General features: G+C 41.8%; 101 protein-coding genes, 1 other RNA gene and 3 other annotated features. Of the genes, 88 read left to right on the top strand and 14 right to left on the bottom strand.

Features of this window, described 5'->3' with window-relative positions; genetic code table 11:
- Positions 1-205: 205 nt before the first annotated feature.
- Positions 206-721: a DnaD domain protein gene (locus tag N693_RS0103865; RefSeq protein WP_025783455.1), complete on the top strand. Its 516-nt coding sequence runs from the start codon at positions 206-208 to the stop codon at positions 719-721.
- 235 nt (positions 722-956) lie between these two features.
- On the opposite strand, the gene N693_RS0103870 is transcribed toward N693_RS0103865, so the two are convergent.
- Positions 957-1841 (bottom strand): TetR/AcrR family transcriptional regulator, encoded by an 885-nt coding sequence (locus N693_RS0103870; RefSeq protein WP_025783456.1) that lies wholly within the window; start codon positions 1839-1841, stop codon positions 957-959.
- Between the two features lie 273 nt (positions 1842-2114).
- Between N693_RS0103870 and N693_RS0103875 the strand changes: the two genes are divergently transcribed.
- Together N693_RS0103875 and N693_RS0103880 are read left to right on the top strand one after the other, a co-directional pair.
- Positions 2115-5264: an efflux RND transporter permease subunit gene (locus tag N693_RS0103875; RefSeq protein WP_025783457.1), complete on the top strand. Its 3150-nt coding sequence runs from the start codon at positions 2115-2117 to the stop codon at positions 5262-5264.
- Positions 5265-5428: 164 nt separating this feature from the next.
- Entirely contained in the window at positions 5429-7237 is a 1809-nt protein-coding gene (locus N693_RS0103880) for a M3 family oligoendopeptidase (RefSeq protein WP_025783458.1), read from the top strand.
- A 176-nt stretch (positions 7238-7413) separates the two neighbouring features.
- On the opposite strand, the gene N693_RS0103885 is transcribed toward N693_RS0103880, so the two are convergent.
- A complete protein-coding gene (locus N693_RS0103885) occupies positions 7414-8613 on the bottom strand; it encodes an iron-containing alcohol dehydrogenase (RefSeq protein WP_025783459.1) in 1200 nt (399 codons plus the stop codon).
- 89 nt (positions 8614-8702) lie between these two features.
- Positions 8703-8927 (bottom strand): hypothetical protein, encoded by a 225-nt coding sequence (locus N693_RS0103890; protein ID WP_025783460.1) that lies wholly within the window; start codon positions 8925-8927, stop codon positions 8703-8705.
- A gap of 443 nt (positions 8928-9370) precedes the next feature.
- On the opposite strand from N693_RS0103890, the gene N693_RS19885 reads away from it, so the two are divergent.
- Complete coding sequence (locus N693_RS19885) at positions 9371-9568, top strand: PspC domain-containing protein (protein ID WP_081760053.1); 198 nt, start codon at positions 9371-9373, stop codon at positions 9566-9568.
- 94 nt (positions 9569-9662) lie between these two features.
- On the top strand, positions 9663-10193 hold the full coding sequence (locus N693_RS0103900; protein WP_025783462.1) for a DUF6241 domain-containing protein: 531 nt from the start codon (positions 9663-9665) through the stop codon (positions 10191-10193).
- 253 nt (positions 10194-10446) lie between these two features.
- On the opposite strand, the gene N693_RS0103905 is transcribed toward N693_RS0103900, so the two are convergent.
- Complete coding sequence (locus N693_RS0103905; protein ID WP_025783463.1) at positions 10447-12468, bottom strand: penicillin-binding transpeptidase domain-containing protein; 2022 nt, start codon at positions 12466-12468, stop codon at positions 10447-10449.
- A 215-nt stretch (positions 12469-12683) separates the two neighbouring features.
- Between N693_RS0103905 and N693_RS0103910 the strand changes: the two genes are divergently transcribed.
- The 28 genes from N693_RS0103910 (at position 12684) to N693_RS0104045 (ending at position 40249) form a co-directional block, all read left to right on the top strand.
- Complete coding sequence (locus tag N693_RS0103910) at positions 12684-13862, top strand: MalY/PatB family protein (RefSeq protein ID WP_025783464.1); 1179 nt, start codon at positions 12684-12686, stop codon at positions 13860-13862.
- Between the two features lie 92 nt (positions 13863-13954).
- Positions 13955-14266, top strand: a complete 312-nt coding sequence (locus N693_RS0103915) for a hypothetical protein (protein ID WP_025783465.1) — start codon at positions 13955-13957, stop codon at positions 14264-14266.
- Positions 14267-14537: 271 nt separating this feature from the next.
- A complete protein-coding gene (locus N693_RS0103920; RefSeq protein WP_025783466.1) occupies positions 14538-14816 on the top strand; it encodes a hypothetical protein in 279 nt (92 codons plus the stop codon).
- An 11-nt stretch (positions 14817-14827) separates the two neighbouring features.
- Positions 14828-15166, top strand: coding sequence for a hypothetical protein (locus tag N693_RS0103925; RefSeq protein WP_025783467.1), 339 nt, complete (start codon positions 14828-14830; stop codon positions 15164-15166).
- 98 nt (positions 15167-15264) lie between these two features.
- Positions 15265-15546, top strand: a complete 282-nt coding sequence (locus N693_RS0103930) for a hypothetical protein (RefSeq protein ID WP_025783469.1) — start codon at positions 15265-15267, stop codon at positions 15544-15546.
- A 56-nt stretch (positions 15547-15602) separates the two neighbouring features.
- Positions 15603-15839: a hypothetical protein gene (locus N693_RS0103935; RefSeq protein WP_025783470.1), complete on the top strand. Its 237-nt coding sequence runs from the start codon at positions 15603-15605 to the stop codon at positions 15837-15839.
- 62 nt (positions 15840-15901) lie between these two features.
- A complete protein-coding gene (locus N693_RS0103940; RefSeq protein ID WP_025783471.1) occupies positions 15902-16387 on the top strand; it encodes a GNAT family N-acetyltransferase in 486 nt (161 codons plus the stop codon).
- A 62-nt stretch (positions 16388-16449) separates the two neighbouring features.
- A complete protein-coding gene (locus N693_RS0103945) occupies positions 16450-16899 on the top strand; it encodes an SgcJ/EcaC family oxidoreductase (RefSeq protein ID WP_025783472.1) in 450 nt (149 codons plus the stop codon).
- A 100-nt stretch (positions 16900-16999) separates the two neighbouring features.
- Complete coding sequence (locus N693_RS0103950; RefSeq protein WP_025783473.1) at positions 17000-17380, top strand: hypothetical protein; 381 nt, start codon at positions 17000-17002, stop codon at positions 17378-17380.
- Positions 17381-17512: 132 nt separating this feature from the next.
- Positions 17513-18199, top strand: a complete 687-nt coding sequence (locus tag N693_RS0103955; protein ID WP_025783474.1) for a copper homeostasis protein CutC — start codon at positions 17513-17515, stop codon at positions 18197-18199.
- Between the two features lie 193 nt (positions 18200-18392).
- Complete coding sequence (locus tag N693_RS0103960) at positions 18393-19109, top strand: DUF421 domain-containing protein (protein WP_025783475.1); 717 nt, start codon at positions 18393-18395, stop codon at positions 19107-19109.
- A 297-nt stretch (positions 19110-19406) separates the two neighbouring features.
- Positions 19407-20708 (top strand): globin-coupled sensor protein, encoded by a 1302-nt coding sequence (locus tag N693_RS0103965; RefSeq protein WP_025783476.1) that lies wholly within the window; start codon positions 19407-19409, stop codon positions 20706-20708.
- A 134-nt stretch (positions 20709-20842) separates the two neighbouring features.
- A complete protein-coding gene (locus tag N693_RS0103970) occupies positions 20843-21295 on the top strand; it encodes a GNAT family N-acetyltransferase (protein WP_025783477.1) in 453 nt (150 codons plus the stop codon).
- Between the two features lie 21 nt (positions 21296-21316).
- Positions 21317-21862, top strand: coding sequence for a hypothetical protein (locus N693_RS0103975; protein ID WP_025783478.1), 546 nt, complete (start codon positions 21317-21319; stop codon positions 21860-21862).
- A gap of 49 nt (positions 21863-21911) precedes the next feature.
- Positions 21912-22448 carry a hypothetical protein gene (locus N693_RS0103980; protein ID WP_025783479.1) on the top strand — a complete coding sequence of 179 codons (537 nt, stop codon included), beginning with the start codon at positions 21912-21914 and terminating at the stop codon, positions 22446-22448.
- Between the two features lie 74 nt (positions 22449-22522).
- The gene (locus tag N693_RS0103985; protein ID WP_025783480.1) at positions 22523-23500 is read left to right on the top strand and encodes a hypothetical protein; all 978 of its coding nucleotides are present in this window, start codon (positions 22523-22525) and stop codon (positions 23498-23500) included.
- A gap of 103 nt (positions 23501-23603) precedes the next feature.
- Positions 23604-24902: a trigger factor gene (tig, locus tag N693_RS0103990; RefSeq protein WP_025783481.1), complete on the top strand. Its 1299-nt coding sequence runs from the start codon at positions 23604-23606 to the stop codon at positions 24900-24902.
- 369 nt (positions 24903-25271) lie between these two features.
- Positions 25272-26537, top strand: coding sequence for an ATP-dependent protease ATP-binding subunit ClpX (gene clpX / locus N693_RS0103995; protein WP_025783482.1), 1266 nt, complete (start codon positions 25272-25274; stop codon positions 26535-26537).
- 125 nt (positions 26538-26662) lie between these two features.
- Entirely contained in the window at positions 26663-28975 is a 2313-nt protein-coding gene (gene lon, locus N693_RS0104000; protein WP_025783483.1) for an endopeptidase La, read from the top strand.
- Positions 28976-28977: 2 nt separating this feature from the next.
- Positions 28978-29559, top strand: a complete 582-nt coding sequence (gene yihA, locus N693_RS0104005; RefSeq protein ID WP_025783484.1) for a ribosome biogenesis GTP-binding protein YihA/YsxC — start codon at positions 28978-28980, stop codon at positions 29557-29559.
- 264 nt (positions 29560-29823) lie between these two features.
- Positions 29824-31188 (top strand): glutamyl-tRNA reductase, encoded by a 1365-nt coding sequence (hemA, locus tag N693_RS0104010; protein WP_025783485.1) that lies wholly within the window; start codon positions 29824-29826, stop codon positions 31186-31188.
- Between the two features lie 88 nt (positions 31189-31276).
- Positions 31277-32107 (top strand): inner membrane protein YpjD, encoded by an 831-nt coding sequence (locus tag N693_RS0104015; RefSeq protein ID WP_025783486.1) that lies wholly within the window; start codon positions 31277-31279, stop codon positions 32105-32107.
- Between the two features lie 59 nt (positions 32108-32166).
- The gene (hemC, locus tag N693_RS0104020) at positions 32167-33099 is read left to right on the top strand and encodes a hydroxymethylbilane synthase (protein WP_025783487.1); all 933 of its coding nucleotides are present in this window, start codon (positions 32167-32169) and stop codon (positions 33097-33099) included.
- Positions 33089-33847: a uroporphyrinogen-III synthase gene (locus N693_RS0104025; RefSeq protein ID WP_025783488.1), complete on the top strand. Its 759-nt coding sequence runs from the start codon at positions 33089-33091 to the stop codon at positions 33845-33847. Before hemC ends, N693_RS0104025 begins: the two co-directional genes overlap by 11 nt.
- 3 nt (positions 33848-33850) lie before the next feature.
- Positions 33851-34834, top strand: a complete 984-nt coding sequence (gene hemB, locus N693_RS0104030) for a porphobilinogen synthase (protein ID WP_025783489.1) — start codon at positions 33851-33853, stop codon at positions 34832-34834.
- The gene (gene hemL, locus N693_RS0104035; RefSeq protein ID WP_025783490.1) at positions 34831-36120 is read left to right on the top strand and encodes a glutamate-1-semialdehyde 2,1-aminomutase; all 1290 of its coding nucleotides are present in this window, start codon (positions 34831-34833) and stop codon (positions 36118-36120) included. Before hemB ends, hemL begins: the two co-directional genes overlap by 4 nt.
- A 115-nt stretch (positions 36121-36235) precedes the next feature.
- A complete protein-coding gene (locus N693_RS19595; protein WP_025783491.1) occupies positions 36236-36892 on the top strand; it encodes a hypothetical protein in 657 nt (218 codons plus the stop codon).
- 235 nt (positions 36893-37127) lie between these two features.
- Positions 37128-37356: a binding site (T-box leader), on the top strand.
- A gap of 244 nt (positions 37357-37600) precedes the next feature.
- On the top strand, positions 37601-40249 hold the full coding sequence (locus N693_RS0104045) for a valine--tRNA ligase (protein WP_025783492.1): 2649 nt from the start codon (positions 37601-37603) through the stop codon (positions 40247-40249).
- A 497-nt stretch (positions 40250-40746) separates the two neighbouring features.
- Here the strand turns inward: N693_RS0104045 and N693_RS0104055 are convergent, their stop codons facing one another.
- Positions 40747-41538, bottom strand: coding sequence for a RimK family alpha-L-glutamate ligase (locus tag N693_RS0104055; RefSeq protein ID WP_025783493.1), 792 nt, complete (start codon positions 41536-41538; stop codon positions 40747-40749).
- On the bottom strand, positions 41535-42401 hold the full coding sequence (locus tag N693_RS0104060) for a RimK family alpha-L-glutamate ligase (RefSeq protein ID WP_025783494.1): 867 nt from the start codon (positions 42399-42401) through the stop codon (positions 41535-41537). Before N693_RS0104060 ends, N693_RS0104055 begins: the two co-directional genes overlap by 4 nt.
- Before the next feature lie 89 nt (positions 42402-42490).
- Between N693_RS0104060 and N693_RS0104065 the strand changes: the two genes are divergently transcribed.
- The 41 genes from N693_RS0104065 (at position 42491) to N693_RS0104265 (ending at position 78221) form a co-directional block, all read left to right on the top strand.
- Complete coding sequence (locus N693_RS0104065) at positions 42491-43714, top strand: folylpolyglutamate synthase/dihydrofolate synthase family protein (protein ID WP_025783495.1); 1224 nt, start codon at positions 42491-42493, stop codon at positions 43712-43714.
- A gap of 56 nt (positions 43715-43770) precedes the next feature.
- On the top strand, positions 43771-45474 hold the full coding sequence (locus N693_RS0104070; protein ID WP_025783496.1) for a sensor domain-containing diguanylate cyclase: 1704 nt from the start codon (positions 43771-43773) through the stop codon (positions 45472-45474).
- 25 nt (positions 45475-45499) lie between these two features.
- Positions 45500-47224 carry a sensor domain-containing diguanylate cyclase gene (locus tag N693_RS0104075; protein WP_025783498.1) on the top strand — a complete coding sequence of 575 codons (1725 nt, stop codon included), beginning with the start codon at positions 45500-45502 and terminating at the stop codon, positions 47222-47224.
- A 134-nt stretch (positions 47225-47358) separates the two neighbouring features.
- Entirely contained in the window at positions 47359-47805 is a 447-nt protein-coding gene (locus tag N693_RS0104080; RefSeq protein ID WP_025783499.1) for a prepilin-type N-terminal cleavage/methylation domain-containing protein, read from the top strand.
- Complete coding sequence (locus N693_RS0104085) at positions 47798-48247, top strand: prepilin-type N-terminal cleavage/methylation domain-containing protein (RefSeq protein ID WP_025783500.1); 450 nt, start codon at positions 47798-47800, stop codon at positions 48245-48247. The genes N693_RS0104080 and N693_RS0104085 overlap by 8 nt, the downstream gene beginning before the upstream one ends.
- Positions 48244-49785, top strand: coding sequence for a hypothetical protein (locus N693_RS0104090; RefSeq protein ID WP_025783501.1), 1542 nt, complete (start codon positions 48244-48246; stop codon positions 49783-49785). Before N693_RS0104085 ends, N693_RS0104090 begins: the two co-directional genes overlap by 4 nt.
- A gap of 4 nt (positions 49786-49789) precedes the next feature.
- Positions 49790-50029, top strand: coding sequence for a hypothetical protein (locus tag N693_RS0104095; RefSeq protein WP_025783502.1), 240 nt, complete (start codon positions 49790-49792; stop codon positions 50027-50029).
- A 41-nt stretch (positions 50030-50070) separates the two neighbouring features.
- Positions 50071-51462, top strand: coding sequence for a G5 domain-containing protein (locus tag N693_RS0104100; protein WP_025783503.1), 1392 nt, complete (start codon positions 50071-50073; stop codon positions 51460-51462).
- A 25-nt stretch (positions 51463-51487) separates the two neighbouring features.
- Entirely contained in the window at positions 51488-53143 is a 1656-nt protein-coding gene (locus N693_RS0104105) for a GspE/PulE family protein (protein ID WP_025783504.1), read from the top strand.
- A 15-nt stretch (positions 53144-53158) separates the two neighbouring features.
- Entirely contained in the window at positions 53159-54196 is a 1038-nt protein-coding gene (locus tag N693_RS0104110; RefSeq protein WP_025783505.1) for a type IV pilus twitching motility protein PilT, read from the top strand.
- A 2-nt stretch (positions 54197-54198) separates the two neighbouring features.
- Complete coding sequence (locus N693_RS0104115; RefSeq protein ID WP_025783506.1) at positions 54199-55410, top strand: type II secretion system F family protein; 1212 nt, start codon at positions 54199-54201, stop codon at positions 55408-55410.
- Between the two features lie 120 nt (positions 55411-55530).
- Entirely contained in the window at positions 55531-55947 is a 417-nt protein-coding gene (locus N693_RS0104120; RefSeq protein WP_025783507.1) for a type II secretion system protein, read from the top strand.
- Positions 55948-55967: 20 nt separating this feature from the next.
- Entirely contained in the window at positions 55968-56945 is a 978-nt protein-coding gene (gene pilM, locus N693_RS0104125) for a type IV pilus biogenesis protein PilM (RefSeq protein WP_025783508.1), read from the top strand.
- The gene (locus tag N693_RS0104130; protein WP_025783509.1) at positions 56929-57639 is read left to right on the top strand and encodes a hypothetical protein; all 711 of its coding nucleotides are present in this window, start codon (positions 56929-56931) and stop codon (positions 57637-57639) included. The genes pilM and N693_RS0104130 overlap by 17 nt, the downstream gene beginning before the upstream one ends.
- Positions 57623-58321, top strand: coding sequence for a hypothetical protein (locus tag N693_RS0104135; protein WP_025783510.1), 699 nt, complete (start codon positions 57623-57625; stop codon positions 58319-58321). Before N693_RS0104130 ends, N693_RS0104135 begins: the two co-directional genes overlap by 17 nt.
- Positions 58318-59073, top strand: coding sequence for an A24 family peptidase (locus N693_RS0104140; RefSeq protein WP_025783511.1), 756 nt, complete (start codon positions 58318-58320; stop codon positions 59071-59073). Before N693_RS0104135 ends, N693_RS0104140 begins: the two co-directional genes overlap by 4 nt.
- Positions 59074-59161: 88 nt before the next feature.
- Positions 59162-59833 (top strand): hypothetical protein, encoded by a 672-nt coding sequence (locus N693_RS0104145; RefSeq protein WP_025783512.1) that lies wholly within the window; start codon positions 59162-59164, stop codon positions 59831-59833.
- 96 nt (positions 59834-59929) lie between these two features.
- Complete coding sequence (locus N693_RS0104150; RefSeq protein ID WP_025783513.1) at positions 59930-60532, top strand: nucleoside triphosphate pyrophosphatase; 603 nt, start codon at positions 59930-59932, stop codon at positions 60530-60532.
- On the top strand, positions 60532-61230 hold the full coding sequence (gene radC / locus N693_RS0104155) for a DNA repair protein RadC (protein ID WP_025783514.1): 699 nt from the start codon (positions 60532-60534) through the stop codon (positions 61228-61230). Before N693_RS0104150 ends, radC begins: the two co-directional genes overlap by 1 nt.
- An 89-nt stretch (positions 61231-61319) precedes the next feature.
- Positions 61320-62336, top strand: a complete 1017-nt coding sequence (locus N693_RS0104160; RefSeq protein ID WP_025783515.1) for a rod shape-determining protein — start codon at positions 61320-61322, stop codon at positions 62334-62336.
- 19 nt (positions 62337-62355) lie between these two features.
- Positions 62356-63249, top strand: coding sequence for a rod shape-determining protein MreC (gene mreC / locus N693_RS0104165; protein ID WP_025783516.1), 894 nt, complete (start codon positions 62356-62358; stop codon positions 63247-63249).
- Complete coding sequence (mreD, locus tag N693_RS0104170; RefSeq protein WP_025783517.1) at positions 63246-63767, top strand: rod shape-determining protein MreD; 522 nt, start codon at positions 63246-63248, stop codon at positions 63765-63767. Before mreC ends, mreD begins: the two co-directional genes overlap by 4 nt.
- Positions 63768-63793: 26 nt before the next feature.
- A complete protein-coding gene (locus N693_RS0104175; protein ID WP_025783518.1) occupies positions 63794-64465 on the top strand; it encodes a septum site-determining protein MinC in 672 nt (223 codons plus the stop codon).
- A 1-nt stretch (position 64466) separates the two neighbouring features.
- Complete coding sequence (minD, locus tag N693_RS0104180) at positions 64467-65258, top strand: septum site-determining protein MinD (RefSeq protein ID WP_025783519.1); 792 nt, start codon at positions 64467-64469, stop codon at positions 65256-65258.
- 142 nt (positions 65259-65400) lie between these two features.
- Complete coding sequence (locus N693_RS0104185; protein WP_156028860.1) at positions 65401-65952, top strand: M23 family metallopeptidase; 552 nt, start codon at positions 65401-65403, stop codon at positions 65950-65952.
- Entirely contained in the window at positions 65949-66560 is a 612-nt protein-coding gene (locus N693_RS0104190; RefSeq protein ID WP_025783521.1) for a site-2 protease family protein, read from the top strand. The genes N693_RS0104185 and N693_RS0104190 overlap by 4 nt, the downstream gene beginning before the upstream one ends.
- Positions 66561-66603: 43 nt before the next feature.
- Positions 66604-66679: a sequence feature (ribosomal protein L21 leader region), on the top strand.
- A gap of 14 nt (positions 66680-66693) precedes the next feature.
- Complete coding sequence (gene rplU, locus N693_RS0104195) at positions 66694-67002, top strand: 50S ribosomal protein L21 (RefSeq protein WP_025783522.1); 309 nt, start codon at positions 66694-66696, stop codon at positions 67000-67002.
- 6 nt (positions 67003-67008) lie between these two features.
- Positions 67009-67335 (top strand): ribosomal-processing cysteine protease Prp, encoded by a 327-nt coding sequence (locus tag N693_RS0104200; RefSeq protein ID WP_025783523.1) that lies wholly within the window; start codon positions 67009-67011, stop codon positions 67333-67335.
- Positions 67336-67350: 15 nt separating this feature from the next.
- The gene (rpmA, locus tag N693_RS0104205; RefSeq protein WP_025783524.1) at positions 67351-67641 is read left to right on the top strand and encodes a 50S ribosomal protein L27; all 291 of its coding nucleotides are present in this window, start codon (positions 67351-67353) and stop codon (positions 67639-67641) included.
- Positions 67642-67784: 143 nt separating this feature from the next.
- Positions 67785-68309, top strand: coding sequence for a Spo0B domain-containing protein (locus tag N693_RS19600; protein ID WP_025783525.1), 525 nt, complete (start codon positions 67785-67787; stop codon positions 68307-68309).
- A gap of 11 nt (positions 68310-68320) precedes the next feature.
- Positions 68321-69613 (top strand): GTPase ObgE, encoded by a 1293-nt coding sequence (gene obgE / locus N693_RS0104215; protein WP_025783526.1) that lies wholly within the window; start codon positions 68321-68323, stop codon positions 69611-69613.
- Positions 69614-69648: 35 nt separating this feature from the next.
- A complete protein-coding gene (locus tag N693_RS0104220; RefSeq protein ID WP_025783527.1) occupies positions 69649-70104 on the top strand; it encodes an ACT domain-containing protein in 456 nt (151 codons plus the stop codon).
- Positions 70105-70119: 15 nt separating this feature from the next.
- A complete protein-coding gene (gene pheA, locus N693_RS0104225) occupies positions 70120-71004 on the top strand; it encodes a prephenate dehydratase (RefSeq protein WP_025783528.1) in 885 nt (294 codons plus the stop codon).
- 140 nt (positions 71005-71144) lie between these two features.
- Positions 71145-72266 carry a SafA/ExsA family spore coat assembly protein gene (gene safA, locus N693_RS19605; RefSeq protein WP_025783529.1) on the top strand — a complete coding sequence of 374 codons (1122 nt, stop codon included), beginning with the start codon at positions 71145-71147 and terminating at the stop codon, positions 72264-72266.
- A gap of 6 nt (positions 72267-72272) precedes the next feature.
- On the top strand, positions 72273-73160 hold the full coding sequence (locus tag N693_RS18885; RefSeq protein WP_025783530.1) for an aminoglycoside phosphotransferase family protein: 888 nt from the start codon (positions 72273-72275) through the stop codon (positions 73158-73160).
- A gap of 114 nt (positions 73161-73274) precedes the next feature.
- On the top strand, positions 73275-73883 hold the full coding sequence (gene ruvA / locus N693_RS0104240) for a Holliday junction branch migration protein RuvA (protein WP_025783531.1): 609 nt from the start codon (positions 73275-73277) through the stop codon (positions 73881-73883).
- Between the two features lie 46 nt (positions 73884-73929).
- A complete protein-coding gene (gene ruvB, locus N693_RS0104245; RefSeq protein WP_025783532.1) occupies positions 73930-74934 on the top strand; it encodes a Holliday junction branch migration DNA helicase RuvB in 1005 nt (334 codons plus the stop codon).
- Positions 74935-74962: 28 nt separating this feature from the next.
- A complete protein-coding gene (queA, locus tag N693_RS0104250; RefSeq protein WP_025783533.1) occupies positions 74963-76015 on the top strand; it encodes a tRNA preQ1(34) S-adenosylmethionine ribosyltransferase-isomerase QueA in 1053 nt (350 codons plus the stop codon).
- Positions 76015-77154, top strand: coding sequence for a tRNA guanosine(34) transglycosylase Tgt (tgt, locus tag N693_RS0104255; RefSeq protein ID WP_025783534.1), 1140 nt, complete (start codon positions 76015-76017; stop codon positions 77152-77154). Before queA ends, tgt begins: the two co-directional genes overlap by 1 nt.
- Positions 77155-77191: 37 nt before the next feature.
- Positions 77192-77467, top strand: coding sequence for a preprotein translocase subunit YajC (gene yajC / locus N693_RS0104260; RefSeq protein WP_025783535.1), 276 nt, complete (start codon positions 77192-77194; stop codon positions 77465-77467).
- A gap of 112 nt (positions 77468-77579) precedes the next feature.
- Positions 77580-78221, top strand: coding sequence for a DUF421 domain-containing protein (locus N693_RS0104265; protein ID WP_025783536.1), 642 nt, complete (start codon positions 77580-77582; stop codon positions 78219-78221).
- On the opposite strand, the gene N693_RS0104270 is transcribed toward N693_RS0104265, so the two are convergent.
- Positions 78212-79732 (bottom strand): polysaccharide biosynthesis protein, encoded by a 1521-nt coding sequence (locus N693_RS0104270; protein ID WP_025783537.1) that lies wholly within the window; start codon positions 79730-79732, stop codon positions 78212-78214. The two genes, N693_RS0104265 and N693_RS0104270, sit on opposite strands and share 10 nt — an antisense overlap.
- A 100-nt stretch (positions 79733-79832) precedes the next feature.
- Here N693_RS0104270 and N693_RS0104275 point away from each other — a divergent pair, with 100 nt between their 5' ends.
- The 7 genes from N693_RS0104275 to dtd all read left to right on the top strand — a co-directional run bounded on the left by N693_RS0104275 (position 79833) and on the right by dtd (position 88860).
- Positions 79833-80150: a post-transcriptional regulator gene (locus tag N693_RS0104275; RefSeq protein WP_025783538.1), complete on the top strand. Its 318-nt coding sequence runs from the start codon at positions 79833-79835 to the stop codon at positions 80148-80150.
- Between the two features lie 117 nt (positions 80151-80267).
- Positions 80268-82544 (top strand): protein translocase subunit SecDF, encoded by a 2277-nt coding sequence (gene secDF / locus N693_RS0104280; protein ID WP_025783539.1) that lies wholly within the window; start codon positions 80268-80270, stop codon positions 82542-82544.
- Between the two features lie 130 nt (positions 82545-82674).
- On the top strand, positions 82675-83001 hold the full coding sequence (locus N693_RS0104285; protein WP_025783540.1) for a lipopolysaccharide assembly LapA domain-containing protein: 327 nt from the start codon (positions 82675-82677) through the stop codon (positions 82999-83001).
- A gap of 122 nt (positions 83002-83123) precedes the next feature.
- Entirely contained in the window at positions 83124-85475 is a 2352-nt protein-coding gene (gene recJ, locus N693_RS0104290; protein WP_025783541.1) for a single-stranded-DNA-specific exonuclease RecJ, read from the top strand.
- On the top strand, positions 85466-85978 hold the full coding sequence (locus N693_RS0104295) for an adenine phosphoribosyltransferase (RefSeq protein ID WP_025783542.1): 513 nt from the start codon (positions 85466-85468) through the stop codon (positions 85976-85978). The genes recJ and N693_RS0104295 overlap by 10 nt, the downstream gene beginning before the upstream one ends.
- Before the next feature lie 225 nt (positions 85979-86203).
- Positions 86204-88402: a bifunctional (p)ppGpp synthetase/guanosine-3',5'-bis(diphosphate) 3'-pyrophosphohydrolase gene (locus N693_RS0104300; RefSeq protein WP_025783543.1), complete on the top strand. Its 2199-nt coding sequence runs from the start codon at positions 86204-86206 to the stop codon at positions 88400-88402.
- Between the two features lie 17 nt (positions 88403-88419).
- Positions 88420-88860, top strand: coding sequence for a D-aminoacyl-tRNA deacylase (dtd, locus tag N693_RS0104305; protein WP_025783544.1), 441 nt, complete (start codon positions 88420-88422; stop codon positions 88858-88860).
- 43 nt (positions 88861-88903) lie between these two features.
- Here the strand turns inward: dtd and N693_RS18890 are convergent, their stop codons facing one another.
- Complete coding sequence (locus tag N693_RS18890) at positions 88904-90442, bottom strand: N-acetylmuramoyl-L-alanine amidase (RefSeq protein ID WP_037592662.1); 1539 nt, start codon at positions 90440-90442, stop codon at positions 88904-88906.
- 116 nt (positions 90443-90558) lie between these two features.
- Positions 90559-90794 (top strand) — a binding site (T-box leader).
- A gap of 66 nt (positions 90795-90860) precedes the next feature.
- On the opposite strand from N693_RS18890, the gene hisS reads away from it, so the two are divergent.
- From hisS to N693_RS0104325, 4 genes are all read left to right on the top strand, one after another.
- On the top strand, positions 90861-92123 hold the full coding sequence (gene hisS / locus N693_RS0104315) for a histidine--tRNA ligase (protein WP_025783547.1): 1263 nt from the start codon (positions 90861-90863) through the stop codon (positions 92121-92123).
- Positions 92124-92143: 20 nt separating this feature from the next.
- On the top strand, positions 92144-93910 hold the full coding sequence (gene aspS, locus N693_RS0104320; RefSeq protein WP_025783549.1) for an aspartate--tRNA ligase: 1767 nt from the start codon (positions 92144-92146) through the stop codon (positions 93908-93910).
- An 88-nt stretch (positions 93911-93998) separates the two neighbouring features.
- Positions 93999-94180: non-coding RNA, 6S RNA (gene ssrS / locus N693_RS19895), on the top strand.
- Between the two features lie 82 nt (positions 94181-94262).
- Positions 94263-95033 carry a ThiF family adenylyltransferase gene (locus tag N693_RS0104325; RefSeq protein WP_025783551.1) on the top strand — a complete coding sequence of 257 codons (771 nt, stop codon included), beginning with the start codon at positions 94263-94265 and terminating at the stop codon, positions 95031-95033.
- A 694-nt stretch (positions 95034-95727) separates the two neighbouring features.
- Here N693_RS0104325 and mnmH read toward each other — a convergent pair.
- Together mnmH and selD are read right to left on the bottom strand one after the other, a co-directional pair.
- The gene (mnmH, locus tag N693_RS0104330) at positions 95728-96768 is read right to left on the bottom strand and encodes a tRNA 2-selenouridine(34) synthase MnmH (protein ID WP_025783553.1); all 1041 of its coding nucleotides are present in this window, start codon (positions 96766-96768) and stop codon (positions 95728-95730) included.
- 12 nt (positions 96769-96780) lie between these two features.
- A complete protein-coding gene (selD, locus tag N693_RS0104335) occupies positions 96781-97824 on the bottom strand; it encodes a selenide, water dikinase SelD (RefSeq protein WP_025783554.1) in 1044 nt (347 codons plus the stop codon).
- 196 nt (positions 97825-98020) lie between these two features.
- Here selD and N693_RS0104340 point away from each other — a divergent pair, with 196 nt between their 5' ends.
- Positions 98021-99439, top strand: a complete 1419-nt coding sequence (locus tag N693_RS0104340) for an NAD-dependent succinate-semialdehyde dehydrogenase (RefSeq protein WP_025783556.1) — start codon at positions 98021-98023, stop codon at positions 99437-99439.
- Positions 99440-99492: 53 nt separating this feature from the next.
- On the opposite strand, the gene ilvA is transcribed toward N693_RS0104340, so the two are convergent.
- From ilvA to N693_RS0104355, 3 genes are all read right to left on the bottom strand, one after another.
- On the bottom strand, positions 99493-100806 hold the full coding sequence (gene ilvA, locus N693_RS0104345) for a threonine ammonia-lyase IlvA (protein WP_051508683.1): 1314 nt from the start codon (positions 100804-100806) through the stop codon (positions 99493-99495).
- Between the two features lie 92 nt (positions 100807-100898).
- Positions 100899-101801 carry a diacylglycerol kinase family protein gene (locus N693_RS0104350; protein WP_025783559.1) on the bottom strand — a complete coding sequence of 301 codons (903 nt, stop codon included), beginning with the start codon at positions 101799-101801 and terminating at the stop codon, positions 100899-100901.
- A 23-nt stretch (positions 101802-101824) separates the two neighbouring features.
- Positions 101825-102268: a MarR family winged helix-turn-helix transcriptional regulator gene (locus tag N693_RS0104355; protein ID WP_037592665.1), complete on the bottom strand. Its 444-nt coding sequence runs from the start codon at positions 102266-102268 to the stop codon at positions 101825-101827.
- A 266-nt stretch (positions 102269-102534) separates the two neighbouring features.
- On the opposite strand from N693_RS0104355, the gene N693_RS0104360 reads away from it, so the two are divergent.
- Positions 102535-104283 carry a methyl-accepting chemotaxis protein gene (locus N693_RS0104360; protein ID WP_025783563.1) on the top strand — a complete coding sequence of 583 codons (1749 nt, stop codon included), beginning with the start codon at positions 102535-102537 and terminating at the stop codon, positions 104281-104283.
- Positions 104284-104399: 116 nt separating this feature from the next.
- Entirely contained in the window at positions 104400-105371 is a 972-nt protein-coding gene (locus N693_RS0104365) for a proline dehydrogenase family protein (protein ID WP_025783566.1), read from the top strand.
- Positions 105372-105500: 129 nt separating this feature from the next.
- On the opposite strand, the gene N693_RS0104370 is transcribed toward N693_RS0104365, so the two are convergent.
- Positions 105501-106511, bottom strand: a complete 1011-nt coding sequence (locus N693_RS0104370; protein ID WP_025783569.1) for a DUF1646 family protein — start codon at positions 106509-106511, stop codon at positions 105501-105503.
- Positions 106512-106676: the final 165 nt, after the last annotated feature.

The raw sequence follows: 106676 nt of genomic DNA on the forward strand, positions 1-106676 counted from the left end.
CTGACAGATTCGGTCTTTTTGACACGTACTGTATTGAATCTGTTCTTCAACTAATAATTCGTGTATAATTGATTTTGAAAAGTCAATCTTTTTATCCTTTAACCTAAATAATTGAAAACCACAAGTGAATATAATGGATTGACGTGCCAGTAATTACCTCAGAGAGATCGAAATTTAAAAATCTAAACAAGAGGAGAGATGCCGGGTGAATGAACAAGAAGGAACGCTGATTGACTACTTTGAAAGTACTGAACCAATTGAGATGCTAGTAGAAATTGGAGGACATTCACCTCTTCCAGCAGATGTGAAGTTGATCAATCGTTTAGAAACGTTGCACGGACTCACAAAGCCGGTCATCAATGTATTGTTACAATATGTCATATTGAGTGAAAATGGAAAAATTCAACAAACGAGTGTCCTCAGTATGGCAAGTCACCTGGAAATGAACAATATAAAAACTGCACAGCAGGCTTTCGAGTTCTTCAAGACACAGCATGCTCTGAAGAAAAAGTGGACGGAGAAGAATTTGAGAGAGCAAGGTGGGAAGGATTTAAGGCTTTTCACTTCTGATGAAACCTACAAAAAATTCACAGAGATCTTACAACATAATGGCCATACCAATCTTGACGATGGCTTCCAATCTCTGGTGAACCAAGCTTATAAGGAATATATCGAGATTGAACAGAATTCTCCAGAAGCTAGCTTAGTAAAGAAACATTGATAATAGTTCAATCACATAATGAGTGGATTTGGTGATTAGTAAATACAAAATATCTGCTCTTGTTTCGCCATACATTCGAATTTGTGATTATTCGCTAAAGACAAGTCAACATAAAAAAGTTAAAAGCCTTTGATTCCCAAGTGGAGTCAAAGGCTTATTTGTTTTAATATTTACAGAACGTACATTGCTTTCATATTAGCTTAATAGGGAATGCCAGTTCCACAGTGGTGCTAGCTCATAAAAGCTCAATTCCTAATAGATTTGCAATCTTTTCTCTATAGATATCAAACTCTTTTACTGTTTTTAAATTGGCCAACATTCCTTGGAATACATATTTCTCGATTGTAGGTTTCTGAAGTTCACCGATTAGAAACGCAATCACTCCAGCGAGGCCATTCCTTTGCTCATCACTAAAATTCATAATTTCAATCTGTTCTTGCATATCCGCCAGTAAAGCAGATACTTTTTCAATTTGATTTAATGATCCGCATGAATTGTTTGAAAAAAGATTCAGCAAGTTTGTTTTCATGATCGGTTCTTCTCCCTTTTCAAAAGAGGCCACCATATCTTCAATACGGTTCATGATGAAAGTGGGGACAAGCGTCGCATCAATCTGTGAATCTTGAATAAGTATCGCAGCTAAGTAACTGCTCCTAATTCCTTCAATCAGCATAATGATATCGCCTGTATAGTTATTTATTTTATCTCCGTATACTTCTTTCAAGTTCTTTTCGTACCAAGTTAACATTTCCAATTGAGTTTTCCCCATAACTTCACGAAGTTCTTTGTTAATCGTAAAACTTTGTTCTCGCATATATACCGTGAAAAAGTCTTTTTGTTGGGTCAGTTGTTCAAATGGGACGCTTAAGAGTTTTGCGAGTTTTTCATGGGGAGGTAACTGTTCAGCATCTATTTCGTGTGTTCGTGTTCTCATCTGTTCGAAATAATATTCAAAAATGGCGATGTGTAAAGCTTCTTTGGAAGGAAAGTAATTGTAAAATGCTCCTTTAGAAATTCCACAGTCATTTACTATTTCTTGAATGGATGTGTTCGTGAAGCCATTTTCTGCAAATAACCTGATGGCTGACTCAATGATATCTTTTTGTTTTCGTGCCTTCATTAGTCTCACCTTTTCAACGATCATATTTTATGTATTTTCATTCAGTTTACCAAGCGGTCACATTTTGTCAACAAAAGGGTGGTCAAGATTTATATTGGTCGTTTTGTATGACTGAAGAGTCATGATAGATAAACTCGAAAAATTCATCGTTACTTGATGTTGAGATAGGATACAATTATTCTTGCATTTGACTGACTGGTCATTTATAGTTTAGAACATCTTGACTACGTGGTCAATGATTGAGAGAACTATCAAATACGAGGAGTGTATCATTTGAAGAAAATCACTAATTTCGCACTCAACAACAAATTCGCAGTGTGGATACTGACAATTATGGTTGTTGTTGCTGGATTGTATTCAGGTTTCAATATGAAACAGGAAACAATGCCTACAATAACTTTACCGAACGTGACGGTTTTGACTACCTATCCTGGAGCAGCTCCGGATGAGGTAGCTGAAAAAGTTACAGTTCCAATCGAACAACGGATTCAAAACTTGGAAGGTGTCGAACTGGTTAGCTCCTCTTCTCTAGCTAACGCATCATCTATTCAAGTTCAATTTGGGTTCAAAACAGATATGGATAAAGCGACTGAGGAGATAAAAGAAGCTTTGTCGAAACTTTCGTTACCAGAAGGCGTGAAGGACCCCGAAGTCTCACGATTGAGTTTTGATGCGCTACCAGTTATGACATTAAGTGTTAGTGATAACAAACGAACTGCGGATGAGATGACCACTATCGTGGAAAAAGATGTGCTGCCAGTTTTAGAAGGTATTGAGGGAGTGGCAGATGTTCAGATTACTGGACAACAACTAAAAAAAGTAACAATAGACTTTGATGAAGAGCAGTTAAAGAAATACGGACTGACGCAGGAAACGATCCAGCAGATCATTCAAGGATCTGATATTACATTCCCGTTGGGCCTAACAAATTTTGACGGCAAGGTGAAAAACCTTGTCATTGATGGAAATGTTGCCAGTGTGGACGATTTGAAAAAGTTAGAGATTCCTGCCATGCCATCCCAAGCAGGTGAGATGAATCAAGCTCAACAAGGAACCCCACAAGCTCAGCAGGGGAATTCACAGGAACAAACACAAGCCCCAATCGGAATTCCTTTCGTTAAGTTAGGCGATTTAGCTGAAATCCAAGTTGTAAGTGAGGCTGAATCGATTTCAAGAACAAATGGTGAAGACTCCATCGGGATTCAAATTGTAAAAGCAGCTGACGGCAATACTGTTGAAGTTGTCAATAATGTAAAAGATAAAATTTCTACTATTGAAAAAGACTTGGATTTAAAAGTCGTTACTACTTTGGACCAAGGAGAACCGATTGAGGAAGCGGTAAGTACAATGCTTAGTAAAGCGTTGTTTGGAATCATATTTGCGGTCTTGATCATCTTATTGTTCTTAAGAAGTATTAAAACGACACTTATTTCCATCGTTTCAATTCCATTGTCATTACTGATGGCAATATTCCTCCTACATCAAATGGATATCACCTTAAATCTCTTAACTCTAGGTGCATTGACAGTTGCCATTGGCCGTGTAATCGATGACTCGATCGTCGTTATGGAGAATATCTATAGACGTATGGCATTGCCTGGAGAGCAATTACGTGGGAAAGAGTTAATACGTGAAGCGACGCGTCAGATGTTTATCCCAATCTTTTCATCTACGATTGTAACTATTGCCGTGTTCTTGCCAATCGGTTTAGTTGGAGGACTCGTCGGTGAGATGTTCTTACCATTTGCGTTAGCGGTAGCATTTGCTCTCGCAGCTTCTTTAGTTGTGGCTGTGACCATTGTTCCAATGCTAGCTCATTCATTGTATAAAAAGCAGCTGAGTCAGGTTGGAACAAAAGAAAATAGAGCAAAAGAAGAGAAGCCAGGAAAGCTAACCAATGCGTATAGCCGTGTCTTGGAATGGACATTGAATCATAAACTGATTACCTTCGGGGGATCTGTAGTCTTACTCGTGTTAAGTTTCTTCTTAGTTCCATTGATTGGTGTCAGCTTCTTGCCAGATGAAGAAGAAAAAATGATCGTGGCTACTTATAGTCCGGAAGCGGGTCAAACAAGAGAAGATGCAGAAGGAATCGCAATGGATGCTGAGAAATATTTAAGTAACCATGATGGTATTACGACATATCAGTATTCACTAGGTGGCGGAAGCCCGATGGATGCGATGATGGGAATGGGCGGAAGTAATTCTGCATTATTCTTCATTGAATACGATAAAGATTTTAAAAACTTCAGTGACGAAACATCAAAAGTCATTGATACCCTTAATGAGAAATCAGATCAAGGTGAATGGAAGAGTATGGACTTTGGCGGCATGGGTGGTAGTGGCTTACAACTATATGTCTATGGTGATAATAAGGAAGATATCGAGAAAGCAACGGATCAGATTTTGCCTATTCTAGAAGAAAATAAGAATTTGGAAAAAGTCGAGTCGAGCCTTACAGAAGCCTATGACCAATACACACTAGTCGCAAATCAAGAAAAATTGAGTAGTCTAGGGTTAACAGCAGCACAAGTGGGCATGAATCTCATGGCTCCTGGTGAAGCACCTGTACTCACTACGGTAAAACATGATGGAAAAGATTTGAATGTGTATATCGAAGTGAAGGAAGACGAATATAAGAGTATTGATGAGTTGAAGAACAAAGTCATTCAATCCCCATTAGGCATTCCAGTCAAATTGGGTGATGTGATGGATGTTGAAGAAGGCAAAACGCCAGATACAATCCAGCGAAGAGATGACAAAATGTATGCATCACTTACAGCTGATGTGAAAAGTAAAGATGTTGCTGCGATTTCAAGTTCAGTAGAAAAGAAAATCGGTGACCTAGATTTACCAAGCGGAGTGAAAGTGGACTTCGGTGGTGTTACAGAACAGATCAATGAGTCATTCTCACAACTAGGGCTTGCTATGCTAGCTGCAGTAGCAATCGTCTACTTTGTACTTGTAGTAACATTTGGAGGAGCATTAGCACCACTCGCTATTTTATTCTCACTGCCATTTACAATCATCGGTAGTTTAGTGGCGCTTTGGATTGCTGGTGAGCCGATAAATGTATCTGCGATGATTGGTGCGTTGATGTTGATTGGTATTGTTGTCACGAACGCAATTGTGTTGATTGACCGCGTGATTCATCAAGAGAAGGAAGGACTTTCCACACGAGAAGCCCTTTTAGAAGCGGGCTCCACTCGTCTACGTCCAATCTTAATGACAGCTCTTGCTACTATCGGTGCGCTCATACCTTTGGCGCTCGGTGTAGAAGGCGGCGGTGGCGGACTGATTTCGAAAGGTCTTGGTGTAACAGTTATCGGGGGTCTGATCAGTTCTACGTTACTAACACTTGTGATCGTTCCGATTGTTTATGAGACGTTCATGAAACCACGTAATAAAAAATTGAAAAGATAACTTTTTGAGCTAAATACTTTGGTTTCATCAACCTCTTTCTTCAAACAGGTAGCTTGCCCATAAAGGCGAGTTACCTGTTTTTTAGTTGGAATTGACTCGGTTAACAAATCTTTCTAAATTCATTGATAACGTTTACAATAGATATATAAGGGGAGTGAATTAAATTGAAATATAATGCTACTTGGGATTTAGAGAGTATATTTAAAGGCGGAACCAAATCGGAAGAAGTGCAAACAAAACTTGCATCTGTTAAAGAGGATATTGTCCTTTATGCGGATCAGTTGAAAACATGGAATAGTGATTCAGGTTACGATGCTTCTACTTTGCTAGAAATATTGAAACAACAAGAGGTAATCGGCAATGGATTAGGCCAGGTTGGGACATTCATTAATATGTGGCACGATGCTTTTATGGACGATGAACATGCAAGTGTTGTTAAGGGTCAAGTAATGGAACTTGGAAGCGAAATTCAGCAACTATCAACAATCTTCACTAAAAAACTAGTAGCAATCTCAGATGATCAATGGAGTAAACTCTTGAAGGATGGAGCCTTAAAAGAAATTAGTTTCTCACTAGATGAGATACGTGAACAAGGCAAACGTCTATTGTCTGAAGATGAAGAGAAACTGATTGCTAAACTAAATAAAGACGGGATCGCAGCTTGGAGCGATTTGTACAATACAGTAGGCTCCATTATGACTGTTCCTTTTACGGATAAAGACGGCAAAATAACTGACTTATCTATTGGGCAAGCGATGAACAAAATGTATGCTGATCCTGATTCAGATGTGCGAGCTGAGCTTTTTGAAGACTGGGAAAAAGTCTGGTCTAAAAATGGACTTATTTTTGCAGACATCCTCAACCATTTAGCAGGCTATCGCTTAACATTGCAAGATACTCATGGACGAGATGGCCATTTAGAAGTACCGCTTGAATATAACCGTATGACTGAAGAAACGTTAACAGCAATGTGGTCAGCAGTTGACGCGCAGAAACAAACATTTCTTGATTACTTAGCACAAAAGGCTAATTTGTTAGGAATGGATAAGCTGGGCTGGCAAGACGTGGATGCACCCGTTGCATTAGGTGAAACCAAACCAACGCGTTTCACCTATGATGAGGCATGTGATTTTATAATTGAGCATTTCACTTCATTTGGACCAAAACTGACTGACTTTACAAAACATGCGCTTGAAAACCGCTGGGTTGAAGCGGAAGATCGTCCGAATAAACGTCCTGGTGGGTATTGCACGAGCTTGCCTGAATTTGAAGAGTCCCGTATTTTTATGACATTTACAGGTTCACCGAGTGATACGAGTACATTAGCACATGAATTAGGACATGCTTTTCACAGTCACGTCATGAAAGATTTGCCAGAACTGAATCAAGGATATGCCATGAACGTAGCGGAAACTGCTAGTACATTTGCTGAAACCATTATTGCGGATGCAACTGTAAAAAATGCTGCGACTGATGAAGAAAAAGTATCCCTTTTGGCAAATAAATTAGAAGGCGCAACAGCGATGTTCTTAAATATTCGTGCTCGCTTCTTATTTGAAGATAGTTTTTACACGGAGCGTGCAAAAGGAATTGTTTCAGAAAAACGCTTGAACGAATTAATGGTGGCAGCACAAAAAGAAGCTTTCGGGAATAGTCTATCTTCTTACCATCCGCACTTCTGGGCAGCCAAGTTACACTTCTTTATTGATAGTGTACCGTTTTATAATTTCCCGTATACATTTGGTTATTTATTCAGCCTTGGTATTTACGCGGAATACTTGAAACACCCGGAAGGATTTGAAGAGAAGTATATTGCCTTACTTAGAGATACCGGATCAATGAAAGTTGAAGATTTAGCAAAGAAACATCTAGGTGTAGATGTAACTAAGGAAGATTTCTGGGCAGCGGGGATTGAGCTCGTTGGAAGAGATGTAGAAGAATTTGTTGAATTGACAAATAAATTACAGAAGTAAAAATTAAAAAGGTACTTATCTCATTTTTGTGAAGTGAGATAAGTACCTTTTTATAATGACTGAATATGTAGGGTTAGGCATTTTAATCTTTTAGAATTAAGGTCAATTATATTAAAATCTTCCTAATGCCGTCTTAAAAGATATACTCTAGTACGACTTTCATCTTATTAAAAGTGTTATTCTTTTATCAAAATATATAGCGTTTCTAAATCTTTCTTGTTCAAAATCCGAGGGACTGGGTAGAGCGGATTCGCTTCTTTATATGCACGATCCACCATTAATGGAATGTCTGTTATTTCAATCCCGCTTATTGTTTCAGGAATATCCATCTTTTTATTCAATTGCCTAAGGGCTTCAATAAATTTCTTACATTTTACTTCTTCAGAATCACTTGAATCGGTGATTCCAGCTATATCTGCCAGCTCTGCAAGCGGTTTGTGTACAGCTTTGCCGTAATACTCAAGTACATGCGGCATAATGACTGCATTTGCGAGCCCGTGGGGAATATTATAGAATCCTCCGAGAGTGTGCGCAATGGCATGGATATAGCCAACATATGCACGAGTAAAAGCTCTTCCTGCTAGAAAGGAAGCACGCTGCATATTGGCGCGGGCTTTGATATTATTTCCATCCAGATAAACTTCATAAAGATTATCGAAAATTAACTTTGTCGCTTCTTGACTCCATTGCTTCGTTCGTGGCGTATTGCTCCTCCCGATATATGCTTCAACTGCATGAGTGAGTGCGTCCATACCAGTTGTGGACGTGATATGTTTCGGGAGATTCACAGTTAACAATGGATCCATTATTGCAAAGTGCGGGGTTAGAACAGGATCATTAATGGCATACTTTTCATGGGTTTTGCTGTTAGAGACAACTGAGACAATTGTCGTTTCACTTCCAGTTCCTGCAGTCGTTGGTATTGCAACCAGTGGGGGAATTCTTTTTCGTACGTTCAATTGACCTTTCATTTGTGTGAGTGTTTTTCCTGGTTGAGCTACTCGGGCAGCAACCCCTTTTGCACAATCCATTGGAGAACCGCCTCCAAAAGCAATAATCCCTTCACACGCGGAAGACTTATATAGTGTTAAAGCTTCTTCAATGTTGTCAATCGTGGGATTCGGAACGGTTTTATCATATATAACGTATTGAATACCAAGCATAGTGAATCCTTCTAATAAAGGGTCCAATAGTCCAAGTTGTGAAATGCCTTCGTCTGTAACTATGAGCACATTTCCAATCGATTGACGTTGTAATAAGGTTGGTAATTCTACCAAGCTGTTTTCGCCTTCTAACAAAAGAGGGTGCCGCCAAGGTAGAAATTGCGCCACAGTTTTGTAGGCGAATTGATAGGTTCTGCAGTAAAGAGAGTACACGGGAGAACTCCTTTCTTTCGACTGTTTTTTATGAAGCAAGTTCCTACACAAAAACAACCAAAGCTGTTGTAGTACCAACTTTGGTAAAATCACATTTCCTGTTTCCATCTAAAGTAGTTGTATACGAGCTGGAGAACTAATGTGGCAGTTAACACCCAAATTGCAACCGTTTTAAAGAGTAATGAAAACCCTGGTGAATTGAGAAGGATAATAATAAGGATTAGGGCAATTGGTATCATCCAAACTGTTCGAACAAACTTTTTGTGATACGAAAGACTCCAATAGAACAACCCATGCTCTTTGCCATTTTTCATATATTGACCTCCCATTGAAAGGTAATTTAGTCAATTCCATCGAGCGATCAAGTGTAGTATACCATAATTTAACAGTAATAACAATTAGAATAATCGAATTGCATTCAAACTACTCGTTCTTTTGTATGTAGAATTCACGTATGAATGCTCCTAGAGCTCCTGATATCAAAATGATAACGAATATATTTAGCAATCTTACAAATGTGTATGGAGAAAAAATTGCTAGGACACTATTGGCAATAACGATTCCTGTGAAGCATATACAACCGAAAACTATCTGTTTTTGAACTTTTTTCATGCGATGGCCACTTTTCTTATAAGATTTATTCAAACGGTTGGATGGGTTTTGGTTTGCAGGATAATTCTGCTCGATTATATTGAGAATTTTATGTAAAATAGATGGAAGGAATATACTCAAGATAAAATAAGTTGGAGGTGCGGAAGTGAATACAAGACGACTAACGAAGTCATCAACTGATTCTTCACTGCATGGCGTTTGTGGCGGCATCGCAGAATTCTTTGGCATTTCTTCATTTCTTGTAAGACTAATTTTTATTATGACGCCGGCATCGTTAATTGTATATATTTTACTGGCTAACATGCTGCCTGACGGTCCAAGACGGTTATACTCTAAGTATTAGATTTAAGACTGAAATTATATGAGGAGCTCATTCCCTATCTATCAATGTAATGGAATACAATGACCTTTATCATGAGAGAAAAAGAGGTGATTGGTTGAAGAGGAAAATTGGATTCATCATGATTGGAGTCATTGTGATTAGTGTGAGCCTGAGCTTAGTTCTTAATAGCGATAAGATTTCGCCGAATAAACAAACGAATTCTCATTCGAATAAGATTTCGAAGTCTCCAATTCTTCAAATTGATGAAAAGAACAGGCAACCCGTTGAAAAGGAATTTCCGATGAATATGAGTGAATATGATGTTCAAGTTGCGATACATGCGATGTCTCATCAAAAGGTGAAAGCTGAGGATAAATGGATCTCTATAGTCATGACATCTGATCGTGTCAACCGATTGTTGGAAATCGTAAAGGCTAAGGACGAGCGTTTTGAAAAAAACGGACCGCTGTATCTAGAAATATTACAGCGATGGGCAAGTGGTGATTTTTCCAAAGTCGATCAGGATCACAATGCGATTTGGCAACTCCAAGGAGGAACTGTCGGTCGGGCGACAGGGATTCTAACAGAACAGCAAGAAGAAGATTTCATTGCTGAACAATTAACTAAATCTGAAGAAGATAAGTAGACCTGATTAGAATTCATACTCAAGGGGAGGGGAGTGAATTCTATATTCCATATATAAGAATATGGATTAAGGGGAGGAGAACCTGTATTGGACTCAACTGTTATGACAATCATTATTTTGTTTTGACTTTTGTCTGTATCATTTGGAGGCCGAAAAATCGATCAAGGGCTACTTATTGGATAAAAAATATAAGCAGGGCTGCTCCGATACGTCATGATAATGACCTCTCAGTGCAGACCTGCTTTAATTTCACTTATTTTTTGTTGTTCGCCTTATACACTTCTGAAGCAAACTCAGCAACATATCCACTACCACCATTATCTTCTACATTTTCAATCATCATCGCTAAGATAAATGCTGGATTGTTCGTATTGTAACTAACAAAGAAGCCATTTTCTTGTCCTCGGCCATCTGCAGAAGTTTTCAACTCTGCAGTCCCTGTTTTCCCTGAAATCGGGATATCCGGAATATTGACTGCTTGTGCAAAGCCATCCACTACAACACTTCGAAGATCACGTTTCAACACATCTGCGGTTTCCTTGCTTAGAATTCCCTCTTTCCACACCTTCTGGGTCTTATCATCTAACAATAACGTTGGCTTATACATAATGCCATTCGTCAAAATTGGTTCATATATCGTTGCAAGATGTAAAATATTCGCTAACATTTGACCTTGGCCAAAAGATGTATCAGCGAGTTGACCTTCTGAAGCGATTGTTCCATCATTCGAAATCTGAGAAGGGGAGATGTTGAGCATGAATGGAATCTCTTCACCAAATCCGAATTTTGTTAAACCTGATATGAAATCTTCCTTGCCAATTGCTAGCGCTTGTTGCGCAAAGTAAATGTTATCTGAATAGATGAGCGCATTTTTTAAGTTCAGCGGATTCGGTGCTTCCGGATGTAGTCGTGAAACCCGATAAGCTCCCCAAGATGAATCTTTTTGCCACGTTTTCCCCGTAATTGATAGTCCCTTTTCTGGTGTCAATGTTCCTTTTTCCATTCCAATTGCGGCTGTAATGGGTTTTAAGGACGAACCAGGTGCGTAAGCCGCTGCAAACCGGTTAAACAGAGGTTTCAGAGGGTCTTCAGATAGTTTTTTATAGCGCTCTCCGCTAACCCCCAACATGAATTCTGTAGGTTCGAAACTAGGGGAGCTGACAAGTGCTAGTGTTTCGCCTGTCTGTGGATCCACCGCTGCACTTGCTCCTGGTTCACCTTTCATAGACGTAAAAATCTTTTTCTGTAACTCTGCGTCAATCGTCAATGAAATATTCTCTCCATTTACAGCTTCAGTTTCTACTACTTTTTGCAATGTTGCGCCTGAATCTGGACTTTTAATGTAAATCCCGACGCCGTCTTTTCCTCTCAACCGATCTTCCAAAATACGTTCAAGACCTTGTCTACCGATTAAATCTGTTTCTTTATAGCCTTCATCTTTGTGCTTTTCCAATAATTCAGCGGTGATTTTCCCGATATAACCTGTTAAATGCGCCGCAGATTCACCATACGGATATTCTCGCATTTCTGTCTCTTGATAGGTGACCCCAGGGATAGTAATGAGTTTATCCAACAATGCTTGATTGTTTTTGGAAACAGGAGCAATCGGTACAAAATAGTCAGGTTGTACCCAACTTTGGTTGACCTGCTTATCGATAAACTCGACAGTTGTATTCAGAAGTTTAGACAACTCGCTTTTTTTTGTTTCGTCAGTAAACTTACCTGGAACGATTCCTGCTTCATAACCAGTCCCGTTGACGGCAAGAGGATTTCCATTCCGGTCAAATATTTTTCCGCGTTTTGCTGGCATGGTAGAGATTTGAATCTTATCTTTTTCCGTTAATTTCGGAAGAATGAAAGACGGATCCCACCCAGCATACCAGTTATCTGTATCTTCATGAGTTTCGTAGCGCCACGTTAGTTCCTTTTCAAATTCAATCGGACCGGCTATGGTATCCATTGATATTTGAATTGGGAAGACAGCTGGCTTTTCCTCGTCCCATTTCGTTTCTTCCTTAGGTTTTTTGTATGTGATTTTCAGGTTTTTGATCTCCAAATCCTCTGCTAATTTCTCTTGTCGATCCACAAATTCATCAGCATCGAACATTTCTTTCGTATCCGTATTTAAAAAATCATTGTACATCTCGGAGAATTTACTTTCATTCCAATTACTGACGTAAGCTTGCATTCGATCTCCAGGCGTTTCTTTCTCTTTGCAACCTGTCAGGAGAATAGAAACGAATAGTATTGAAATGGCACACAATAGTTTTTTCAAAAAAAGACCTCCTCAATCTATCTGTATTAGTCGGTTTGTCTATTTACTCATTATATCCATCGTACTAGAACTCACCCAAAAATTAAATAACAAATTGGAATGTTATATCTATAGGAAAGGTACATAAGCTGATTTTTGTACACTTCGTCCAGTTAAAGATACGATGATGAGGTAATTAGAATCGGAATCGAAATGAATAGAGGGGAGAATGACACATGAAGTACAATTTTGATACGGTTGTGGACCGCATGAAATCATCGAGCGTTAAATGGGATGGGGCAGAAGCATTGTTCGGTGAAAAAGACTTATTGCCCCTTTGGGTAGCTGACATGGATTTCAAAGTACCAGACGAAGTGTCAAAAGCTGTCGCAGATAAGGCAGCTCATGGAATTTTTGGCTATACAATCAGGGAAGAGAGCTATTACCAGTCAATCATTGATTGGATGAAAACTCGCCATAGCTGGACAATTGAAAAAGAATGGATTTGCCACAGTCCAGGTGTCGTGACAGCATTAAGCTTAGCGGTGCAAGCCTTTACCAAACCGGGTGATAAAGTTATTGTGCAACCACCTGTCTACTATCCTTTCATGAAAGTGACAGAAACGAATGATCGCGAAGTCGTATATAACCCACTCGTCAATAACAATGGATCTTATGAAATGGATTTTGAGGATCTCATTTCGAAAATCGATGAGTCCGTGAAGTTATTAATGCTATGTAATCCGCATAACCCAGGTGGATTCGTTTGGAAAAAAGAAGACCTACAACGCCTAGGGGATATCTGTATAGAACATGGAATTTTAGTCATTTCGGATGAAATCCATTCGGATCTAGTGTTCAAAAAAGGAAGTCATATTCCGTTTGCCTCGCTTTCAGAGCAATTCGCACAAAATAGTATTACGTGCACGGCACCAAGTAAAACCTTTAACCTAGCAGGATTACAAACATCCAATATCATTATTCCAAACGAAGGACTGCGTGAGAAATTCACAACAGAAACCGAGCGAAATTCTATCGGCATGCCAAATTCGTTTGGACCGGTCGCAACAGAAGCTGCATATACACATGGCGGTCCTTGGCTTGAAGACGTGTTGGAATACGTTGAAGGGAACTTGAAATTTGTAACAGATTATTTTTCAGAAAACATTCCTGCATTGAAAGTTCTCCCATTAGAAGCAACGTACCTAGCATGGATTGACTGTACAGAGCTCGGAATGACTCCTGAAGAATTGGAAACATTCTTCCTATCGAAAGCTCACGTAGCGTTGAATCAAGGAAAAGCATTCGGTCCTGGAGGCGAGGGTTTTGTCCGTATGAACCTAGCATGCTCGCGTTCTATCATAGAAAAAGCAGTGAAACAGATTAAAGATGCAGTGAATTCTTTGTCCGTATGAATTGATAGGAATAGTTAAAAAATTGAATTGCTATACAGAATCTCTTTGGATAGAATTGTCTAAAGAGGTTCTTTTCTGTTAGGAGTGAATAGATGACCAGGAATGTAACGATGGGATGGTTTCTTTGCACCTATACAATTGCCCAGATTTCACTTTTGTATATTGGGCTCAGCGGTTTGATTTCAAGTAGTTTGAGAGGCTCGCTTCCGAACACGTTGTTCGTTTTAAGCATTTGTTTTATTGGTGTTGGTGCTTGGGGGATAGGACTTGGAATACGAAAATATACAAAGAACCTGGATCAGGTTGCTGAAGCTTTGTTGAAAAAAAGATTAGTTCTTTTAACAGCGTTTGGATGGGTAATTGTTTTAGGGAGTATTTCATTTTTCCCGATTGTATTTGAGTGAATCAGAATCGTCAACCTGTTATAGGGTGTGGGATAGTTGGTCATTCTTCAAATTACATTTTTCTCTGTTGTGTTAGTGATAGTCTATTTTGTGATAGTTAAAAAAATGAAAACGGATTTTTTAACTAGATATTTATTATTTATTCTTATCAGTTCCTTTTTCTTCTTCAAAATTTTTCATGAACAGTCAGCACTGTGGGTAACGATAATTTGTACAGCTGGACTTGTTTTAAATGCGAAGTTACCTACTCTGAACAATTTCAGTAGCAGGAATGGTAGTCAATGTCTATCGTGTTCCTTTATCATCTGAAGAATTTGATGACTATCTAAAAGCTACTTATGGAATCGAATGTTTGGTAACTGAATGTGTGGAAGTGGTCAAAATAGTTAGTGAAGATACTATGGAATTACAAACCAACGAGTACTCCCTACAAGGCTATTCATTTAACTGGTACTTTGTTTTTTCCAAAGGCGAAATCGAGCTGTACGATAAATCCATCAAAGCAGTCAATGTTATGGGGTTTTGGTTTCCTCTGAGATTATCAGCTTAGGGAGCTCTTATATGAAAAGAATCTTGTTAGCAATATGTGTCATCGCTTTATTTGGAATCGCATATACGTACCAATCTCCTATTCTAGAAACAAACCAGGCAATCGACCAAGCGAAAAAACATGTAGTCACTCCACCCGAGGAATGGCAAGCATCGTTTCCGAAAGTAGAAGAACAAGTAATTCCTTGGAAAGTGATTCGTGTTGAGTTAGTGAAGCGTCAAGGTTTTTGGAATGAACTTATGAACAAGCAGAAATGGGAAGTTACGATGGAATACGAGAGAATGCAAGCCACTATTGTTTTAAATGCATATACTGGAGAATTTATGGAAATCTATGGTCCGCTCAATTAATAAAAAACTTAAAGGATACTTTAGATCCAAAAAATAAAAAAACATAGGCATTCAATAAATAGACCTAGGCTAATTCAATCGAATGAAGGTGGAAAAAAATGAATGCGTTTTTTCAAAAGGTGGAAAATAAGTCCAACTCCAAAATTCTGAAGTTTATCAGGGTGTTCATGGTAATCGGAATGACATTCTTTTTGTTCATGGCGATCTTCAATCATCTCGATTTGTACTACTTAATGTGGGTTTTTCTACTCGTAGCAGTTCTTTCTCTAATTGATATAATTGTAAGTCTTATCAATAAAGCGGACAAAAAAGTAGTACTACTTGAAATTGGTTATGCCCTTATTTGGATATTCATTTTACTTCTGTACGTGCTTATTTAATGTAGATTGTATGCTCTTAAAGAAGCGCGGAAATTTGAAATTTAAGGAGAAAATTTATGGCGCTATTTGGTTTTATTGTAGTAGCAACAATTTTAGGAGCGCTTTTACTGGTTTTCGCCGGTCCGGTGTTTGGGGGAGTCCTCGCGTTTGGAATCGTTGTAGGATGTCTATTCTGGGGGCTGTATATGATGAATGACATTCATAAAAAAATCCATGAATCCTCTCCCAAAAAAGATAAAGTACAAAAAGCTTATGAACAATATTTAAGCGAACGACGTGACCGTTTGGAATAAATTTCTACCATGTGTTGGTAGTTACAACAGATGGAAATACTTTTAAGATAGAGGTGGTTGACATGCAAATTTCGATACGGAATATGAAGGCAGAAGACGCTCAACTAATACAAGAAGTGGCGAAAATCAGCTGGAATGCAACCTATGAAAGCATCATTCCGCATGATGTTCAAGAACGATTTCTAACCACCGCTTATAGTGATGAGATGATGGCGCGTCGCTTAGAACACTCGTTGATGCTTGTTGGAGAACAGGATGGAAACCTTGTAGGCTTTGCAAACTTTTCTCCAGTAAATGATGTTGGTGAATCTGAATTAGCTGCGATTTATCTTCATCCAGAATATCAAGGAAGTGGGATTGGAACGGCTTTGTTACAAGAAGGAATCGTCCAACTTGAAAATGTTAAAAAGATTTACATAACAGTTGAAAAAGATAACCTGATCGGAAAGTCGTTCTACGATGCAAAAGGATTTAAGATGATTGAACAGTTTGAGGAAGACTTCGATGGTCATATGCTGCAATCCGTTCGAATGGTTTTGACCCTGTGAATGGTTTCCTAAACATAAGATGATAATACGGTGGGAATACCATATTTAAGGAGGTAAATAACTTGAACACTTCATACCGCGGTGAAATTGAAAATCTTTATAAAAAACTAATAGCTGCTTGGAATAATCGAGATGCACAAGGAATGGCAAATCAATTTACGGAGCTGGGGGTTCAAATTGGATTTGATGGAAGTAAAGTTATTGGAAAAAAAGAAATACTATTACACCTAGAGCCTATATTTGAACAACATCCAACAGCACCTTTTATAGCTAAGGTTAAAGATATTAGGTTATTAGGAACTGACGTCGCAATTTTACACGCTATTGCGGGAATGATTCCACCTGGAAAGACGGATATTGAGCCAAAGGTAAATGCGCTTCAAACTCTAGTTGCTGTTAAAAAGGATAATGAATGGCGAGTTGAGCTTTTTCAAAATACCCCTGCTCAGTTCCACGGTAGACCAGAGTTAGTTGAAGAGATGACGGATGAATTACAGCAACTCCTCAGATAACTAACAATCGATTTACTTTATTGTCTAGCACTAACATCAATGTAAATTGGAACTATTGATAGCAATAATCCGTAAATGAACGAAGAGGGAGGAGTTTAAAATGATTAGTAAAAATTGGCTTCCAATTGGACTTATTGTTATTTCCGTTGCTTTATTAATGGCATATGATTTCTTTCCTAAGATAAACGATTTGTTGTCTATTCCTAAACCGATAGTTAATGTATTCTTACTCCTGATTTTGTTTGTTGGCTTCTATACAACACCTCTTCTAAAGGATCATACATTAAGATCCAATTTCCTTTGGGGTGCTGCAACGGTGATTTATCTGATGGGGCTAATTATAGTGTTCACCATTTTGGGAGGGAATTCCCAAGTGGGCCTGTCCCTAACCAGTCCTGCTCTATGGTTAGTTCTGGCGATTAGCGTGTTTGAGTTATACCGTGAATATAAGAAACTGAAAGCTGCCCAACCTACTCCTTGAATCACGCCTTCTATATGATTGAACACGTTGTAGGTTAGCGTATACTGTTAACCTAACGAGTAAGCCTCATTCTGTTCCTTTATTTTAGGAAATGGGAGGTTACTTTTTGACTTTGCAAGGAGGTATTCGACTATGAAATTAGAAATTATCGCAACAAACCTACAAGATGCTTTACTAGCTGAACAAGCTGGAGCAGACCGGCTGGAATTATGTTCAGCACTAACTGAAGGTGGATTGACACCAAGTTTAGGGTTGATTGAAGCGGTGGTTGAGGGAGTTTCGATTCCAGTCCACGTCATTGTCCGTCCTCATAGTAGAACGTTCAATTATACTGAGGAAGATATCAAAGTTATGCTTGCGGATATCCATCACATTCAGCAGACAAAAGCTTCAGGAATTGTCATCGGCATATTAGATGAAAACAATCGGGTGGATACTGTCAATTTGAAGCGTTTTTTGGATGCAGCAGGAGACTTGAATGTCACATTCCACCGTGCATTCGATGCAATTGAAAATCAGCTCGAAGCGGTCGATGTGATAGGTGACTTCCCTCAAATCCAACGTATCTTAACGTCAGGTGGCCAAGCACCTGCTCCTCAATCGGTAGAGAAAATCAGGCAATTGGTTGAGAAGACAAAAAATACCTCAGTAACGATTTTAGCAGGGAACGGTATGATACCTGAAGGATTAGCTGAATTTATTGAATCGACAGGGGTTACAGAAGTCCATTTTGGATCCGCAGTCCGAGAACACCAAAGTTTTCAGTATCCAATGAACCAAAAAGTGATAACAAACATCAAGTCAATCATTAGTCAATAAGCTATCTTCTCTTGGTAAAACACCACCTTATCACTAAAAGGGATGTATTCTCTTTAAAAACCCCCAAACCTCGGTCCATGAGGTTTACAATCCTATGGTTTTCAATAGTACAACATACTGCTGATAATTATTAAACGTATTGGTTCTATAGAAAAGGCGCATACTCCTTTTAAGACGGAGGTGCAATTGTACTATGGAACATACCGATTTCTTTAAGGTGGATTTCTGGGAAATGATCTTGCGCACTACACTTGCGTTTCTGGTGCTCTTATTGTTGGCTCGTTTCATGGGAAAAAAACAAATTTCCCAACTTACATTCTTCCATTACGTGACTGGAATCACGATTGGGTCGATTGCAGCTGATATCGCAGGAGAATCGGAGACGCCATTCACGGACGGGTTAGTTGCGATGATCTGGTGGGCAGTATTGACGATTGCGATGAATTATATTGCTATGAAATCCAAAAAAGCACGTATCTTGTTAGATGATAAACCAATAATTATAATTCGAGAAGGGAAAATTGAAGAGGGTTCATTAAGGAAAGCGCGTCTCGATCTTAATGACGTCAATATGCTACTACGTGAACAAAGCATTTTTTCGATAAAAGACGTGTACTATGCCATTTTCGAAGTCAATGGAAATTTAAGTGTCATGAAACGCGCAGGATTAGAGAATGCTACAAAAGCTGATGTAAAGGCGTCTACCAGAGAACCTAAATACATTCCTACTGAAATTATTTCAGATGGAGAACTCGTTTTGGAAAATTTATCAGAACTTAACTTAACAGAACAATGGGTGTATGATCAGCTTAAAAAGAAAGGGATTAATCGCGTTGACCAAGTCTTTTATGCGGAAATCCAAGGTAATGGAGACTTGCATGTCGATGAAAGGACAGCTAAAGATAATTAAATAGAGAGGAACCAATACCATATACATGATATTGGTTCCTCTCTATTTGCTGGTGAACAAATATATCCTTCTTGATTGTTGGATTTGTGTAAATTGACCTACAAATTAAAGGGATTTACTAAAGCGATAGAGAAATAATATTAACAGATGGGAAAAAACAGCAATAAAATGGTATTTTATCGCTAGAAGTGTCCCGTACTTTTAACGCTTAGTCAAAAAAGCATAACTGTCAGCCCGTTTTATTAACTTGGTTACGACAGCTTGCCTCTGTCACTGAGTAATCTGGAGGAGAACGTTATGAAATTTTTTAGTGCCAACAAGACGAAAATGAAACCAAAGGTGTTTGAAACTGCTAGAACCATGAATGTTGAAATTCGAGTAGAAGACAAGGAAATTATAAAGAAATTAAAAATGATACATCTCACAGAAGAGGATTTGAAATTGATTAAGTCGATTCAGCCTATAATTATATTGCATGGAGACGACTTGGTCGATAATTTTTACGGCACAATTTTGCAAGTGAGAGAATTAAAAGAAATGATCGAAAGACATACGACAAAAGATTGGTTACGAGATACATTGAAAAAGCATATTATCGAAATGTTTGATGGGGCTATTAATGATGAGTTCATACAAAAACAACTTCGGGTTGCGAAAGCTCATTACTCAATTGGATTACCTCCTTCATCCTACATGGGAGCGTTCCAAAACCTTCAAAACACTTTACTCGGAATCATCTGCAGTGAGTTGGAAAATACAAAAGAAGTCCATTTACTACTTTCAGCCATTAACAAGATGATTAGCTTTGAGCAACAGCTTGTTTTAGAAGCATATGATGATGAAACTCAAAAGAAATTAAATGAACAATTTCAAAATGGGAAAGCCGACCTTAAAAACACCATGCTGGAAGTTAGTGAAGGGTTGGTAGCTTTGGCAGAACAGACTCAAGCATCTGCTGAAATGTTGAGTACGACAATTCGTCACGTAAACGAAACTACTAAAGACAGTAATGAGCAAGCAGAGTTTGCAAAATCATCTGTCAGTGAAGGTCAAGTTCGTCTCACTGATTTATTGGAGAAAATTGAAGCAATTGAATCGTATACAAAGAGTATGATGCAGAGTATTGAACACCTAGGAGAGGCTTCCGATAAAATTGCAGCTGTTATTGGTATTGTTCAAAAGATTGCTGACCAAACGAACTTACTATCGCTGAACTCTGCAATCGAAGCGTCGCGTGCGGGTGAGCACGGTAAAGGATTTGCGGTCGTGTCCCAAGAGGTGCGAAAGCTTGCTGAGCAAACGAAGCAGTCAGTTACTGAAATTCAAAAACTCATTTCGAATTCAAATGAAATTAAAGGACAGGTGCTTGATGATTTGAACGCCGTTAATCATGCAGTACGTGAAGGTGCAACTGCGTCTGAGCTAACGAATTCATCGTTTCATGATGTCGTAAATGCTATTGAAAGAAGTGCTTCCCTTGTTTTGACTGTACAACAACAAATGAACGATGTAATTAATGGTGTCACGGAAATTAAAACGTCTACAACTGAAGTAGCATCATCGGCAGAGGCGTTGAATAAAGCTGCTGCACTTGCATAACTTTATAAGATAGCTCCATATCTAACTAGGCGGAATGTTAATAATAATTCTAAAAAGGAGGAATCTTCACTCGTTGTGCAGAATGACAATAATGTAGAACGTGTATCTATTTTAATAGTAGAGGAGCGAGTGATATGACATACGTAGTGGAAACAGTTCAAGACTTGACGAAACTTAATATCGAATCACTTATTTCTGAAAGCGAAGAAGAAGGATATCGTTTTTTAACACGACTTGCGGAAGATTATAAAGAAGGCATTAATACATTTTCCGATCCTGGGGAAGCCTTGTATTGTGTGAAAGATGAGAAAGGGAAAGTAGTAGCAATTGGAGGCGTAAATCGCTTTCCGGTTCCAGGAGGAGATCCAGAGACTGGGAGACTTCAGCGTTTTTACGTGAAAGCGAAAGAACGTAGAAACGGTGCGGGATCGTTGTTACTGAAAGAAATTGTTGAGCATGCGCGAAATGTGTTTCATGAGTTGACTGTTAAAACAGAGTCATCTAAAGCGGATGCTTTTTACCGTCATAATGGTTTTGAATTTGATGATTCGGCTTCTGAAACAACACATCGAATGGCATTCAATTAATAAGGAGTCAGATTAGTAAACATGGAATATTCTATACAACACTATTTAAAGCAACTGGGTGATTCAGACAAGACGAATCAGTATGAAGCATTCCTAACGATTCAAAAGGAAATCGAAGAACCTGTGGATTGGGCATATGAGGTCTGGGGTCTTTTTGCTGAATGGCTTCATGATAAAGATCCCCATAAACGTGCACGAGGAGCACAATTCCTCGCAGGTCTTGCTAAAAGTGATTCAGAAAATCGTATTTTAGATAATTTCTCATCTCTTTGTACGGTTGCAGAGGATGAGAAATTTGTCACGTCCCGACACGCGTTACAATCATTTTGGAAAATAGCACTCGGTGGTGACGAGCAGAAAAAGCTGGTTGCCGATTATCTATCGAATCGTTTCTATAATGCTGTGAACGGCGTCCATCCTGCGATGATCCGAAGCGATATTATTATAGGACTTCGTAAATTGTTTGATGCTACTCAGGACGAAGACATTCGAAATTTAGGAAAACAATTAATAGAAGCCGAAGATGATGCTAAACAGATGAAAAAGCTGAAAGCGAATTGGAAATAAATAGACAAGGAAGTGGGTTGCTATTCACACAGAACGGAGACATATCCCGATGGTTATTGGGATTTCCTTATTATTAATGGCACCGTTTATCGTCTTTTTGCTGCCTAATTTCATAGCGAACTCGATCTATTTCGAATCGGGGAGTTGGTTCATATTTGTTTCTGGAGGTGTTTACACGGTATATGCAATTGCTTTCGTTTTACTAATTGCTGCATCATTTGTTCTATATGCAATGTATATGAGCAAAAAATCCATATTTATAAGTATAGGGTTAACGATATTGGCGGGCGTAAGTTTTTACATAGCTTCACTGAACTATACGATGTTATCGGATGACGGAATTACATATCGTCCGCTGTTTTCTTTGCAAACACATTCATATACGTGGAGTGATGTGGATGAAGCGGAGTTCAGGTCAGTACCTGCGGATGATGGGAAATCAGAGTTCGATTTTAAGTTTAACGATGATATTAAGTTAACACTCACTATGAATCGATTGTTTATGAAGTTTCTTCCACCTATTGAAAATCGACTAGCTCATGAAGGTGTCGAGGTGGAAAAAATATTGGTCCCTAAAAAAGAATGAACCAGTGATTGTCCGTCTAACATGCGTACAGTGGAAATGCTGTGCTATAGTATCAGTGAAAGCAGGTGACGGACGTGAAACGCAATCGGAAAAGACTGCATAAAAAAGGCAATATGATTGTCTTTCCCGGAACGGTGGAGCGATTGCTAGACCAAGCCGAAGATGCAATGCAAGCGGAGGAATTCGAAAAAGCTGTCAGTATTTCGGAACAGCTTCTTGAAATTGCCCCCAACTTACCTGAAATACCCGGAATACTCGCAGTAGCATTGTATGAAACGAAGGAATTCGCGAAAGCCAAACCTTACGCAGCGAAGTGGTTACAAAGTGATATGAGTGAATATTTTGAAGCAATGGAGCTATACCTTGCGATTTGTATGCAACTTCAGGATTATGAGGAAGTGGAAGACACCATTGGAGCTCTTCTCGATGAAGAAATTATTCCTAGTGAACTTAAACAGAAGTTTATGTATCTGCGTGAGTTGAACGGGAGGTTATTAAATAGGTTTGTGGACGACTTTGTCGTGCAACCAAAAGAAGTGGTCTCATTTGAAGCTTTTTTACAAATGGATCGTTTTCAACAGCACCAATTACTTGAGCAAATGGAAAGTGATGTTTCCGAGAATTCTCAGGAGTTGCTTGCTGAAATTGCAGTTTACGACAACCTCCCTCCTGTGTTAAGAACTGTTGCGTTGGTTTTGTTGCGTAATTCAGGGTTTAAAGAATCACTTGTTATCCGTAAGTTTGGGAGAGGACTTAGTGTCATACCATCTCAGCTTCCACTACCAGGCGAAGACCCGATTACAAAAGAAATTTGTACACTTCTCCAACAAGCAATGGATAAAGATCCCTCCCGGCTTTCTCTAGTTGAAGAGGCTGTAAAAAAGTTCACTTTAATCAGCTATCCTCTGGATTGGGGTGCTCCAGCGAAAGCCGTTGCATGTGCCTATGAAAATTATTCTATGTTTCTATTTGAAGGGGCTCCTCTTCCTCAAACAGCTTTGCATAAGCTGATCTTTGAGATCGATCAGGACTCCAGTGGAGCTTTTGAATGAAATTTCTTGAAAGATAAAGAGACTATGATATACTGAGATGGTTGTCAATGGCGTATAAACGGTACAAAATATATTCGTCACTATGATTCGGAGGTATGTGGAAATGTCAGTTAAATGGGAAAAGCAAGAAGGTAACAAAGGAAAGTTAACGTTTGAAGTTTCAGTAGAGGCTTTTAACGAAGGATTGGACAAAGCATTCAAAAAGGTCGTTAAGCAAGTAAATGCACCTGGTTTCCGTAAAGGAAAAATGCCACGCAAAATGTTCAACCAAATGTACGGAGAAGAAGCACTTTACAACGATGCAATCGATATCGTACTTCCAGTAGCATACGATGCAGCTGTGCGTGCAGAAGGTCTTGAGCCGATTGCATCACCAGAAATCGACATCGAAAAGCTTGAAAAGGGCGAGCCAGTTGTATTCACAGCAATCGTTCCACTTAAACCAGAAGTGAAATTAGGCGAGTATAAAGGCCTTGAAGCAACACGCCAAGAGACAAAAGTTACAGACGAAGAAATCGACATGGAACTTCAAACACGTCGTGAGTCAATGGCTGAGATGGTCGTGAAAGAAGACGGCGCAATCGAAGAAGGCGACACAGCGAACATCAACTTCGATGGTTACTCTGAAGGAGAAGCTTTCGAAGGCGGTAAAGCTGAGAACTATGACCTTGCAATTGGTTCAGGTTCATTCATCCCAGGTTTTGAAGAGCAACTAATCGGCTTGAAAACTGGTGAAGAAAAAGACGTTGAATTGACATTCCCTGAAGAATACCACGCAGCTGAACTTGCAGGAAAGCCAGCAGTATTCAAAGTGAAAATCAACGAAGTAAAAGCTAAAGAAGTTCCTGAGTTGAACGACGAACTTGCTAAAGAAATGGACGAAGACGTTGAAACAGTGGACGAGCTTCGTAAGAAAATGAAAGAAAACCTAGAAACTGAAAAGAGCTCAGCTTCTGAAACAGCACTTCGCGACGACCTCGTAGAAGCAGCTGCTCGTAACGCTGAATTCGAAGTACCTGAAGAAATGGTTGAATCTGAAACTAACCGTATGGTTGATGAGTTCGGACAACGTCTTCAAATGCAAGGCATGAACCTTGACTTGTACTACCAGTTCTCTGGACAAGACGAAGCATCACTTCGTAAGCAAATGCACGACGACGCTGTAAGCCGTGTGCGTGTATCACTTACTCTTGAAGCAATCGGTAAAGAAGAGAACGTCGAAGTTACTGAAGAAGAAATCAACGAAGAACTTAACAAAATGTCTGGACAATTCAACATGGACATCGAACAAATCAAAACTGCTCTTGGTGGTACTGAAATGCTCGAAAACGACCTTCGTTTCAACAAAACAGTTCAACTTTTAGTTGACAACGCAAAAATCACAGAAGCAGCTGCAGAATAATCCAAAGCCGATCTGGGCAAGGCACGGAACCCCGTGCCTTGTTTTTGTATATTGAGGATAGTGTAGACTGTCGAACTATAGTACAGTGATAAATTCTATAACTAAGGATATGCTAATGATTGAAGCGCAAGGAGGCGTCTCCGGAGGGATAAGCGAAGATTGAAGACCCCACAGGGAGCAAAGCAACCGAGGAGGCTGAGTTCGAGCCCGCGGAAAGCGTCCGTCTGAAGTGGAAAACAACACTGTTTCTCACTATACCTGTCAATGCACTAAGCGCGGGTAAAAACCCGTGTACATACATCAAAAGAACGAAATAGTTGATAAACCAGTTAGAATCTTGTAAGATTTCACTGAATAGGGGTGAGCAATTTGTTCAAATTTAACGACGAAAAAGACAATTTGAGCTGTTCGTTCTGTGGCAAGACGCAGGACCAAGTCCGCAAACTTGTTGCAGGACAAGGGGTTTATATATGTGACGAATGTGTTGAACTTTGTGCGGAAATCGTTGAAGAAGAAGTTGGACTCGAAGAAGGTTTCGAATTCAAAGAAGTTCCAAAGCCAAAAGAAATCCAATCCATTCTAGACGAGTATATTATTGGACAGGATCGCGCAAAGAAATCACTTTCAGTAGCGGTCTATAACCATTACAAGCGTGTAAACACAGGAAGTAAAGTTGACGACGTAGAACTCGCAAAATCGAATATCGTTCTCATTGGACCAACGGGTAGTGGTAAAACACTCCTCGCGCAAACACTTGCACGTATTTTGGACGTTCCATTTGCAATCGCAGATGCGACTTCCTTAACCGAAGCAGGTTATGTAGGGGAAGATGTTGAAAATATCCTTCTTAAACTTATTCAAGCCGCAGATTTTGATGTGGAGCGCGCTGAAAAAGGAATTATTTACATCGATGAAATTGATAAAGTGGCACGTAAATCAGAAAATGCTTCGATTACGCGTGATGTCTCAGGAGAAGGTGTCCAACAAGCCCTTCTTAAAATTCTAGAAGGTACGGTAGCGAGTGTACCTCCACAAGGTGGACGTAAACATCCTCATCAAGAATTCATTCAAATTGATACAACGAATATTTTATTCATTGTCGGTGGAGCATTCGATGGGATTGACGAGATTATTAAACGTCGTGTCGGCCAAAAAGTAATTGGATTTGGATCCGATCCGAACGCTGCTGAGGAGGATCGTTCTTTACTATCAAGAATGATTCCAGAAGACCTTCAGCAATTCGGATTAATCCCTGAATTCATCGGCCGCTTACCGGTTATCGCGACTTTGGAGCAACTAAGTGAAGATACGCTTTATCAGATCTTGACACTTCCGAAAAACGCAATTGTTAAACAATATCAGAAGATGCTGGGTCTAGATGATGTTGAATTGCAATTTGAAGACGAAGCCCTTATCGAAATTGCAAAAGAGTCAATTGAGCGGAAGACAGGTGCTCGTGGTTTGCGTTCGATTATCGAGAATATCATGCTCGATGTGATGTATGAACTTCCATCGTTAGAAGAAGTTAAAAAATGTGTCATAACTAAAGATTCGGTTTTGGGTGAGGGCTCCCCAATTCTTTATCTTGAAGATGGCTCAGAAATCAAACTTGATTCAGAAAAACATACTGCATAATTGAAGGAGAAAGCTGACTTTGAGAAAGCGCATTTGTGCTGAATGAGTCAGCTTTTTCCCTCATTTTTCTTATTGTATTCAATACATAGTTAATGGGTTAAAATGATGACGGAGGTGTTTGTTCGATGGTGTTACGACATAATATACCGCTTCTTCCGCTTAGAGGCATTTTGATTTATCCGACGATGACATTACATATAGATGTAGGTAGAGAACGTTCCGTTTTCGCAATCGAGCATGCGATTGCGAATAATAACTTAATTTTCCTCGCGACTCAAATCGATTTAAAAGATGAAGATCCGCAACCAGAGGATTTGTATCATCTAGGTACGCTGGCTCTAGTAAAATCGATGACCCAGTTACCAAATGGTACTTACCGAGTACTGATTGAAGGAATTGAACGCGCAGAATGGACAGATTATGAAGAAGCGGATCTATATCCTGTCGTTACAGTGAATGGGTTCCCGGATTCAACGGAAGTGGACACAGAGTCTGAAGCGCTTATGCGAACCTTGCTTACCTACTTTAAGAAATATACGAAAATTTCGAAACGGATAACAGAAGATGCCTACCATTCCGTTGCTGATATAAGTGAACCTGGTCGTCTTGCGGATACGATTGCTTCTCATTTACCACTAAAAATTAGAGCCAAACAAGATATTTTGGAAATACGGAATATTAATAATCGCCTTGAATGGCTCATTAGTCGTCTATTTAACGAGCAAGAAGTCATGGTCCTTGAACAGAAAATCAACGAGCGTGTTCGTGAAGCGATGGAACGTACACAAAAAGAATTCTATTTACGTGAACAGATGAAGGCTATTCAAACTGAGCTTGGAGATAAGGACGGGAAAGGGTTAGAAGTAGAGGGATTGCGTGAACTAATTATCGAGTCAGGAATGCCCGAAGACGTGATGCAAACAGCAGAACGTGAATTGGATCGTTATGAAAAGATTCCTTCTGCTGCAGCGGAAAGTGGAATAATCCGCTCCTACATCGATTGGCTCGTTTCACTGCCATGGAAGGATGCTTCAAAGGATCAATTGGATCTACAGCGCTCTGAGAAAATTTTAGACCGAGATCACGAAGGATTGGATTCAGTGAAAGAACGGATTTTAGAGTACTTATCTGTACGTCAGTTAACACGTTCACTTCGCGGTCCGATTCTTTGTATCGAAGGTCCTCCAGGAGTCGGGAAGACTTCTCTTGCAAAATCGATAGCTGAATCATTAGATCGAAAGTTCGTCCGTATATCGCTAGGTGGCGTTCGTGATGAATCTGAAATTCGCGGTCACCGGAGAACGTACGTAGGTGCAATGCCAGGTCGAATCATTCAAGGAATGAAGAAAGCTGGCACTGTGAATCCAGTTTTTTTACTAGATGAAATCGATAAAATGTCTAATGATTTTAGAGGTGACCCTTCTTCTGCAATGTTGGAAGTTTTAGATCCTGAGCAAAATAGCACGTTTAGTGATCACTACATAGAAGAGCCGTATGATCTATCCAATGTGTTGTTCATAGCAACTGCAAATGATTTGAGCGCAATTCCAGGGCCGCTGCGAGATCGAATGGAGATTATTTCGATTGCTGGCTATACGGAGCTTGAAAAACAAGCCATTGCATCCAATCATCTGATTCCGAAACAACTGAAAGAACACGGGCTGACGAAGCAACAAGTGAAATTCCAACAGCCGGCTATCTTGGATATCGTTCGTTATTACACGCGAGAGGCAGGAGTACGGTCTCTGGAGCGTGAACTTGCACGCGTTTGCCGGAAGTCTGCTCGTTTAATTGCAAGTGGAAAAAAGAAGAGCGTGACGATTAGTTCGAAAACACTAGAGAACTTCCTAGGGAAAAAGAAATTTAGCCACGGACAAGCGGAAACAACGAACCAAATCGGGGTTGCAACGGGGCTTGCGTACACTGCTGTTGGTGGGGATACCTTGCAAATTGAAGTATCTCTCTCACCAGGTAAGGGTAAACTGCTTTTAACCGGAAAACTTGGCGATGTCATGAAAGAATCTGCACAAACGGCGCTTTCTTATGTCCGTTCAAAAGCGGAAAGTCTTGGTATTGATTCTTCGTTCTATGAAAAGAAGGATATTCATATACACGTGCCCCAGGGGGCTGTCCCAAAAGATGGTCCTTCAGCAGGTGTGACAATCGCAACAGCGTTAGTTTCAGCTTTGACTAACCGTCCTATCCATCGGGAAGTAGGGATGACTGGTGAAATTACGCTTAGAGGTCGCGTGTTGCCGATTGGTGGTCTGAAAGAAAAGACATTGAGCGCACACCGTGCTGGATTACGTGTTATTATTTTACCGAAGGAAAACGAACGTGATATCGAAGACGTCCCTGAAGAGATTCGTCAAGAGCTATCTTTTAAATTGGTTGACGACGCCGCAGAAGTATTGGCGATCGCATTGGAGGAGCAGTAAATATGAAAGTGCATAACGTTGAAATGGTAATGAGTGCTGTAAGACCGGAACAATATCCGGATGATGGCTTTCCTGAATTTGCACTTGCAGGACGTTCAAACGTTGGAAAGTCATCGTTTATCAATAAGATGTTGGGTCGCAAAAATATTGCAAGAACATCTTCAAAACCTGGGAAAACACAAACGCTGAATTTTTATAAGATTGAAGAGCAACTTTTCTTTGTTGACGTTCCTGGATATGGATACGCACGCGTCTCAAAAACAGAGAAAGAAAAATGGGGCGGAATGATCGAGCAATATTTAACGGGGCGCGAACCTCTAGTTGCTGCGATTCAAATCGTGGACATACGTCATGCACCGTCCGCAGATGACATCAACATGTACAATTTCTTTGTCCATTACAATATCCCGACAATCGTTATCGCGACGAAAGCGGATAAGATTCCAAAGGGGAAATGGGACAAACACAAAAAAATTGTACGAGAAACTTTGAATATGCTCGGAGACGATCCATTGTTCGTCTTTTCATCTGAAAAAGGAATCGGCGTAGATGCTGTTTGGGCTGAAATTGAAAGCAGAATGTAACAGATTTTAAATTTAAGCTGTATAGTAGAAGCAGAGGATCTAGTTATTTCTCTGCTTCTTGTTATGCCCTTTTGAAAATGGGTAAAAGTGGCGATACACGCAGAACACACAAGTGGATTATTCAGCAGGATTACATTATAATAATTATAAAGAGAGGCGATAATGCCTACTCGTTCATAGGTTGTTCATAAATAAATGATTCACGTATTATAGGTTATGTTATACTTATGAGCAGGAAATAGACGCGAAAGGTGTGAGCACCTAGTGAAATTACTCGCTATTGGGGTCAATCACAGGACAGCGCCGGTAGAAATCAGAGAAAAGCTTTCGTTTAATGAAACTGATTTGCCGCACGCTATGGAAACTCTACAATCAACCAAGAGTATATTGGAAAATATTATCGTCTCGACGTGTAACCGGACTGAAATCTACGCGGTCGTTGACCAGCTTCACACAGGACGCTATTATTTGAAAAACTTTTTGACGGAGTGGTTCGACCTTCCGTTAGAATCGTTTACTAATCACTTGATTATTAAAGAAGAAGACGAAGCGATTGAGCACTTGATGTCGGTAGCGTCAGGAATCGATTCTATGGTGCTTGGCGAAACCCAAATCTTAGGTCAAGTGAGAACGAGCTTTTTAATGGCTCAAGAAATCGGTACAACAGGTACGATTTTCAATGAGTTGTTTAAACAAGCCATTACTGTTGCGAAACGTGCGCATGCTGAGACAGCTATAGGAGAAAATGCAGTTTCGGTATCGTATGCTGCCGTAGAATTAGGGAAAAAGATATTCGGTTCTTTGAAGCACAAGCATATCGCGATTTTAGGTGCTGGTGAAATGGGAGAATTGACGATCAAAAACTTGCAAGGTAGCGGTGTCGGTAAAATCACTGTTCTTAATCGGACTTTTTCAAAAGCGGAAGAATTAGCAGAGCAATTTGAAGGAAACGCGAAGTCACTTAAAGAATTACAATGTACCCTTCTAGATGTGGATATTTTGATAAGCAGTACAGGGGCAAAGGATTATGTCATTGACTATGAGCTGATGCAGTTTGTAGAACGATTACGGAAAGGCCGTCCGCTTTTCCTGGTCGACATCGCCGTCCCACGCGATATGGATCCACGTATTGGAGATCTACCAAATATGTTCTTGTATGACATTGACGATATGCAAGGCATTGTTGAAGCAAACTTAGCTCAACGTAAAGAGGCTGCTGAGGAAATCCGATCAATCATTCATGGCGAGGTAGTCATGTTTAAAGAATGGGTTGCAACGCTTGGTGTAGTTCCTGTGATTACGGCATTGCGTAAAAAAGCACTTACAATTCAAGAAGAAACAATGGCCAGTATTGAAAACAAAATGCCGGACCTAACAGACCGTGAGAAAAAAGTGTTGAGTAAACATACAAAATCGATTATTAACCAATTGTTGAAGGAACCGATTTTACAGGCAAAAGAATTTGCTACGGATTCCAAATCGACAGAAAAACTAGAGTTGTTTCAATCGATTTTTGGTATTGAAGAAGAAGTTGAACGAGAAAAAAATCTTCAGGTACAACAGCAAAAAGCGGAACAGGGAGCCGGAGCTTCCCAAACGGCCGGTTTGCAACCTGATTTGACATATTGAATGTGTTCCAACAAGTCATTTCCCATCCCGCTTTTCTTAACGGTCGATGCGGAAGTGGCTTTTTTGACAGAAAGGCAGAGGTTAGCCTATGGTTGAGTTGACGATGGCGCGGCTTCAGGAAGCAATGCTCATTCTGTACGCCGTCAGCCTGATTTTTTATTTTGTGGACTTTTTAAACAAAGATACACGTGCACAACGAAGCGCTTTTTGGCTGACTGTGATAGTTTTTGTTATGCAAACTGGTTTTTTGTTGCAAGCGTTCATCGTGACAAAGCATATACCCGTCTTGTCACTTTATGAAGGGGTCTATTTCTTTGCGTGGATACTCATTGCATTGTCTCTTGGAATTCAACTCAAATATCGATCGAGCTATGCTGGATTCTTGTTGAATATCATTGCGTTTTGTTTTATGACCATTCATATTTTTGCTCCTACACAACTGGACAATTCTGGAGTGGGGGATTCTCTCGTTTCGGAACTGTTGTTCATCCATATTACATTTGCAATTCTCTCTTACGCCGCGTTTACAATGGCATTTGTTTTCGCAATCCTGTATTTACTTGTTTATAATTTGTTGAAGAAGAAGAAATTTACATCGCAATTCAATCGGTTGCCCTCTTTACAACATGCAATGACGGGCATGAAGGCAGCTATCTATACTGGAATACCTGTGCTTCTAGTGAGTTTGATTCTGGGCATTCAATGGGCGTATACGGCACTGTCCGATTGGACGCTATTCGACATTAAAATCGTCGGTTCTTTCTTGTTAATACTCGTTTACAGCGCATTGCTATTCTTCAATAGAAATGGGAAAGTCAAAGCTACCGATTTTGCCTGGGCTACTATTTTTGCCTTTGTTTTGATCATCATTAATTTCTTTTTGGGCAGTAAACTTTCGCAATTCCATTTTTGGCTATAAGGTAGAATAGTTCGTTATCCATCTAATACGTATCATTCACATAGGGAAGGAAGATTACATTGAGAAAAATTATTGTCGGTTCACGGAGAAGTAAGCTTGCGTTAACACAAACGAATTGGTTCATCGATCAAATGAAAGCAGTTGGCGTTCCATTTGACTTTGAAGTGAAAGAAATCGTAACAAAAGGAGACCGCATAGTTGACGTACAGCTCTCTAAAGTTGGTGGTAAGGGGCTCTTCGTAAAAGAAATTCAACAAGCATTGTTCGACAAAGAAATCGACTTTGCCGTACATAGTATGAAAGATATGCCTTCCATTTTACCCGAAGGTTTGATGGTAGGGTGTATCCCGAAACGAGTCGATCCGCGTGATGCGTTTATCTCAAATGGTAACGTTTCTTTCAAAGATCTTCCTGCAGGGGCAGTAGTGGGTACATCTAGTTTACGTAGAAGTTCACAACTATTATTGCTGCGACCTGATCTTGAAATTAAATGGATTCGTGGCAACATCGATACCCGTTTAAAGAAAATGCAAGATGGTGAATACGATGCGATTATTCTCGCAGCATCTGGTCTTAAGCGTATGGGTTGGAGTGAGGACATTGTTACCGAATACATGAGCCTTGAAGATTGTATCCCAGCGGTTGGCCAAGGGGCGTTATCCATTGAGTGCCGCTCAGATGACGCAGAACTCCTTGCAGAACTCGCTAAGATGAACGACGAACAAACGTTTAAAGAAGTTGAAGCGGAGCGGACATTCCTACGTGAGATGGACGGGTCTTGTCAAGTTCCAATTGGTGGCTATGCACAACAGAAGGCTGACGGAATTGAATTGACAGGGTTCATCGCATCACCAGATGGTTCAGAAGTGTACCGTCATACTGCAAAAGCTGAAACTCCTGTTGAAGCGGGTAAAATCGTTTCAGACATTTTGCGTAAAGAAGGGGCAGCAGAAGTCATTCAACGAGTGAAGGCTGAAATGGATGGTCAATAAGAACCCATTAGCAGGAGAGACAGTAATTTTTACAAGTACTAAAAAATCAGATGAACCTTATGAGCTTGTGAAACAGCTTGGAGGCACTCCGGTTTCGTACCCTCTCATTCGTACGGAAGAACGGATATCTGCAAAGGATCATGAGCGATTGGTCCAAGCTCAGTCCTACGACTGGCTGATTTTTACTAGCCAAAGTGCTGTAGCTGCGTTTAAGCAAAAGCTTCAGCGTTTCGGACTGAACTCAAGTAATTTTCAACTTAAAGTTGCAGCTGTTGGGGATAAAACCGCTCATGCACTCGAACAGATTGGTTTTAGTGTGGATTTTATTCCTGATGTTTTCAGTGCAGATGTTTTCGTTCAGCAGTTCAACCCTCAAGGGGAATCGCTTCGCGCGCTATTTATCAAAGGTAATTTGGCGGGAACGCTCATTTCTACAGAGCTTTCGTTGACTGTTGATGAATGGACTGTATATGAAACGCTCCCTGAAATAACCTCAGCCGATCGAATCGTAGAATTAGTGAAAGATGAAGCGTCAGTTTCGATATTGTTTGCAAGCCCTTCAGCGGTCACTGTTTTCACAGAACGTGTGGCGCCTGAAATTGGGTGGACAGACTTTACAATTGGCGCAATCGGACACATTACAGAGCGGGCGCTTCGTGAAGTAGGGGCGCCTGTCCATGCTATGCCTGAAACGTATACATTACCTGAACTCGTGCGAACACTTGCCGAGTCGAAAGGAAGGAACTAACTGATGAACAACTTGAATTTCCGTCGGCACCGCCGACTTCGTAGCACTGCTGGAATGCGTGCAATGGTTCGCGAAACACAACTGCAAGCAACGGACTTCATTTATCCGATTTTCGTTATTGAAGGCGAGAATGTGAAAAACGAGATTCCTTCTATGCCGGGTATTTATCAGCATTCAATGGATCGACTCGCTGAAGAGTTAGACGAGGCAGTAGCATTAGGAATTCCATCTGTTATTTTCTTTGGAGTTGTTACCGAGAAAGATGCTGTTGGAAGTGGAGCTTACCATGACCACGGAATCATTCAAGAAGCAATCCGTTTGGCAAAACAGCGTCACCCCGAGCTTCTCGTAATTGCCGATACATGTCTGTGTGAATATACTGATCACGGACATTGTGGTGTTATCGAAGGGGAACGTGTACTGAATGATCCTTCTCTAGACTTACTCGTCAAGACAGCAGTGTCTCAAGCGAACGCGGGGGCAGACATCATTGCACCGTCTAATATGATGGATGGGTTTGTCGTTGCTATCCGTCAAGGGTTGGACGAAGCTGGTTTCGAAGAGATTCCAATAATGTCGTACGCAGTTAAATATGCATCTGCTTACTATGGTCCATTCCGTGATGCAGCAGATTCCACTCCTCAGTTTGGCGATCGTAAAGCGTACCAGATGGATCCTGCAAACCGTATGGAAGCTTTGCGTGAAGCAGAATCCGATATTGCTGAAGGTGCCGACTTCTTAATTGTAAAACCTGCGTTGTCGTACTTGGATATTTTACGCGATGTGAAAAATAATACATTACTACCGATGGTCGCGTACAACGTAAGTGGTGAGTATGCGATGGTGAAAGCTGCTTCCCTTAATGGCTGGGTGGATGAACAGCGTATCGTTCTCGAGACGTTGACAAGTATGAAACGTGCGGGTGCTGATCTAATTATGACATATCACGCAAAAGACGCCGCTCGTTGGTTGGAGGAGACGAAATGAGAGACTATACAAAATCGAAGCAAGCATTTAGCAAAGCCGTAAACCTAATGCCTGGTGGCGTGAATTCGCCTGTACGTGCATTCAAATCGGTCAATATGGATCCGATTTTCATGGAAAGTGGAAAAGGTGCAATCATTACAGATATCGATGGCAATGAATACATCGATTATGTGTTGTCATGGGGTCCCCTGATTTTAGGACATGCTGAAGAAGGCGTCGTTTCAGCGATTCAACAAGCTGCCGTAAAGGGTTCCAGTTTCGGTGCCCCGACATTGCTTGAGAATGAACTCGCTGAAATCGTCATTGACCGAGTACCATCAATTGAAATGGTTCGTATGGTGTCTTCTGGTACGGAAGCGACAATGAGTGTATTGCGTCTTGCGCGTGGGTACACGAAGCGTAATCTCATCTTGAAATTTGAAGGGTGCTACCACGGTCATGGTGATTCGTTGCTGATCAAAGCAGGGTCAGGCGTTGCGACACTTGGTCTTCCGGATAGCCCAGGTGTACCTGAAGGAGTTGCGAAAAACACTATCACTGTTCCTTATAACGACTTGGAGAGTTTGAAAGTCGCATTCAAGGAGTATGGCGACGATCTCGCGGCTGTGATTGTGGAGCCGGTTGCAGGAAACATGGGCGTCGTTCCTCCGCAGCCAGGTTTCTTGGAAGCTTTGCGTAAGTTGACAGAAGAAAACGGTACGCTTCTAATTTTTGATGAAGTAATGACTGGTTTTCGTGTTGGCTACAATTGTGCACAGGGGCATTTCGGTATTACACCGGACTTGACTTGCCTGGGTAAAGTAATCGGTGGAGGACTGCCAGTTGGTGCTTACGGTGGTAAACGTGAAATTATGGAGCACATTGCGCCTGCAGGTACGGTTTATCAAGCAGGGACTCTGTCGGGGAACCCACTCGCAATGACTGCAGGAATTGAGACTCTAAAACGGTTGAACCCAGCATCTTATGAGCATTTCATGAAACTCGGGGATCAGCTTGAAAAAGGGTTCCGCGAAGCTGCGACTGCCAATGGAATTCCACACACGGTGAACCGTGCAGGATCGATGATCGGATTCTTCTTCACAAACGAAGATGTGATCGATTATGAATCTGCAAAGTCATCCGATTTAGCGCTATTTGCTGAGTACTACCGATTAATGGCTGCCGAAGGAATATTTTTACCACCGTCACAGTTCGAGGGAATGTTCCTTTCGGCTGCCCATACAGAAGCTCATATTGCAAAAACAGTAGATGCTTTCCATAAAGTATTTAGTCAGTTAAAAAAATAAAACTTAAACAGCCTTTTCAAGAGTACATCTTTTGAAAGGCTGTTTTTCTTTGTCTTATGTTCTGATAATGGATGCTACATCATATACTCTAACGATAAAAGGAGGCGGCAGAACAATGGAGCCAACACAGTGGACGTTAACGGAGACGTTTCAGTTTCCTGCAGAATACGGGAAAGCAGTTTCTGCACAAGAAGTGAAAGTGACCGCGGGATATACAGAGCATCAGACTGAAGATGCTGTTCGACTTTCTGGGATTTATCATGTAGCAGCGAATGTTGGATTTGACGGTGAAGGTAAAGAAGCAACTCTGGATTCAGATGCAATACTAATCGATGATGTGGACGTACAAGACCAATCCGGTTATTTCGAGTATGCTGTTCCGTTGCTTGTAGATTTACCTACTAGCGCGGACGGACAACTTACAGCGACTGTAATCGATGCTTCTGCAACTGCAACAGATGATGGGAGCTTAGCCGTTATGTGGACTGTTGAGGCTAAGTTAGCAAATGTTGAAGCTGTAGCTCAAAATGTAGAGGGAGAGTTGACCAAAACTGCATTAGCGACTGATGAAACTGCGAAGGAATCCAAGCAGGAAGTTGCACAGGTAACTGAAGAAACGACTACAGCAGCTGTTACTCCGGATCTGGAAAGTTCACAAGTTGAAACCGTTACTGGTTATGTGGATGATAATGAAATGCTCGCGTTCATTAATGATTTAGAAGATGATGTGACTGTGACGTCTTTCCGATTAAATGATGTTTTTGTGGAATAGGAAGCAACATCCACAAAGGATGCAGAAGAGTAAAAAGTCTCCTGTCGTTGGAATGATCAATAGTCGGATGAGCTGAAAACAAGAGATCGGAATAATGATCATTTTACCGTAAAATCGGCATTTTCTTAACCATGGCGGAAGCAAATAGGGGTTGTAGCCTCTTCTCATAACACCATCCTTTCACAGCGGGCTTGACGGGTACGCTATACATCCGGTAAACTATTGGAAACAGTATAGTGATGCGTTTAGCGGGAGAGTAGATCGGTCGGCTTTTTTAGAGAGGGTCCGGATGGTGCAAGGACCTATTGTCGACAGTTTGAAAGTCACCCGTCAGCAGTTTTCGTGAACGTTTTTTACAACTAGCGAGAACCGGTTAGAAGCCGTTATTTCCATTGAGGCAACGTGCGAAATTTGTATGGTTGCGAATAAAGGTGGTACCGCGAACTGACTCCTTCGTCCTTTAACGACGAAGGGGTTTTTTGTGTTTCAAAAATTGGACATAATGTTGATTTCTACTTCAGGTGGAGGCTTTCCTTGGGGGTTGATCTCAACCTCCACGGCGCTACGCTTCTGCGGGGTCTTCGAACTTCGCTGTTCCCTAAGGAGTCACCACCTTACGTTCCGATCAACAGAAAGTATAAATATAAAGTGTCCGATTAAAAACAAAAATGAATTGACTTATTTTTAGTATTACGAGGAGGAATTGTTATGACAGAAAAAGAGCAGTTGGAGATGCCGACTAAGTATGATCCGCAGACAATTGAAAGAGATCGCTATGAATGGTGGTTAAAGGGTGAGTATTTTAAAGCTCAGCCGGAGAGTGGGAAAGAGCCATATACGATCGTAATTCCACCACCGAACGTAACGGGTAGATTACATTTGGGTCACGCATGGGATACGACGCTTCAAGACATCTTAACTCGTATGAAACGCATGCAAGGATATGATGCATTGTGGCTACCAGGAATGGACCACGCTGGAATTGCGACCCAAGCGAAAGTGGAAGAGAAGCTGCGTGCAAATGGCCAAACACGTTATGATCTAGGGCGAGAGAAATTTCTAGAAGAAACATGGAAATGGAAAGATGAGTATGCTGGCCATATTCGTGAACAGTGGTCTAAGCTAGGTCTCGGATTAGATTACTCACGTGAGCGCTTCACTCTGGATGAAGGACTTTCACGTGCCGTACGTGAAGTATTCGTCAAGTTGTACAAAAAAGATCTAATTTACCGCGGAGAATATATTATCAACTGGGACCCTGCGACGAAAACAGCATTGTCCGATATCGAAGTAATCCATAAAGATGTAGCGGGTGCTTTCTATCATATGCGTTATCCACTCACAGATGGAACTGGAAGTATCGAAATTGCAACAACTCGACCTGAAACGATGCTTGGAGACACAGCGGTTGCTGTTCACCCTGAAGACGAGCGCTATCAGCACTTAATAGGAAAAACTGTGAAGTTGCCAATCGTTGGCCGTGAAATTCCTATCGTAGCGGATGATTACGTAGAAATGGACTTCGGAAGTGGTGCGGTTAAGATTACACCTGCCCATGACCCGAACGACTTTGAAGTCGGAAATCGTCATGACTTACCACGCGTTCTTGTGATGAACGAAGATGGTTCGATGAACAAGTTGGCTGGTAAATACGAAGGAATGGACCGTTTTGAATGTCGCAAAGCGATCGTTAAAGATTTGCAAGACATGGATGTTCTATTCAAAATTGAAGAGCATAATCACTCTGTAGGGCACTCGGAGCGAAGCGGTGCGGTTGTTGAGCCTTACTTATCGACTCAATGGTTCGTTAAGATGCAACCACTTGCGGAAAAAGCGATCGAGCTGCAAAAAGCGGAAGGTAAAGTGACATTCGTTCCTGAGCGTTTCGAGAAAACATACTTGACATGGATGGAGAACATACACGATTGGTGTATTTCTCGTCAGCTTTGGTGGGGGCATCGGATTCCTGCATGGTATCACAACGAAACTGGTGAAGTATACGTCGGTGAAGAAGCACCAGTAGATATTGAAAATTGGCACCAAGAAGAAGACGTACTCGATACGTGGTTCTCATCTGCATTATGGCCGTTCTCGACGATGGGCTGGCCGGACACGGAAGACCCTGAATTCAAACGTTACTATCCAACAGATGCTCTTGTTACAGGGTATGACATTATCTTCTTCTGGGTGTCTCGCATGATTTTCCAAGGCATTGAGTTTACGGATCAGCGTCCATTCAAGGATGTATTGATACACGGATTGGTTCGTGCGGAAGATGGACGCAAAATGTCGAAGTCACTCGGTAACGGGGTAGATCCGATGGATGTCATCGACCAGTATGGTGCCGATGCATTGCGTTACTTCCTAGCAACGGGTTCATCACCAGGTCAAGACCTTCGCTATTCTACTGAAAAAGTTGAAGCAATCTGGAACTTTGCCAATAAAATCTGGAATGCTTCCCGTTTCGCGTTGATGAACATGGAAGGTTTGAAATACGAAGAAATCGATTTGTCGGGAGAACGTTCCGTAGCGGATGATTGGATTTTAACACGACTCAACGAAACAATTGACTCCGTGACAAAGCTATCAGATCGCTATGAGTTCGGTGAAGTTGGCCGTGCACTTTATAACTTCATCTGGGATGATTTCTGTGACTGGTATATCGAGATGGCGAAGTTGCCATTGTACGGCGAAAACGAAAAAGCAAAGCATATGACGCGTTCGGTTCTTGCGTATGTACTCGACAATACGATGCGTTTGCTTCACCCACTCATGCCGTTCATCACGGAAGAAATCTGGCAGAACTTACCGCATGAAGGTGAGTCCATTACAGTTGCTGCATGGCCAGTAGCAGATGCGAGTTTGACGAACGTAGAACGTTCCACTCACATGAAGCTATTGACAGATGTCATCAAAGCGGTTCGTACAATCCGTGCAGAGGTGAACACACCGATGAGTCGCCAAGTACCGTTGTACATCGCTGCGAAAGACGAAGCAACAGCAGCTGTCTTGAAAGCAAACAGCCAATACATTGAGAAATTCTGTAACCCAGAAACTCTTGAAATCGGCGTAGATGTTCAAGCACCAGGGAAGTCGATGTCTGCAGTAGTTACAGGAGCCGAGCTCTTCATGCCACTTGAAGGCTTGCTTAATATCGACGAGGAAATTGCACGTCTAGGCAAAGAGCTCGACAAATGGGCTGGCGAAGTGAAACGCGTTCAAGGAAAATTGTCCAACGAACGTTTCGTTTCCAAAGCACCACAGTCTGTCGTAGACGAAGAACGTGCAAAAGAACAAGATTATCTTGAAAAACAAGCTGCCGTGCAGCGTCGTATCGAGGAATTGAAAGAGATTTAAGTAGGGGAGGGCTTTCTAGCGAAAGCCCTCTTTTTATTTTGTAAAGTCTTTGAAGCATTGGTAGTGATCATAATGCTGGAGGTGTGCTCATAAACCTGGGGAAGTGATCATAAACACAGGAAAGTGCTCATAAACTTGGAAATGTGATCATAAACACATGAAAGAGCTCATAAACCTCGAAATGTGATCATAAAACATAGAGAGTGATCATAAATCCTGGAAAATGATCATAACTCATACTGAAGATCATCCCTGCAATACAATACCTCAAAAAATAAGCGAAGCGCTACCAATTAATCCCTTAAAGCACGTGAATTGTGTCTTGTTATCGAGAAATTCATCTAAGTGTCGGAGAAATTCACCCTTGTGATAGAGAAACTATCTGAAGTGATTGAGAAAGACATAAAACTGTCGGAAAAAAGTATCCAGCATAGAAAAATATTACAACCAAACACCAAAAAAGCCTTACAAAGTGCTAACTCAGCACCTCATAAGGATTAAAAAAGTTTTTTATGGATATGTCGCATGACTTCGCACGCGACATTCATTTCACTTGTCTCATAAAGTGACCTTGCACCTACAGGATCTTCAATTTCGTTCAACAACCAGACGCCTTCTCGATTCTGAATGAAATCGACTCCAATATAGTCACTTTTCAACGCTTTAGCAATCTTCACTGCGAACTCACGTAAAGTAGAAGAAACGTCAAACCGCTCAGCAGTTCCACCTAAGCCAACATTCGCCTTAAATGATTCCACTCCAGTCCGCTTTACCGCTCCCACAACTTCCTCACCAATTAAGTAAAGTCGTACATCAGAAGAGTTGTGCTCAATGTAAGGCTGCATCACAAGTTGTCGATTTGGATAACGCGAAATCACATGCTCCATTTCAGCATTCGTCTCACATAAATGGACTTCTTCACCACCATGTCCATCCGTTGTTTTTAAAATAATAGGATACTTACCAACATCCTGAGCAGAGTCCAACAGTCTCGTAGGAATCGAAGGGATGCCCAAAAGTGCAGCAAGTTGGTACGTTTGGAGCTTATCATTCGCAATACGATTCACTTCGCTTCGATTGACGACAACAATCCCACTTTGTTCCCATCGTTGACACTTTTTAAAGTCCCGCGCTCGATAAAAGACGAAGGTTGCGTCATCCGGAAGTTCGGCATCACCCGACAGCAATTCAACAACTAGTTGATTTGCAGCGCCTTCTTTAATGAGTTCATCGATAAACCATCGATTGCGCAACGCATCTTCCTCTTCATAATAGATATAGCCCTTCATCCAATCACCTCTAAAATGTATGCAATCATTGCATCGGCTACGTTAATTCCTGTTACATGATAAATATTTCGGATATGTGCTGCGGCATTTACTTCACAAACAAGCGGTTCTTCATTCACCCCAAACAATAAGTCAACACCAGCAAAATCCGCGCCAACCGATTTTGCAGCACGCAATGCGATATCGATTTGTGCATCTGTTAACTCAACGGTCTGAGCTTTTCCGCCATTCGTAATGTTCGCACGGAAATCCGTTTCGGAATGTCGATACATCGCAGCAACGACCTGGCCACCAACGACATTTACTCTAATATCGCGTCCGCGACTCGAAGAGATGAACTCCTGAAATAAATAATCAATACCACGCAAAGACTCCGTTTTCTCGTAAAACTGTTCCTCGGTTTCAATTAGATAGACATTCATCCCGAAAGAACCACGAGCCTCCTTGATAATCATTGGAAGACCGAGTTCTTGCAAGACACGTTCATAATAACCACTTTCTCGTATTGTGAAATTGGGATACACTTTCGGCGCAACAATTGTCCTTGGCATTGGCACACCATCAAGTGCGAGTCTAATCGCTTGTTTTGTTTTATTGTCACACCGCTCAATCACTTCCGGATCATTGAATACAGGAATGCCGAGGGATTTCAAATAGGTTGCGAGTACAATATCCTTATCTAAAAACACGACAAAATCAGGGAGTGAATCGACTTTTCCGGTTACATCCATCATGACTTCATAATTTTTATAAATTGTTGCAGAAACACCCGCCCGATCAGCAGCCTCTTGTACGAGTTCCGCCTGATCTCGGAATTTGTCATTCACTAAACTTCCATTATAAATAATCCAGCAGTTCTTCAAATAAAACCCTTCTTTCTCGTGCTATACTCTTAAGAAAAGCCTTTTAAAAGGCTATTAACTATAAGTTTAGCATAAGGTGGGGAAAAGATATGATACCGAAGTTGGACGAGTATAAGAAACGAGTATGCATTAGTAGTGATAATGAGATTAAACCTGGACTAGCTGCAATTGAAAACGCGATGAAACTCCTTGGATCTCCCCAAGAAAATTTACAAGCAATCCACGTTGCAGGCACGAATGGCAAAGGATCTACAATTTGCTTTATGGAATCTATCCTGCGTGAGGCAGGAATAAGTACAGGCGTTTTCGCTTCACCTGCAATGATCGATATCCATGACCAAATCAGAATCAATGGAGAAAATATTACGGAAGAGCAGTTAACCACATCTTTCCAAATACTGAAAGATGCCGGACTTGACGGGATGTTGACAGACTTCGAACTATTGACAGCGGCAGCGTTTGTCACATTTAACCGCCTGCAACCTGACGTGGTCCTCATTGAATGTGGAATGGGTGGAATGTTTGACAGCACAAATGTAATCACACCGATGGTTTCTGTAATTCCATCAATCGCTAAAGACCATATAGGATTCCTAGGTGACTCAATTAAAGAGATTGCGTGGCATAAAACAGGGATATTTAAAAAGGGAGTTCCAGCTGTATGCGGGAAATTGCCTGCGGACGCCGAAAAGGTAGCAGAAAAAGTGGCTACTGAAGTTGGCAGTCCATTAGTATTCTATGGACAAGGTTTCTGTATGAAAGAAGGAAACCCCGAACAGTTTGATGGAAGTCAGCAACTAGCATTACCACACAGAAGGATGAAAGGTCCTCACCAAGCTATCAATGCAGCAGTAGCTATAGAAGCACTTCTTAAAACAGGTCTACAACTTCCGATAGAAGCGATTCAAAAAGGTATTGCAACCGCACAGCTCTCTTTTCGATTCGAAGAAATCACACCAGGCGTCTTTTTTGATGGTGCACACAATCCTGCCGCAGCCGCGATGCTTAGACGTACGATACAAGAACAACTTCCTGGAGAAAAGATCGACTTTGTCATAGGAATGATGGCAAATAAAGAAATTAAAGAGACACTCGATGAATTAATACCTGTTGCGAATTCATTTGCGTTCATCAATTTTAATGTGCTTGGTGCTGCAACTGCAGAATTCGTCTATGATCAATGTAGATTTGGAAATAAAAAGGTGACAGATGCAAAGGATGCGTCTATAATACTAACTAAAGACCTAGATAGAAAGAAAATAGTCTCAGGTTCTTTATACTTGCTAAACAGTCTAAGGTCTCATATACTATAATTAGCAATAGATAGAAAATTCCGCATGTTGAGCGGTTGACCGGAAGGATGAAGAGGATGAAATTGAAAGGCCGGCCATTGTTGCTCTTATTGTTGTTGTGGATACTTGTTGTGCCGACCGGTATCGTTTATCTTCTTTATACCCAGCCCATACCTATGGTGAATTGGTTATGGGTATGTGTTTCTGTTTTACTTGGTTTTTTAAGTATCTACTATCCCATCATCTACAATCGTAAACCCATCGTACTTTTTGTCTGGTTTACTTTACCGATTTTTCTTATGTATGGATTAACGATAGAGTTGATCATTACTCAATTAATAATTGCATGTGCAGTTTTTGCTCGTTTTAAAACAGGTGATGTTCTGTATCGCTTGTTGTACAATTCGTTAGCTTATTTTGTTCTGTCGGTTAGTTCGGCTGTTGCTTTTGTCATGACAGGAGCTGGAATTGGAGAACAGTCCTTTAGCATTCTAGCTGTTGGCGTGTTTGTCTATCAAATTGTCTATTCCGTATTGTATGATTGGATTTTTAAACTTTATGGCGTACTTACTAATCGGATGAGACTGGATTCGGTAAAAGAAACGCTTCTTCATTATTTCAGGATGGTCATAGCCGTTCCACTTGCCTTATCTTTATATTACATTCTCATCCATTATGGGGTTATTGGATATGTGTTAGTGGGAATTCCGTTCTTTTTCATGACAATAGTGCTTAGAATTAATCGGCAGACAGACGATTTAAATGCCTATATTCAAGCTGCGGGGAAGATAGGTCAACAACTTGCTAAAATGACCACTGAAGAATCAGTGATTGAAGAATTTTTGACCAAAACCGCAGCGCTGTTCAGAGCGGACTATGTGTACTTATTCGATCACCATGATGGGTGGCTGGAACCTACACATTTTAATATGAAAGGGAAAAAAGTGGCTGTTCCTCAAGTTCGCTTAGCGAAAGGGGAGGGGATTGCTGGTAAAATCTTAGCTGATAAAAATAGTTTTCTTTATACTAGACGAGACCAATGGATTCAACAAACAATTACTCCCGTTCCAGACGATATTGAAAGCTTATTATGTGTTCCATTTATCCGCGACCAGGAAATTGTGGGGGTTCTGGTGATGGGGAGCAAAAAGAAAGACGCCTTTAAGGAGTTTCATTTAAATGTCCTGGACTTGCTTAGTTCATACTTTATAGTGTCGGTTGAGAAAGCGAGATATATAGAACTTGCAGAACAGGAAAGTAACCGCTGTGCATTGACTGGACTCTATAATTATCGTTTTCTAGAGCAACGATTGGAACAGGAAATGGATTTGCTGAATCGTGGATTTCTTAAAAATCTTGCAGTTGTCATGCTGGATATTGATCATTTTAAAAAGGTCAATGATTCCTACGGACATGAAAGTGGAAATCTTATATTGCAACAGTTTGCAAATCTGTTGCAAAACAAATGTCCTGAGAAAGCGATTGTTGCTAGATATGGTGGCGAAGAGTTCGTCTATATATTGCCCGAGTTTTCTATGGATGCTGCACTTGAGTTTGCAGAAGAGTTAAGAAGTGAAATCCAGCAAACAAACATGCAGATTGAGAATGATTTGTCGTGTTTGTTGAATGAAGATGAAATTCAAATCACAGCGAGTATAGGCGTATCAGCCGCACCTGAGGATACAGATGAAGCGATGACACTATTGCGAAATGCAGATCGTGCATTGTATATTGGAGCGAAGCAGGCTGGCCGTAATCGAGTAGGTGGATATGTAAAGTAAGGTATTCCAGAACGGAGGATACAGAATGCTCAAGAATCCACGTAAGCAGTGGACGGCTTTTTTACTGTGGTTATTAGTAGTACCGACCTCGTTATATTATGTATATATGATGTTTCCGTTTAAAGAAATTGATGTGTGGTTTGTATTGCTAAATTTCATCATGCTAATTATCGCAATGAATTCGTCGTTCCAAATATTCTCGATTAGTATTTCACTTGAAAGATGGATTATTTTTGTGATCTTTTTTCAATATGGTCTTTTTGCGGAAATGGTTTTCATGCAAATTGCACTCACAATTTTACAATTCGTTCGAAAGTCGAGTTTACCGGCATTCTATCGGTTTACTACAAATTCGTTTATGTTTGCAATCGTTTCAATTGCTAGTGCGTTCTGCTTTCATTTCGCTGGCGGTAGAATCGTGGAAATGTCACCGTGGGCTTTCTTGTTTGCAGCAACCATTTATGCGATGTCGTATTCGCTAATAAATAGTTTAATCCTATACTGTATGATGAAAATAGAAAAATCTTCCGTTGATAATTTGAAACAAGCAGCTCTATGGGATTTCGCTACAACTATAATTGTACTACCCTTAGCGGTCGCATATAGTCTACTTACATACAAATTGGGCGTGTTCTCCGTTTTATTGCTGGGTGCACCTTTTCTACTCGTGCTCCTAATTATTAGAAGGTATGCTTTTTCTGGTGAGCTTAACAAAAAGCTTTCTTCCGCTGTGGAAATAGGTCACGAACTAACGGAGAGTCTAAGCAGGGATGAAGTCATAAAAATTTTCACTGAGAAAATACAAGGTGTCGTAAATTATGATCAAGCTTATATTCTCGATATTCGTAATGGTAACCGATTTCAAATGCTTGCCTGTTCAGAGGCGGGTACTTTTTCAAAGGAATCGCAGTTTTTTGACTTTGAAAATGAAGCGATTCCTTTGCTATCACCAGACAAAATAAAGGTATATAGTTCAAATAAAGAAATCGAAAAGCTCGAACATCTCCGGTTCAGTATTGCTGTACAAAGTGTGATGATTGCACCTATTATTCGAGCAGGAAAACTTGAAGGTTATCTTATCATGACGTCGTTCAGAAAAAACTTTTTTGAGGATTTAGATAAAAAAATGGTTGATTTGTTAACGGGTTATTTTGAAACCTCTATTGTAAAGGCATTTCATTACGAACGCACGATTGAAAAAAGTGAAAAATGCGGTCTTACAAAACTGTACAACTTTCGATATTTAACAAAGAAACTAAGTGATGAGCTTAGTCTTTTTCACGAACAAGAGATTTCTAGTTTGTCTGCAATCATATTAGATATCGATCATTTTAAATCGATCAATGATAATTATGGACATCAAAGTGGCAATGACATTTTGTGTGAATTTGCTCAAGTTCTTAAAAAGTACGAGACGGAAGGTCGGACACTTGCCCGTTATGGGGGAGAGGAATTTGTTTTGTTGCTTCCTGATTTCACAAAGGAGGAAACAGTTTCTCTCGCTGAAAGAATTCGCCTTGAAATTGAGCAACATACATTTACAATCAAACCGGACTTATCCGATGATATCGAATCGATTAGTATCATGCTTACTGTTAGTCTTGGTGTCTCATCAATTCCGGAGGACACACAATCAGATAGTAGTTTACTTCGGAATGCAGACAGAGCCCTCTATATTGGAGGGAAACAGTCAGGACGTAATCGTGTTGGGGTTTATGAAGCGGAGCCAACTGATCCAATTGAAATTTGATGAAAATAAAGGTTCACTCAAAAGACTGCGCTCGCAGTCTTTTTTTGTAACAATTATGCTCACAATCCTATTGAACTCAAAGGTTCACTCCGTTATGCTAGAGATAGGAAAAAGGAACGAAATGAGGTGCGCGAATGATGAATAAAAGGAAAGTCAGTCACGAGTCTGGGCTGACTCTTGTTGAAGTTCTCGCCTCTCTTGTGATATTAGGCATACTCATTGTTTCCTTCTTATCTATTTTTGGTCAATCGGCGCTTCATAATAAGAAGACAGATGACTTAATAACAAATACAAACTATGCTGAATACTTAATGGAATTATTTGTATCATACTCACAGAAAGGCAGTTCAATAGAAAGTGTGAGTAATCTTTTGGTGAATGATGAGAGGTTTAAGAAGAAACTCAATTTAGAATATAGTAAAGAGACTACTGAAGGTATTATTGAAGTCCATTTTGATGAAATAGATCAATTGGATGGTTATAGGGGAACGAGGGTGATTATTAATACTTACTCTACTAGTTCTACTCAACCAAATTCTGTCATTGAATCACTATTGTATTGGAGAACCAATTATGAATAAATACTTGAATTGTAAAGGGGTAACATTGGTTGAAGTACTAGCGGTTTTAGTTTTATTATCATTGGTATTCCTATTATTCATGTCGACCCAACTATTTGGTCAAAGAGAATATAGTACTCAGACGCAACAAATTTCAAATGAAGAAACCCTTCAATTTGTTATAAAAGATCTTACTCGGGAAGTTAGAAGAATTGATGACAATTCCAAAATTAAAGTCGATGTTCAAAAGTCAGAATTAAAAATAGGTGGTTCTGTATATTTTCTTATTAACAACGAATTGAAAAAAAATAGCACTATATTGGCTGACAACATTGAAGACTTTAAATTGGAGTTTAACAGTTCAAAAGATACATTGAATATCTCGATAATAACTAAAGGATCCGCACGAACAAAGGAAGAGATTAAAACCTCAATATTTTTGCGGGAAGGGGACACCAGATGAGAAAGCAATCAGAAAATGGATATTCTTTGCTAATTGTCCTTATGGTCCTTCTTGTTTTATCTGTCTTAACACTTTCCATACTAGGATTAACCATTAAACACCATACCTTTAGTAAACAAGAGGTAAATGATAGATCGGCTTTTTATATAGCAGAAGCAGGACTAAACTACACTATAAAAGATATTGAACGAATTTCAAAAATAGAATTACTTAACTATGCACCTTCTGACAAGATTTCTATTGAAAACCAGAAAGAAAAGTATTTAGAGGCAGTAAAAAAAGCTATAAGTAACGTGCCTGCATACCCTTTTAGATTTGAGAAACATGGAAATTCAACGCCTACAGTCGATATTCAAACTAACAAAAATGAGTTTCCTGATAAAATCAAGGTAACATCTGTCGGCAAAATTGGAACCAAAGAACGTACTTTAACACAATATGTAACTATCAAGTACGCATATCTAAATGAAGGAGGCGAATCTGTTGGTGAAGGGGAGACGCATCCGCCTGTCAAACCACCTATTTTTAATTATCCTGAGAAAACAGCAGTATTTGTGAATGGCAATATTGATTTGAGTGGGGGCGCAGAGATTTCAGGGAATGTCGGTACTAATAAAGCAGCCTCACATACGATAACTTTATCAGGCGGAATTAATATAAGAGGTACTATATATGTTCCAGTTGGTTATGAAAATAAAGCCATAGACAAACCATCTTCGATGAACATAGATAAACCTCTTGGCCTAGCTGATAACGTTAAGTTCGATCTTCCGGACTTTCCTGTTTATCCTGTTTTACCTCTTATGAATAACAAAGTGATTTATAAAGACGGTAATCAAAAGGAAGTAATTAAAGGTGGCAGTCTTTATATCGATAATTATATTTCAGATGGTTTTAGACTGGAACTTGATAAGGATTATCAATTTAATGAAATTAGAGTGGAACAAAATAACAATCTTGAAATTAATGTTGGAAATCAGGATAAAACTCTCGTGGTAAATCATTTGAATGTTTTGAATGGGAATATTAAAATTTTAGGAACTGGTAATCTCACTATTATGGTTATGAGCAAAATATCAATGGGTTCAGGAAGCGTTGTAAACACCTCTAAAGACACAAAACGTTTAAAGATATTTCTTGACAATAAAAGCTCCATTCCTAATGAATTGAGCCTTTCGGGAGCTCAGAAAATTTATGGATCATTATATGCGAAGAATACAAACGTTCTCATAACTGGCGGGGGAGGCTTCCAAGGGAACATCCTCACCGGTGGTAAAAAGGTGGAAATTAGTGGAGGAGGCAGTGCTTTATATACCATGATAAATTCGCCTAATGCTGATGTTGTATTAACCGGAGGTGGTTCGGTAAAGGGCACCATTCTCGGGAAATCCCTAACTATGAGTGGTGGTGCTAAAGTTGAATATGGTGAATTCGATATCGATCCTGGTGAGTTTTATCCACCTGTAGACCCCCAATTTCCTGTCTATAAACCCGTTGTTTCCGATGTGATTAAAGTTGATAAAATTATAGAAAAGTAAGGAGATGGATAAGCTGCTTTATCTATCATTTTTGATCGCCATGATTGCAGGAATCATTTTCGTTGTTTTTAAATACAAAAAGAGACACTTTTATTTAACATTATGCTTACTTATAGGCAGTGTAATAGCTTTTCTAGCAATTCTTGCTCATCAAACCATGTCATTCTGGTACGCATTGATTGTCATACTGGGCTTGTCCTTTGCAACAGCAGTATTGCTAGCAAAGCAGCAGGAAGCGAAATAATATGATTCTACGAAAAAAATTGAATGGGAGGCGTCCAGAACGTGGGTAATCGAACTATTATAACGTATTTTATAAGCATCTTGGGCGCTTCTTTATTGTTTTTTGGAATTGCGTCTGCAGGATCGTTTGCTGCAGAAAACCTACTCTTCGGTAAACGATTCGGGGACCATACTTATGCAGGTCCTTTCAACTTATCAAAACAGACGGACGAGGAAGCGGAAATTAAATTAACCTCTGAATTGTTGGGAATGCAAGACAAGTTACAAGCGGATTTACTCTATCAAGATGCGATCATTCCCTTACCAGCAGAATTAGTAGAGTATAGTCCTTCTGCAACCATCGAACAAGCGAAGTCAGAGGAGGAAAACTCGCTCATAGCGACAGTTTCCGAGGATGGACTTCGAACGTTGTTGCATCAACAATTACCGATGTTGTCTTTCAGTGATTCTGAAATCAACTCTATCGCTAATGGGATTAGTGAGAAATTGGAATCAGGAATCATGCCGCAATCCATTATTTTGACAGATTATCTTGAGTCCACACAGACAACTACTGAAATTGCATCTGCATCCACTGAAATTGACGGTTTGACAGCTCCGATGCTCGAGTTAATCAGTGAGTTAGACGGAAACGAAATCGAGCCGAAAGCTCCATTTTCAATTCTTGAGTTCATTGAAAATACGCAACCTGGTCTACTTGACGAAGAAGAACTCACAATTCTAGCGTCTACACTTTATAAAGCTTCGTTACAGACGAACTTCTGGATTGAAGATCGTACAATCCGTCGTGAACTGACGCAGAGTGTGGAACCTGGATTCGAAGCGGCGATTAATACACAGCTAGGTCTGGATTACGTGATGACGAACCCGAATTACACTTCCTATACAGTTCACGCAAAATGGGAAAGTGGATCATTGAACGTTTCTATTGAAGGAATGCCACTTCGTTATGAATATGAGCCTTATGTTGCGGAAACGAATAAATTTAATCCTAAAACTGTTGTTCAATATAGTGAAGATCTATCACGGGGACAAGTCCATATTGCAAATCCTGGTATAGATGGATTCGAGATTATTGTGCAGCGTAAAATCACAGAAGATGGATCTTTACTAACTACTGAACCTATTTCAGAAGATTTTTATCCACCGGTTTCCCGTGTCGAACAGCGTCCTCTAATAGAAGCAGACACGAATTTGGGAAGCGAACCCGGAGCAGATTCTTCTCAGAACAATGGAAGTGGGAATGATTCGGATTCCACATCAAACAACGGTAATTCAAGTATCAAGCCCGATTCAAGTGGTGAGAAACCTTCTGGATCTAACAAACCATCTAAAAATCCTAACGATACTTTGAATCCAGATGATGGAAACGCTATGCCGATGCCTGGTGATGACGACTATTTGTATGACAAAGGCGGAAATTTGATCAAGTAACACCCGGTTTGGAGGGGGATTTTCAATGGCAGCACCACGAAAACGGTTAGGGGATTTATTGGTTGAGTCTGGATTGATTTCAGATACTCAGCTCGATATGGCATTAGCGGAAAAGCCTATGGACCAGCGTCTCGGTGATGCATTGCTTGCGCGAGGATACATTACAGAACAACAACTAATTGAAGTATTGGAATTTCAACTTGGGATTCCTCATATCAACTTGTTCCGTTATCCGTTTGATCCGAAATTGTTTAATATTGTACCCAAGGATTTCGCCAAGCGAAACTTACTTGTCCCTTTGAAAGCAGATGGCGATCGGTTATTTGTTGCGATGAGTGATCCAATGGACTATTTGACAATTGAGGATTTGCGATTGTCTACTGGCTTTCATATTGAAACAGCAATTGCTTCTAAAGATGATATTTTACGAACGATATCTAAGTATTACGAAGACGAATCATTCGAAGATATCTTCATCGATCAACCCGAAGAAACGAAACAGCAGGAAGAATTGACAGATCTCGATTCACCGGTTGTTCGATTGGTGAACCAGTTGATGGTTTCTGCCGTTGCTCAAAAGGCGAGCGACATCCATTTGGATCCACAAGAAAACGAACTCGTAATCCGATACCGATTAGACGGAATGTTGAAAACGGAACGAGTCCTCCCTAAACACATGCAAGGGATGTTAACGGCTAGGATCAAGATTCTCGCTAATTTGGATATTACTGAACAGCGTTTGCCGCAAGATGGACGTATTAAGACGACCATCGATTTTCGTCCTATTGACTTACGGGTGTCAACATTACCTACTATTTTCGGAGAAAAAATTGTGATGCGGATTTTGGATTTAAGTAGTTCACTAAGTGATTTGAAAAAACTGGGCTTCAATCCGCTAAACTTGGAACGATTTTTGGAGGAAATTAATCGACCGAACGGAATCGTTTTGATATCTGGACCAACTGGGTCTGGTAAGTCGTCGACGTTATACGCGGCGCTCAACAAATTGAATAGTGAAGAAGTCAACATCATTACCGTTGAGGATCCAGTGGAATACCAACTTTCTGGTGTTAATCAAATTCAGGTCAATCAAAATGTAGGATTAACGTTCGCTACTGGATTACGGTCGATATTACGCCAAGATCCCGACATCGTCATGGTTGGTGAGATTCGAGATCGTGATACGGTCGAGATTGCGATCAGAGCGTCGCTGACAGGACACTTAGTTCTCAGTACAATTCACACGAACGATTCCGTAGCATCGATCACACGATTGCTCGATATGGGTGTAGAACCGTTTCTCGTCACAGCTTCACTCAACGCTGTTGTTGCGCAACGGCTCATTCGAAAAGTGTGCAGGGACTGTGGGAAGAAAATGCCGGCATCGACTCGAGAACAGGAGATTTTTGCAAAACGCGGATTGGCAATTAATGAAATTAACCGCGGGTCAGGTTGTGCATCTTGTAACATGACGGGCTATCGAGGAAGGATTGCGATTCACGAAGTGTTGCTGATCGACGATGCGATGCGAGAATTGATCAACAATAATGCGACGCCTGCTAAAATGAGAGAAGCTGCGGTCAACAGTGGAACAATCTTTTTAATCGATGATGGACTGGATAAAGTGAAACAAGGACTGACAACGACGGAAGAAGTACTCCGTGTTGCGTTGCCTGAATAAGGAGGGGATATCATGATGAAACAACAGATTGATGAGTTACTGACAAAGGCGGTAGAACTTCACGCTTCTGACATTCACATGACGATTGACTCTCCGCCTGTCTTTCGGATTAACGGAGATTTGAAACGTTTTGGGAGTGAACCGATTGATGAACAATTTACGATGGGGGTTGCTCAAGCAACAGTCCCTGATAAATTATTCACTGCGTTTAAGGAGCAAGGTCAGATTGACTATTCATATGAAGTTCCAAAAGTTGCTCGATTCCGTGTAAATGCGTTTCAACAGCGTGGGGTTACGTCTCTCGCGTTTCGTACGATTCCAACAGACATTCCGACAATAGAGTCCCTACAGATGCCGGGGATTTTAAAATCTCTGGCAGACACAAAACAAGGATTGATCCTTGTGACTGGACCGACTGGATCGGGTAAGTCCACAACGTTAGCATCGATGATTGATTATTTGAATCAGACATCAAGAAAGCACATTTTGACGCTGGAAGACCCTATCGAGTATATGCATAGTCATGGTTCAAGTATCGTAGACCAGAGGGAAGTCGGTTTTGACACAGATTCATTCGCAGATGGTTTGCGGGCAGCATTACGTCAAGATCCAGACGTCATTCTCGTTGGGGAGATGCGAGATTTAGAGACGATTTCAACTGCGATTACTGCTGCTGAAACCGGGCATTTGGTACTTGCGACGCTTCATACTTGGAGTGCTGCATCAACGATTGACCGAATTATCGATGTGTTTCCTCATGGCCAACAAGCTCAAATTCGTGCCCAGCTCGCCGGAGTGTTGACAGCGGTTTTATCGCAAAGATTGTTGCCGACGATAGACCGTTCCGGGAGACGAGCCGCTACGGAATTAATGATTAAAAATGCAGCTATTGCCAACTTGATCCGTTCAGAGAAGGTTCATCAAATTCCGAACGTCATTCAAACGAATCGTGCTGCGGGTATGCACATGATGAATGCGTCTGTTAAAGAGTTATTGGATGGTGGGATCATTAGTTATGATACCGCTGAGCCTTACTTGCAGGAGGAATCATAATTGTGGCTCGATTTAAATATGATGGGCGAGACGCTAAATCTGTCCGTTCAGGTGTCGTAGTTGCTGACAATAAAAGAGATGCAGCGTTGAAATTAAAACGCGAAGGAATCCGTGTGAAAAATTTAACGGAGCAGGCGGAAACCACGCTAACAAAAGAGATTCATATAGGAAAACCGGTAAAACGCCAGCATTTCATCATGTTTTTGCGCCAGTTTTCTACGTTGCTACGTGCAGGTGTGACCATTGTTGAAGCGATTCGGATTTTAGCACTCCAAGTGGAAGGGAAGCAGTTCAAAAAGATTTTGACGGAAGTTAATGAAGACTTACGGACAGGCGGCTCCTTATCTGACTCATTTGCAAAGCATCCGAAAGCGTTCGAGCCGCTTGTGGTGAATATGATTAAAGCCGGTGAACTGTCAGGTACATTGGATGATGCGCTGGACAGGCTTGCAATTCACTATGAAAAAGCATACAAGACACGTCAAAAAGTGTTGTCTGCACTGTCATATCCAGTTGTAGTTGGGATTGTAGCAGTCGGAGTTGTCATTTTCTTACTGACGTTTGTCGTGCCGATGTTCGTAGATTTGTTCGCCAGTGTAGGTGGAGAATTACCATTGCTGACCCGCTTCGTCATGAGCGCAAGTGATTTTGCGCTGTCTTATTGGTATGTCATTGTTATGACCGCGATGGCGATTGCGATTTCGTTTTATCTGATCCGAAATAACCCAGCAGGAAAGATGATGCTGGATACGATTTTACTTCGGTTGCCGATTTTCGGAGACATTGTGAAGAAATCCGTTCTGGCAACATTAACTAGGACTCTTAGTTCGCTATTCTCGAGTTCAGTTCCGATTCTGCAATCAATTTCAATGACGGAAAAAGTAATTGAAAATGAAGTGGTTAAGAAAGTGCTTGTAAAGTCACGGGAATCATTGGAACGTGGCGGGTCACTTACAGAGCCGATGGAAGGGCACTGGGCGTTTCCACCGCTCATTCCGCACATGATTGCAATCGGAGAACAAACAGGTTCTTTGGATGCCATGCTTGCGAAAGTCGCGGATTTTTATGAAAGTGAAGTCGATGCTTCTACAGAAAGGTTGAAAGCGCTCATCGAGCCAATAATGATTGTACTGTTAGCAGGATTAGTTGGGACTATTGTCCTTGCGATTTTATTGCCGATGTTCAGCCTATTTAACGAGATAGATAATTTGTAACGTGTAAACCTTAACGTCCATTAAAATTTCATAAATTGCTAGAAAAATAGTTCCACACAACCAGAACTTTTGGTATACTGACAGTATGTTAGAAAGCACGTACACTAAGGAGGAGAACAAATGAAAAAGTTTTTACAGAAGAAGTTGAAAAATGAAAAAGGTTTGACACTTGTCGAGCTACTCGCAGTTATTGTTATTTTGGGTATTATCGCAGCGATTGCTGTGCCGTCGATTGGTAATATTATTGAGAATAGTAGATTTAAAGCTATAAAAGGTGATGCACAAACGATTTTATCAGCTGCTAATATGTATTATGCAGAATCTGATACTAAAACAGATGTTACTTTACCGATGCTTAAAGAAAAAGGTTTTATTAATGACTCAGGGGCATTTAAAATTGATGATGAAAAAGTAATTGTTACTTATAAGTCTGGTGGTAATACTTTCACTGGAACGGGTAAAAGTGGTAGTTATTCATTAACCATTACCGGTTTAACTAGTAAAGGTATAACAGATATGTCTAAACCTGCAAATTAAACCTAGTTAGGAGCCAACCCATGCCATTCCCATTCTCCCGCCCAAAGCGGCCAATCTCACTTACAATTGAAGAAGACGCCGTCCGCTACGTAAAGCTCAAAGCGGGGGAACCGTTAACGGTCGAAGAAGCAGTAGAAATTCCACTGCTTGCGAACACCGTCCATGACGGGCGTGTTGTGGATTCCGCGGGGTTGGCCACTGTACTTGACGGGCTTGCGAAGGAATGGGGCATTGCGAAACGCAGTGTCCAGTTTCTTGCGCCTGATACATATGTAATGATCCGGAAAGTGCCGTACCCGGAAGATGTACTAGAAGACGAATTAAAAGGGCACTTTTTCATAGAAATCGGGTCGTCGATCTATTTGCCGTTCGATGATCCGGTTTTTGACGTTGTGCCATACTTACCCAATCAGGATTCTCATGAAGCCATATTGATCGCATCCAAGGAAAGTGTCCTCACTGGATACGAAACTGCGTTAACTGAAGCGAAATTCGAACCTTTAGTTGCGGATATTGCGCCGCTCGCGCTCTATCGATTAGCACATGAAAAGCATCACTTCAGAGGGGACGAGCATGTTCTCTTAGCGGATTTAACCGCGGGGAAGCTTGTCGTTTCAATTTTCCATCAACATTACCCTCAGTTTATGCGTCCAGTCGATTTAGAAAATGCCACGGAACTTGATGTATCGGCAACTGAGTTGTCCGTGGATTCCAATACATTGTCTCCTCGTGCAATTGTTCAGGAGCTTGAAAAACTCGTCAACTTTTATCGCTACAATATGTGGAATGGCAGTGCGACGATTACACATTTGCTTGTGAATGGGGAGTACGCGGAGTTCGAGGAATTGCTGAAGCAAGTATCCGACCGTTTAAATGTGGTTGCTGGACCTTTGTTGCCGGAACCACTTAAATTCACAGATGGCGGGATAGTTCCTGCGTCGTTCAATCGGACAATCGGTTTGGCGCTGAAAGAGGTGCACCATGCTAGTCGATATTAATCTATTGCCAGAAAAGGAGAAGGAGCGCTCTGTACTCCTTTACGTCGCGCTTGCGTTTCTCGGCGCAGCGCTTCTTTTTTGGCTAATTTTCTTTTTACTCACTCGCAATGTCACTTCGGACACAGAGCGTTTGGACAACCAATTTGTGAAACTTCAAGCGACGCAATCTGAATTGACCGAGCGATTGAACCGTTCTGATACTGCACAATCGCATGACCAGCTTGCTGCAAGTGTCCAGTGGGTTGAAGACTATCGTTATGAAACTGCTCCGTTGTTGGAAGACTTGGTCGCGCAACTTCCGAGACGTGGTTTTTTCCGATCATTTGCATTTGCGGCACCTCACCAAGCGACTGTGGAAATCCAATTTGATGATAAGACGGAAGCTGCATACTATTTAACTCGTATATTGTCTTCTGAATTTGTTGAGACTGCTTCGATTGAATCGATTGAAGCGGAAGAAATCGATCAGGAAGAGGGCGTCAATAACAACTGGTTGCCACGGTACCTTGCGACATACACGATTTTCTTTACTGATGGACGTCAACTAATTGATGGGGTTGCGCCACCAGTTCCAGGTGATTCTGTGGAAGATGGTGAATCGTCATCTGACGAAACCGCTCCACCGTCAGAAAACACAGATGACAGTGAATCACCTGTTCCAGAAGAGGAGGGATCCGATGCGGAGTCTAACTAAACGTCAAAAAGACATTGCCCTTCTCGTACTTGCGGTCATCTTTTTTGTGTTGCTTGTCAGTTATAGCTGGTTCCAGCTCTATGCGCCAGCAAAAGAAGAAAATACGCGAGCAGTTAATTCACTCGTGAATCAGCGAGAAGTGATCTTTGAGTTACAACGACAAGTGGCTGCAAAACCGGTTGAACAGTCGAACAGTTCTCGTCCGTTGCAGCGAAAAGTCCCAGTGCTCCCGCTTGAGGATTTGCTGCTTGTCCAACTAGAAAAAGCTGAAGTGAAATCAAAGGCATTGATTAATAACGTGGCGTTTGCTAAAGATGAACTCAATGAGGTGCCGATAGAATCTTCTGACCAGCTGGATGCGGGGACAGATGATCCTGTACTTGCTCTTAAACAACTGACAATTGAAGTCGAACTCACTGCGTCTTCTTATGAAGAGGTTGATAAATTCATTCGTGAAGTGGAAGCGACGGAACGTATCTTTGTCGTACAATCTATTGAATTGGATACGCCTGAAGAGATTCGGGAAGCAGCAGCCGAAAAAGAGCCAATTGAACTAACCGTATCATTCCAAGCATTCTATCGTCCTGATCTCCAAGAACTAATACCTGAAGCTCCGAAACTGGACGCACCGATGCCAGCAGGGAAAGAAGACCCAACAACTCGCGCAGGTGAAGACGAATGACGGTTGTCTGGACAAGCTTTTTCTTCATTTACGGACTTGTATTTGGTTCGTTTTATAATGTAGTCGGGTTACGTGTGCCGAAAAAGGAATCGATCGTATCACCACCGTCTCATTGTACAGTTTGCGATCGGCGCCTGACTGCTGTCGATTTGATTCCAGTATTTTCTTATGTGTTTTTGCGTGGGAAATGCCGAGGGTGCGGAACGAAAATCAGTGTCATATACCCTTTAATGGAACTTATTACTGGGGGGGTATTCGCCCTCTCATTCTATTATTTAGGGTTTTCGATTGAGCTTGCAGTGGCGCTCCTATTCATCTCGATGCTCGTCATCATTACGGTTTCAGATATCGCATATATGTTGATTCCAAATAAAATCTTGTTGCCCTTTGGTATCGCAATAGCACTACTGCGCATTATTAGCCCGCTTGACCCTTGGTGGGATAGTTTTCTAGGCGCAACAGTCGGTTTCCTAGTGCTCTTACTTATCGCCGTTGTGTCGAAAGGCGGCATGGGCGGTGGCGATATTAAACTATTTTTCGTCATCGGACTTGTACTTGGAACGAAGCTCACCCTGTTTACTTTGTTTCTTGCGGCTTTAATAGGTTCAATCGTAGGGATTATCCACCTCCGTCGGACGCGTCAAGGAAGGAAAACACCCATCCCATTTGGACCATCTATCGCAGCGGCAGCTGTCATCAGTTACTTTTATGGTAACTTACTTGTCGGATGGTATCTGTCGCTGTTAACTTAAGTCGAACAATTTTCTTGAACAAGACGACATCAGTCTTGTTCTTTTTCATGTCCGTTTTGGTACGGTTAATGAAACTGGGGGGATTGTTATGAACTTCAAGAAAAAGTATACGAAAATGACAATTATGTTGGCACTCGGACAAGGCGTTCTGCTTGGGATTGCGGCAGTGGCCATTGTCGGATTCATCCTTTTGAAGACAGAGAAACCTGAAAGTGCTGCGTCACCTAACGTTAACGTACCAGCGAGTGGACCTGCATCCGGTCAGGGAACTGATAAAAAAGACGATACGAAGCCTGACACTGCAGCTGCAGGAGCGCCTATACCCATGTATGCGAAACAACATGGGGTGTTTTCATCAAAAACGTCTGCAACTTCGTTTATATCGGATGAAAACCTGGCGAAAGCCGCAGCAGTCCAAGCCAATGGACAATTTTATGTATGGAGTGCATTGGGATTATCTGAAATGGATGCAGATCCTGCTGGAGAAGAGGGTGTGTTCCGTAAACAAGTGAACGTCTCTCCACTAGCTTGTGATAGTGGAGAAGGCGAATTATTGAGGAGTGTTTTAGGTGCTACTAAAATTTCTGAAATTCAGGATTTGGTCGCTTCTCGGAAACAGAGTGTAGGTGAAGGGAAAAAAGATACGTTCTCGAGTAACATCACCGCCATCACTGCATTTACAGACGATATTAATGTCATCAAAATGCATTTGCTAGCACATTACTCCGAGACAGGTAAGTGTGTCAAACTTGAATTTTGATCGCTAAAAAGGTACCAAAGTCATATTATGCTGTTTTCTACACAATTTTCTTCTGAATCACATTGTCGTATGATGTGGCAAAGGGGGCATTTACGTATGTTTTTTGAAACCAATGAAACCATTATTTTAGCTTCTGCTTCACCACGAAGAAAAGAGTTACTTGCAAGATTAGGGGTTCCGTTTACAGTACACGCGAGCAACGCGGAAGAACGTCCGATAGAAAATGGTGAAAAACCGGAAACTTATGCGCGTGCTCTGTCGTCTATTAAGGCGTCCGCTATATACGAAGACCATCCGGGGACTCTAGTGATTGGAGCCGATACGGTAGTCGCGTTAGATGGAAAGGTGTTCCCGAAGCCAAAATCTGCTGCTCAAGCGGTGGAGTTTTTACAAGAGCTATCGGGACAAACTCACAGTGTCATAACCGGTGTCACACTTATAAGAGATGGTGCGTTCACCAGTTTTTCATCCAGTACCGAAGTGACATTTCGGGAATTAGATTACGCACTTATTCAAGCATATGCAGCAACTGGTGATCCACTAGATAAAGCAGGTGGGTACGGAATTCAAACAGCGGGAGGTTTGCTCGTCTCAGAAATTACGGGCGATTACGATAACGTCGTAGGTCTACCAATCTCAGAACTTGCGGATGCATTGCGTTCGAGAGGTCTGATTTGGTTGAAAGGAGACGAGCGCTGATGCCGGCGGATTATAAAGATGCGCTTATGATTCGTGATATCCATTTCGCAGACAGACCTCGTGAGCGGATGACTCGTCAAGGGGCGTCCAGTTTGTCGAACCAGGAGCTTGTGGCGATTTTACTTCGGACAGGCTCACGTGAAGAATCCGTGCTCGTCCTAGCAAATAAACTCTTGTCTGAATTTGATAAAATCCAAGATTTAAGGGATGTCACGATTGAAGAGTTGACTGCCGTCAAAGGTGTGGGAGACGCTAAAGCGGTTCAAATCTTGGCGGCAGCTGAACTCGGTAAACGGATCTATTCGGTTGCGCAAGACGGACGCTACGCTATTAAATCACCAGAAGATGCCGCGGCCTACTTGATGACGGATATGTCAAAATTGACTCAAGAACATTTTGTTGTGCTATTCCTGAATGTAAAAAACGAAGTATTGCACAAACAAACTATTTTTATAGGTAGCTTGAATTCTTCTATTGTGCATCCGAGAGAAATTTTCAGGGAAGCTGTGAAGCGCTCTGCGGCTTCACTCGTCGTGGCGCATAATCATCCTTCAGGCAACGCAACACCGTCTCCTGAAGACATTGAAGTGACGAAACGACTTGCAGAAGCAGGAGAGCTAATGGGTATCGATCTTTTGGATCATATTATCATTGGAGACCAGCGCTTTATCTCACTTAAAGAAAAGGGATACATGTGACACTGTGAATTTGTTCGCCTTTCCGTTATACTATGGTGTATGCTTTTAAGAAGCCTCATAAAACGGTACTGCAGAAAGGAAGAACGAATTTGTTTGGACTAGGAGCGAGAGATGTCGGGATTGACCTCGGCACCGCCAATACGTTGGTTTTCATCAAAGGAAAAGGGATTGTTCTACGGGAACCATCCGTAGTTGCGAAAAATACGATGACTAATGAAATCGTGGCTGTTGGTAGTGCTGCGAAAAATATGATCGGCCGTACGCCAGGTTCGATCGTTGCAACACGCCCAATGAAAGATGGAGTTATTGCTGATTTTGATATTACAACAGCAATGATCGAGCACTACATGAAAGAAGCAACAAAAGCTTCCGGTGGCGCATGGAAAAAACCGAACGTCATGGTTTGTGTACCATACGGAATTACATCAGTTGAACAGCGTGCAGTCATTGACGCAGCTCGTCAAGCTGGCGCAAAAGATGCATACACGATTGAAGAGCCTTTTGCTGCTGCAATTGGTGCCAATCTACCTGTTTGGGAACCTACTGGTAGTATGGTTGTCGATATCGGTGGAGGTACGACTGAGGTTGCGGTAATTTCCCTCGGAGGAATCGTAACAAGTGAGTCGATTCGTGTCGGTGGTGATACGATGGACGCAGCGATCATCAGCTATATCCGTAAAACGTATAACTTAACAATCGGAGAACGTACAGCTGAAGCTATCAAAATCGAAATTGGTTCTGCTAGTGTGCTTGAGACATCTGAGAAGATGGAAATTCGTGGACGCGACTTGTTGACAGGTTTGCCGAAAACACTCGAAATCTCTCAAGACGAAATTGTCGAAGCGTTGCGTGAATCATTGTTACAAATTGTCGACGGTGTCAAAAAGACATTGGAAACAACACCTCCAGAATTGTCTGCTGACGTGATGGAGCGTGGAATCGTCTTAACTGGCGGTGGCGCGCTATTACGTAATTTGGACAAGGTAATTTCTGATGAAACGAATATGCCGGTGTTTATCGCAGAAGATCCACTGGATTGTGTTGCGATTGGTACAGGTAAAGCACTTGATAATTTTGATGTTATTAAAAAAATGCAAGCGAAATAATTGAGGGAGGATATCGGCAATGCCGCGATTTTTTTCGAACAAACGTTTAATTTTACTGCTCGTGGGCGTAATTGTCCTAGTGGCATTGATAGCTTTTTCTCTTAAAGACCGGCAAAATGCCAACCTCCCTGAAAAGATGGTGAAGGATGTCGTCGGTTTTGGACAATCTCTATTTTCCAAACCGGCTCATTCCATTACCGGATTTTTCGATGACATTGATGGAATTTTGAATACATATGAAGAAAACAAGACGTTGAAAGCCCGTTTGACCGAGTATGCTTCAACTGAAGTGGAACTAGCGGATATCAAAGAAGAGAATGACCGTTTACGTAAGATTATCGATAAAAAAGATGATTTACGTGCGTATGATCCTGTTCAAGCAACTGTCATTTCACGGAATCCTGATCAATGGGAAGAGAAAATTATTGTCGATAAAGGTAAAAGTGATGGCGTCAAACTCAACATGGCTGTGTTGACAGCGAATGGGCTTGTAGGGAAAGTTGTCCTTGTGACAAAATATACTTCCACTGTCGAATTGTTATCGACTGAAAACCAAAACTTCCGTGTATCTGCGATGATTCCCGGAAAGAAAGATATTTTTGGTTTGATGGAAGGATACGATCCCGAACGCGGCGAATTGATTATGAAACGGATCGATTCCAGTTTTGAAGTGAAAGTGGGTCAAAAAGTAATGTCTTCCGGACTTGGCGGGATTTTCCCGAAGGGTCTTTTAATTGGGGAAGTGACAGAAGTATCTACAGATGATTACGGACTCACGAAATTGGCCTACGTACGTCCGGCTGCTGAATTCTCGATGCTCGATCACGTCATGATCGCAAAAAGACAGTCAGCAACTGAAAAAGGGACAGATGATCCTGGAACGTCAGCAACGGAGGGGGAGGATGGATCATGACTCGGTTCATCATCCCTCTTATTGCTGTCGTTCTGTTTTTTCTGGAACCGGTTTTTAGTCTGTTTTCACCAATCGAATTGGGAGATGTTCGCTATACACTCGTTCCAAGGTTTGTCATTGTTTACTTAGTATTCATTGCTTCCTATTATGATCTTCGCAAGGCAGTTCTCTATGGTTTATGCTTTGGCCTCTTGTATGATATGTATCACATTGATATTATTGGGATATATACGTTTCTCTATCCGCTGATTTGTTTCTTAGCTTTTGTGATCATCCGTCAAGTTCATCGGTCTACCGGGACTGTTATGCTCTTGTCTCTGTTTATGGTCGTGTTGCTAGAAATGATGTCGTATCTATTCGCTAGTCTGATTGCGCTTACGTCGATTAGTTTTGAAGTATTTATGACAGCGAGACTCGTACCGACAGTGATTGCTAACTTGATATTCATTATCTTGTTTGGCTGGTTGTTCAAAAATCTGATTTACAAAAGAGTCGTAGAGAAGCAAGCCGGTATGTAATTTTCGCATAGGGCGGGGTGACGCAAGTGTCGAAACAGCAAGTAGTAACGATTAAAGGGACCAAAGATGGACTCATCCTGCGGCTTGACGATCAATGCGCCTATTCAGATCTATTGGAGGAGTTAGGCAAGAAAGCACAGGATCCTGGTCTTGAAGGCGCTGTCGAAGTACAAATCCACACAGGGTCACGTTATTGCAGTGATCAGGCAGCAAAAGAGATTATTCAGATTGTCCAGTCTGCTGGGCATTTACGTGTTTCAAAGATTCAAAGCGATGTAATAACGATGGAAGAATGCAACCGCCGCGTACAAGAACAACAGTCTGAGACGTATATTGGTATTGTGCGCTCAGGTCAGGAAGTACATGCCAAAGGGGATCTCGTTGTCATTGGTGATGTGAATCCAAATGGACATGTCTCTGCGGCGGGAAGCATTTATATACTGGGTAGGTTGAAAGGGAAAGCGCATGCAGGAAACGCTGGCAATCGTGAAGCGGTAATTGCAGCTTCATGGCTGGAAGCGACTCACCTCATGATTGCGGACCAAATGGAAACGATGACAGATGAGCTCGCAATTTTGTCAGAGCATCCTGAAATGGAATGCGCATACTTGCACACGAATGGGTTTATCGCCATTGACCGTTTACAGGATTTAAGACTGTTGCGGCCTGGTTTGTCAACATTTAAAGGGGGGAGCTAATGTGGGAGAAGCAATTGTTATAACATCTGGGAAAGGCGGAGTCGGGAAAACGACTTCGTCGGCAAACCTCGGTACTGCATTGGCCCTTCAAGGTAAGAAAGTTTGTCTAGTCGATACAGATATTGGTTTGAGAAATTTAGACGTCATTCTTGGCCTTGAGAATCGTATAATTTACGATCTAGTGGATGTCATTGAAGGTCGTTGTCGAATTCAGCAAGCGCTCGTCAAGGACAAGCGGTTCGAGGATCGTTTGTTCTTATTGCCAGCTGCTCAGACGACCGATAAAAACGCAGTCACTCCAGAGCAGATGAAAGACTTAATCACTGAGTTAAAACGAGACTATGATTACATTTTGATTGATTGTCCTGCAGGTATTGAGCAAGGTTACAAGAACGCAGTAGCAGATCGTGCGATTGTTGTGACGACACCGGAAATTTCGGCAGTTCGAGATGCGGATCGGATAATTGGTTTGCTTGAGGCGGAAGATATTGAGCCTCCAAAGCTCATTATTAATCGGATTAGAAGAAATCTCATTAATTCGGGAGATACGCTTGACGTGAATGATATTACTTCACATCTTTCGATCGATTTACTTGGTATCGTGCTAGATGATGAAAACGTCATTTCGTCTTCCAACAAGGGAGAGCCAGTTGTCATGGATCCGAATAATCCCGCTGCGCTAGGGTATCGAAATATTGCTAGAAGGATACTGGGTGAATCTGTTCCACTCATGTCGGTGGATACTGGTAAACCAGGATTTTTCGGTAAACTGAAATCGCTATTTTCAAAATAATATCTAAAGTCCTCTGTGCCTAATTTGGTACAGAGGACTTTTTTGATGTGAATTTATGATTGTCCACCCTCCCTGCAAAAGATGTGCGTTCCCGACTATTCAGGAGTCATCGTTCATATACTGAAAAAAAGGGGGGATACGTGTGAGGAGAAAGACAAAATGGATGTTTGCTCTCGTATTCACAATTGCGATTCTGGGTGTTGCTAAATTAGAGCAACTTGGCGTAATGGAGCGTCCTGTCACTCAATATCTTTCAACTGGTCAAGATTTTGTGGCGGTGAAAAAATGGGTGGCTTCCATGATAGACTCTGAGGAGTCAGGAATGATACAAGTGAGTGGTGAGGTTGAAGCAGTTGATCCATTTGCTGCGTATGAATCGATGCAGCCGTATAAATCAGGTGTGATTTTGTCCTATCCTGAAGCGCTTCCGATAGCGGCTCGTGGAAGTGGTCTCATTGTATTTACAGGATTTACGAGACAATCGGGAAAGACGCTCACTGTACAGTATGACAATGGCGATGAAGTAACTTACGGATTCGTAGGGTCATTTGCAAAGTTACCTTATACTGCTGTCGACAAAGGGGACACGCTTGCAGTGATGGAAGAAGGTACCATGTATTTAAAAGTGAAGCGGGATGGACTTGTGCTTGACTCGACGTTGTTGCCGGCGTTCTTCTCGGAAGTAAGTCCTTGAAATTCCGGCTGCATCCGATTTTGCTGCCAATCTTCATTTTGCTTGCTGTAATGGGCGGACTCGCTGCTTACGCCATTGTTTTCGGTTCGTTACTCATACACGAAGCCGGACATTTAGTGGCGGCAAAAGCGAATCGTATGCGTGTCCGTTCGATAACAATCCTGCCTTATGGGGGGGAATTAGAAATCGCCGGACGCGCTAACCATTCACGTCGGGCACGTTTCCTGCTAGCGCTTGGCGGTCCGATTGCAACCGCACTATTACTTTTAGTGGCCATGACATTTACGTTTCCAGGTTCAATGGATGTGATACGCATCCAATTGCTGATCCTTCTCGTGAATTTACTTCCGATATTGCCGCTAGATGGTGGACAGGCATTACTCGCTTTGACAGAACGAGAAGAAAGCCGTTATTTCGATCAAACCGCATTTCTTTTGTTCTCGATAGGATTTCTGGTCGTAGGAATTTCGGTGTTACTGACAGGATTGCCTGAAACTGCACTTTTAATAAGTCTTGCGGTTTTTTTATGTTTGCAGAACATTAGTGTATTTCGATTTAGAAGATATCAAAGAATCTATGAGCAATTGAAAAGAAACAACTTGACGTAATGATGTGTGCATGTTATTATTCTAATGTTATGTTTGTAGCGCACCCGTGCTGCAACCGCACTGAACCAGGTACAAGCATCTGTAACGGATCACCTGGGAAGGCGAGTCTAAGACTATTTGAGGAGGTGCAAGTATGTACGCAATTATTGAAACTGGTGGAAAGCAAATCAAAGTTGAGCAAGGTCAGGAGATCTTCATCGAGAAATTGGTGGGAGAAGCTGATGAGGCTGTAACATTTGACAAAGTTCTTTTTGTAGGTGGAGATGACGTGAAAGTTGGCGCTCCATTCGTGGAAGGTGCTTCTGTAACAGCGAAAATCGTTAAACAGGGCAAAGGCAAAAAAATCACTGTCTTCAAATACAAGCCGAAAAAGAACTACAGCAGAAAACAGGGTCATCGTCAGCCTTATACTAAGGTTGTTATCGAAGGCATCAACCTGTAAGCTGTTATGATTCAAATCACCGTACAGGAACAAGCATCTGGTCGTATCAACTCTTTTGAGATGAGCGGACATGCCGATTACGCAGAACATGGGAAAGACTTAGTGTGTGCAGCTGCATCTGCCGTGTCATTTGGCGCAGTGAATGCAATTATTTCACTCACTGGGATTACACCAATGATCCAACAAGGTGAAGATGGTGGATACCTGAAAGTCGTTCTACCGGAGACGGAAGATGATCATGATCAGCAAATGATTATGCAGGCGATGATTGTTTCGATGCAGACGATTGAACAAGACTATGCGCAGTTTATAAAAATAACCTTTACCAAGTAGGAGGTGGAACACATGTTGTTACGTTTGGATCTTCAGTTTTTCGCATCGAAAAAAGGGGTAGGTTCTACAAAGAACGGTCGTGACTCCGAATCGAAACGTCTTGGCGCTAAGCGTGCCGATGGACAATTCGTTTCTGGTGGTTCTATTCTTTACCGCCAGCGCGGAACGAAAATTCACCCAGGTGAAAACGTAGGTCGCGGAGGCGACGATACTCTTTTCGCTAAAGTTGACGGCGTTGTACGCTTCGAGCGTTTTGGCCGCGACAAGAAAAAAGTAAGTGTGTACCCTGCAGTGCAGGAAGCATAAGAATTGAATCTCAAAAAGGACTGCACGCGCCTAGTGTGCAGTCCTTTTTTATTTTTCCAATGAAATAATAATCTTAACTTTTTGACGAACAACACCCTCAAAATGCTATACTGTAAAGAACGAAACTGCAGGTGGTGAAGAGAATGAAGAAATCGGAGTTGACTGTCCGGGATGCGATGAAATTCGCCCGACATGACTTTTTAAATGAGTTGCAGCTCATCCTCATGCATATGGACCTCAATAATGTCCCCGAAGCACGGCGCAAACTTCTGGAAGCAACAGAATGTATGCGTAACGATTCCCAACTAAGTGGACTAGACATGCCAGCACTAGAAACGTGGATCTTAACTTTTGACTGGAACTATTCGGCGTTCTCCAAACAATTAAAAACGACAATTGTGCATAAAAAATTTGCACGAAAAGCAGACGATCAGCCAATTGTTGCTGTATTGGACGACGTTTTCCAGCAACTTATAAAAGGTGCAGATCCTTATACTGATTGCATGGTCAACATTTTAGTGACGACCACTAGCGACGAGTGGGAAGTTTCACTTTCGCTTCCCGGACAAACTGCGCCGATTGTATGGAATGATGTACAAGAGAAAGACTGGACAGCAAAACTGTCTATAGAAAATGAGTATTGGACGTTCACGATCCGTGGACACTAGGAGGAAATTACATGTTTGTCGATCAGGTAAAAGTTTACGTTAAAGGCGGTAACGGTGGCGATGGAATCGTTGCGTTCCGTCGTGAAAAATATATTGCATTCGGTGGACCATCGGGTGGAGACGGTGGGAATGGTGGAGACGTTACATTCATCGTAGACGAAGGGTTACGGACATTGATGGATTTCCGTTATCAGCGTCATTTTAAAGCGCCGCGAGGAGAACATGGTGCCAACAAAAACCAACATGGTGCTCGTGGCACGAGTATGGTTGTTAAAGTTCCACCGGGTACAGTGGTGACGGATATAGAGACAAAAGAGATCATTGCAGATTTAGTAGAAGATGGGCAAACTGCGGTCATCGCACGTGGAGGACGCGGAGGGCGTGGTAACAGTCGCTTTGTTACTCCTCAAAACACGGCTCCTGAGCTCTCTGAAAAAGGAGAACCTGGGGTAGAGCGCGAAATCATGCTGGAACTAAAAGTGCTCGCAGATGTAGGACTTGTCGGATTCCCAAGTGTCGGGAAATCCACTCTTCTATCTGTACTTTCAGCAGCGAAGCCTAAAATCGCTGATTATCACTTTACAACACTCGTTCCTAACTTAGGTCTTGTTGAGACAGAAGACCACCGGACATTCGTCATGGCAGATTTGCCAGGGCTTATCCAAGGTGCTCACGAAGGGGTTGGCCTTGGACATCAGTTTTTACGTCATATTGAACGGACACGTGTCATCGTGCACGTTATTGATATGTCAGGCTTGGAAGGCAGGGATCCGTTTGAAGATTTCGAAACCATTAACGCTGAGCTTGAGCAATACAATTTGCGTCTAATGGAACGTCCTCAAATCATTGTAGCGAACAAAATGGACATGCCAGATGCTGAAGAAAACCTTCAAGCATTCAAAGAAAAACTTGGGGAAACTGACCATAAAATCTTCCCGATTTCAGCAATTACGCGAACTGGATTAGATTCACTATTGTTTGCGATTGCAGACTTACTAGAAGTGACATCTGAATTTCCTATGCATGAAGTGGAAGAAACAGAAGAAGAACACTCAGTTCTTTACAAATACGAACCGGAAACACCTGATTTCAAAATCACACGAGATGATGATGGGGCTTACGTATTGTCTGGATATGCAATCGAGCGATTGTTCAAGATGACCGATTTCAACTTCGACCAATCTGTACGTAAATTTGGTCGTCAAATGCGAGGTATGGGCGTTGACGATGCTTTGCGTGAACGAGGTGCGGAAAACGGCGATATCGTCCGTCTACTTGATTTTGAGTTTGAATTTATTGAGTAAAGAAGAGCCGGCTGACGGCTGCAGGGGGATTGACGATGAAGCAGTTGGGTGAAGACCAATTCTATTTGGTGCGGGAGGATGTCCTGACAGAGTCGATGCAAAAAATGCTTGAAGCGAAGCGTCTTCTTGTATCAGGGGAAGCAGCAACGATTCAAGAAGCGACTACTCGAGTTGGATTATCAAGAAGCGCATTTTATAAATATAAAGATGCAGTCTACCCGTTTGAAGCGATTGCGCGAGAACGGGTACTGACGGTATTCATCCAATTGGAAGACTTGAAAGGTTCACTTGCAGTTCTGTTGGAGCTTATTTCGATATCACACTGTAATGTGTTGACGATTCACCAAACCATACCCGTGCAAGGACGGGCGAACATTACGTTGTCGCTGGACGTAACTGAGATGAACCTCTCGATGGAGGCGTTCATCCACAAGTTGAATGGGCCGAGTTTTGTCGATTCGGTTCACTTGGTCAGTTCAGGCGCATTGTGAGAGGAGAACTAGTCGATGAAACATGAATCTTTAAAACCGAGTGTTGCTTATTTAGGACCTGAAGCGTCTTTTACACATATTGCAGCTACAGACTTTTTTGGTAAGGATGGACTGATCCCGTTTCCATCGATTCCAGATTGCATAGAAGCCGTGACCGATGGACGGGTAGCCTATGCGATTGTACCGCTCGAAAATGCTTTGGAAGGATCTGTTCCGTTAACGATTGACTACTTGTTTCATGGGAGTGATTTGTTCATTAATGCTGAACTCTCTACTCCTATCCAACAGCATCTGATGGTGCATCCAAAACAAGCGGATGCAGTGGAGTCGCTTGCGTCGATTCACTCTCATCCTCATGCGCTCGCACAATGTCATAAATACTTGCAATATCACTTTAGAAGAGTTCCACTCATGCAGACGTCTTCAACTGCAGCAGCTGCAAAGTACGTGTCTGAGCATCCGGAACTTCCGATAGCGGCGATTGGAAACCAGCTCGCTGCAGATACATATGGACTTCATATTGCTGAAAATTCGATTCATGATTTTCATTTTAATCATACCCGGTTTGTTGTCTTATCATTACGTAAAGAAACGTTAGCTTATGAAGGTGCAGGAGTTCCGAAAACTACCCTTATGATCAAGTTGCCGGAAGATGATCAGCCTGGTATGCTTCATCAAATTTTGTCAGTATTTTCATGGCGTAGGTTGAATTTAAGTAAAATTGAGTCCCGTCCATTAAAAACGGGTCTCGGAAATTACTTTTTTATAATAGACGTTGCGGAAACGGAAGATCATCCGATGATGAAAGGTGCAATGGAAGAACTAAAAGCACTTCGTTGTGATGTATCGTCGTTCGGATCGTATAGCACATATAACCAACAAACACCTGCCGGAAAGTAATCGGCAGGTATTTTTTTGTAGAAGTACTATTTACCTCTCCTAATTCGTATAGTTGAAAGAGAAGGTGACGGATAATGTGAATGGTCACATATCCGGGCACCCGTTCATATGATGAGTCGATGGAAGGGGGACTTTACAGAGTGAATGTCCATATCGTTGTAAAAGGTGACACGCTTTGGAAAATAGCGCGTCAATATGGAATTTCGTTTGAAGAACTGAAAAAGGTGAATGCACATTTAGCCAATCCTGACTATATTGTGCCCGGCATGAAAATTTTTCTTCCTGAGGGGAAGGGAACTAAACATCCTGAAAAGCACGGGGGAAAGGAAAAACATCCTCAGCAACACGAGAAGCATCCGCAACCTCATGAAAAGCATCCGCAACATTATGAGAAGCCAATGAAACCTGTGCCACCAGTACCACCAATTCCAAAACCAACACCTCCACCACAGAAACCGGCACCGATGCCACCACCGCCGCCAAAACCTGCACCAAAGCCAGAGGTGAAGCCGCAACCAAAACCACAACCAAAGCCTGAAGTGAAGCCACAACCGATGCCGAAACCACCGCCAGCACCACCGAAGCCGGAAGTGAAACCGATGCCGAAACCGGAATCACCAATCTGCGAGGCACCACCAGCACCACCAGTGCCACCAATGCAGCCACAACCAATGGTTCACCCGATGTTCATTGGCATTCCGTGTGGTTGGATGCCGATTTATGATGCAGACTGTCATCCATGCGCACATCCGATGCAACATCATATGCATCAACCGATGGCACCACCGATGATGCCACAGGTACCTGTACAACCACCATGGAACATGCAACCTGAGGTATCAGAATGTAAAGATGAATCACCGATTATGGCTGGTCAAGGACCGGGAGTGTCGCCTAATCATTGCGACAGCATGAAAATGTGGGAACCTCAAAATGTTCAAATGCCCAATATCGAGTCATCCACTTTTGACTTATCACCGCCTGCGTACTGTCCGCCTGAACAGGGGTATGTACCGCAACAGCTGCCACAACAAGGATATGCACAGCAGTACCCGAGCAATCAGCAAGTTCCAATGCAAGGTATTCAAGCTGCACAACATCCGCAATACATGCATTTATGTTCGTCTTGTGGTTCAAGCATGTCGCCCACTCCGTATTACGGAATGCCGATGATGGGAATACATCCTTATTATGGTGGCTATCCGCAAATGAGTTATCCGCCGCAAGGAAACTATGGGCAAAACCAAATTGGTTCGTATTGATCGACCGTGGAAGTTGAAAAGAAATTTTCTCGCATTAAAGATAATGTATGGCGATTAGAAGAAGAGGGAAAAGAATATTCGGTAAAGCGCTATGCGGATGTTAGGGATGCCATCAAAATCAGGAAAATACATGAACTGCTGCAGACAGTGGAGTATCCTTTTTGTGCGCCAGTTACGGAAAAAGGAAATGCACACATTGTCGTCCAGCCTTGGTTAACGGATGCCATCCCAGTGGATTTTAGAAAACAATCTGATCGGAGGGCTTCCTTAACAGCATTGGATGCCCTCCACGAGACGGAAGCTATTGTGGACTGGGAATCGCTTCCGTTTTTACAAACGTACACATTATTGGATAAATGGAGTTGGCGACTGGAGAGGTTTCTCAACAAACGCCATACAATCGTTTCTTTTTTAGGGGAAGATGCCTTTGGTAATATTGAAAGGTATAGCGAGCAAGCTCTCGCACGCTTACTAACCTCAACTGCCCGAGAAGTGCCTCATACGCTTCTTCACGGAGATGTGGTCCATCATAATCTATTAATAACGTCTGAGGGAAATGTCTCTTTAATAGACTTCGACTTAGCATGCACGGGTCATCCTGATGTAGAAATTGCATTATGGCTGCATCGAGTGCTTCCGAAAGTCAATTACAATGCGAAGTTATTGTTTGATGAAGAACCTAGGTTGCAAGTTCTCGGCCAGCAGGCAATTGCCATGCTACAGTATCCAAATGAATTGCTCCGTGAGTGGTCGTATTTGACGACACTTCCTGAAGAACGTCAACAGACCTTAGCCAAGCAGCTCATCCCATTTACTGAACAGGCATTGATCCGATGGCCAGAACTCTGTCGATTTTCAAACAACTTACTTGAACACGATCGCTACTTCCCATAAGGACTGCCTAAGTCGTATGTAATACGTCTGGCAGTTCTTTTTGGTAGTTAGACAGCGCGATATTGCGGAATCGTGTGGTATACTTGAAGATAAGACTCTAGGGGGTAAGTGGCATTGTATGATTACATAAAAGGGTTCGTTACCCGAGTGACACCAGAATATATTACGATTGAAAATGGAGGAATCGGTTTTCAAGTGTTAACACCGAATCCCTATGCATTTCATGTGACGGAAACAGAACAACAAATCTTCATTCACCACCATGTGCGGGAAGATGCTCAGTTGCTTATGGGTTTTCTATCATTAGAGCAGAGAGAACTTTTTAGAAAACTGATCACGGTATCAGGAATCGGTCCTAAGGGGGCACTTGCCATACTTTCAAGTGGTATTCCATCACAAGTGATCAGCGCAATCGAGCGTGAAGACGAGGCGTTCCTTGTTCAGTTCCCAGGTGTAGGTAAGAAGACAGCTCGCCAAATGATTTTGGATTTGAAAGGCAAATTGGTGGATCTCTTCACCGAGTTGGACATGCCAGAAGATGATGGCAATACACTATTCACTCTCACAGAAAACGGGGCGCTTGAAGAAGCGATGCTTGCACTTGAAGCGCTAGGTTATTCAGCAAGGGAAATAGCGAAAGTGAAAAAAGCACTCGAGAAAGAAGAGTTATCGACAGAAGGTTATATGAAACGAGCACTTCAATTATTGCTTAAACAGCAGTAGAGAAAGCCCGTGAATTTTGTGCACGGTTGGAAAAGGAGGGAGAACAATGGATTCACGCGTACTTTCAAGTGAACTTTCGGATTTTGATGAAGGATTTGAGCAATCACTGCGCCCGCAACGGTTAGCGCAATATATAGGACAAGAGCAAGTAAAGGACAATTTGTCAATTTTCATAGAGGCAGCGCGGGGACGAAGCGAAAGTTTGGACCACGTGCTATTATATGGACCACCAGGGCTAGGGAAGACGACGCTCGCTGCTGTTATTGCGAATGAGATGGGTGTCAACCTTCGCATGACGAGCGGTCCAGCGATTGAACGTCCCGGTGATTTGGCGGCGGTCGTTTCGTCACTTGAGCCAGGGGATGTATTATTTATCGATGAAATTCATCGGTTGAATCGAGCGATTGAAGAAGTATTGTATCCTGCAATGGAAGACTTTTGTCTCGATATCGTCGTTGGAAAAGGACCTTCTGCTAAATCGATACGTCTCGACTTGCCCCCGTTTACTTTAATCGGGGCAACGACGCGTGCAGGGTCACTTTCTGCACCGCTTCGGGATCGGTTCGGCGTTCCGTTACGTCTTGAATACTATGGCATTGATCCGCTACAGGAAATTGTCATTAGGAGTGCAGGGTTGTTCGATGTGAAAATTGAAGACCAAGCGGCTGTAGAAATTGCACGCAGGTCAAGAGGGACTCCACGTATTTCAAATCGTCTGCTTCGTAGGGTGAGAGACTATGCGCAAGTGCGTGGCAATGGTACAATTTCTCTCAACATCGCAAAAGAAGCTCTGGAAATGCTGCAAGTGGATTCACATGGGCTTGACCACATCGATCATAAGTTAATGACTGGAATGATCGAACGCTTTCGAGGTGGACCAGTTGGATTGGAGACTCTTGCCGCAAGTATCGGTGAAGAGTCGGTCACACTCGAAGACGTCTACGAACCCTATCTATTACAAATCGGGTTCATTCAAAGGACCCCACGTGGAAGAATAGCGACACATTTGGCGTATGAACACTTTGGTTATCCACTGCCCGAGCAACGCTGACTTTACGACATTAAGGAGATTAGATGGAATGGATGTACATGATTTTGACTTTGACTTACCACAACGGTTAATAGCACAAACACCACTCGCAGATAGAACTGCAAGTCGGATGCTTGTGTTGAATAGTGAAACAGGAGAAGTTGCACATAAACACTTTCGTGCAATTGTCGATGAACTAGAAACAGGCGATATGCTTGTACTGAATGACACGAAGGTGCTACCAGCTCGGTTGATTGGTGTAAAAGAAGAAACCGGTGCTTCCATCGAAGTACTATTACTGAAAGAAACTGGTGACAATGAATGGGAAACACTCGTCAAGCCTGCGAAGCGAGTTAAGCCTGGAACGGTCATTACGTTTGGTGACGGTCGTTTGACTGCAGAGTGTATCGGTGTTGCCGATCAAGGCGGCCGCACATTTAAGTTTACGTATGAAGGTATTTTCTATGAGCTACTGGATGCTCTTGGCAAAATGCCGCTACCTCCGTATATTACGGAATCGTTAGATGATCAATCACGCTACCAAACTGTGTTTGCTAAAGAGCGTGGTTCTGCAGCTGCTCCAACTGCAGGATTGCATTTCACGGAAGAAATTTTAGATGAACTGCGAGCTAAAGGCGTTGGAGTAGAATTCATCACCTTACACGTAGGTCTCGGAACATTCCGTCCTGTTAGCGTAGATTCGATAGAAGATCATGAAATGCATGCGGAGTACTACCAAGTGACCGAGGAAACGGCTTCTGCTATTAATCGTACGAAAGAAGCCGGTGGACGTGTGATTGCAGTTGGTACAACGTCAACGCGCACGTTAGAAACCATAGCAAGCGAAAATGATGGCAAGATTGTTGCAGGTTCTGGATGGACGTCCATCTTCATTTTCCCGGGTTACGAATTTAAAGGGGTAGATGGGCTCATTACGAACTTCCACTTGCCAAAATCGACACTCGTCATGCTTGTGTCCGCACTTTCTACTCGAGAATATATTTTAAATGCCTATCACCAGGCGATCGAAGAAGAGTATCGATTCTTCAGTTTTGGAGATGCGATGTTCATCCGACCGTCAAGAAAGAAGGAGAACGAATAATGCCAGCAGTTACGTACGAACATATTAAAACATGTAAACAAACAGGAGCACGACTAGGAATTGTCCACACACCACACGGCTCGTTCGAAACACCGGCGTTCATGCCAGTTGGAACGATGGCGACAGTGAAAACAATGTCTCCTGAAGAGTTAAAAGAGATCGGTGCTGGAATCATTTTGAGCAATACGTATCACTTATGGCTTCGTCCGGGACATGAAATTATCCGTGAAGCAGGCGGTCTTCATAAATTCATGAACTGGGATCGGCCGATTCTAACGGATTCAGGCGGATTCCAAGTGTTTTCGTTGAGTGATATGCGTAAAATTGAAGAAGAGGGCGTTCACTTCAGACACCATTTGAACGGAAGCAAGCTTTTCCTAAGTCCTGAAAAAGCGATGGACATCCAAAACGCACTCGGTTCCGACATCATGATGGCATTTGATGAATGCCCACCTTTCCCAGCTACTTTTGAGTATATGAAAGCGAGTGTCGAGCGGACTTCTCGCTGGGCAGAGCGATGCCTTACTGCGCATCAGCGTCCTAACGATCAAGGACTGTTCGGAATTGTACAAGGTGGCGAATTTGAAGAACTGCGTAAACAAAGTGCGAAAGATCTGACGTCACTTGATTTCCCAGGTTACGCGATTGGCGGACTATCGGTTGGTGAACCAAAAGATATTATGAACCGTGTGCTTGAATTCACAACACCGTTATTGCCTGCTGACAAGCCTCGTTACTTAATGGGAGTTGGCTCACCGGATTCACTCATTGACGGTGCAATCCGTGGCGTGGATATGTTTGACTGCGTCTTGCCGACACGAATTGCCCGCAACGGTACGTTGATGACAAGTAACGGACGTGTTGTCATCAAGAACGCAAAATATGAAAAAGACTTTGGTCCAATCGATGAAAATTGCGATTGTCATACATGTAAAAACTATAGTCGCGCATACGTTCGTCACCTAATTAAATGTAATGAAACTTTTGGTCTGCGACTCGCGTCATATCATAACTTGTACTTTTTGCTCAATTTAATGGAGCAAGTACGGGATGCAATCCGGAATGATCGTCTTGGTGACTTCCGTGAAGAGTTTTTCGAACAATATGGTTTCAACAAACCAAATGCAAAAAACTTTTAATTCTTGTATACTAGTTTAAGTAGGGGGGGGATTTTAGATGAGTGCAACTTTAGTGAATTTGTTGCCGTTCGTAGCGATGATCGCAATTATGTGGTTTTTGCTGATTCGTCCGGCACAAAAACGTCAGAAAGCAACAAAAGAAATGCAGACAAGCTTGAAGCGTGGAGATAGTGTCGTGACAATCGGTGGATTACACGGGACAATCGACGCAGTCGACGAAACTTCTGTATTTTTGAAAACTGCAGACGGCGCTGTATTGCAATTCGATCGTCAAGCTGTCGGTCGAGTTACAGATAGCTCAACCGCTATTTAATACTGAAATTGAAGAGACCTGCCAGGTTTATGGGCAGGTCTATTTTTATGCCTTTTTCGTTTAAGCGACTCCAGTTGTGGGCAAGCTACGAACGAAAAAGGAGGATGTAGTCATGCATGATTTAGTTATTATTGGATTTCGCACATTATTTCTGTATGCGCTCATAGTTCTCATCCTTCGGTTGATGGGAAAAAGAGAGGTCGGTGAATTAAGTGTTATCGATATTGTCGTTTTTGTCATTATCGCAGAAGTGGCAGCATTTGCACTCGACTCACCAGACGAAAAGCTCATTAACTCCATTCTTCCCATGCTCATTTTGCTCGTCATTCAGTTTGTGTCGTCTTATATTTCGTTGAAAAATAAGAAGTTCCGAGACATAGTTGACGGGGATACGAGTGTAATTATTAGAGATGGAATAATATTAGAAGAAGAGATGCGAAAACAACGCTATAATTTAGATGACTTGTTTCAGCAATTACGTGAAAAAGAAATTGGTTCGGTTTTTGAAGTAGCGTTTGCGTATCTAGAACCATCTGGTAACTTAGCGGTATTTAAGTATGAAGACACTGCGCCTGTTCTTCCGTTAATTTCAGATGGATATATAGATGCCCGACACCTGAAAATCCAGAACAAAACTGAAGAGTGGTTAGTAAAAGAGCTCCGAAAAAAAGGAATAGAGGATCCGAAAAAAGTCTTTTACTGTTCCTTTGAGAATGAAGAACTCAAAGTCCAATTAAAACAAGCTTATTTGTGACGAGTAAATAATTTTTTGAAATGACGAATGTCATCGCGCTTCAATTGTCCAGTAAAAAATAAAACGATTGTGAGAAAGATCACTGTGATTCCACAATCCATCCAAAGACTGTAATTGCCGATCGGTAAAAAAATCGGACGCATGATTGCAGTCATGATGAACGATGCATAAGGAAGAGCAAACATTGTAAAGCCAGTGTCGGTTTTTCTGTTTTTCCTTAACGTTGCAATATGTAGGAACGAGGTGATTAGAACACCAAATCCAATTGCTAATATAGCGCCAGTTTCTTGAAGACCTGGTTGTGAAGCAAGTACAAACATGACAACCAATTTAGCAATTCCTCCGTAGACTGAATTCATCATTGCTGCTTTCGCTTCATTTGTAGCTTGCAAAATGGAAAACAAAGGACTTTGAATGTAATAAAAGAAAAAAATCGGGGCGAGTATAACCATATAGGACGCCCCTTTTGTAATATGAAAGAGTGATTCTGCCATTTCTTTACCGTGAATGAAAAATACTGCGGCTGCAAACGCACCAGTTAGGGCGGAAAGCCGAAGAGATAAATGAATGCGTTCCCGAAGCTTACTAATATTTCCTGATGCAGAAGCACCACTTACTGCGGGAATGAGGACAACCGAAAGCGCATAAGAGATAAATGATGGAAATAGCAGTAATGGAATCAGCACTCCTGAAATAACGCCATAGAGTGAAGTCGCAGCAGCCGCTGTAATTCCCGATACGGCAAGAGCGCGTAAAAAGATGATTGGTTCTAAAAACCATGTAAACGTCCCGAATAATCGACTTCCAGAGGAAGGTAATGCAACAGAAAGTAATGGATTAAGCGGATAATGACCATCCCTGTCGCGCCTAGCAGGGGTATTTATTTTGTGTTTTTTGTATTTCAGCCATAAATAGAATACCGAACCCGCCTCTGCGAGTAATGTAATTACCATTGCAATGGCAGCATTTAGTGGTGCATTTCCATCGACTAAGAAGTAAGGGAGTAGCCAAGTGATGAGTAAAATTCGGATGAATTGTTCAATGATTTGCGACCATGCCGTCTCTTCCAAACGAGCGATACCTTGAAAAAAACCACGAATCATTCCACCAATAGCAGCTATCGGTATTATTGCAATCCCCACATAAAGTGTTGTGGAAGTGGCAGAATTACCAAGTAACGTTCCTGACAGATAAGGGACGAATAATATTGAAAGTGGAATGAAAATAAAGCCCGTACACACTGTTATGAAAGTGGATGTTCGCATAACTTGTGAAAAACGGGCATTTTCACCTTTAGCTTTTAGTTCGGCTATGACTTTTGCAATTGCAATCGGTATCCCCAGCTGAACGAGCGATAAGAAAAAGATGAATGCCGGGAATGCAGTCATATAAATACCTACAGCTTCTTCACCAGCAACCCGCATAAATTGAATACGATAAACAAACCCAAGTAGTTTTGTCATGAAAACGGCAATCATCAGGATTACTGTACCGCGAATAAATGAAGACAATGATAACAACTCCTTCTCAAGTCCAACCAATTCATATACACTATTAGTATGCGGAAACATGTACATTTACAACTCTCTATTAAAGAAGGGATGAAAGTGAGTGGATATCAAATACGAGCAATTGTTTGACCATGTCCGCCCTGCAATTGAAAGTAAGATGAACGAGTTCCATTTTTACGGATATTCAACTGTGACAGAAAAGGATATTTGGAAATACTGCGTTCAAAAAAAATGGCGAAAGCGAAATATTACTGAGATGAGGACGTATGAGCTGATCAATGACGTTATGGAACTCACACCAGCAGAATACATGACCTACACTCAAATTGAAGAGCAACGGGGTTCTGATTGGTTTTCAGATTTGAATAGCGATGAGTTACAACTCTTACTCTCCCCAAAGAAGAATTTGGAAAATTAGGTTGTGGAGCGAATAGCATTTGACACAAGAGACTCTCTGTCTCATAATTATTGTGTTGATGTTTCTTTCGTACATAACACAGTAATACCGCTTCACATATAGAGGGGGAAATGGATCATGAAGAAAAGAGGACGGCTGGTCGCCTTTTTATTGTTGCTCGTCATTTTTGCAGCAACGATCGGTAGTACAGCGAACCCGATTTTAAAAAATGTAAAACTAGGTCTGGACTTACAAGGTGGGTTTGAAGTCTTGTATGAAGTTCAACAACTGAAAACAGGAGATAACAAGCAAAAGATTACAGAAGACGTCGTCGCTGATACTGCGAAAGCCCTTCGTAACCGGGTTGACGTACTTGGTGTCAGTGAACCGAGTATTCAGATTGAATCCAACAATCGAATCCGCGTCCAGCTTGCTGGCGTTGACGACCAAAAGAAGGCTCGTGAATTACTATCGACACAAGCAAATTTAACATTCCGTGATGCGGATGATAAATTATTGCTTGACGGGGATGATTTAAAGGCAGGTAAAGCGAAAGATAACTTTGGTGAAGGCGGTAATCCAGTCGTTACACTAGAGATGAAAGATCCTTCGAAGTTTGCTCAAGTTACGTCAGAAGTCGCTGCTAAAGCGCCTGAAAACGTCATGGTCATCTGGTTAGACTTCGAAGAAGGAAAAGATTCTTACAAAGAAGAAATGAAAAAACCAGATCCACGATTCATCTCTGCACCATCTGTACGTCAGACTATTAATTCATCAAACGTTGAAATTTCCGGTAGTTTCACAGTTGAAGAGACAAAAGATCTTGCAGGTATTTTGAATGCAGGCGCACTTCCTGTACATCTTGAAGAAGTGTATTCGACCTCGGTCGGTGCGCAATTCGGGGAGCAGGCCCTGGACCAAACGGTGACAGCCGGTATTATCGGTGTTTCACTGATTTTCATCTTTATGCTCGTGTACTACCGTATTCCGGGACTTGTAGCAGTAATTTCACTTTCCGTATACATTTTCTTGATCATGGTTGTCTTCACACTCATTAATGGTGTATTAACATTGCCAGGTATAGCTGCCTTGCTGCTCGGGGTAGGTATGGCTGTCGATGCGAACATATTGACCTATGAGCGTATTAAAGAGGAGCTTCGGGTCGGGCGTTCCATTAAAGCGGCGTTTGCAACAGGAGCAAAAGAAGCATTTACTGCAATCTTGGATGCCAACATTACAACACTTCTAGCAGCTGTAGTTTTATTCATCTTCGGGACAAGCTCAGTTAAAGGATTTGCAACGATGCTCATTATCAGTATTGCTGTCAGCTTCTTAACAGCTGTATGGGGATCTCGTCTATTGCTTGGGTTACTCGTGAACAGTGGAATCTTCGATGGAAAAACTAGCTGGTTCGGAATTTCACCGAAACGAGTCCACTCTCCTGAAGAAAAGATGGATACTTTAGATCTGTCAACGAAGTTCGATAGATTCGACTTTGTGCACTCACGCAAGCGGTTCTATACACTTTCAATCGTCTTGCTTATCGTAGGTGCCATCATCCTCGGGGTGTTTAAGTTGAACTTGGGCATTGACTTCTCGAGTGGTACACGTGCTGAGATTCTAACGGAAAGTGCTGTTACTCAAGATGAAATCAGTACGTATCTGAAAGATATCGGTTATCCGACTGACGACATCGTCATTTCGGGAGAGAAAAAGAACATTGGTGTCGCACGATTCAAAGACGAGTTCAGTCAAGAAGAAGTGAACGACATTAAAACAAAAGTTGCTGCGAAATATGGTTCTGAGCCAAATATTTCTACAGTATCCGATAAAGTCGGAAAAGAGTTAGCAAAAAATGCAATCAAAGCATTGCTACTCGCAGCACTTGGAATCATTATCTACGTTGCATTCCGTTTTGAATGGCGGATGGGTGTATCGGCTATTATTGGGCTGTTGCATGATGTATTCTTCATGATAGCGATCTTCAGTATTCTACGAATGGAAGTGGACATTACCTTCATCGCAGCGGTACTTACGATTGTCGGATATTCCATCAACGATACAATCGTCACGTTCGACCGGATTCGTGAAAACCTTCATAAAATCGGTCATCTAGACAACGAGAATGAGTTGGCGAACATTATCAACAAGTCACTTCGCCAAACACTCGGTCGATCTGTGAATACCGTATTGACTGTACTTATTGTCGTTGTAGCACTCGTTGCATTCGGTGCAGATGCAATCCGACCATTCTCAATCGCTTTGCTGATTGGTCTCATTGCTGGTACGTATTCATCAATCTACATTTCCGCTCAAATCTGGTTTGACCTGAAAAAGCGTGAAATCAAGAAAAACGGTAAAATCAACACTGTCAAAGAAAAGAAACAATGGGGATCCGACGAACCTATCGTATAATGTGTTTCAACGATTCCTTTAACAGGTATACTTAGGTATACCTGTTTTTTTTATGCCTTTTTAATGCATTGAGACGAGCTCGTAAATTCGTTACTTTCGTTCATGGTTCTATTTAAAGGAGGAAAAGCTTATGAAATCCCAATGGATGCTATTATTCGGACTATTATTTGCAATCATCATTGCAGTATTCGCTGTATTCAACGTCGACAAAGTCCCAGTCGACTATGTGTTCGGAGAAGCCCATTGGCCACTTGTCTTAGTCATACTTGGCTCTGCGCTGCTAGGTGCACTCGCGAGTGGACTTTTTACAGTTTTCCGTTCAGTTAAAACACGACATGAAGTCAAAGTACTGAAAAGACAAATCACAGAAAAAGAAGGCACAATTGCCAACCAACAAAACGAAATCGCGATGCTTCAAAAAACACCAGAACTCGCAAACGATGTCATAAGCGATTAGTAAAAGCCAAAAATTAATACAACAAGCGTCTTTGCAAAGCTCGCAAAGACGTTTTTTTTTCGGATACAATCCTTTCAGAAATCATCTACAGCCGGTATAATACCCTTGAGGAAGTGAATTCATTGATTAAATCAAACAAAAATTGGAAGATACATAGACCTGACGAAGCTCTTGTTGAAAGGTTAATGACGGAATTGAAATTGCCGTCACTACATGCGAAAATTTTGGCATCTCGTGGGTTTCAAGATCCTGAATCAGTCAATAAGTTTTTAACGACAGATGCAAGCGTTCTTCATGATCCTTTTCTCTTGTATGATATGGACAAAGCGGTAGCCCGTATTCAAACAGCTATAGAGAACGGCGAGCATATTGTTGTTTACGGTGACTACGATGCAGATGGTGTAACCAGTGTTTCGGTCCTAACAACGGCGTTAGAAAGAATTGGAGCGGATGTATCCTTTGTCATCCCGAATCGATTTGAACACGGTTATGGTCCAAACAGCGAGCTGTTCCAAGAAATTGCTGATCTGGGCGCGTCCCTCATCATTACAGTGGATAATGGAGTGTCAGGTATTGAACAGACCGCATTTGCAAAATCGATCGGACTCGATATAATCATCACGGATCACCATGAAATCGGAGAATCCTTACCTCAGGCAGATGCTGTCATTCATCCAAGACACCCTGAAGGAAATTACCCATTTGGTGAACTTGCAGGCGTTGGCGTTGCGTTCAAACTAGCAACGGCGCTTCTCGGTGAGGCACCTCTTGATCTACTGGAATTTGCTGCAATTGGAACGGTAGCAGACCTAGTTCCTCTATTGGATGAAAACCGGTATTTCGTAAAAGAAGGTGTCCGACGTCTTCGTATGTCGAGTCGCCCAGGGATACAAGCGTTGGCGAAAATCGGTGGAACAGAACAGCGACAATTTACGGAAGAGACGCTCGGCTTCATGGTCGGACCACGACTCAATGCACCAGGTCGTTTAGGAGATGCAGACCCTGCTGTCGAGCTATTGAAAGCAGAGGAAAGTGATGTAGCGACTGGAATCGCAAACGAACTGGACCGCCTTAACAAAGAGCGGCAAGCCCTCGTCAATGGAATTACAGAAGAAGCGCTCGCAATGATTGAAGAACATTATGGATCAGCTATTCCACATGTATTTGTTCTAGCTAAGGAAGGGTGGAATCCGGGGGTTATTGGAATCGTCGCTTCCCGAATAACCGAGAAATTCCATCGGCCTTCAATTATCCTGTCAATTGACTCAGTTGCTGAAACTGTAAAAGGATCTGCACGCAGTATAGAAGGCTTTGACCTTTACCAGGAACTCTCAAAAAACAAAGAATTACTTCCACACTTCGGTGGCCATGCAATGGCTGCAGGTATGACGCTTGCCCTAACGGATGTAGACGTCCTACGAGACCGGCTGAATGAACAAGCAGGACAGGTGTTAACAGATGACCAGCTCATCGCGACTGTTCAAATTGACGTCCCGCTGACAATCGATGAAATTGAAGTGGAAGTATTAGAATCATTGGAACAGTTACGTCCTTTTGGAATGGCCTTCCCTAAACCGATGTATATGATCGAACAAATTACAGTCGGTTCCATCAGGAAAATCGGGTCTGCAAAAAACCATTTGAAACTTGAACTAGAAGATGGTGCGAGTAAATTGGATGCGATCAGCTTTGGTTCTGGAGAACTTGCAGATGAAATGACACAGGGTATGTCTCTGATGGTGACAGGGGATTTGCAGGTGAATGAATGGAATAATTTTAAAAAGCCTCAAATCTTACTCCAAGATATCCGTTCTGATGAGCGTCAAGTGTTCGATTTGAGAGGAATCCGTGATCCGCTTCGCTGGATTCATACAATTCCTAAGGAAAATACTCTCTATATTGCGTTCCAACCTCAAACGAAAACTCACTTCCTGCCGATTCTTCAAGGAAGAGAAATCAAGTTGTATGACGAGCGACAGGTAGATGGAACGATAGAACACGTTGTGTTACTAGATATGCCTGAACAACAAGAACAGCTCGAGTTGTTATTAAGTGAGTACGATCCAGGCCGGATATATGCTCATTTCTATGCACCGGATTCGCGGTATTTTGATGGCATTCCGGATCGAACAGAGTTTGGATGGTACTTCAGCTTTTTGAAAAAGCGGGGTACATTCGATTTATCCGCACAAGCCGATCAGCTAGCTAAACACAAAGGTTGGAAATTAGATACAATTTATTTCATGTCGAGAGTGTTTTTTGATTTAGGATTTGTTAAGATAGAGAATGGTGTTGTTTATATCGAACCAACAGCAGGCAAGAAGGATCTTGCCGATGCACCTGCTTACCAAGAACGGAAAAGACAGATTGAAATGGAAGAACGGATGCTGTATGCCCCTTACCATGAGCTTAAGCAATGGTTTCAAAAGGTGCATCAGGAGATAGCCGTCAAGGAGGAAACAGTATGGACTTGAAACAATTCGTAACAGTAGTTCCCGATTATCCGAAAAAAGGGATTAGCTTTAAAGATATTACAACAATCATGGATAATGGAGAAGCTTACAAGTATGCGACTGACCAAATCGTGGAGTATGCAAAAGAAATGGGTGCTGAACTTATTGTGGGGCCTGAAGCTCGTGGATTCATCATCGGATGTCCAGTTGCTTATGCACTTGAAATCGGTTTTGCACCGGTTCGCAAACCAGGTAAATTACCTCGCGAAACGATTGCAGTCAATTACGATTTAGAATACGGTGTTGACCAACTAACCATCCATAAAGATGCCATCAAACCAGGACAACGCGTTCTCGTAGTGGACGACCTTCTTGCTACAGGCGGAACAGTTGGCGCTACAGTTGAACTTGTTGAAAAGCTAGGTGGGGTCGTTGCAGGCTGTGCATTCCTTATTGAACTCACTTACTTGGATGGACGGAGAAAACTGGAAAACCACAATATTCTTTCCCTAATGAAATACTAATTTTTCTCTCCTCCGCAATTTTCGCGGGGGAGTTTTTGTTTTATCAGAAATAATATATGACTAACTAAAAAAATTCTTAAATTTGAAAAATTATTTGACAGGTTCAGACATGCTTTCGACACAGTGACGAAACTCCTTGAATTCATTTCTTTACAAATCTTCTATTTTCGCCATACAATAGAGGTATGTTTATTTTTTCGGAAATTGCTTGAAAGAGGTGAGAGAATGGCTAAAAATCAGGATTTAACGGCACAGGATATATTTGAACTTGTCGGTTCCTATATGAATAACGAACACGTCGCATTTGTCGAAAAAGCGTACGAAGCTGCAAAGAGAGCGCATGAAGGTCAGTTCAGAAGTTCTGGAGAGCCTTACATTCTCCATCCGGTGCAAGTAGCTGGGATTCTTGCAGAGCTTCAGATGGATCCTTCGACAGTGGCTGCAGGCTTTTTGCATGACGTTGTAGAAGATACTGAAATTGGCAGAGATGATATCGTCAAGGACTTCGGGGAAGAAGTTGCTATGCTTGTCGATGGTGTCACCAAACTCGAAAAGTTGAAGTTTAAAACGAATGAAGAAAAACAAGCTGAAAATCACCGTAAGATGTTTATCGCAATGGCTCAAGATATTCGGGTCATTCTTATTAAACTGGCGGATCGTTTGCATAATATGAGGACGTTAAAGTATGTGAAAGAAGAAAAACAACGTCGGATCTCTGCAGAAACTCTTGAAATATTTGCACCGCTAGCGCATCGACTCGGAATATCTGCGATTAAATGGGAGCTTGAAGACATCGCCCTTCGCTATTTAAACCCCCAGCAATATTACCGCATCGTCAACCTCATGAAGCAAAAGCGTGTAGAACGAGAAAACTACTTGGCTAACGTCATGGAACAGATTCATAATGAAATTGGCACGATGGACATTCATGCTGAATTGTCCGGTCGACCTAAGCATTTGTACTCCATTTATAGAAAAATGGTCTTACAGAAAAAAGAATTCAACGAAATTTACGATTTGCTTGCGGTCCGCATTGTTGTCAAAAGCATTAAAGATTGTTATGCAGTCCTTGGCATTATCCATACTCTTTGGAAGCCTATGCCTGGGCGCTTCAAAGACTATATTGCGATGCCAAAGCAAAATTTGTATCAATCGTTGCATACAACTGTTGTTGGTCCTGCGGGTGACCCTCTTGAAGTGCAGATCCGTACGGAAGAGATGCACAAAATTGCTGAATTCGGGGTTGCTGCACACTGGGCGTATAAAGAGGGAATCACTGCAGATCATCCAGATACGATTGACTCCAAGTTAACTTGGTTCAGAGAAATATTGGAAATGCAAAATGAGTCTTCGAATGCAGAAGAGTTCATGGAGTCACTGAAATTCGACCTATTCTCGGATATGGTCTACGTATTCACACCTGAAGGGGACGTAATCGAACTTCCGAAAGGTTCCGTTCCAATCGATTTTGCATATCGTGTTCACTCCGAAGTTGGGAATCGTACAATCGGTGCGAAAGTGAATGGTAAAATGGTTCCGCTTGAAACCGAATTATTTACAGGTGATATCGTGGAAGTGTTAACGTCTAAACAGTCGTTTGGACCAAGCCGTGATTGGTTGAAGATCGCCAATACGTCTCAAGCACGGAACAAGATCCGCCAGTATTTTAAAAAGCAATTGCGTGAAGAAAACATATATCGTGGAAAAGAATTGCTTGAAAAAGAAGTGAAGCATCAGGAATTTGTTCAACGAGAAGTAGTCACACCAGAGAGCTTACGGCGCGTTATTGATAAATTTAGTTTTACATCTGAAGAAGATATGTATGCAGCAATCGGTTCAGGTGGAATTACCGCACAGCAAGTCGTCAATCGGATGACGGACAAGATCCGGAAAGAGCGGGAACAGAAAGATGCAATTGATAAAATTGTGTCTGAGATTAAGACTCAGCCGCCACCACCAATGACAGAATCAGGTGTTGTCGTCAAAGGGTTGGAAAACCTGCTCATTCGCTTATCTAAATGTTGTAATCCGGTCCCTGGTGATGAGATTGTAGGGTTCATCACAAAAGGACGGGGCGTATCGGTCCACCGTGTAGACTGTCCGAATATCCATGCAGACGGGGAGCAAGAGGATCGATTAATAGACGTAAGTTGGGCAGTTTCAGGTACTGAAAGCGTCAAGAAAGAATTCCAGGTCGATATTGAAATTACAGGCTATGATCGACAAGGTCTCTTAAACGAAGTAATGATGGCGGTAGTGGATACCAAAACTCCAATTGTGGCGGTTTCTGGCAAAGCTGATCGCGTGAAAATCGCCCACATCAGTATGTCTATCAAAATTACAGACCTACAGCACTTGCAACGGATTGTCGATAAAATCAAACAAGTTCGAGACATCTACTCCGTTCAACGTATTATTAATTAACAAAGAGGTGTCTTAACATGAAAGTAGTTCTTCAACGTTCTAAGAATGCTTCAGTGACAGTAGATGGTACCGTGACAGGCGCGATTGAGCATGGGTATGTATTACTCGTCGGCCTCACGCACACGGACACACAAGAAGATGCAGCGTATGTTGCAAAAAAAATCGCAAGTCTTCGGTTGTTTGAGGACGAAAACGGAAAGATGAATCGCTCTATAGAAGAAACGAATGGAGCCATTCTTTCGGTTTCTCAATTCACGCTTTATGGGGATACGCGTAAAGGAAGACGCCCGAGTTTTATTGAAGCAGCGAGACCGGAAACGGCAGAGCCCCTTTACGATTATTTCAACGAACAGCTTCGTGCCTACGGTTTGACTGTGGAAATGGGCATTTTCGGTGCAATGATGGATGTAGCTATCGTGAACGACGGTCCAGTGACTATAATTGTTGAATCCAAATAAAAACGTCCGCTGCAGCCAAGTGTTGGCTTGCAGTGGACGTTTTTTATTGTGCGTCAAAATATTGAAGAAGTCCTTTGTAAATTCCTTGCGAGGCTTGTTCACGGAAATAAGAACTCGTAAGTACACGCTCTTCAGATGAATTAGAAAGGAATCCTAATTCAATGAGGACGGCAGGCAATCTATTTTCACGGAGAACTAAGTAATTCGCAGGCTGTGTTCCACGATTGGTTAAATCTATGGAGCCGGAAAGGCCACCATTAATAGCTTGTGCAAAGGAATGTTGAGTAGACTGCGTATAATATGTGGTGAATCCTGTGATCGATCGGTCTGGATTCGCATCATAATGCAGACTGACAAAAGCATCTGCACCTTCCTGGTAAGCAATGGCTGTACGTTTTCGGAGTGATACGTACGTATCCGAATTTCGTGTCATAACGACTGTAGCTCCTGCATCTTTTAACTTCCCAGCAAGTAGTTCAGCAGTTAGTAAGGTTAAATCTTTTTCGTCTGTTCCATGTGTGCCAGTTGTGCCACGGTCATTGCCACCATGACCTGGATCTAAGGCAATAGTGATTCCTTTTAAGGTACCTGGCACTCGCTTTGGTTTTTTCGGACCTGCAGTTTTCGAAGCGGTGGAAGCCTCAGAAGAATTGACAACCCATTCAGCGACGTATGCGGTTCCACCAGTTGGCAGATTGACCTCATACCAGTCATCTTTCTTCTCAACCACTCTGAACACATCTCCAGCGTCAGCACGTAAAGCAACTTCTGACGATGTAGTAGGTTTTACACGGATATTTGTCCCGTTTGTAACAATCGAGACGGTCTTTGTAGAGCTTTTTGAAGGATTTGAGCTCTTACTTGAAAGTTCACCATGGAATGAGTAGACCCAACCGGATTTTTTACCTGATAATGAAATCTTGACCCAATTGCCCTCTATTTTTTGAATGGGGTAGGTTTCATTCTTGCTCACATTTCCAATTCGTCTAGAGGTCTGATCCGGCTTCTTCCGGACATTCAATTTGTCAACGGTCACAGTAAACGTATTTGCATCAGTAACTTTGGGTTTCTCCGACTTTGTTTCGGTCTGCTTTTGGTCTGAATCTACCTCAGTTATGTATGTCGTGTGGACCCATCCTTCCATGCCGTCAACGATAATTGAAGCCCATTCGCCTTGATATTCAACCAGTTCTGCGAGATCACCGGAACGTAATTTTCCAATAGCTGCAGAAGTAATGGAAGGGGACGATCGGATATTCAATGAATCAACACGGGAGACGATGGTTTTTTCGTCTTCGGATCCGCTGGCGGTGGATTTTGTAAGCCAAGAAGCAATCCAACCGGTTTCACCATCAACAGATACTTGTAACCAATCATCTGAACGATCGATGACTTGCACTTTTTGTCCTTTTTTTAGTTTTCCTGTTAAGGAATAAGTGAGTCCAGGTCCAGAACGTACATTTAGTGTAGGAGAATCGACAACTACCGTTTGTCCTGAAGAATCCGCAGTAGCGGGTTGTGCATTTAGCAGCGTAACCGATAACAATAGGACAGCGGCTACTAGTTTCGCAAGTTTTGCCATTCCATCACTCTCCTTTCTCATTATTGTAAAAGAGATTGTCGAAAAAAACTAGAGGAAATGAAAAAGGTTGACACATTTGCAACAGATGGTACTATTATTGTTAACTACATGAAGTATTCATGTCGAAGACTTGGAAAGTAATCAAGAACGTGTCTGAACAGAGAAGGGTGGACGTGGCTGAAATCCCCCAACAGACTAACTTGACGAACAACACCAACGAGACTCTTTACTGAAACGCCTGCGCGGCATACTAGGTAAAGACGGAGCCGGCCGTTATCCGGATACGAGTGGACGTCATAGACGTCAATTTGGGTGGAACCGCGGAAGCTAATTACAAGCTCTCGTCCCTTGCATACGCAAGGGGTGGGAGCTTTTTTGTATTTCCGTTGAATTGAAACAGATGAGAGGGGTTTTACCAATGAAGTTTAAAGTACCAAGAGGAACACAAGACATTCTGCCTTCCGAATCTTGGAAATGGCAAAAAGTTGAACAGTTGATCCGTGAAGCGTGTGAAGTCTACCGCTATTCAGAAATTCGCACACCGATGTTTGAACAGACTGAACTCTTCCAACGAGCAGTAGGGGATACAACAGATATCGTATCGAAAGAAATGTACACGTTCAAAGACCGTGGAGATCGCTCCATGACATTGCGTCCTGAAGGGACAGCGCCAGTCGTCCGTTCGTTCATCGAACATAAAATGTTTGGCTGGGTCGACCAACCCGTTAAGTTGTATTACATTGAGCCGATGTTCCGATACGAACGCCAGCAAGCAGGGCGCTATCGCCAATTTGTGCAATTTGGTACAGAAGCAATCGGGAGTGCTGATCCAGCAATCGATGCTGAAGTGATTTCACTAGCGCTCGAAGTTTACAAGCGTGCAGGTCTAAAGGACATCAAGCTTGTCTTGAATTCCCTTGGAGACAAAGAGTCGCGTACAGCACACAGAGATGCTCTCGTTGCACACTTTACACCACACATCGAGGAGTTTTGTTCCGATTGCCAGAATCGGTTAGAGAAAAATCCATTGCGTATTCTGGATTGTAAAGTGGATCACGAGCACCCACTCATGAAAACTGCTCCATCCTTAACAGATTATTTGAATGATGAATCCCGAGCTTATTTCGAAGCGTTGAAAACGTTATTGACGAAAGCCGGCATTACGTATGAACTCGATCCAAACTTGGTTCGCGGATTGGACTACTACAACCATACTGCATTCGAAATCATGAGTACGGCTGAAGGTTTCGGTGCAATCACGACGCTTTGCGGCGGTGGACGTTACAATGGTCTGTCTGAAGAAATGGGTGGTCCTGCTGCTCCAGGAATCGGTTTCGGAATGAGTATCGAACGCTTGTTGTTAGCTCTAGAAGCCGAGCGAGTGACTCTGACGAATGACGATGCTCTTGACGTCTACGTTGTAACGCTTGGTGAAGCAGCGAAGAAAGAAGGCTTCCAAGTACTCCAACAATTGCGTTCAGCAGGCATCCGAGCGGATATGGACTATCTCGACCGGAAAATGAAAGCGCAAATGAAGTCCGCTGACCGATTACAATCCAAATGGGTTACGGTAATCGGGGAAGAGGAAGTCGAGCAACAGATTGTCCAACTTAAAAACATGGCGGAAGGTACACAGCAATCCGTTAATATCACCGAACTAATCGAACTTATCAAAGGCTAATTGAAGAGAGGCAGTGTTGAATGATGCAGCGAACACAATATTGTGGAGAACTAAATGAGCAACATATCGGTCAAGAAGTAACGTTAAAAGGGTGGGTTCAAAAACGTCGTGACCTCGGGGGACTAATCTTCGTGGATATGCGTGACCGTACAGGAATCGTACAAGCAGTTTTCAACCCTGCAATTTCTGAAGAAGCGCTCGCAACTGCAGAAAAGTTACGTAGCGAATTTGTTATTTCAATTACGGGTAACGTAGTGGAACGTGAAGAAAGGACGAAAAACAAGAATTTGAAAACGGGAGCTATCGAAGTCCAAGTGACCGAACTCACAATTATCAATGAAGCGAAAAATCCTCCGTTTTTAATTGAAGATGACACAGATGTCAGCGAAGAGTTACGCTTGAAATATCGATATTTAGATCTTCGCCGACCACAATTAGCACGTACATTCAAAATGCGTTCGGATATTACGAAGACAGTCCGTAACTTCCTGGATGGAGAAGGATTCCTAGAAGTAGAAACTCCAATCCTAACAAAGTCGACGCCTGAAGGCGCACGTGACTACCTGGTTCCCAGCCGTGTCCATAGTGGTGAATTCTATGCACTTCCACAATCACCACAGCTCTTCAAACAAATGTTGATGGTATCCGGTTTTGACCGCTACTTCCAAATTGCACGTTGTTTCCGTGACGAAGATTTGCGAGCAGACCGTCAGCCGGAATTCACGCAAATTGATATGGAAATGAGTTTCATGTCTATTGAAGAAATTATTGAGTTGAACGAACGCCTCATGCAAAAGGTCATGAACGATGTGAAAAATACTACAATTGAAGGACCGTTTAAACGGATTACGTATACAGACGCAATGGCACGCTACGGTTCGGATAAGCCGGACACACGCTTCGCGATGGAACTTATTGACGTATCTGAAATTGTTAAGGAGACATCGTTCAAAGTGTTCACTGGCGCTTTAGAAGCTGGCGGCCAGGTGAAATTGATCAACGTAAAAGGTGCCTCAGCTGATTACTCACGTAAAGATATCGATGGTTTCGGTGAATTTGCAGCAGTTTACGGTGCTAAAGGATTAGCTTGGTTGAAATGTGAGGAAGATGGCCTGAAAGGTCCGATCTCGAAATTCTTCGAAGGTGAAACAGCTGAAGCACTTAAAACAGCTGCGGATGCACAACCAGGGGACTTACTATTATTTGCTGCTGATAAAAAATCAGTTGTCGCAGACACGCTTGGCGCACTCCGTATGAAGTTCGGTCGCGAGCGCGGACTCATCGACGAGACTCTATATAACTTCTTATGGGTTACTGACTGGCCGTTGTTTGAATACGACGAAGAAGATGGACGTTATTATGCAGCCCACCATCCGTTCACAATGCCAGCTGAAGTTGAAGAACTCGTGTCGAGTCCAGAAACAGTCAAAGCATTAGCGTATGACCTCGTGTTGAATGGTTACGAATTAGGCGGCGGTTCTCTACGCATTTACGAACGCGATGTTCAGGAAAAAATGTTCAAAGCACTTGGGTTTACAGATGAACAAGCGCGCGAACAATTTGGATTCCTACTCGATGCGTTCGAATACGGAACACCACCACACGGCGGAATTGCATTCGGTCTAGACCGTCTTGTCATGTTGCTTTCTGGTTCCACTAACCTACGAGACACAATTGCATTCCCGAAAACAGCAAGTGCAACAGACTTGCTTACAGCAGCTCCAGACGTTGTCGACCCTAAACAACTGAAGGAATTACACATCCAATTGGCGGACGAACAAAAATAGGAAATTAGGACTTTTCTGAATTAAACAGATAATTTCATATGCAAATTATTGAATCTCAAGAAGTCGTATGATATGATACATCTAACAACAAATCCTGAGGTGTTCGTTATTTGCCAGACAGTTTTGACCGAACACTTCAATCGTCGGGAGTCTAGATTCTTCTTATGATGACACGCCTGTCATGGGACCTCAGAAGTGAGAAGATCGGACACCCACCTGCACCGTGCGGGTTCAAAACGATATTACAAAGACGGCACATTCGGGATTTGTTTCTAAATTGAATGTTCACCTCTCGGCAGTCTTGCTGAGAGGTTTTTATTTGTGAATTCCAGAATAGAAAGGTCGTTAGAAAATGCTAAATCAGTTTTCAAGAAACGAATTATCCATAGGCAAGGAAGGCGTCAAGCGAATGAGTGACACGACTGTCGCGATATTAGGAGTTGGCGGGGTGGGATCTTTCGCGGCTGAAGCATGTGCACGTAGCGGCGTTGGCAAAATTATTTTAGTAGATAAAGATGATGTAGATATTACCAATATCAATCGCCAACTAGTAGCCTATTTGTCTACAGTTGGACGTTCAAAAGTGGAAGTGATGGTCGAGCGCATTCAAGATATTAATGAGAATTGCGAAATTGTGCCGCTTCATATGTTTTATACAGAGGAGACTGCAGAGCGCTTTTTTGACCAAAAGCCGGACTATGTAATCGATGCGTCCGATACAATCAGTTACAAGATCCACCTGATTGAACAGTGTCAAAAGCGTGGTATTAAAATCATTTCAAGTATGGGGGCAGCGAACAAAATCGATCCTACCCGATTCCAAATTGCAGATATCTCTAAAACACACACTGATCCGATTGCAAAAGTGATTCGTACGCGTCTGCGTAAACTAGGCATCCACAAAGGAGTACCTGTTGTATTTTCAGATGAAAGTCCTATCATTGTACGGCCAGATGTCGTAGAGACAGTTGGAAAGCCAGATGCTGAAATCCGGAAAGCGAAAATGCCTCCTGCTTCGAATTCGTATTGTCCATCTGTCGCAGGGCTTGTCTGTGCAAGCTGGGTATTGAATGACATCACAGCCGATATCCCATTGGAACGTGTGAGTGACGCGAAGAAGTAAAGTGGAGTGGGGGGGAGATTTAAATAGTGATCATAAATCGTGAAATACGATCATAAACTGAGGGAAATGATCATAAATTTTGATAAGTGATCATAAGCTTTTGTAAATGATCATAAAGTTAAAAATATGATCATAAACCTTTAAAAGTGATCATAAACCCCGAGATTTGCTCATAAGTCCATTCAAAAAATTCATTGAATTCTACATCCTCCTTTACCCAAGCAATGGCCAGAAAAAAACAATCGAAGCACAACCAATTAATCCTTTAACAAGAGAGAATTAATAGCCGTTATCGTTGGTTTCTACTAGAGGATCAAGAATTAAAAGAATTGATTGGTTAAGTGCACTTCGATTATTTGGACTCGTATCTTCTAGTCTACTTAATAACCAACCTGCCATCCTACTGGCAGGTTTTTTAAATTTCGTCAATTATGTATAGCTTGGAGTGCTCATAAATCGATGAATTTGATCATAGAATATGAAATGTGATCATAAATCCTGGAAAGTGCTCATATATTCTCAAATGTGCTCATAATCAAAAGAAAGTGCTCATAAATCTAACAAAGTGATCAAAACCTCACAAAAATGATCATAAACCAGAAACTAAGCTCATAACTCTATAATCCACCTACCAAAAAAGCATGCACACCCAGAACGAGTCCAACGACTCTCAAAGGTGTGCATGCTTTCCTTATTATTTCTTCAAATACTCCTGTTTCCAAGCCAGCACTTTCTCAAATGCCTCGTCCACAGTGTCCGCTGTAATCGACACTTTCAAGTCATCATCCACTTTTCCAGTCGAATGCTGATAGCGAGGATCGTAGTAATGTTCTAGTAGCAATAGGGTCGCCGTCTCGAAATCGCTTGTTTCCAAAGCAATTTCGATTTCCTTCGCAATTGGAACGTGTATCCTACGCCGAATTTGCTCGAAAGCCGCTTTGAACTCATCAGGTCGCTCTGTTGGTTTATAGTCTTCCAACGTAATTCTTACACGCTCTTCAATCGGTAGTTTTATGATTAACTGTCGACTGTGTTCTTTTTTATCGAACAAGAAACCAGGCATCGTCACTTTACCAATACGTTTACTTTCACCTTCAATGAACACAACTTTTTCATCTTTAGTCCGTTTCAACTCATGTAAAAGCAACGATTCAAAGTTTTTTTGATTACTACCCTCTAAACCGATTTGACCAAAAATCGACCCTCGGTGACCAGCAAGATGTTCTAAATCGACAATAGGTTCACTAGCTTCTGCCAGCTTATGCAAAATCACTGTTTTGCCTGAACCAGTATAGCCATTCAGCACAATCAGCTCAGGTGTATACTCTATATTATTAAGTTCTTCTACAACCCATTGGCGATACGTGCGAATGCCACCAGTCAATCTATGGGCATGGATTCCCATTAGATCGAGAACTGTTGCAGCCGTTTTACTGCGCATTCCTCCGCGCCAACAAAATACTGTCATTGAGGTATCAATTTTTTCAAACTCAGCAATGAATGCAGGTAGTTTTTCTGCAAATATGGCAAGTCCACGTTTTTTTGCTTCCGCCTGGCCTACTTGCTTATAAATCGTCCCGACTTCTGCGCGTTCTTCGTCATTAAAAACAGGAATATTCAAGGCTCCTGGAATACTTGCCTCTGCAAATTCTTTAGGGGATCGGACATCGATCATTGTATGGGGTTCTTTTGAATGGAGCCCCATTAAATCCCGTAGTGTTATATCGCGAAACATACATGCACCTTCTTATTGGACAGAAATGTGTCCAGGATTGTCAGACGTAACTGTACCAATTTGTTTTGCGTCCACACCGTTCTTCTGCAGAGAAGCAAGTAAATCATCCGCTTCATTAGGAGAAACCGCGATTAGCAATCCACCAGAAGTAACAGCATCGCACAAAATCCATTGATCGATTTGGTCTAAGTGACTCGCAAATGTGACATCATTTTCAAGGTGAGCAAAGTTATTTTTTGTCCCACCTGGAACGTGACCACCTTCTGCTAATTCTTTAGCGCGCGGGAGAACTGGAACAGCATTGGCATTCAATGTGATTCCTGCATTACTGCCTTTCGCCATTTCAGAAGTATGCCCAAGTAGACCGAAACCAGTCACATCCGTAACCGCATGAACATCGAAATCCGCCATAGTCTCAGCAGCTGTTTTGTTCAATGTAGTCATAACTGATGTAACGTGCTTAATTTCTTCATCGGATAGCTTTCCGTGTTTCAATGAAGTCGTGTAGATACCCACTCCAATTGGTTTCGTAAGAAGGAGAACATCACCAGGAAGAGCACCAGCATTTGGACGGATTTTGTCCGGATGAACTGTGCCAGTCACTGCAAGACCGAACTTCGGCTCCTGGTCATCAATGGAGTGTCCGCCAACAAGTGTAACGCCTGCTTCCTTCAATTTATCCCCTGCACCGCGTAGAATTTCTGTCAAAATTGTTTTGTCTAGTGCCGCAATAGGGAATGCAACTATATTAAGAGCAGTTATTGGAGTCCCTCCCATTGCGTAGACATCACTGATTGCGTTTGTAGCAGCAATTTGACCGAAATCATATGGGTCATCTACGATTGGTGTGAAGAAGTCCAGTGTTTGCACGATTGCAAGATCATCTGTTAACTTGTAAACACCAGCATCATCGCTTGTATCCAATCCTACCAATAGGTTCGGATTCGGTGTTGCGGTAGGGAGTGTGCGTAAAACTTCAGCTAAATCCGCTGGTCCAATTTTACACCCACAGCCGCCTTTTTTTGTAAGTGTCGTCAGTTTAACCGTTGTTTCCATGTGTACGTCGCCTCACAATTCTTGTTTTGTTCAGTAAGCCGAAAAAGCTTGCTATCGTTCAGTTTATCACAAAACATGCAGTTACTTGTTGTGGAGCATTCAAAAAATGACAACAACCGACAAAACTTATTTGTCTTACTCCTCAAGTGAGGTCTGAAAATGATAAGTTACATCTATTTTGAAGGAGGATTTTTAAATGGAAAGCTATGAAATGATTATTGGAAAACATGACTTCGGTGAAAAACTAGAAAAAATCTCGGTCGTCAATCCATTCACTCAAGAGAAGATTGCAGATGTACCTAAAGGTGGAAAAATCGAAGCAACCCGCGCCGTCGATGAAGCTTATAAAGCTTTCCCGAAATGGTCTGCGCTTTCAGCATATGAACGTAGTGAATTACTCATGAAATGGCATGACCTAATTGAACGCGACAAAGAGGACCTAGCGAAAACGATGACGCTAGAACAAGGGAAGCCAACAAAAGAAGCCGTTGGTGAAATCGATTATGCAAATGGCTTTAACAAGTGGTACGCAGAAGAAGGGAAGCGTCTTTATGGGGAGACAATTCCTGCCACACAACATAATAAGCGCATGTTTGTCACCAAACAACCGGTTGGAGTCGTGGCAGCTATTACACCATGGAACTTCCCAGCTGCGATGATTACACGAAAGGTGGCACCTGCACTTGCGGTGGGGTGTACAGTCGTCATAAAACCATCACGCGAAACACCTCTTACCGCCATTAAGCTAGGTAGACTTGCTTTAGAAGCAGGGATTCCTACGGGAGTAGTAAATGTAGTAACTGGAGACTCCAAAACAATTAGTGATGCATGGCTGGAAGATGAACGTGTTAAAAAGATCACGTTTACCGGGTCTACAGAAGTGGGTCGAGGACTCATGAAGAAGGCGGCAGATACCGTGAAAAAAGTGTCGCTTGAACTGGGAGGCTTAGCTCCAGCAATTGTGATGGAAGACAGTGATCTAGAGAAAGCAGCGGACGGTGTCATAGCTACGAAATTTAGAAATGCAGGACAAACATGCGTCTGTGCAAATCGTGTCTATGTGCAGGAATCGATTGTCGATGAGTTCACGAAAATATTCACGGACAAAGTAAAAGCTTTGAAATCAGGTGATGGTCTCGCAGAAGGTACTCAAATTGGTCCGTTAATTGATGAGAAAGCGGTTGAAAAAGTGGAGTTACACGTAAAAGATGCCCTCGAAAAAGGGGCGAAAGTGGCGACAGGAGGTCAAAGGCTAGAGGGTCTTATCTATGAACCGACTGTCCTAACAGGTGTGACTGAAGATATGCTGTGTATGAACGAAGAAACATTTGGACCTGTTGCACCGATTTCCACTTTTAAAACGGAAGAGGAAGCGATTCAACGGGCAAATGATACGATTTACGGACTAGCAGCCTATCTATTTACCGAAAAACTTAGCAGAGGCATCCGTATGAGTGAAAAGCTTGAATATGGAATTGTGGGGCTGAATGACGGTGCTCCATCTTCACCGCAAGCGCCATTTGGGGGATTCAAGCAAAGTGGTTTAGGTCGAGAAGGCGGTCACCAAGGGATCGACGAATTTGTAGAGGTCAAATATATTTCAGTCGGTTTGTGAGACCAAAAAAAACAGGCGGAGCCAAAAAAGGCTTTGCCTGTTTTCCTGTTCCGTTATATCAACAAATCGAACAGCGTACTGTCATTATTCACTTCAGTAAACGAGAATCCGTTCGAGCGCATACGGTCTAGCAATCCGTCATAATCCTCAGGGTGCTTCAGTTCGATACCCACAAGTCCTGGACCGTTTTCTTTGTTATTCTTCTTCGTATATTCGAAAGTTGTAATATCATCATTCGGACCGAGAACGTTATCTAGGAATTGTCGTAACGCACCTGCACGTTGTGGGAAATTCACAATGAAATAATACAACAGTCCTTGGTGGATTAAAGACTTTTCTTTGATTTCCTGCATCCTACCGATATCGTTATTCCCGCCACTAATGACGACGACAATCGATTTCCCTTTAATCTCATCTTTATAAAAGTCGAGTGCTGCAATTGGAAGGGCACCAGCCGGTTCTGCGATAATAGCGTGCTTATTATACAATTCGAGAATGGCTGTACATACCTTACCTTCAGGAACTGCTACTATCTCTTCGACCAATTCAAAACAAATATCAAAAGTCTTCTGACCAGGGCACTTCACCGCAGCTCCGTCAACAAACTTATCGATTGTAGGTAACGATGTTAACTTTCCCATTTCAAAGGAGGTTTTCATGCTGGCCGCTCCAGCGGGTTCCACTCCAATCATTCGGGTTAACGGAGACAGGTTTTTAATGTACATACTCATACCAGACAGGAGTCCACCGCCACCCACACTTGAAAATACAAAATCAATGGGTTCTTCAATGTCATTCATAATTTCTACAGCAACCGTAGCTTGCCCAGCGATAATGTCGAAATCATCAAATGGGTGAATGAAGATTCGATCTTCTTCATCTGTACAAAGCATGGCACTTGTAAAAGAATCGTCAAATGTATCTCCTGTTAACAAGATTTCAACAAAGCCTTTACCGAACATTTTCACCTGGTCCACTTTTTGCTTAGGTGTAGTTAACGGCATGAAAATCTTCCCGTCAATTCCAAGATGCGCGCACGCGAACGCCACGCCTTGAGCATGATTACCAGCACTAGCACAAACAATACCCTTATCCAATGCGTCGGATTCAATCCGCTTAATTTTGTAATAGGCGCCTCTTAACTTGAAAGATCGAACGTGTTGTAAATCTTCTCGTTTGATGTAAACCGTACATCCATATTCTTCTGACAACCGATCGTTTTTTTGAAGAGGTGTATGCGCCACGATATCTTTTAATACCTGATTAGCAATTAAAATGTCTTCTATAGCTAAATTTTTCTTTTTTACTTCTTGAACGTTTGTCAATGGATCGACCTCCTCAACACTAGCATTTTTCAATACTAACATGTGTTGAAGGTGAAACACAACAACTAAGTCTAAATAGTTAGAACATTTAGTTTCATAATTATATGTAAGCGTTTTCTTTATGAAAATATATGTTAATCACTGGTGTCTACTAGTTCTAGTGCTTCTGGTTGTAACCGAATTGTAAAGAACGGTGCATGGATAGGTTCACCATCTAAAATGAGCAAAATGTTCCGATTGGCTTGTAACGTAATAGTAGAACCTGTTAAATAAGTGATTGAATGACTGTGAATCGGATTTCCTTGAAGAAGTTTTGGAAACAAACGAAGTAGCAGGGATGGCCGATTTGCTGTATGAGCAACGGTGATATGCATTAATCCATCATTTGTAAGAGCTTCAGGACAGACCCTTAGACCACCTCCGTAAGAAGGAGTATTGCCGACAGCAATCAGCCATGTACGCTGCCAGAAATACGGTTCATCATCGATAGACAAATTCACTTCGAATGGTATAAAGGTGCTTATTGTATGGATAGCTGCAATCGGGTAGGCAAGCCCGCCTAACCCAAATTTATTTAGAAGCGACTTGTAAAAAGAGTGATTTGCTTTTTCACCGATTTCTGCATCAACGCCAGCAGCTGCAATGGTGATTCCAAGTTTCCCATCGACATCCAATAAATCGATTTGTTGGGTAGAAAAATTTCTGAGTCTCTCAACGAAAACAAGTGGATCACGGGTAAGGTGAAAAGCTCTCGCGGCATCATTCCCAGACCCTGCTGGTAAAATGGCGAGTGGGATGGAATGCTCTGATGCAAGTTGGACCATAGATCCCGTCGTACCGTCACCACCGATGACTACAACTGCTGAGAGTGTCCAGCTTCCCAGCAGATTTTTTAGGAACTGATTGGATGCTTCTTTTGAATCGCTTAGAAGTGCTTCATATGGCATATTATGTTGGATCAGCAATTGTTCGACTCGTTGAAATAGTTGGGTTGCTTTTCCACGACCAGAAGAAGGATTAACAATGATTGCATACATAAACCGTACCCCATCTCACAAGTTTAGTTAGAAGGTTTTGTTAGTGCCTCATCAAGCTTTTTATAGATCAGAAGCATAGCTTGCTGTTCTTCCGATGAAATATGTGAAAACAACTCACGGCGCACTTCAATTCCATCATTGTATGCTTTTTCTACAAGCACTTTCCCTGCTTCGGTTATGGATAAATACTTAGTCCTTTTATCTTCCTCAGCTTGTCTTCTTTCAATTAGACCTTGTTTTGTAAGCTTCATTGAGAGGTGTGTAAGTGAAGCTGGGGTGAAATTCAGTTTTTTGGCAATATCTGAAGGTCTGCTTTCTCCTTCATTTAATAACTCTTGGAGAACGAGGATATGGGAAATTCCCAGATCATTATCAGAGCGCTGTTGCCATTTGACAATCATTTGATAGCTAACTTTTTCAATCGTATGAAGCAGTTCGAAAATATTCTTATCATTAATATTAGTCATATTAGGAAACCTCCGGTGGTAATAAACTTGTTTAGTAATGATTGCAAGTTATTAAAAGTAAAAGACTATTCTATCATACCTCAACATTGTTGAAAAATAGAGAAAAATGACTTAGCAAAAGAGATTTTAGGTCGATATATAATTGTGAGTAAAGAGTGAAGTTTGTGTGACGAATTATGTTTGTATAGTTTTTCACTCAAATCTAGGTTAAAGTTAGAGGTAGTAAAGTCCTTATTAATCGAAATCAGAAAGAGGTATTATGTATCATGAAGGTTAGAAAGTCATTAACATTTCAGCTTGGCAGTCTAATTATTGGAATTCTTGTTGTCATGCTTGCCATCACGTCTGTAGCTACCTACAAAACGGCATATGACAAACTCTTCGATGCAGCTGGTATCGAAGCGTATGGTTGTGCAAATATTACTACTGGTCTTATTTTGCCAGAGGATATGGACAAAGCACTGGCAGGAGATACTTCTACTCAAGACAAAGTGGGAGAACAGCTTAACTGGACAACTGCTCATAAAGACATCTTTGAAACGCAATACATTGTCGAGTTAGACGGAACGTTAGTGGCTGTCGATGATAATCTAAAAGCCAAAGGATTCAAGCCAGGTGATAAGTTCAAAGTGGATGATGAAGCAATCGCTATGCTTGCCGATATGAAACATCCTACCTATTCCAAAGCGTATAACTTTGCAGACATGAAACGTCTGTCAGGATATGCTCCGATTTTTAAAGATCAGGATCCATCAAAAGAAGTTATTGCCGTGAGTGTAATTGACTTTGACGCAGGAATTGTCACTTCACGGACATGGGGAGTTGTAAGGAACGGAATTTTAATTAGTATTGTTCCATTGCTGCTCGCAGCGCTGTTGACGATTTTCTTACTTCGTAAAAAAACGAAACCGATTTCGGAGCTTATTGAGCATTCCAAACAGTTGGCTTCTGGCAATTTAGGGATTGCAGATGTACAAGTTTCGAGTAACGATGAGGTTGGGGATTTAGGGACAACATTAAACGCGCTTGCTTCTAATTTACGGAATATGATTGGCACTGTCAAAACAACTTCTTCCAAATTGACAACAAGTATGACCCAAACAGTAGACTCGTTAGAAGAAATGGAAGGAGCCGCTCATATGGTTTCTGAAAGTATTAATGAAGCTGCGAGCTCTGTCGTGGATGGGAACGCGAGTGTGGAACAAGTTGCTCAACTTATCCAGGATTTAGCACATGATCTTCACCAAGCGGATGAACGCGCAAAAACCGCAACTGCAATCTCTTCAAACACAATGGTGTTAGCAGAAGAGGGTAGAGAACGGGCAATATCTTTAAGTGATGATATGAAAAAGATTTCAGTTTCTTCATCAAGCACAAAATTAGCCATTCAGGGACTAATCGATTCGGCGAAAAAGATTCAGACAATCACTGAATCGATTTCTGATATTGCTAACCAAACCAACTTACTAGCATTGAATGCTTCCATAGAGGCTGCGAGAGCAGGTGAGCATGGCAAAGGATTTGCAGTCGTTGCTGATGAAGTGCGTCGTCTTGCAGAACAATCCAACCAAGACGTTCAGGAAGTCGGGCAACTGATCAAGGACATTTCTTCTAGCATTGCAGATGTGGTGCATTCAACGGAAGAGAGTGGTGAACTAATTGAAAACGGATCAGAAACAGTACGTCAAACTGCACAGACATTGAGTGGTATTTCCACGGCTGTAGAAGATACAGTTGCTGAGGTCTCAGCAATCTCTGAAAGTCTGATGCGTGAGGCGCAGAAGTCAGAGGAAGCAGAGCGTTACATTCGAATGTTGGCAGACGCACTCCGTTCTTTGGAGGAAATGACATCGAACATATCAGCATCAGGTGAAGAAACGTCAGCTACAATTACTGATGTTGCTGAACAATCCAACGAAATGAAACGACTTGCAGATGAATTGGATGCGAGTGTTCAACTTTTCCAATTGACTGAAGATGAAGCAGACTCATCTTCTCGCGAATTGAATACGTGAATTGAGCTTAAATTGCTGTAGTGTGGATCTCTGTTCGCGTGTCAGATCGTGTTGTATTCTTGCGATATATGATATAATGAAGAAGTGAAAAAATTTAGTTCTGAGGAGTTATCGACATGCTAAAAGATTTATTTATGGGCCTATCGCAAAACCAGACATTAAACAGCGCTGCAAAAAAATATGGTCTGAAGCTAGGTGCTCAAAACGTAGTAGCAGGAACAAATATTCCTGAGACAATTGAAAGTATTAAGGAACTGAATGCGCACGGTATTTCTTGTACTGTCGACAATCTTGGTGAGTTCGTTTACAATCGCGAAGAGGCAACTGCTGCAAAAAAACAAATTTTAAGTGTGATTGAAGCAATTCATGAAAACAGTGTCGATGCCACGATTTCACTAAAACCATCTCAGCTTGGTCTTGATATCGACCCAAACTTCTGTGAAGAGAATTTACGTGAAATAGTAAGTAAGGCTAACGAATACGATATTTTTGTCAACTTTGATATGGAAGACTATGATCGATTAAAGCCTTCATTTGACTTGCTTGATGACTTATCAAAAACGTACAAAAATGTTGGAACAGTCATCCAAGCATACTTTTTCGAAGCGGAAGACTATATGAAGCAACATAAAGATTTCCGTCTACGCATTGTAAAAGGAGCTTATAAAGAATCTCCTACGGTTGCATATCAGGACAAAGCGGATATCGATGAAAACTTTGTTAAATTAATTGAATGGCATTTGTTAAACGGAAAGTTCACTTCTATTGCGACGCATGATCACCATGTCATCAACCATGTAAAGCAGTTCGTGAAAGATAATGATATTTCTTATGATAAGTTTGAGTTCCAAATGCTTTACGGATTCCGTAAAGATATGCAATTAGAGCTTGCTAAGGAAGGCTACAACTTCACGACGTACGTTCCATTTGGTGAAGACTGGTATGGCTATTTCATGCGACGTCTTGCGGAGCGTCCACAAAACATGAACTTGATTGTAAAACAAGTGTTCAACAAAAAGACGAATACATTTATCGGCTTGGCGGCAGGTGCATTTGCATTAGGTCGTATGACAAAACGAAATAAATAAAAAAATACAAAGGCTGCTCAAAACTTCAGTTAATACTGATGCTTGAGCAGCCTTTTTTCATTCAGAGCGTTTGTACGCGTATTTGGATATGCCATAGTCCAATATATTTATCAAAAACGCTGAAGTTAATTAGTAAAACACAACAAAGAAGTAAACGATCATCGCGAGAAGTCCAAAAGGGAAGCCAAAACGGGCCCATTCCTTACTAGTGATGGATAATTTACCGGCAGCAATAATATTGGGGATGTTCCCTGGAATCAGCATGCCTCCGCTTATTAGTAAGCCCATAAGAATGGCGCGAATAGTTGGCTCATCCATAGTGGGACCGAGTTCGATTGAGGCTAGCGTGGCGTTATCCAGGACTGCAGATATCATGTTTGCCCAATAAAGGAATGTCGGGCTTTTCCCTTCCAATATAGGACTCAACAACGGTTCGAATCCAGCTCCTAGAAGAGTGAGCGCCATGACAAATATGTATACTTTGACACTTCTGATCACAATAGTGCTCCATGATTCTTTCTCCAATATCTTATTCATACTACTTTTTCTATTAGGAGGCGGTATGACGATGCCTGCGATGATTCCAAGTGAGACTATAGCAATGACGACATCGCTTCCTAACAATGAAAATAAGTAAAAGAAGGATTCGTTTAGTCGACTTGTGGCAATTGTTGATAAGGGCTCGCCAAGTGGGGTTAACACTGCCCCTAAACCGATTGAATAGCAAGAAACAATCACGAGGCGGATTTGAATAAGTCTGTCATAGTGGAGCAAACTTATGATTGAGACCAGTAGAATTGCTGCAATAATTGCTGTTATGAAACTTGCTACTAAGCCTATACTGATAACGATAAGTGTAACAAAAATGCGGGACGGGATGAGACGCTCTGCAAAGCCTATTGACTGACTAAAAGGGCGTTGGAATACACGGAATAGCAATCCTGCTAGTAGTACTGCGCATGTGATTGCTATAGGGTCGGTGACTACTGCGTGAACTAATGTATGGCTCCAAATACCTGCTGTGAATACGGCGATAATCCCTAACACGAAAAGATAGAGTTCCAGTTGTCGCTCTGCAAATGGAAATATGAACGGACCAAAAAGAACAGCCCCAAGCAAAATCACTAAAATCAGTATCATATACGATCCCTCACTTTACAGAACTTATCTAGTCCTTTAAGTTATGCAAAGGCAGTCCTATAAATAACAACACAAAAAAGCGTTTTCCTAAATGGAAATCGCCCTTTTGTCTTTTTGCATCGTTGTCTCTGGAAATGAGGGGGACAGGCCGTTGATCTCCGTTCC

It is taken from the genome of Sporosarcina sp. D27 (assembly GCF_000586555.1).
Lineage (GTDB): Bacteria > Bacillota > Bacilli > Bacillales_A > Planococcaceae > Sporosarcina.

Bases quoted from the DNA above. Each gene is read 5' to 3' on its own strand.
- N693_RS0103870 (WP_025783456.1), bottom strand. From the start codon at position 1,841: ATGAAGGCACGAAAACAAAAAGATATCATTGAGTCAGCCATCAGGTTA.
- N693_RS0103890 (WP_025783460.1), bottom strand. From the start codon at position 8,927: ATGAAAAATGGCAAAGAGCATGGGTTGTTCTATTGGAGTCTTTCGTAT.
- N693_RS0103910 (WP_025783464.1), top strand. From the start codon at position 12,684: ATGAAGTACAATTTTGATACGGTTGTGGACCGCATGAAATCATCGAGC.
- N693_RS0103915 (WP_025783465.1), top strand. From the start codon at position 13,955: ATGACCAGGAATGTAACGATGGGATGGTTTCTTTGCACCTATACAATT.
- N693_RS0103920 (WP_025783466.1), top strand. From the start codon at position 14,538: ATGGTAGTCAATGTCTATCGTGTTCCTTTATCATCTGAAGAATTTGAT.
- N693_RS0103925 (WP_025783467.1), top strand. From the start codon at position 14,828: ATGAAAAGAATCTTGTTAGCAATATGTGTCATCGCTTTATTTGGAATC.
- N693_RS0103930 (WP_025783469.1), top strand. From the start codon at position 15,265: ATGAATGCGTTTTTTCAAAAGGTGGAAAATAAGTCCAACTCCAAAATT.
- N693_RS0103935 (WP_025783470.1), top strand. From the start codon at position 15,603: ATGGCGCTATTTGGTTTTATTGTAGTAGCAACAATTTTAGGAGCGCTT.
- N693_RS0103940 (WP_025783471.1), top strand. From the start codon at position 15,902: ATGCAAATTTCGATACGGAATATGAAGGCAGAAGACGCTCAACTAATA.
- N693_RS0103950 (WP_025783473.1), top strand. From the start codon at position 17,000: ATGATTAGTAAAAATTGGCTTCCAATTGGACTTATTGTTATTTCCGTT.
- N693_RS0103955 (WP_025783474.1), top strand. From the start codon at position 17,513: ATGAAATTAGAAATTATCGCAACAAACCTACAAGATGCTTTACTAGCT.
- N693_RS0103960 (WP_025783475.1), top strand. From the start codon at position 18,393: ATGGAACATACCGATTTCTTTAAGGTGGATTTCTGGGAAATGATCTTG.
- N693_RS0103965 (WP_025783476.1), top strand. From the start codon at position 19,407: ATGAAATTTTTTAGTGCCAACAAGACGAAAATGAAACCAAAGGTGTTT.
- N693_RS0103970 (WP_025783477.1), top strand. From the start codon at position 20,843: ATGACATACGTAGTGGAAACAGTTCAAGACTTGACGAAACTTAATATC.
- N693_RS0103975 (WP_025783478.1), top strand. From the start codon at position 21,317: ATGGAATATTCTATACAACACTATTTAAAGCAACTGGGTGATTCAGAC.
- N693_RS0103980 (WP_025783479.1), top strand. From the start codon at position 21,912: ATGGTTATTGGGATTTCCTTATTATTAATGGCACCGTTTATCGTCTTT.
- tig (WP_025783481.1), top strand. From the start codon at position 23,604: ATGTCAGTTAAATGGGAAAAGCAAGAAGGTAACAAAGGAAAGTTAACG.
- lon (WP_025783483.1), top strand. From the start codon at position 26,663: ATGGTGTTACGACATAATATACCGCTTCTTCCGCTTAGAGGCATTTTG.
- yihA (WP_025783484.1), top strand. From the start codon at position 28,978: ATGAAAGTGCATAACGTTGAAATGGTAATGAGTGCTGTAAGACCGGAA.
- N693_RS0104015 (WP_025783486.1), top strand. From the start codon at position 31,277: ATGGTTGAGTTGACGATGGCGCGGCTTCAGGAAGCAATGCTCATTCTG.
- N693_RS0104025 (WP_025783488.1), top strand. From the start codon at position 33,089: ATGGTCAATAAGAACCCATTAGCAGGAGAGACAGTAATTTTTACAAGT.
- hemB (WP_025783489.1), top strand. From the start codon at position 33,851: ATGAACAACTTGAATTTCCGTCGGCACCGCCGACTTCGTAGCACTGCT.
- hemL (WP_025783490.1), top strand. From the start codon at position 34,831: ATGAGAGACTATACAAAATCGAAGCAAGCATTTAGCAAAGCCGTAAAC.
- N693_RS19595 (WP_025783491.1), top strand. From the start codon at position 36,236: ATGGAGCCAACACAGTGGACGTTAACGGAGACGTTTCAGTTTCCTGCA.
- N693_RS0104045 (WP_025783492.1), top strand. From the start codon at position 37,601: ATGACAGAAAAAGAGCAGTTGGAGATGCCGACTAAGTATGATCCGCAG.
- N693_RS0104055 (WP_025783493.1), bottom strand. From the start codon at position 41,538: ATGAAGGGCTATATCTATTATGAAGAGGAAGATGCGTTGCGCAATCGA.
- N693_RS0104065 (WP_025783495.1), top strand. From the start codon at position 42,491: ATGATACCGAAGTTGGACGAGTATAAGAAACGAGTATGCATTAGTAGT.
- N693_RS0104070 (WP_025783496.1), top strand. From the start codon at position 43,771: ATGAAATTGAAAGGCCGGCCATTGTTGCTCTTATTGTTGTTGTGGATA.
- N693_RS0104075 (WP_025783498.1), top strand. From the start codon at position 45,500: ATGCTCAAGAATCCACGTAAGCAGTGGACGGCTTTTTTACTGTGGTTA.
- N693_RS0104080 (WP_025783499.1), top strand. From the start codon at position 47,359: ATGATGAATAAAAGGAAAGTCAGTCACGAGTCTGGGCTGACTCTTGTT.
- N693_RS0104085 (WP_025783500.1), top strand. From the start codon at position 47,798: ATGAATAAATACTTGAATTGTAAAGGGGTAACATTGGTTGAAGTACTA.
- N693_RS0104090 (WP_025783501.1), top strand. From the start codon at position 48,244: ATGAGAAAGCAATCAGAAAATGGATATTCTTTGCTAATTGTCCTTATG.
- N693_RS0104095 (WP_025783502.1), top strand. From the start codon at position 49,790: ATGGATAAGCTGCTTTATCTATCATTTTTGATCGCCATGATTGCAGGA.
- N693_RS0104105 (WP_025783504.1), top strand. From the start codon at position 51,488: ATGGCAGCACCACGAAAACGGTTAGGGGATTTATTGGTTGAGTCTGGA.
- N693_RS0104110 (WP_025783505.1), top strand. From the start codon at position 53,159: ATGAAACAACAGATTGATGAGTTACTGACAAAGGCGGTAGAACTTCAC.
- N693_RS0104120 (WP_025783507.1), top strand. From the start codon at position 55,531: ATGAAAAAGTTTTTACAGAAGAAGTTGAAAAATGAAAAAGGTTTGACA.
- pilM (WP_025783508.1), top strand. From the start codon at position 55,968: ATGCCATTCCCATTCTCCCGCCCAAAGCGGCCAATCTCACTTACAATT.
- N693_RS0104130 (WP_025783509.1), top strand. From the start codon at position 56,929: ATGCTAGTCGATATTAATCTATTGCCAGAAAAGGAGAAGGAGCGCTCT.
- N693_RS0104135 (WP_025783510.1), top strand. From the start codon at position 57,623: ATGCGGAGTCTAACTAAACGTCAAAAAGACATTGCCCTTCTCGTACTT.
- N693_RS0104140 (WP_025783511.1), top strand. From the start codon at position 58,318: ATGACGGTTGTCTGGACAAGCTTTTTCTTCATTTACGGACTTGTATTT.
- N693_RS0104145 (WP_025783512.1), top strand. From the start codon at position 59,162: ATGAACTTCAAGAAAAAGTATACGAAAATGACAATTATGTTGGCACTC.
- N693_RS0104150 (WP_025783513.1), top strand. From the start codon at position 59,930: ATGTTTTTTGAAACCAATGAAACCATTATTTTAGCTTCTGCTTCACCA.
- radC (WP_025783514.1), top strand. From the start codon at position 60,532: ATGCCGGCGGATTATAAAGATGCGCTTATGATTCGTGATATCCATTTC.
- mreC (WP_025783516.1), top strand. From the start codon at position 62,356: ATGCCGCGATTTTTTTCGAACAAACGTTTAATTTTACTGCTCGTGGGC.
- mreD (WP_025783517.1), top strand. From the start codon at position 63,246: ATGACTCGGTTCATCATCCCTCTTATTGCTGTCGTTCTGTTTTTTCTG.
- rplU (WP_025783522.1), top strand. From the start codon at position 66,694: ATGTACGCAATTATTGAAACTGGTGGAAAGCAAATCAAAGTTGAGCAA.
- N693_RS0104200 (WP_025783523.1), top strand. From the start codon at position 67,009: ATGATTCAAATCACCGTACAGGAACAAGCATCTGGTCGTATCAACTCT.
- N693_RS19600 (WP_025783525.1), top strand. From the start codon at position 67,785: ATGAAGAAATCGGAGTTGACTGTCCGGGATGCGATGAAATTCGCCCGA.
- obgE (WP_025783526.1), top strand. From the start codon at position 68,321: ATGTTTGTCGATCAGGTAAAAGTTTACGTTAAAGGCGGTAACGGTGGC.
- N693_RS0104220 (WP_025783527.1), top strand. From the start codon at position 69,649: ATGAAGCAGTTGGGTGAAGACCAATTCTATTTGGTGCGGGAGGATGTC.
- pheA (WP_025783528.1), top strand. From the start codon at position 70,120: ATGAAACATGAATCTTTAAAACCGAGTGTTGCTTATTTAGGACCTGAA.
- ruvB (WP_025783532.1), top strand. From the start codon at position 73,930: ATGGATTCACGCGTACTTTCAAGTGAACTTTCGGATTTTGATGAAGGA.
- queA (WP_025783533.1), top strand. From the start codon at position 74,963: ATGGATGTACATGATTTTGACTTTGACTTACCACAACGGTTAATAGCA.
- tgt (WP_025783534.1), top strand. From the start codon at position 76,015: ATGCCAGCAGTTACGTACGAACATATTAAAACATGTAAACAAACAGGA.
- yajC (WP_025783535.1), top strand. From the start codon at position 77,192: ATGAGTGCAACTTTAGTGAATTTGTTGCCGTTCGTAGCGATGATCGCA.
- N693_RS0104265 (WP_025783536.1), top strand. From the start codon at position 77,580: ATGCATGATTTAGTTATTATTGGATTTCGCACATTATTTCTGTATGCG.
- secDF (WP_025783539.1), top strand. From the start codon at position 80,268: ATGAAGAAAAGAGGACGGCTGGTCGCCTTTTTATTGTTGCTCGTCATT.
- N693_RS0104285 (WP_025783540.1), top strand. From the start codon at position 82,675: ATGAAATCCCAATGGATGCTATTATTCGGACTATTATTTGCAATCATC.
- N693_RS0104295 (WP_025783542.1), top strand. From the start codon at position 85,466: ATGGACTTGAAACAATTCGTAACAGTAGTTCCCGATTATCCGAAAAAA.
- N693_RS0104300 (WP_025783543.1), top strand. From the start codon at position 86,204: ATGGCTAAAAATCAGGATTTAACGGCACAGGATATATTTGAACTTGTC.
- dtd (WP_025783544.1), top strand. From the start codon at position 88,420: ATGAAAGTAGTTCTTCAACGTTCTAAGAATGCTTCAGTGACAGTAGAT.
- N693_RS18890 (WP_037592662.1), bottom strand. From the start codon at position 90,442: ATGGCAAAACTTGCGAAACTAGTAGCCGCTGTCCTATTGTTATCGGTT.
- hisS (WP_025783547.1), top strand. From the start codon at position 90,861: ATGAAGTTTAAAGTACCAAGAGGAACACAAGACATTCTGCCTTCCGAA.
- aspS (WP_025783549.1), top strand. From the start codon at position 92,144: ATGATGCAGCGAACACAATATTGTGGAGAACTAAATGAGCAACATATC.
- N693_RS0104325 (WP_025783551.1), top strand. From the start codon at position 94,263: ATGCTAAATCAGTTTTCAAGAAACGAATTATCCATAGGCAAGGAAGGC.
- mnmH (WP_025783553.1), bottom strand. From the start codon at position 96,768: ATGTTTCGCGATATAACACTACGGGATTTAATGGGGCTCCATTCAAAA.
- selD (WP_025783554.1), bottom strand. From the start codon at position 97,824: ATGGAAACAACGGTTAAACTGACGACACTTACAAAAAAAGGCGGCTGT.
- N693_RS0104340 (WP_025783556.1), top strand. From the start codon at position 98,021: ATGGAAAGCTATGAAATGATTATTGGAAAACATGACTTCGGTGAAAAA.
- ilvA (WP_051508683.1), bottom strand. From the start codon at position 100,806: ATGTTAGTATTGAAAAATGCTAGTGTTGAGGAGGTCGATCCATTGACA.
- N693_RS0104350 (WP_025783559.1), bottom strand. From the start codon at position 101,801: ATGTATGCAATCATTGTTAATCCTTCTTCTGGTCGTGGAAAAGCAACC.
- N693_RS0104355 (WP_037592665.1), bottom strand. From the start codon at position 102,268: ATGACTAATATTAATGATAAGAATATTTTCGAACTGCTTCATACGATT.
- N693_RS0104360 (WP_025783563.1), top strand. From the start codon at position 102,535: ATGAAGGTTAGAAAGTCATTAACATTTCAGCTTGGCAGTCTAATTATT.
- N693_RS0104365 (WP_025783566.1), top strand. From the start codon at position 104,400: ATGCTAAAAGATTTATTTATGGGCCTATCGCAAAACCAGACATTAAAC.
- N693_RS0104370 (WP_025783569.1), bottom strand. From the start codon at position 106,511: ATGATACTGATTTTAGTGATTTTGCTTGGGGCTGTTCTTTTTGGTCCG.